General features: G+C 68.0%; 111 protein-coding genes and 2 riboswitches (2 of these 113 running past the window's edge). Of the genes, 56 read left to right on the top strand and 55 right to left on the bottom strand.

The window, feature by feature from the left end; genetic code table 11:
- Both G6N57_RS20485 and G6N57_RS20480 read right to left on the bottom strand, forming a co-directional pair.
- On the bottom strand, nt 1-252 hold the 5' portion of the coding sequence (locus tag G6N57_RS20485) for a glycosyltransferase (RefSeq protein ID WP_077740825.1). It extends 855 nt beyond the left edge of the window; 252 of the gene's 1107 nt are visible here — the first part of the coding sequence; its start codon is at nt 250-252; the stop codon falls past the left edge of the window.
- 89 nt (nt 253-341) lie between these two features.
- Nucleotides 342-1256: a dienelactone hydrolase family protein gene (locus tag G6N57_RS20480; protein ID WP_077740826.1), complete on the bottom strand. Its 915-nt coding sequence runs from the start codon at nt 1254-1256 to the stop codon at nt 342-344.
- A 67-nt stretch (nt 1257-1323) separates the two neighbouring features.
- Between G6N57_RS20480 and G6N57_RS20475 the strand changes: the two genes are divergently transcribed.
- The 3 genes from G6N57_RS20475 to G6N57_RS20465 all read left to right on the top strand — a co-directional run bounded on the left by G6N57_RS20475 (nt 1324) and on the right by G6N57_RS20465 (nt 4589).
- Entirely contained in the window at nt 1324-2250 is a 927-nt protein-coding gene (locus G6N57_RS20475) for an SDR family oxidoreductase (RefSeq protein WP_077740827.1), read from the top strand.
- Nucleotides 2251-2350: 100 nt separating this feature from the next.
- Nucleotides 2351-4141 carry an N-acyl-D-amino-acid deacylase family protein gene (locus G6N57_RS20470; protein WP_077740828.1) on the top strand — a complete coding sequence of 597 codons (1791 nt, stop codon included), beginning with the start codon at nt 2351-2353 and terminating at the stop codon, nt 4139-4141.
- A 31-nt stretch (nt 4142-4172) separates the two neighbouring features.
- Complete coding sequence (locus G6N57_RS20465) at nt 4173-4589, top strand: nuclear transport factor 2 family protein (RefSeq protein ID WP_174814580.1); 417 nt, start codon at nt 4173-4175, stop codon at nt 4587-4589.
- A gap of 4 nt (nt 4590-4593) precedes the next feature.
- Here G6N57_RS20465 and G6N57_RS20460 read toward each other — a convergent pair whose 3' ends face one another.
- The 5 genes from G6N57_RS20460 to bfr all read right to left on the bottom strand — a co-directional run bounded on the left by G6N57_RS20460 (nt 4594) and on the right by bfr (nt 9619).
- Nucleotides 4594-4959: a VOC family protein gene (locus G6N57_RS20460; RefSeq protein ID WP_077740830.1), complete on the bottom strand. Its 366-nt coding sequence runs from the start codon at nt 4957-4959 to the stop codon at nt 4594-4596.
- 55 nt (nt 4960-5014) lie between these two features.
- A complete protein-coding gene (locus tag G6N57_RS20455) occupies nt 5015-6385 on the bottom strand; it encodes a type I glutamate--ammonia ligase (protein WP_077740831.1) in 1371 nt (456 codons plus the stop codon).
- A 29-nt stretch (nt 6386-6414) separates the two neighbouring features.
- Nucleotides 6415-6897, bottom strand: coding sequence for a carboxymuconolactone decarboxylase family protein (locus G6N57_RS20450; RefSeq protein WP_029109445.1), 483 nt, complete (start codon nt 6895-6897; stop codon nt 6415-6417).
- A 42-nt stretch (nt 6898-6939) separates the two neighbouring features.
- A complete protein-coding gene (locus G6N57_RS20445) occupies nt 6940-8991 on the bottom strand; it encodes an MDR family MFS transporter (RefSeq protein WP_077740832.1) in 2052 nt (683 codons plus the stop codon).
- 148 nt (nt 8992-9139) lie between these two features.
- On the bottom strand, nt 9140-9619 hold the full coding sequence (bfr, locus tag G6N57_RS20440) for a bacterioferritin (protein WP_077740833.1): 480 nt from the start codon (nt 9617-9619) through the stop codon (nt 9140-9142).
- Nucleotides 9620-9861: 242 nt separating this feature from the next.
- On the opposite strand from bfr, the gene G6N57_RS20435 reads away from it, so the two are divergent.
- Together G6N57_RS20435 and G6N57_RS20430 are read left to right on the top strand one after the other, a co-directional pair.
- Nucleotides 9862-10497, top strand: a complete 636-nt coding sequence (locus tag G6N57_RS20435) for a fatty-acid--CoA ligase (RefSeq protein ID WP_075922218.1) — start codon at nt 9862-9864, stop codon at nt 10495-10497.
- The gene (locus G6N57_RS20430) at nt 10497-10712 is read left to right on the top strand and encodes a (2Fe-2S)-binding protein (protein ID WP_077740834.1); all 216 of its coding nucleotides are present in this window, start codon (nt 10497-10499) and stop codon (nt 10710-10712) included. Before G6N57_RS20435 ends, G6N57_RS20430 begins: the two co-directional genes overlap by 1 nt.
- On the opposite strand, the gene G6N57_RS20425 is transcribed toward G6N57_RS20430, so the two are convergent.
- Both G6N57_RS20425 and G6N57_RS20420 read right to left on the bottom strand, forming a co-directional pair.
- Nucleotides 10709-11464 carry an enoyl-CoA hydratase/isomerase family protein gene (locus G6N57_RS20425; protein WP_077740835.1) on the bottom strand — a complete coding sequence of 252 codons (756 nt, stop codon included), beginning with the start codon at nt 11462-11464 and terminating at the stop codon, nt 10709-10711. The genes G6N57_RS20430 and G6N57_RS20425 overlap by 4 nt on opposite strands.
- Before the next feature lie 53 nt (nt 11465-11517).
- A complete protein-coding gene (locus G6N57_RS20420; RefSeq protein ID WP_077740836.1) occupies nt 11518-12246 on the bottom strand; it encodes an EthD domain-containing protein in 729 nt (242 codons plus the stop codon).
- 85 nt (nt 12247-12331) lie between these two features.
- Here G6N57_RS20420 and G6N57_RS20415 point away from each other — a divergent pair, with 85 nt between their 5' ends.
- Nucleotides 12332-14359, top strand: a complete 2028-nt coding sequence (locus G6N57_RS20415; RefSeq protein WP_097926017.1) for an FUSC family protein — start codon at nt 12332-12334, stop codon at nt 14357-14359.
- A 1-nt stretch (nt 14360) separates the two neighbouring features.
- On the opposite strand, the gene G6N57_RS20410 is transcribed toward G6N57_RS20415, so the two are convergent.
- The gene (locus G6N57_RS20410) at nt 14361-14990 is read right to left on the bottom strand and encodes a PaaI family thioesterase (RefSeq protein ID WP_077740837.1); all 630 of its coding nucleotides are present in this window, start codon (nt 14988-14990) and stop codon (nt 14361-14363) included.
- A gap of 14 nt (nt 14991-15004) precedes the next feature.
- Between G6N57_RS20410 and G6N57_RS20405 the strand changes: the two genes are divergently transcribed.
- Genes G6N57_RS20405 through G6N57_RS20395 form a run of 3 tightly spaced genes read left to right on the top strand, consistent with a single transcriptional unit; the run spans nt 15005 to nt 18524 of the window.
- Entirely contained in the window at nt 15005-16738 is a 1734-nt protein-coding gene (locus tag G6N57_RS20405; protein WP_077740838.1) for a tetratricopeptide repeat protein, read from the top strand.
- A 36-nt stretch (nt 16739-16774) separates the two neighbouring features.
- Nucleotides 16775-17254 carry a nucleoside deaminase gene (locus G6N57_RS20400; protein WP_077740839.1) on the top strand — a complete coding sequence of 160 codons (480 nt, stop codon included), beginning with the start codon at nt 16775-16777 and terminating at the stop codon, nt 17252-17254.
- The gene (locus G6N57_RS20395) at nt 17247-18524 is read left to right on the top strand and encodes an alpha-amylase family protein (RefSeq protein WP_077740840.1); all 1278 of its coding nucleotides are present in this window, start codon (nt 17247-17249) and stop codon (nt 18522-18524) included. The genes G6N57_RS20400 and G6N57_RS20395 overlap by 8 nt, the downstream gene beginning before the upstream one ends.
- On the opposite strand, the gene G6N57_RS20390 is transcribed toward G6N57_RS20395, so the two are convergent.
- On the bottom strand, nt 18508-18948 hold the full coding sequence (locus G6N57_RS20390; RefSeq protein WP_077740841.1) for a DUF1810 domain-containing protein: 441 nt from the start codon (nt 18946-18948) through the stop codon (nt 18508-18510). The two genes, G6N57_RS20395 and G6N57_RS20390, sit on opposite strands and share 17 nt — an antisense overlap.
- Before the next feature lie 61 nt (nt 18949-19009).
- Here G6N57_RS20390 and G6N57_RS20385 point away from each other — a divergent pair, with 61 nt between their 5' ends.
- From G6N57_RS20385 to G6N57_RS20370, 4 genes are all read left to right on the top strand, one after another.
- On the top strand, nt 19010-21163 hold the full coding sequence (locus G6N57_RS20385) for an adenylate/guanylate cyclase domain-containing protein (protein WP_077740842.1): 2154 nt from the start codon (nt 19010-19012) through the stop codon (nt 21161-21163).
- Nucleotides 21160-22560, top strand: coding sequence for a mechanosensitive ion channel family protein (locus tag G6N57_RS20380; protein ID WP_077740843.1), 1401 nt, complete (start codon nt 21160-21162; stop codon nt 22558-22560). The genes G6N57_RS20385 and G6N57_RS20380 overlap by 4 nt, the downstream gene beginning before the upstream one ends.
- A 162-nt stretch (nt 22561-22722) precedes the next feature.
- Complete coding sequence (locus G6N57_RS20375) at nt 22723-23718, top strand: esterase family protein (RefSeq protein ID WP_077740844.1); 996 nt, start codon at nt 22723-22725, stop codon at nt 23716-23718.
- Nucleotides 23719-23797: 79 nt separating this feature from the next.
- Complete coding sequence (locus G6N57_RS20370; protein WP_234815684.1) at nt 23798-25366, top strand: molybdopterin-dependent oxidoreductase; 1569 nt, start codon at nt 23798-23800, stop codon at nt 25364-25366.
- 9 nt (nt 25367-25375) lie between these two features.
- On the opposite strand, the gene G6N57_RS20365 is transcribed toward G6N57_RS20370, so the two are convergent.
- From G6N57_RS20365 to G6N57_RS20355, 3 genes are read right to left on the bottom strand one after another with little or no spacing between them, the layout of a single operon-like run.
- Nucleotides 25376-25576 carry a hypothetical protein gene (locus G6N57_RS20365; protein ID WP_077740846.1) on the bottom strand — a complete coding sequence of 67 codons (201 nt, stop codon included), beginning with the start codon at nt 25574-25576 and terminating at the stop codon, nt 25376-25378.
- A 45-nt stretch (nt 25577-25621) separates the two neighbouring features.
- A complete protein-coding gene (locus G6N57_RS20360) occupies nt 25622-26368 on the bottom strand; it encodes an SDR family oxidoreductase (RefSeq protein WP_077740847.1) in 747 nt (248 codons plus the stop codon).
- A complete protein-coding gene (locus G6N57_RS20355) occupies nt 26365-27291 on the bottom strand; it encodes an NADP-dependent oxidoreductase (protein WP_097926018.1) in 927 nt (308 codons plus the stop codon). Before G6N57_RS20355 ends, G6N57_RS20360 begins: the two co-directional genes overlap by 4 nt.
- Nucleotides 27292-27613: 322 nt before the next feature.
- On the opposite strand from G6N57_RS20355, the gene lon reads away from it, so the two are divergent.
- From lon to G6N57_RS20320, 7 genes are all read left to right on the top strand, one after another.
- A complete protein-coding gene (gene lon, locus G6N57_RS20350) occupies nt 27614-29938 on the top strand; it encodes an endopeptidase La (protein WP_077741953.1) in 2325 nt (774 codons plus the stop codon).
- A 173-nt stretch (nt 29939-30111) separates the two neighbouring features.
- Nucleotides 30112-30210, top strand: a riboswitch (glycine riboswitch).
- Between the two features lie 155 nt (nt 30211-30365).
- Nucleotides 30366-31832 carry a D-serine/D-alanine/glycine transporter gene (gene cycA, locus G6N57_RS20345; protein ID WP_077740848.1) on the top strand — a complete coding sequence of 489 codons (1467 nt, stop codon included), beginning with the start codon at nt 30366-30368 and terminating at the stop codon, nt 31830-31832.
- 19 nt (nt 31833-31851) lie between these two features.
- Nucleotides 31852-32241, top strand: a complete 390-nt coding sequence (locus G6N57_RS20340; RefSeq protein WP_077740849.1) for a nitroreductase/quinone reductase family protein — start codon at nt 31852-31854, stop codon at nt 32239-32241.
- 1 nt (nt 32242) lies between these two features.
- Complete coding sequence (locus G6N57_RS20335) at nt 32243-32575, top strand: TfoX/Sxy family protein (RefSeq protein WP_077740850.1); 333 nt, start codon at nt 32243-32245, stop codon at nt 32573-32575.
- Between the two features lie 70 nt (nt 32576-32645).
- Nucleotides 32646-32870 (top strand): hypothetical protein, encoded by a 225-nt coding sequence (locus G6N57_RS20330; RefSeq protein ID WP_036451270.1) that lies wholly within the window; start codon nt 32646-32648, stop codon nt 32868-32870.
- A gap of 14 nt (nt 32871-32884) precedes the next feature.
- A complete protein-coding gene (locus tag G6N57_RS20325; RefSeq protein WP_077740851.1) occupies nt 32885-33760 on the top strand; it encodes an oxygenase MpaB family protein in 876 nt (291 codons plus the stop codon).
- Entirely contained in the window at nt 33760-34011 is a 252-nt protein-coding gene (locus G6N57_RS20320; RefSeq protein WP_077740852.1) for a hypothetical protein, read from the top strand. The genes G6N57_RS20325 and G6N57_RS20320 overlap by 1 nt, the downstream gene beginning before the upstream one ends.
- Here the strand turns inward: G6N57_RS20320 and G6N57_RS20315 are convergent.
- A complete protein-coding gene (locus tag G6N57_RS20315; protein WP_077740853.1) occupies nt 33979-34677 on the bottom strand; it encodes a DUF998 domain-containing protein in 699 nt (232 codons plus the stop codon). The genes G6N57_RS20320 and G6N57_RS20315 overlap by 33 nt on opposite strands.
- 54 nt (nt 34678-34731) lie before the next feature.
- On the opposite strand from G6N57_RS20315, the gene G6N57_RS20310 reads away from it, so the two are divergent.
- The 5 genes from G6N57_RS20310 (at nt 34732) to G6N57_RS20290 (ending at nt 41243) form a co-directional block, all read left to right on the top strand.
- On the top strand, nt 34732-35313 hold the full coding sequence (locus G6N57_RS20310; protein ID WP_077740854.1) for a hypothetical protein: 582 nt from the start codon (nt 34732-34734) through the stop codon (nt 35311-35313).
- Nucleotides 35314-35322: 9 nt separating this feature from the next.
- A complete protein-coding gene (locus tag G6N57_RS20305) occupies nt 35323-36051 on the top strand; it encodes a DUF72 domain-containing protein (RefSeq protein WP_077740855.1) in 729 nt (242 codons plus the stop codon).
- An 11-nt stretch (nt 36052-36062) separates the two neighbouring features.
- Nucleotides 36063-37289, top strand: coding sequence for an NAD(P)/FAD-dependent oxidoreductase (locus G6N57_RS20300; protein ID WP_077740856.1), 1227 nt, complete (start codon nt 36063-36065; stop codon nt 37287-37289).
- A gap of 151 nt (nt 37290-37440) precedes the next feature.
- Nucleotides 37441-38085: a hypothetical protein gene (locus G6N57_RS20295; protein ID WP_077740857.1), complete on the top strand. Its 645-nt coding sequence runs from the start codon at nt 37441-37443 to the stop codon at nt 38083-38085.
- Complete coding sequence (locus tag G6N57_RS20290; RefSeq protein WP_077740858.1) at nt 38085-41243, top strand: helicase HerA domain-containing protein; 3159 nt, start codon at nt 38085-38087, stop codon at nt 41241-41243. Before G6N57_RS20295 ends, G6N57_RS20290 begins: the two co-directional genes overlap by 1 nt.
- Here the strand turns inward: G6N57_RS20290 and G6N57_RS20285 are convergent.
- Nucleotides 41240-42727: an acetyl-CoA acetyltransferase gene (locus tag G6N57_RS20285; protein WP_077740859.1), complete on the bottom strand. Its 1488-nt coding sequence runs from the start codon at nt 42725-42727 to the stop codon at nt 41240-41242. The genes G6N57_RS20290 and G6N57_RS20285 overlap by 4 nt on opposite strands.
- A 103-nt stretch (nt 42728-42830) precedes the next feature.
- Between G6N57_RS20285 and G6N57_RS20280 the strand changes: the two genes are divergently transcribed.
- Both G6N57_RS20280 and G6N57_RS20275 read left to right on the top strand, forming a co-directional pair.
- Nucleotides 42831-45200: a phosphoketolase family protein gene (locus G6N57_RS20280; RefSeq protein WP_077741954.1), complete on the top strand. Its 2370-nt coding sequence runs from the start codon at nt 42831-42833 to the stop codon at nt 45198-45200.
- Nucleotides 45201-45238: 38 nt separating this feature from the next.
- Complete coding sequence (locus G6N57_RS20275) at nt 45239-46003, top strand: CPBP family intramembrane glutamic endopeptidase (protein ID WP_065459417.1); 765 nt, start codon at nt 45239-45241, stop codon at nt 46001-46003.
- 26 nt (nt 46004-46029) lie between these two features.
- Here G6N57_RS20275 and G6N57_RS20270 read toward each other — a convergent pair whose 3' ends face one another.
- Complete coding sequence (locus tag G6N57_RS20270; RefSeq protein ID WP_077740860.1) at nt 46030-46614, bottom strand: CGNR zinc finger domain-containing protein; 585 nt, start codon at nt 46612-46614, stop codon at nt 46030-46032.
- Nucleotides 46615-46733: 119 nt separating this feature from the next.
- Here G6N57_RS20270 and G6N57_RS20265 point away from each other — a divergent pair, with 119 nt between their 5' ends.
- Nucleotides 46734-47207: a hypothetical protein gene (locus G6N57_RS20265; protein ID WP_097926019.1), complete on the top strand. Its 474-nt coding sequence runs from the start codon at nt 46734-46736 to the stop codon at nt 47205-47207.
- Nucleotide 47208: 1 nt separating this feature from the next.
- Here the strand turns inward: G6N57_RS20265 and G6N57_RS20260 are convergent, their stop codons facing one another.
- The 5 genes from G6N57_RS20260 to G6N57_RS20240 form a co-directional block, all read right to left on the bottom strand.
- Nucleotides 47209-48210, bottom strand: coding sequence for a zinc-binding alcohol dehydrogenase family protein (locus G6N57_RS20260; RefSeq protein ID WP_077741955.1), 1002 nt, complete (start codon nt 48208-48210; stop codon nt 47209-47211).
- 27 nt (nt 48211-48237) lie between these two features.
- Nucleotides 48238-48540, bottom strand: coding sequence for a GlsB/YeaQ/YmgE family stress response membrane protein (locus G6N57_RS20255; RefSeq protein ID WP_036449788.1), 303 nt, complete (start codon nt 48538-48540; stop codon nt 48238-48240).
- Between the two features lie 150 nt (nt 48541-48690).
- Nucleotides 48691-49713, bottom strand: a complete 1023-nt coding sequence (locus G6N57_RS20250) for an APA family fibronectin-binding glycoprotein (protein ID WP_097926021.1) — start codon at nt 49711-49713, stop codon at nt 48691-48693.
- Nucleotides 49714-49948: 235 nt separating this feature from the next.
- Nucleotides 49949-51052: a sulfate/molybdate ABC transporter ATP-binding protein gene (locus tag G6N57_RS20245; protein ID WP_077740863.1), complete on the bottom strand. Its 1104-nt coding sequence runs from the start codon at nt 51050-51052 to the stop codon at nt 49949-49951.
- Complete coding sequence (locus G6N57_RS20240; protein WP_077740864.1) at nt 51049-51843, bottom strand: ABC transporter permease; 795 nt, start codon at nt 51841-51843, stop codon at nt 51049-51051. Before G6N57_RS20240 ends, G6N57_RS20245 begins: the two co-directional genes overlap by 4 nt.
- Before the next feature lie 178 nt (nt 51844-52021).
- On the opposite strand from G6N57_RS20240, the gene G6N57_RS20235 reads away from it, so the two are divergent.
- From G6N57_RS20235 to G6N57_RS20225, 3 genes are all read left to right on the top strand, one after another.
- Nucleotides 52022-52696 (top strand): SDR family oxidoreductase, encoded by a 675-nt coding sequence (locus tag G6N57_RS20235; RefSeq protein WP_077740865.1) that lies wholly within the window; start codon nt 52022-52024, stop codon nt 52694-52696.
- Between the two features lie 18 nt (nt 52697-52714).
- Entirely contained in the window at nt 52715-53641 is a 927-nt protein-coding gene (locus G6N57_RS20230) for an LLM class F420-dependent oxidoreductase (RefSeq protein WP_077740866.1), read from the top strand.
- Nucleotides 53642-53739: 98 nt separating this feature from the next.
- Nucleotides 53740-55113: a type II NADH:quinone oxidoreductase Ndh gene (locus tag G6N57_RS20225; protein ID WP_077740867.1), complete on the top strand. Its 1374-nt coding sequence runs from the start codon at nt 53740-53742 to the stop codon at nt 55111-55113.
- Here the strand turns inward: G6N57_RS20225 and G6N57_RS20220 are convergent.
- The 8 genes from G6N57_RS20220 to G6N57_RS20185 form a co-directional block, all read right to left on the bottom strand.
- Nucleotides 55110-55757, bottom strand: coding sequence for an urease accessory protein UreD (locus tag G6N57_RS20220; RefSeq protein WP_077740868.1), 648 nt, complete (start codon nt 55755-55757; stop codon nt 55110-55112). The genes G6N57_RS20225 and G6N57_RS20220 overlap by 4 nt on opposite strands.
- Nucleotides 55757-56443: an urease accessory protein UreG gene (gene ureG, locus G6N57_RS20215; RefSeq protein ID WP_077740869.1), complete on the bottom strand. Its 687-nt coding sequence runs from the start codon at nt 56441-56443 to the stop codon at nt 55757-55759. The genes G6N57_RS20220 and ureG overlap by 1 nt, the downstream gene beginning before the upstream one ends.
- Nucleotides 56444-56475: 32 nt before the next feature.
- On the bottom strand, nt 56476-57111 hold the full coding sequence (locus tag G6N57_RS20210; protein WP_097926022.1) for an urease accessory protein UreF: 636 nt from the start codon (nt 57109-57111) through the stop codon (nt 56476-56478).
- Nucleotides 57112-58833 (bottom strand): urease subunit alpha, encoded by a 1722-nt coding sequence (locus tag G6N57_RS20205; RefSeq protein WP_077740871.1) that lies wholly within the window; start codon nt 58831-58833, stop codon nt 57112-57114. It abuts the gene before it with no gap.
- Between the two features lie 31 nt (nt 58834-58864).
- Nucleotides 58865-59212 carry an urease subunit beta gene (locus tag G6N57_RS20200; RefSeq protein ID WP_077740872.1) on the bottom strand — a complete coding sequence of 116 codons (348 nt, stop codon included), beginning with the start codon at nt 59210-59212 and terminating at the stop codon, nt 58865-58867.
- 3 nt (nt 59213-59215) lie between these two features.
- Nucleotides 59216-59518, bottom strand: coding sequence for an urease subunit gamma (locus G6N57_RS20195; protein WP_036449772.1), 303 nt, complete (start codon nt 59516-59518; stop codon nt 59216-59218).
- Nucleotides 59519-59578: 60 nt separating this feature from the next.
- A complete protein-coding gene (locus G6N57_RS20190) occupies nt 59579-59980 on the bottom strand; it encodes a PaaI family thioesterase (protein ID WP_077740873.1) in 402 nt (133 codons plus the stop codon).
- 156 nt (nt 59981-60136) lie between these two features.
- The gene (locus G6N57_RS20185) at nt 60137-60907 is read right to left on the bottom strand and encodes an iron reductase (RefSeq protein WP_077740874.1); all 771 of its coding nucleotides are present in this window, start codon (nt 60905-60907) and stop codon (nt 60137-60139) included.
- Between the two features lie 222 nt (nt 60908-61129).
- On the opposite strand from G6N57_RS20185, the gene G6N57_RS20180 reads away from it, so the two are divergent.
- From G6N57_RS20180 to G6N57_RS20155, 6 genes are all read left to right on the top strand, one after another.
- Nucleotides 61130-61546, top strand: a complete 417-nt coding sequence (locus G6N57_RS20180; RefSeq protein WP_036449766.1) for a BlaI/MecI/CopY family transcriptional regulator — start codon at nt 61130-61132, stop codon at nt 61544-61546.
- 14 nt (nt 61547-61560) lie between these two features.
- The gene (locus tag G6N57_RS20175) at nt 61561-62532 is read left to right on the top strand and encodes a M56 family metallopeptidase (RefSeq protein ID WP_077740875.1); all 972 of its coding nucleotides are present in this window, start codon (nt 61561-61563) and stop codon (nt 62530-62532) included.
- A 51-nt stretch (nt 62533-62583) separates the two neighbouring features.
- Nucleotides 62584-64038 carry an NADP-dependent phosphogluconate dehydrogenase gene (gene gndA, locus G6N57_RS20170; RefSeq protein WP_077740876.1) on the top strand — a complete coding sequence of 485 codons (1455 nt, stop codon included), beginning with the start codon at nt 62584-62586 and terminating at the stop codon, nt 64036-64038.
- A gap of 25 nt (nt 64039-64063) precedes the next feature.
- On the top strand, nt 64064-65500 hold the full coding sequence (locus tag G6N57_RS20165; RefSeq protein ID WP_077740877.1) for a GuaB1 family IMP dehydrogenase-related protein: 1437 nt from the start codon (nt 64064-64066) through the stop codon (nt 65498-65500).
- A gap of 238 nt (nt 65501-65738) precedes the next feature.
- On the top strand, nt 65739-67106 hold the full coding sequence (locus G6N57_RS20160; protein WP_077740878.1) for a hemolysin family protein: 1368 nt from the start codon (nt 65739-65741) through the stop codon (nt 67104-67106).
- Entirely contained in the window at nt 67099-68196 is a 1098-nt protein-coding gene (locus tag G6N57_RS20155) for a hemolysin family protein (protein WP_077740879.1), read from the top strand. The genes G6N57_RS20160 and G6N57_RS20155 overlap by 8 nt, the downstream gene beginning before the upstream one ends.
- Before the next feature lie 9 nt (nt 68197-68205).
- Here G6N57_RS20155 and G6N57_RS20150 read toward each other — a convergent pair whose 3' ends face one another.
- The gene (locus G6N57_RS20150) at nt 68206-68823 is read right to left on the bottom strand and encodes a TetR/AcrR family transcriptional regulator (RefSeq protein WP_077740880.1); all 618 of its coding nucleotides are present in this window, start codon (nt 68821-68823) and stop codon (nt 68206-68208) included.
- Nucleotides 68824-68960: 137 nt separating this feature from the next.
- Between G6N57_RS20150 and G6N57_RS20145 the strand changes: the two genes are divergently transcribed.
- The 4 genes from G6N57_RS20145 (at nt 68961) to G6N57_RS20130 (ending at nt 75633) form a co-directional block, all read left to right on the top strand.
- Nucleotides 68961-70034, top strand: a complete 1074-nt coding sequence (locus G6N57_RS20145; protein WP_077740881.1) for a zinc-binding dehydrogenase — start codon at nt 68961-68963, stop codon at nt 70032-70034.
- A 63-nt stretch (nt 70035-70097) separates the two neighbouring features.
- The gene (locus G6N57_RS20140) at nt 70098-71024 is read left to right on the top strand and encodes a 3-methyladenine DNA glycosylase (RefSeq protein WP_109552023.1); all 927 of its coding nucleotides are present in this window, start codon (nt 70098-70100) and stop codon (nt 71022-71024) included.
- Nucleotides 71025-71102: 78 nt separating this feature from the next.
- Complete coding sequence (locus G6N57_RS20135; RefSeq protein WP_077740882.1) at nt 71103-73301, top strand: malate synthase G; 2199 nt, start codon at nt 71103-71105, stop codon at nt 73299-73301.
- 55 nt (nt 73302-73356) lie between these two features.
- Nucleotides 73357-75633 (top strand): substrate-binding domain-containing protein, encoded by a 2277-nt coding sequence (locus G6N57_RS20130; RefSeq protein WP_077740883.1) that lies wholly within the window; start codon nt 73357-73359, stop codon nt 75631-75633.
- Between the two features lie 132 nt (nt 75634-75765).
- On the opposite strand, the gene gcvP is transcribed toward G6N57_RS20130, so the two are convergent.
- From gcvP to secA2, 11 genes are all read right to left on the bottom strand, one after another.
- Nucleotides 75766-78600, bottom strand: coding sequence for an aminomethyl-transferring glycine dehydrogenase (gcvP, locus tag G6N57_RS20125; protein ID WP_077740884.1), 2835 nt, complete (start codon nt 78598-78600; stop codon nt 75766-75768).
- A gap of 153 nt (nt 78601-78753) precedes the next feature.
- A riboswitch (glycine riboswitch) is annotated at nt 78754-78852 on the bottom strand.
- Nucleotides 78853-78968: 116 nt separating this feature from the next.
- Nucleotides 78969-79589 (bottom strand): MerR family transcriptional regulator, encoded by a 621-nt coding sequence (locus G6N57_RS20120; protein WP_065457355.1) that lies wholly within the window; start codon nt 79587-79589, stop codon nt 78969-78971.
- A 255-nt stretch (nt 79590-79844) separates the two neighbouring features.
- Nucleotides 79845-80339: a bifunctional nuclease family protein gene (locus G6N57_RS20115; protein ID WP_019346056.1), complete on the bottom strand. Its 495-nt coding sequence runs from the start codon at nt 80337-80339 to the stop codon at nt 79845-79847.
- 95 nt (nt 80340-80434) lie between these two features.
- Nucleotides 80435-81175, bottom strand: a complete 741-nt coding sequence (gene ftsR / locus G6N57_RS20110) for a transcriptional regulator FtsR (protein ID WP_077740885.1) — start codon at nt 81173-81175, stop codon at nt 80435-80437.
- 3 nt (nt 81176-81178) lie between these two features.
- Complete coding sequence (gene garA, locus G6N57_RS20105; protein WP_036449747.1) at nt 81179-81658, bottom strand: glycogen accumulation regulator GarA; 480 nt, start codon at nt 81656-81658, stop codon at nt 81179-81181.
- A gap of 189 nt (nt 81659-81847) precedes the next feature.
- Complete coding sequence (gcvH, locus tag G6N57_RS20100; protein ID WP_036449745.1) at nt 81848-82243, bottom strand: glycine cleavage system protein GcvH; 396 nt, start codon at nt 82241-82243, stop codon at nt 81848-81850.
- A 45-nt stretch (nt 82244-82288) separates the two neighbouring features.
- Complete coding sequence (locus tag G6N57_RS20095) at nt 82289-83041, bottom strand: DUF881 domain-containing protein (RefSeq protein ID WP_077741957.1); 753 nt, start codon at nt 83039-83041, stop codon at nt 82289-82291.
- A 163-nt stretch (nt 83042-83204) separates the two neighbouring features.
- The gene (locus G6N57_RS20090; protein WP_036449743.1) at nt 83205-83537 is read right to left on the bottom strand and encodes a small basic family protein; all 333 of its coding nucleotides are present in this window, start codon (nt 83535-83537) and stop codon (nt 83205-83207) included.
- Between the two features lie 28 nt (nt 83538-83565).
- Nucleotides 83566-84465: a DUF881 domain-containing protein gene (locus tag G6N57_RS20085; protein WP_077740886.1), complete on the bottom strand. Its 900-nt coding sequence runs from the start codon at nt 84463-84465 to the stop codon at nt 83566-83568.
- Nucleotides 84462-85091, bottom strand: a complete 630-nt coding sequence (locus tag G6N57_RS20080) for a CDP-alcohol phosphatidyltransferase family protein (RefSeq protein WP_077740887.1) — start codon at nt 85089-85091, stop codon at nt 84462-84464. Before G6N57_RS20080 ends, G6N57_RS20085 begins: the two co-directional genes overlap by 4 nt.
- A 9-nt stretch (nt 85092-85100) precedes the next feature.
- Complete coding sequence (secA2, locus tag G6N57_RS20075; protein ID WP_077740888.1) at nt 85101-87458, bottom strand: accessory Sec system translocase SecA2; 2358 nt, start codon at nt 87456-87458, stop codon at nt 85101-85103.
- Between the two features lie 109 nt (nt 87459-87567).
- Between secA2 and G6N57_RS20070 the strand changes: the two genes are divergently transcribed.
- Both G6N57_RS20070 and G6N57_RS20065 read left to right on the top strand, forming a co-directional pair.
- Complete coding sequence (locus tag G6N57_RS20070; RefSeq protein ID WP_077740889.1) at nt 87568-89499, top strand: ABC transporter ATP-binding protein/permease; 1932 nt, start codon at nt 87568-87570, stop codon at nt 89497-89499.
- Nucleotides 89500-89531: 32 nt separating this feature from the next.
- Nucleotides 89532-91445 carry an ABC transporter ATP-binding protein/permease gene (locus tag G6N57_RS20065; protein WP_077740890.1) on the top strand — a complete coding sequence of 638 codons (1914 nt, stop codon included), beginning with the start codon at nt 89532-89534 and terminating at the stop codon, nt 91443-91445.
- On the opposite strand, the gene G6N57_RS20060 is transcribed toward G6N57_RS20065, so the two are convergent.
- The 6 genes from G6N57_RS20060 to G6N57_RS20035 all read right to left on the bottom strand — a co-directional run bounded on the left by G6N57_RS20060 (nt 91442) and on the right by G6N57_RS20035 (nt 97822).
- Nucleotides 91442-92926 (bottom strand): FAD-binding protein, encoded by a 1485-nt coding sequence (locus G6N57_RS20060; RefSeq protein ID WP_077740891.1) that lies wholly within the window; start codon nt 92924-92926, stop codon nt 91442-91444. The two genes, G6N57_RS20065 and G6N57_RS20060, sit on opposite strands and share 4 nt — an antisense overlap.
- Nucleotides 92923-93417 carry a VOC family protein gene (locus tag G6N57_RS20055; protein ID WP_077741958.1) on the bottom strand — a complete coding sequence of 165 codons (495 nt, stop codon included), beginning with the start codon at nt 93415-93417 and terminating at the stop codon, nt 92923-92925. The genes G6N57_RS20060 and G6N57_RS20055 overlap by 4 nt, the downstream gene beginning before the upstream one ends.
- 101 nt (nt 93418-93518) lie before the next feature.
- Nucleotides 93519-94184, bottom strand: a complete 666-nt coding sequence (locus G6N57_RS20050) for an Rv1815 family serine proteinase (RefSeq protein ID WP_097926043.1) — start codon at nt 94182-94184, stop codon at nt 93519-93521.
- A 188-nt stretch (nt 94185-94372) separates the two neighbouring features.
- Entirely contained in the window at nt 94373-94987 is a 615-nt protein-coding gene (locus G6N57_RS20045) for a LysM peptidoglycan-binding domain-containing protein (RefSeq protein ID WP_097926026.1), read from the bottom strand.
- Nucleotides 94988-95302: 315 nt separating this feature from the next.
- On the bottom strand, nt 95303-96214 hold the full coding sequence (locus G6N57_RS20040; RefSeq protein WP_077740893.1) for a sterol desaturase family protein: 912 nt from the start codon (nt 96212-96214) through the stop codon (nt 95303-95305).
- 27 nt (nt 96215-96241) lie between these two features.
- Nucleotides 96242-97822 carry a carboxylesterase/lipase family protein gene (locus G6N57_RS20035; RefSeq protein ID WP_077740894.1) on the bottom strand — a complete coding sequence of 527 codons (1581 nt, stop codon included), beginning with the start codon at nt 97820-97822 and terminating at the stop codon, nt 96242-96244.
- A 123-nt stretch (nt 97823-97945) separates the two neighbouring features.
- On the opposite strand from G6N57_RS20035, the gene G6N57_RS20030 reads away from it, so the two are divergent.
- From G6N57_RS20030 to G6N57_RS20020, 3 genes are read left to right on the top strand one after another with little or no spacing between them, the layout of a single operon-like run.
- Nucleotides 97946-99196: an acyl-CoA dehydrogenase family protein gene (locus G6N57_RS20030; protein ID WP_077740895.1), complete on the top strand. Its 1251-nt coding sequence runs from the start codon at nt 97946-97948 to the stop codon at nt 99194-99196.
- 17 nt (nt 99197-99213) lie between these two features.
- On the top strand, nt 99214-99549 hold the full coding sequence (locus tag G6N57_RS20025; protein ID WP_077740896.1) for a DMT family transporter: 336 nt from the start codon (nt 99214-99216) through the stop codon (nt 99547-99549).
- Nucleotides 99549-99878 (top strand): DMT family transporter, encoded by a 330-nt coding sequence (locus G6N57_RS20020; RefSeq protein WP_077740897.1) that lies wholly within the window; start codon nt 99549-99551, stop codon nt 99876-99878. The genes G6N57_RS20025 and G6N57_RS20020 overlap by 1 nt, the downstream gene beginning before the upstream one ends.
- Here the strand turns inward: G6N57_RS20020 and G6N57_RS20015 are convergent.
- The 3 genes from G6N57_RS20015 to G6N57_RS20005 are packed head-to-tail and all read right to left on the bottom strand — an operon-like array spanning nt 99822 to nt 102608.
- On the bottom strand, nt 99822-101066 hold the full coding sequence (locus G6N57_RS20015) for an MFS transporter (RefSeq protein WP_097926028.1): 1245 nt from the start codon (nt 101064-101066) through the stop codon (nt 99822-99824). The genes G6N57_RS20020 and G6N57_RS20015 overlap by 57 nt on opposite strands.
- A 28-nt stretch (nt 101067-101094) precedes the next feature.
- Nucleotides 101095-102003: an SDR family NAD(P)-dependent oxidoreductase gene (locus G6N57_RS20010; protein WP_077740898.1), complete on the bottom strand. Its 909-nt coding sequence runs from the start codon at nt 102001-102003 to the stop codon at nt 101095-101097.
- A complete protein-coding gene (locus G6N57_RS20005; protein ID WP_234815685.1) occupies nt 102000-102608 on the bottom strand; it encodes a TetR/AcrR family transcriptional regulator in 609 nt (202 codons plus the stop codon). The genes G6N57_RS20010 and G6N57_RS20005 overlap by 4 nt, the downstream gene beginning before the upstream one ends.
- Before the next feature lie 78 nt (nt 102609-102686).
- Here G6N57_RS20005 and lysA point away from each other — a divergent pair, with 78 nt between their 5' ends.
- The 5 genes from lysA to G6N57_RS19980 all read left to right on the top strand — a co-directional run bounded on the left by lysA (nt 102687) and on the right by G6N57_RS19980 (nt 108737).
- A complete protein-coding gene (lysA, locus tag G6N57_RS20000; protein WP_234815686.1) occupies nt 102687-103961 on the top strand; it encodes a diaminopimelate decarboxylase in 1275 nt (424 codons plus the stop codon).
- Nucleotides 103962-103994: 33 nt separating this feature from the next.
- Nucleotides 103995-106130, top strand: a complete 2136-nt coding sequence (gene malQ, locus G6N57_RS19995; protein ID WP_077740899.1) for a 4-alpha-glucanotransferase — start codon at nt 103995-103997, stop codon at nt 106128-106130.
- A 79-nt stretch (nt 106131-106209) separates the two neighbouring features.
- The gene (locus G6N57_RS19990; RefSeq protein WP_077740900.1) at nt 106210-106620 is read left to right on the top strand and encodes a hypothetical protein; all 411 of its coding nucleotides are present in this window, start codon (nt 106210-106212) and stop codon (nt 106618-106620) included.
- Between the two features lie 96 nt (nt 106621-106716).
- Nucleotides 106717-107616 (top strand): metal-dependent hydrolase, encoded by a 900-nt coding sequence (locus G6N57_RS19985; RefSeq protein ID WP_077740901.1) that lies wholly within the window; start codon nt 106717-106719, stop codon nt 107614-107616.
- Between the two features lie 11 nt (nt 107617-107627).
- Nucleotides 107628-108737, top strand: coding sequence for a PDR/VanB family oxidoreductase (locus tag G6N57_RS19980; RefSeq protein ID WP_165777770.1), 1110 nt, complete (start codon nt 107628-107630; stop codon nt 108735-108737).
- Between the two features lie 4 nt (nt 108738-108741).
- Here G6N57_RS19980 and G6N57_RS19975 read toward each other — a convergent pair whose 3' ends face one another.
- On the bottom strand, nt 108742-109239 hold the full coding sequence (locus G6N57_RS19975; RefSeq protein WP_077741962.1) for an NUDIX hydrolase: 498 nt from the start codon (nt 109237-109239) through the stop codon (nt 108742-108744).
- A gap of 291 nt (nt 109240-109530) precedes the next feature.
- Between G6N57_RS19975 and G6N57_RS19970 the strand changes: the two genes are divergently transcribed.
- Nucleotides 109531-109830 (top strand): hypothetical protein, encoded by a 300-nt coding sequence (locus G6N57_RS19970; protein WP_036449714.1) that lies wholly within the window; start codon nt 109531-109533, stop codon nt 109828-109830.
- Nucleotides 109831-109931: 101 nt separating this feature from the next.
- Nucleotides 109932-110702, top strand: a complete 771-nt coding sequence (locus G6N57_RS19965) for an SGNH/GDSL hydrolase family protein (protein ID WP_077740902.1) — start codon at nt 109932-109934, stop codon at nt 110700-110702.
- On the opposite strand, the gene G6N57_RS19960 is transcribed toward G6N57_RS19965, so the two are convergent.
- The 3 genes from G6N57_RS19960 to G6N57_RS19950 are packed head-to-tail and all read right to left on the bottom strand — an operon-like array spanning nt 110699 to nt 112580.
- Nucleotides 110699-111100 (bottom strand): DUF732 domain-containing protein, encoded by a 402-nt coding sequence (locus G6N57_RS19960; RefSeq protein ID WP_077740903.1) that lies wholly within the window; start codon nt 111098-111100, stop codon nt 110699-110701. The two genes, G6N57_RS19965 and G6N57_RS19960, sit on opposite strands and share 4 nt — an antisense overlap.
- Nucleotides 111101-111155: 55 nt before the next feature.
- Nucleotides 111156-111719 carry a hypothetical protein gene (locus tag G6N57_RS19955; RefSeq protein ID WP_075922842.1) on the bottom strand — a complete coding sequence of 188 codons (564 nt, stop codon included), beginning with the start codon at nt 111717-111719 and terminating at the stop codon, nt 111156-111158.
- Between the two features lie 60 nt (nt 111720-111779).
- Complete coding sequence (locus G6N57_RS19950; RefSeq protein ID WP_077740904.1) at nt 111780-112580, bottom strand: ketosteroid isomerase family protein; 801 nt, start codon at nt 112578-112580, stop codon at nt 111780-111782.
- 90 nt (nt 112581-112670) lie between these two features.
- On the opposite strand from G6N57_RS19950, the gene G6N57_RS19945 reads away from it, so the two are divergent.
- From G6N57_RS19945 to G6N57_RS19935, 3 genes are all read left to right on the top strand, one after another.
- Nucleotides 112671-113057: an Rv0313 family protein gene (locus tag G6N57_RS19945; RefSeq protein ID WP_077740905.1), complete on the top strand. Its 387-nt coding sequence runs from the start codon at nt 112671-112673 to the stop codon at nt 113055-113057.
- A 113-nt stretch (nt 113058-113170) separates the two neighbouring features.
- On the top strand, nt 113171-113608 hold the full coding sequence (locus tag G6N57_RS19940) for a hypothetical protein (protein ID WP_077740906.1): 438 nt from the start codon (nt 113171-113173) through the stop codon (nt 113606-113608).
- A gap of 107 nt (nt 113609-113715) precedes the next feature.
- Nucleotides 113716-113848, top strand: the 5' end (the start) of a protein-coding gene (locus G6N57_RS19935) for an acyl-CoA synthetase (RefSeq protein WP_077741963.1). The gene runs 1541 nt beyond the window's last position; 133 of the gene's 1674 nt are visible here — the first part of the coding sequence; it begins with the start codon at nt 113716-113718; the stop codon falls past the right edge of the window.

The raw sequence follows: 113848 nt of genomic DNA, 5'->3' as shown, positions 1-113848 counted from the left end.
CAGCTGCTGCAACAACGTGGTCACCGGACCCGGCAGCACCGCGCGGTAGCCACCGGTGAACGGGATGAGTCTGGCGGGCAGGGAGATTCGCACGACGCCGCTGGCGAGGACATGCCGCTGCGGATGTGCCCCCGGAACGATGAGGAACACCTCGTGGCCCAGGGCGCAATACTCCGCGCCGAGACGGTCGACCGCGGTGCGCAGGCCACCTGATCGCGGACCGTAGAAGTTCGCTACCTGGACCACCCGCATGCCACGATCAGAACGGGGCCGCGTGTGCGGTCAACAACGAGGCTGCAACCGAGAACTGAACAGCCGCTGAACAAGCCCGGGCGCGAGGCTCAGGCGAGATGCTTCGCGAACCAGTCCTGGATACGGCGCCAGGCGTCTTCCGCGGCAGCGGGCTGGTAGCGGTCGCCGGTGTCGTTGAAGAACGCATGGTTGGCATCGGGTTCGGTCACCAACTCGTGCACCAGGCCGGCCTTCTCGAGCGCCGCGCGCACCACTGGTTCTCCTCCGTTGACCCGCTGATCCAGGGATCCGTAAAAGGCCAGCACCGCGGCATTGCGGGAGCCTGCGAAATCCGGGGCGTCTGGCGCGGGCCCGTAGAACGGCACCGCGGCGGCCAGCGCGGGTGTACCCGCCGCCAGGAGCCGCCAGACCAGCCCGCCGCCCATACAGAAACCGACCGCGGCGACCTTGCGACCTGGCACTCTCCGCTGCAGTTCCTCGATACCCGAATTCAGATCGGCGATGAACTCCGGCGATTCGATTCGGCTCAACGCGGCAGTCGCGGCGGCCGGATCGGAGAACGCGGCGGTCCCGCCCTGAGCCGAGAGCAGGTCGATCGCCAGCGCCGAATACCCGATGCCGGCGAACCGGCCCGCCACCGAACGGATGTGGTCGGTGAGTCCCTTGTTCTCGTGGATCACCAGCACGGCACCCCTGGGTTCCGGCGCGGCAGCCCAGGCGCCCCGTAGCTCACCGCTGGGACCGGTCCAGGTCACCTCGGTGGTGGCCACAGCGCCATCGGCCCCGGGCGGCGGAGCCGGCTTCGGGGCCGATTCCGGTGCCGCACCGGGCGCCGAACCCGCAGCGGGCTCCTTCGCTTCCCCGCAGGCGGTGATCAGAGCGGCCGCCGCGGCGGCGCCGATCCCGAGCAGCCCCAGGCGACGCATGGCCTCCCGGCGCGACAACAGCCCGTCGAGGTGGTCGGTCGCGATTTCCTCGGCGATGTAGCGCTGCAGCGGAGTCACCTCCGCAAGTATGCGCCGAAATCCCGAACCACAGCTATAGAACTGCCTACGGCGGGATACTCATCGGATGGGCTGGACACTCGACCGGGACGCGCTGCGTGGACGCATCGCGGTGGTTGCCGGTGCCACCCGCGGCGCGGGGCGGGGTATCGCCACGGCGCTGGGTGAAGTCGGTGCGACAGTCGTGTGTACGGGGCGCAGCAGCCGGTACGGAAGCCGCGACTCCGACTACAACCGGCCCGAAACCATCGAGGAAACCGCCGAATTGGTCACGGAACTGGGCGGGTTCGGCGTCGCCGTTCAGGTTGACCACCTGGATGTGACGCAGGTCCGCATGCTGGCCGGACGGCTCAAGGCCGACTACGGACACGTCGACATCCTGGTCAACGACATCTGGGGCGCCGAGGTGCTCAAGGGGCCGCCCGACACCTGGGGGCGGCCGATGTGGCAGCACGATCTCGACGACGGGTTACGGATGCTGAGGCTCGGACTCGACACGCACCTGATCACCTCGCACTGCATCCTGCCACTGCTCGCCGACCGACCCGGCGGTCTGCTGGTCGAGATCACCGATGGAACAACAGAATTCAATGCCGATAACCCGAGACTTTCGGTGTTCTACGATCTGGTGAAGACGGCGGTGAACCGGTTGGCCTTCAGCCACGGACACGAACTCGCGGCGTTCGGCGCCACCGCGGTCTCGATCACGCCGGGCTGGCTGCGCTCGGAGATGATGCTCGACAACTACGGCGTCAGCGAGGCCAACTGGCGGTCGGCCCTCGATCTGGCTCGCACCGACGGCTACCCGGCGGCGCCGCCGGGATTCGCCGAGTCCGAATCCCCCAGATTCGTCGGTCGCGGCGTCGCCGCGGTGGCCGCCGACCCGGATCGGGCGCGCTGGAACCAGCAGTCCGTCAGCTCGGCCGCTCTCGCTCGCCACTACGGCTTCAGCGACCTCGACGGGCGGGTACCGGACGCCTGGGCGCCGCTATAACCCCAGGTGAGTCGGCCTCCATCCCACCCAGTAGACATTTTTTCAAATCTGTTCACCATTTTCATTGACACTGGCGCGACCGGGCCTGTTCTATGGCTGAGTGAGCTTCGACACGATCATTCGCAACGGCCGGTGGTTCGACGGCACCGGCGCCCCCTCCGCAGTGCGCCACATCGGCATTCGCGACGGGCATGTGGTTGCAGTCTCCCCCGAATCCCTCGATGAGACCGACTGCCTGCAGGTCATCGACGCCACCGGCAAGTGGGTTCTACCCGGCATGCTGGACATCCACACGCACTACGACGTCGAGGTACTCAACGGGCCGTCGCTGTCGGAGTCGCTGCGCCACGGCGTGACCACCGCGATGCTCGGTTCCTGCTCGCTGTCGACCGTGCACGTCGGCGGCGTCGACGCCGGGGACCTGTTCGGCCGGGTCGAGGCGATCCCGCGGGACCAGGTCATCGCCGCAGTGGACGACAACAAGACGTGGTCCGACTGCAACGGATACGTGACGGCGCTGGAGAGCCTGCCACTCGGCCCCAACATCGCCGCCTTCATCGGGCATTCCGACATGCGTACGGCGGTGATGGGACTCGACCGCGCCACCCGCGACGACGAGCGGCCGACGGCCTCAGAGCAGGCTCGCATGGAGCAGATGCTCAAAGAGGCCCTTGACGCCGGATTCGTCGGAATGTCTTCCCAGCAGTTGCTTTTCGACAAGATCGACGGCGACACCTGCCGGTCCCGCACCCTGCCCTCGACCTACGCCAAACCGCGTGAACTGCGCCGCCTCAAATCGATGCTGCGTCGCTCGGGCCGGGTCCTGCAGTCCGGGCCGGACATCCAGAATCCACTGAACCTCGTCTCTCAGCTGGCTCAGTCGCTCGGGCTGTTCCGCAACAACCTGAAGACCAGCCTGCTCTCGGCCGCGGACATCAAGGCCAACCCGTACTCGATCATGATCATGGGTCCGGTGGCCCGGCTGGTGAACAAGCTCGGGGGGAACTTCCGGTGGCAGCACCTGCCGGTGCCGTTCGAGGTGTACGCCGACGGTATCGACCTGGTGGTGTTCGAGGAATTCGGTTCCGGCGCAGCGGCTCTGCACCTCCGTGACGAGGTCGAGCGCAACGAGCTGCTGCGCGACGAGTCCTACCGGCGCCAGTTCCGCAAGGACTACGACAACAAGTTCGGGGTCCGGGTCTGGCACCGGGATTTCTTCGACGCCGAAATCGTGGCCTGCCCTGACGAATCCGTTGTCGGCAAGTCGTTCGGCCAGGTCGGCCAGGAGCGGGGCGAACTGCATCCCGTCGACGCCTTCCTGGATCTGGTGCTGGAGCACGGCACCGCCCTGCGGTGGCGCACCACCATCTCCAACCACCGGCCCGAGGTGCTCAAGAAGCTGGCCCGCGATCCCGGTATCCAGCTCGGGTTCTCCGACGCCGGTGCGCACCTGCGGAACATGGCTTTCTACAACATGGGACTGCGCCTGCTGCGGCATGTCCGCGACGCCGAGCGGGCGGGCACGCCGTTCATGTCGATCGAACAGGCCGTCCACCGGCTCACCGGTGAGCTCGCCGACTGGTACCGGATCGACGCCGGCCACCTGCGCATCGGGGACCGCGCCGACGTCGTGGTGATCGACCCGGAGCGGCTCGACGACTCCCTCGACGCCTACGCCGAGGAGACCGTCGACCACTACGGCGGGCTGTCCCGCATGGTGAACCGCAACGACGACACCGTCACCGCCGTGCTCGTCGGGGGACGTACGGTGTTCGCCGACGGCCGCCTGACCGACCTGGTCGGCAAGCAGCGCACCGGCCGGTTCCTCCGAGCCGCACACCAGACCCCGTCCATCTCCGCCGAAGACAGTGAGCTGACCAGTGTCCGTTGAAGACGTGTCGATCGAGGAAACCGTCCACGGCATGTGGAAGGCGCTGTCGGAACGCGACTGGGAACTGCTCAAGACGTACCTGTCGGACGACTGCATCTACCTCGACATGCCGGTGGGTCCCGCCGCTGCCGCCAAGGGCCCCGAGGACATCGTCAAGCGCCTCAAGATCGGCCTCGAACCGCTGGCATCCTACGAGAACTTTCCCGGCCTGCTGGTCGACAACGGCCTTGACGCCATGTACGAGCATCACGAGGAATGGCATTGGGCCAGTGGCGAATCCGCGGTGCTGAAGTTCGTCACCGTCCACCGGGTCGAGAACGGCAAGGTGACCCTGTGGAAGGACTACTGGGACATGGGTGCGCTGGCCAACCACGCCCCGCCGGACTGGCTGGAGAACTTCGCCACCGCCGACATGTCCTGGGTGTTCGACGCCACCGGTCTGGTGTGACCGACTAGCCGATACCCCAGACCAGGCAGAACGGGTGGCCGGCCGGATCCCGGAACACCCGGAAGTATTGCTCGCCAACGGCATCGGTGACCCGGGTGGCGCCCAGCGCCAGCACCTGACGCTGGGCCAGGTCCGGATCCTCGACCTGGATGTCCAGGTGGAGCTGCTGAGATCCCCGCGGATCCGGGAAATCCGGAGGCTCGTGTTGCGGTGAGTACTGACACGCCACCCGTCGCCCGGCCGGATCCGTCACGACCACCCAGGTGTCATCCTCGGTCGTGAAGTCTCCGCCGAGCATCTCGGCGTAGAACGAGGCAAGGGCCCGTGGATCCCGGCAGTCCAGCACGATGGAGCGAAGTGTTCCGATCATCGGATCGGTATTGCCGGCGCGGACACCACCCAAACGCTCACATACGCACGCGCACTCACAGACTCCAGGCCATGCGGAACCGCTCCGTGAGCTGCTCGGCGTCCAGATCGCCGAAGTTGTCCTGCTCGTACTTGCGGACCGCGAGCACCGCGTCCACGGGCTGATCGCCGAGTATCTCCCGGATCAGCGCCGAAGCATCCAGGGCGGCAAGGTTGTCGGCCTGACGGTTGGGCAACCGCACGATGCCGTCGCCGGCCTGCTGGGCATCGGTCAGGGAGGCCGGGTCGACGACGACCTCGGGTCCCAACGCCAGGCTCTGGCTGATCCCGTGCTGGGCCAGCCCCAGGATGGTCGCCGTCGCCAGGTACGGGTTGGCCGACGGGTCGATGACCTTGACCTCGACATTGGCGCCGTAGGGGTTGCTCGGACCGCCGATGAGGAAACGTACGGCGGCTTCCCGGTTCTCGGTGCCCCAGCAGTTGTAGGCACCTGCCCAGTATCCCGGCTGGATCCGCAGCCCGGACAGCACCGATCCGCACAGCACGCCCTGGGCGGCGGGGAGCCCGGCGAGCACCCCGGCCAGCGCGGACTCCCCCTCCGGCGTCATTCCCCGCGTCCCAATTCCGCCGGAGAACAGCGGCACACCTGAGCGGCTCAGCGAAAAATGTTGATGGGCACCAGAACCCACGCCGGTGGCAAACGGCAACGGAGACAGGCTGACCCGGAATCCGTATCGCCGGGCGACCCGGGCCGCGATGATCCGCATGAGTACCAGCTGGTCCGCGGCCGCCACCGGCGGCAGTGGCGCCAGCGAGATCTCGAACTGGTTGGACCCGTACTCGGGATGGAACTGCTCGATGGCCACGCCGGACCCGTTGGCCGCATCGGTGACATCGCGGACGAAACCCTCGAATTCGAGCACCCCGGCCAACCCGTACTGCGCCCACAGCAGTGACGGGAGCCGGCTCCCGTCCGGCCCGACGAGGACGAACTCCACCTCATGGCCGACGAGGGCGGTCAGGTCGGCGGCCGCCAGCCGGTCCTGTACCCGCTGCAGCACGCCGCGGCTGCAATACGGATCCGCGGAACCATCCTGGTTGTGGAAAGTCGCTGGCGCCCAAGCCAATCCGTCGCCGAGGATCCGCAACGCGCCGAGGTCGATCCGGATCCGCTGATCCCCCACGACGCCGATGTCCCCACCCATCGCGATCCCGGTCTGGTCGATGGTGAACGCGTGGAAGACCGGGCTGGCGCCCAGACCGGGATCGGCGAAGATCCCCATCCGGCGCAGCGGAACGGTTTTCGCGTGGGTCAGCCCGGCCGGGCTGACCACCGTGCCGATCAGCGTCGCGACACCGTCGGATTCCAGCTGCGCGATGGCGGCCGCAGCCAGGGGTTTCGCCGGTCCTGGTGATCCAGCTGTCACAACCTCATTGTGCGCCGAGGCGCGGTGCGCTAGAGCGTGATCTTGCAGGTTTGGCCGATGTCGAGGGTGCGCAGCATCCGGCCCATTCCGAGCCACATGGCACACGACAACGCCAGGTCCGTCAGCAGTTCGGCGTCGAACTGCTCGCCGGCCCGCTCCCAGAAGTCCTCGTCGTCACGCAGTCCGGTGTGATCGCTCGCGAAGCGCTCGGCGAACTCGGCGGCGATGCGCTCCTGCGGGCTGTAGCCCGGCCAGGTCCGCCACTCGGCGGCGTGATCGTAGAGATCCTCGTCCACCCCGGCCGCGGCTCCGTCCGAGTCGCGGGTGTTCTGGCACACCACGCATTCGTTGTCGAGCGCGATCACCATCCGGGCCAGCTCGCGCACCCGCAACGGCAACCGCCCCTTGGTGTACACCGCGTTCGTGTAGTTGGCCATGGCGGTGCCGATCTCGGGAGACCTGAGGATCCAGCCGGCCACGTCGTCGTCGGGAAATTCTCCGATACGGCTCATGGGCCGAATCGTACGCGCGCGTCGACCATTCTGGAACAAGTTCTAGTTTTTGGTTCCCGAGCTGGTCAGTTCCGCCTCCCGGTCGTCACCCCAGTCCCGCTGCACCACGACCCGGTGGGCGATGCGCTCCAGGGCGGCCTCCACCTGGGCCCGGTCCGGGCGCCCCTCGAAGGACGGCGATTCGCCCAGCTTGTCGACGATCCGCCCGACCAGCGCCGCGGACACACCGTCGACCTGGCGGACCCCGCGCTGGGTCAGCCACAGGCTGTCCCCGGTACGCAACACATATCCGTCCTGTACCAGGCGGTTGAAGGTCGGCTCGAGCACTTCGTAGGGCACGACAAGCCGATCAGCGATCTCCGTCAGGCGCGCGGAGCCGAATATCTGGCCGTGCCGGTAGATCTTGAGCAGAGCCCACAGCCCGGCCACGTCCAACTCGCATCCCGCCGTTCCGGCGACGCTACGCAGCCTGACCTCCGGCGAGCTGCGCATCAAGCGGCTGACCACCGTCTCCAGCACCTGATCCGAGGATTCCGCGCTCGGCATGCCGAAACCTTCGCCGAGGTCGACGGCCGCCTCCGCCTCGACCAACGGCACCTCCTTGAGGAACAGCGCCACGATCAAGCCGATGAGCGCCACCGGCGCGGCGCACAGGAACACCAGGTCCAACGCATCGGAGTAGGCGGTCACGATCGGTGCGGCGACTTCCGGCGGCAGCTCGTGCAGGGCCTTGGGCGACGCACCCGCGGCGGGCGGAGCCCCGCTCGCGGCGAGTGCCCCCGGCAGCCGGTCCGAGAGGAATCCGGCGAACAGTGAGCCGAAAATGGCGGCACCGAACGAACTCCCGATGGTCCGGAAGAACGTCACCCCGGACGTCGCGACGCCCAGATCCGAGAAATCGGACGTGTTCTGCACGATGAGCACGAGCACCTGCATGCACATGCCGATACCGGCGCCGAGGATCAGCAGATACAGCGATTGCAGCGGGATCGGTGTCGCGGCATTCATCCGCGACAGCAGCACGAAGCCCACGAGCATGATCGCCGTGCCCGCGACCGGATAGATCTTGTAGCGCCCGGTGCGGCCCACCAGACTGCCGCTGACGGTCGAGGTGATCAGCAGCCCGAGCACCATCGGCATCGTCCGCAGCCCGGATTCCGACGGCGAGACGCCGTCGACGAACTGCATGAAGGTGGGCATGAACGTCAGCGCACCGAGCATCGCGAAGCCGACCACCAACGACAGCACGCAGCACATGGTGAACACAGGGTTCCGGAACAGCCGCATGGGCAGAATCGGTTCGGCCGCCTCGGTTTCCGCCCGCACGAACATCGCCAGGGCCAGGATCGACCCGACGACCAGACCGATGATGGTCGGCGACGTCCAAGCCAGCTCGCCGCCGAGGCTGGTGGCCAGGGTCAGACCGGACGCCCCGATTCCGACCCAGACGATTCCGGCGTAATCGATCACCGGACGGCTCGGCCGGGACGTCAGCGCCGGGATGGTGGCGGCCGCGACCACGAGCACGACCAGGCCGACCGGGATGCTGAGCCAGAACGCCCATCGCCAGCCGAGGTGATCGGTGACGAAGCCGCCGAGCAGCGGACCCGCCACGGTCGTGACACCGAATACCGCCCCGAGCGCACCCTGGTACCGCCCGCGGTCTCGCAGTGGGATCACCTCGGCGATGAGGGCCGAGGAGGTCACCATGATCGCGCCGCCACCGATGCCCTGCAGGGCTCGCGCGGCCACCAGCATGACCATCGAACCGGACAGGCCGCTGAGGACCGATCCGACGAGAAAACACAGGACCGCGGCCTGGTACACGACTTTGCGGCCGAAGATGTCGCCGACCTTCCCGACCACCGCGGTGACGACCGTGGAGGCGAGCAGGTAGCTCGTCACCACCCACGCCTGATGGCCGGCGCCGCCGAGATCCGCCACCACCGTCGGGAGCGCGGTGGCGACGATGGTCTGGTTGAGCGAGGCCAGCAGCATGCCGAGCAGAACGGCGACGAACACCAGGTTGCGTCTGCGCACGCTCAGCAGCGCCGCGCCCGAGGCCTGCTCGGCGGTGGTTGATGGGCTGGACATGTTTTCCTTTCACCTGTCTGCCAGTTCAACCACGATATCGTTAGATAAGCTATGAAAGTTACAGCACGAACAAAGCCGCCCCGGGCAACCGGCGGTCACCGGCTACCCAGAGCGGCTTCGAACGAAACGGGCGGCGGTTTACCAGGGCTCAGTGGGGCGGCCGGGACACGCACTGCGCGGCGTAGAGCGCGTCGCCCAACTTCTCCATGAGCTCAAGCTGGGTTTCCAGGTAGTCGATGTGCCCTTCCTCGTCGGCCAGGATGCCTTCCAGGATGTTGGCCGAGGTGGCATCCTGCTTCTCCCGGCACATGATGATCCCGGGCTTCAGCCGGGCGACCACCTCGTACTCGATCGCCAGGTCCGCCTCGAACTGTTCGCGCAGCGTCTGGCCGACGCGCAGCGAAAACAACCGTTGATAGTTGGGCAGGCCGTCCAGGATCAGGATTCTGTCGGTGATGGTCTCCGCATGCCGCATCTCTTCGAACGATTCGGAGCGGGTGTGTTCGGCCAGTTCGGTAAATCCCCAATTGTCTTGCATTTTCGAATGCAGGAAGTATTGGTTAATTGCGGTGAGTTCGCTTGTCAATTGCTCATTGAGCAATTTCAGAACATCCGGATCGCCTTGCATCGTGACTCCTAAGCACCTTGAGGGCTGGTCAAGTGTTGCCGTATGCCGTGCACATCCAATCTAGTGCAGAAAGCAGTGCGGGACGCAATGGTTGGCAGCTAATTCGGCGTGTTCGTGCCACATTGCCGGACCGCCGCGATCACTCGGGCCGAGGCGTGGCCACGAAGAGTGGACTGGCTGTCCTAACTAAGGTTAGACTGCGCTAATCTCTTGGTGCAGCTCGGAAGAAAGGCCGGTAACGAATGAGTGAGTACGACTTACACTCGCTCATTCTCTCGTGCGATTTCCGCGTCGACGACGTCGAACAAATGTGGAAATGGATGAAGAAACACCGGTCGGGGCTATTGTCGATCGGCGCGCATCACGTGGTGCTCTATAAATCAATTTGGGAACCCGGCCGGGTATTGGTGACGATAGGTATTCGGCACGCCCGGTCCATTCGCGACGTGCTGCGCTCACCAGCGATTTTCGAATGGTTCGATATTTCCGGCGTCGAAGATATCCCGCCCATTTTCGGCGGCGAAGTGGTCGAGAAAATCGACCTGACCGAACCGTCTCCGGAAGGGCACGTCGCCGGGGTGATCGTCGGTGCCGTCGCCACCGTCGACGACGTCGGAACCCTGATGCGCAAGGTGCACGACGGCCTCGACCGGTTCGAGCAGGGCGGCATCCGCAAGATCTGGGTCTATCAGGCGCTCGACGACGGCCAGGAAGTGATGATCCTGCAGGAGGTCTCCGACGAGATCAGCGCCCGGCAGTGGATCGACCACCCCGACGCGGCCGCCGAGTGGATGACCACCGCCGGTTTCGGCGCCTATCCGAGCCTGTTCGTGGGCAAGTTGGCCTACATCATGAACGTCGACGAGCAGGACGACTGATGTTCGTCTGCCTCTGTACCGGGGCGACCAGTCAGGTCGTCAACGAGATCGTGGAATCCGGCGCCACGACCTCCAAAGAGGTCGCCGAAGCCTGTGGCGCCGGGGCCGATTGCGGACGGTGCCGGCGCACGATCCGCGCCCTCATCGCCGCCCATCTGGCAGCCGAGGGGCGCCCGTCGGAGTTCAACGGCTGCCCGTCACGCATCACGCGCTAACGCTTGCGATCGGCGAACTGAGCCAGCGCATCGACGTTGGCCGCCGCACCGACAAGTTCGCCGAACAACGCCTTCTCCCGTTCCACGGCCGCCGAGATCTGGTCCCGGATCGGTGCCATCATCGCCTGCTTGACGGCGATCAGACTCGAAATCGGCTTGGCCGCCAGCGTTTCGGCGTACCGACGGGCCTCGGTAAGCAGATCGTCGGGCTCGCAGACCTTCCACACCAGGCCCATCTCCCTGGCCTCTGCGGCACCCACCCACTCCGAGGACATCAGCAGCCAGGCGGCATTCTGCCTGCCGAGCAGCCGCGGCATCAGATAAGACGAGGCCGCCTCCGGCGCCACGCCCAAGCTGGTGAACGGACACTTCAACCGGGCCGAGGACGACATGAACGCCAGGTCGGCGAAGCCGAGGATGGTCGCGCCGATGCCAACGCCAACCCCATTGACCGCACAGATCAACGGTTTCGGAAAATCGGCGAGCACGTCGAGCATCCCGTAGAACCCATGCTCGCCCGGGGTGGAATCCGGATTGCTGATGCGCTCCTGCATCTCGACGAGGTCGTTGCCCGCGCTGAAGGCCCGGCCGGCCCCGGTCAGCAGCACCACCGCCACGTCGGGATCCTCGGCAGCGGCGCGCAGGGCAACCGTCGTCTCGTCATACAGCGCCTCGTTGAACGCGTTGAGCGCATCCGGGCGGTTGAGGGTCAGCGTGCGAACCCGGTTGGTGTCCTCGATCAGCAGGGTCATCTCTCACTCCTCGCGTGCGCGCCGTGACCGCTGCAGCCTAACTAGAACACGTTTCACTCTTGCGGGCCGGGGGCAGGAACACCTCCGGCGAAAGGCGTGGCATAGACGTAACGGCTGGTCGGCACGGTGTCGATGTTGCTGCTCGCGCCGAAGGCGTCAGTACTGGCCACCATTCGACTCATGCGGTCGGCCAAATCGTCGTCGTCGGCGGCCCCGAAGAACGCGTGCAGATCCGACACCGCCTCCTGGCGGAACAACTCCTCCACGATGCCGTCGATCGCCGGGGCATCCGGCGTGAGGGCGCGGACCACCGTGTTCTGCGTGTAGCCGAACGTGTCCTGGGTTTCGATGGCCACCGATGTGTGGGCGAGGTGCCAGCGGTGCAGCCAGGTGGCCTCGTCCAGGTCCGCCGGCCGGCGCAGCAGCGCGATGTTGGCCAGCCCGTCGGTCCGCTCGCCCACCGCGGTGAGCGGCGCGGGCATCGGAACCGATTCGGTGACCAGATACGCCGCGATCGAATCGCATTCGGCAGCAAGCACTTCCAATGCCCGGCCAGTCTGATCGCCGTAGTACTGCTGAACCCACAGGCTCACCACCGCGACCACCGGCGGGTCCAGCGTCGTCAACGTCATCAACGACTCCCGCACCGCGTCGTCGCGGACATTGACCGCCAAACCCGGCACTCCGAGCGTCAGCAGCTCGTCGGCCACGCGGGTGCGCAGCCGCTCACACCACAGCTGATCCGAATGCGCCGCGCGCAGCAGAACGATGACTTTCTCCACGGTGGGAGAACCTACCGGCGCACCGATCCACGCCACGCGTGGGTGGTTGCCCCACCGGCAGCCCGCAGCGAGTGAGAATGGAGGAGTGCACACGGGCGGACAGGCAGCCGATGCGCTCCGGCTGAGCACCCCCGACGCCGGCGCGGTAGCCCGCAGTCTGATCGGCGTCCTGGCAGTGACCGCTGTCGCCCTGGCGCTGGGTTCCGGAGCGACCGCGATGTGGACGCTGAGCGGAGGCGTGATCGCGGGCGCGATCGCGCTGCAGCGCAGCCCCGGCGGCCGGGTGCCACTCGTCGTCACCGGTTCGGTGGAACTGGCCATCGCGGTGCTGCTCGGCACCCTCACCGGGTGGCACAGTCCGGTATTCATCGCCGCAGTGGCGCTGTGGTGCTTCGCCGCAGGCATGCAGTGGTCTCTCGGGGCCAACGCCGGCCTGGTCGCCTCGGCGGCCAGCGCACTGCTGGTGCTGGCGCCACCGGTCGCCCCGACGGTGGGACAGGCCCTGCTGGCGCCCGTCCTGGTGGTGCTCGCAGGCGTGGTGCAGGCGGCGCTCATCGCCGTCTGGCCACCGCGGCGCTGGCGGGCCCAGCGCGACGGGCTCACCCGCGCCTACCGGTCGCTGGCCACCGATTCCCGCAACGTCGCGGCGAACAGCGCCGCCGACGTCGACGACGCACCGTTGACCTGGCTGCGAGAGGTGTTCGCCGACAGCCAGGTCAGCCAGCGGCCACGGGCGTACCACGGCGGATACCGACTACCGGAACGCCTGGCCGGCACCCTGGCGTCGCTGCATGCCAGCGCCGAACGTGACGATCGTGACGATGAGACCGGCGAATCCGCGACCGACGACGGGCTGCCGCAGCTGCTGACCGCCGCGGCGGTGCTGCTCGACGCGATCGCCGACCACGGTCACACGGCGCGACGGGACGCCGAGCATGCCCTGGTGCGCGTCCACACCGCCGCGGCCGCCGTGACCGGTCCCGAAGCGGCGCTGGCACAACGATTCTGCGAACAACTGCGGGAGGCCGCGGTCCTGCGGTTCGGCCAGTTGCACCGGCCCGACCTGATCGGCTCCCTCGCCTCGGCGCCCGCCGTGGTGCGCTCACATCTGACCTGGACCTCCCCTATCCTGCGCCACGCCATCCGGCTGTCGGTGACGACCGCACTCGCGGTGGCGGCAGCCCGGTACGGCGGGCTTGAGCACGCCTACTGGATGCCGCTGGCGGTCGTGGTGGTGCTGCGCCCGGAGACGGCGCACACCTACACCCGGTGCGCCGGGCGCATCGCCGGCCTCTGCGTCGGCATCATCGCGGCCTCGGTCCTCACCCTCATGTGGCAGCCCGGCCCGCTCGGCTCGGCCGTCTGCGCACTGTTGTTCGTCGGACTGGCCTACGGCGTCGCCCAGTTCGGCTATCTGGCCGTCGGCGCGGCGGTGGGCGCGATCATCATGTTCGCCGTCGGAGTCAGCGCCTCAGCTCCGTGGTCGGGTAACGCAGACCGGCTCTTCGCGGTGCTGATCGGCGGCGCGCTGGCAGTGATGGCCCACGTGGCACTGCCCGATCACGCCCTGATCCGGTTGCGCCAGCGGGCCGGAGAGCTGCTGATGACCGAAATCGACTATGCCGCGCTGGTGATCAAGGCATTCGTGCATGAAATCGACCACCCGGCCGAGATCCTGTCCGCGGCCTGGCAACGGGCGTTCCGCGCGCGGGCGGCGTTCGAGGCCGCGTGGGGCGCGACGAGTCTGGACCCACCGATCCTGCGCAGGTGGTTACGGTCCTACCGCACCGCGCTGAACTCGGTGACCAGCGCCTGCACCACGCTGGAGAACAGCCTGCCGACCCATCCGTCGTCGGCACTGCACAGCGAATTCATCGCCGCGGTGGACGATTACGTCGAGGCGCTCCGCGGAGCGCCGCCGAGCCCCGCCGTACCGTGGAGCCTTGATACCGCCGAACTGTCAACCGCACTGCGCCGCGTCCACAATGTGGCCTCGACCCTGTCCGCGGACAACGGAGCGGCCCGCATCCTGATCGGCGAGCTCACCACGATCACCCGCAGCCTCGAGGACATCGCGATCGATCGCGTCGACCCCGCCGGCGACTCGCGCTAGCTCACCCGCGCGCCCATTTCGGCAGGATGAAAACACCTTCGGCCTCGGCGGTGATTCCCTCGGCATCGGAAACATGGCCGGAGGCAAAGGCTTTGATGCCGTCCGTGCGGGTGATCCGGCCCTCGGCGCGCAGATCGCCCAGCGGGGTGGCCCGCAGATAGCGGATGGTCAGCGTGCCGGTGAACCGCGGACGGTCCGAGTCGCTGGCCGCCACCTCGCCCAGCACGTGATCGAGCACCATGGCCACCACGCCGCCATGGACATGGCCGGGCGGACCCTCGTATGGGGCGCCGAGGTTGAAGTCCGTGTGGACACCGCCGTCGGCGTCCTTGACCATCACCAGGGGCGGCGCGATCGGGTTGCGGATGCCGATCGCGGGGTTGCCCCACGGCATCCGGGCACCGTCCGAGGTGAACTGAACGCCAAACGGCCCGTCGATCTGGTCGGCCCGCAACCGCGCGGTGGCATCGTCGATCTGGGCCCGCACGGCGGCGACCTCGTCGGCGTCGACCTGCGATCGGATACTGGCGTCGATCAGTGCCCGCACCGAATCGGCCAGCGGCTCCCACACCGACCGCAGGCGTTGCACATCGGCGGAACTGAGGCCCTCGACATGGGTGTATCCCGGCATTGGTGAACTAGAACATGTTCGACACGCCGGTGTCGAGCCACCCGGGTAGCGTCAGCCTCGTGACGGATCCCGCCCAGACCGAACCGTATTACCGGCTCGGGAGCTACCACCGGCCGACGGACACGCCTTCGCCACCGGCACAGATCTGGTTCGACCGTGGCATGGTCTGGTCGTACGCCTTCAACCACGAGGAAGCCATCCGGTGCTTCGAGCGGGCGCTGCAGCTCGACCCGGATTTCGCGCTGGCCCGCTGGGGCATCGCCTACGCGGTGGGTCCCAACTACAACAAGGCCTGGGACGCGTTCGACCCGACCGACCTGAGCACGTCGCTGGCCCGGGCCCGAACCGAGCTCGAGCGTGCCACCACCGGCCGGGCCTCGACCCTGGAACGCGACCTGATCAGCGCTCTGCACAAGCGATTTCCGACCGCCGACCCCGAGGATTCCGAAGCCCTGACCGCGGGGCACGCCGCCTACGCGGACGCCATGACGGCGCTGGCCGCGGCCTACCCCGACGACATCGACGTGCAGACCCTGGCCGCCGACGCCCTGCTCAACGTGACCGCGTGGGCATTGTGGGACGGTCGGACCGGTGAGCCTGCCCCGGGATCTCGTGTGGTGGAGGCGAAACAGATCCTCGACGCGGCCCTGGCCACCGCCTCCGGCCGCCAGCACCCCGGGGTGTTGCACCTCTACATCCACGCGATGGAGATGTCGACGACACCGCAGGCGGCACTGCCCGCCGCCGACCTGTTGCGCGGGCTGGTGCCCGACGCGGGGCATCTGCAACACATGGCCAGCCACATCGACGTACTGTGCGGTGACTACCGCAACTCGGTGACGGCCAATCTCGCTGCGGTACAAGCGGACAGGAAGTTCGTCGCCCGCGAGGGGGCGCTGAACTTCTACTCGCTCTACCGGGCGCACGACCTGCATTTCGTGGTGTATTCGGCCATGTTCGAGGGCAGTTCACGGATCGCCCTGGCGGCCGCCGAGGAGCTGGCGGCCCAACTGACCCCCGAGGTGCTCTCGGTCTCCTCCCCGCCGATGGCGGACTGGCTCGAGGCCTTCGTTCCGCTACGGGTGCACGTGCTGGTGCGGTTCGGCCGCTGGGAGGACCTGATCGCCGAACCACTGCCCGCCGATCCCGAGCTGTACTGCACCACCACCGCGACCGTCCACTACGGCCGCGGCGTCGCCCATGCGGCCGCCGGCCAGATCGAGCAGGCCCGCTCCGAACGGGACAACTTCCTCGACGCCTACCGCAGAATCCCCGAAACGCGGTACCTGTTCAACAACACCAGCCTCGACATCCTGGCCATCGCCGAGCAGATGTTGAACGGTGAAATCGCCTACCGGGAAGGCGATTACGACACCGCGTTCGCCTACCTGCGCCGGGCCATCGAACTCGACGACGCGCTGCCCTACGACGAACCCTGGGGATGGATGCAGCCGACCCGGCATGCCTACGGCGCGTTGCTGCTCGAACAGGGTCATGTCGAGGAAGCCGCCCGCGTCTACGCGGCCGACCTGGGCCTGGACCCCACCCTGAGCCGGTCCAGCCACCACCCGAACAACGTGTGGAGTCTGCACGGCTACCACGAATGCCTTCGCCGGCTGGGCCGCGACGCCGAGGCCGTCATCATCGGGCAGCAACTCGAGTTGGCCCAGGCGCGTGCCGATGTCACGGTGCAGGCCTCCTGCGCGTGCCGCCTCGAGGTGGCGAACCCGTGTTGCGGCCGCGACTGAGGGGCCCGGCCTGGGCGCGGGCGTAAACTCGCCCCCGTGGCCATCAGCGAGAACGACCTCGGTCAGCTGCGCAAATGTGTCGACCTCGCCCGCGAGGCACTCGACGACGGCGACGAACCCTTCGGGTCGCTACTGGTCGATCACACGGGAACCACGGTGTTCACCGACCGCAACAGGGTCAAGGACGGCGACGCCACCCAGCATCCCGAATTCGCCATCGCTCGCTGGGCCGTCGAACACCTGAGCCCGCAGGACCGGGCCCGCGCCACCGTGTACACCTCGGGCGAGCACTGCCCGATGTGCTCCGCCGCGCACGCCTGGGTCGGCCTGGGCCGCATCGTCTACGCCACCTCCTCGGAGCAGTTGAGCGGCTGGCTGTCCGAGTGGGGGGTGCCGCCCGGTCCGGTGGCGCCGCTGCCCATCACCGCGGTGGCCCCGGGAATCGAGGTGGACGGCCCGGCGCGGGAACTGGCCGAAACCATGAAGGACCTGTACGCGGCGAAGTTTCGTGCCTGAGCCGGCCTGGGTCGCCCACGCGATCTGGTGGCAGATCTATCCACTGGGTTTCGTCGGCGCGTTTCCCGCCGAGGAACCGCCGACCCCCGGCGAACACCGGTTGCGCCGGATCGTCGGATGGCTCGACCACGCTGTGCAACTGGGCGCCTCCGGCATCGCGCTCGGCCCGATCTTCGCGTCACGGACCCACGGGTACGACACCACTGATCACTTCCGTATCGACCCCCGCCTGGGCGACGACGACGACTTCGACCACTTGGTGGCCGAGGCCCGGTCGCGCGGGCTCCGCGTCCTGCTCGACGGCGTGTTCAACCACGTGGGCACCGAGTTCGCCCGGTACCGCGACGGGGACGCCTCATGGTTTCTTCAGCGGGGCAACGGTTTCGCCACCTTTGAAGGGCACGGCGAGCTGATCACCCTCAACCACGCCAACCCGGAGGTGATGTCCTACACGGCCGAGGTGATGGCGCACTGGTTGCGCCGCGGCGCCGACGGCTGGCGCCTCGATGCCGCCTATGCGGTACCCGACCGGTTCTGGGCGCAGGTATTGCCGCCGGTGCGCCGGGAGTTCCCCGACGCCTGGTTCCTCGGCGAGGTGATCCACGGTGACTACACCGCGACCGTCCGCGCCGCCACCTTCGACTCGGTGACCCAGTACGAGCTGTGGAAAGCCATCTGGAGCAGCCTCAACGACGGCAACTTCCACGAACTGGACTGGGCGTTGAAGCGGCACAACGACTTCCTCGAGACCTTCGTGCCACTGACCTTCGTGGGCAACCACGACGTGACCAGGATCGCCAGCCAGCTGCAGAATTCCGCGCACCTCGAGCACGCACTGGTGCTGTTGCTGACCACCGGCGGAACCCCGAGCATCTATGCCGGCGACGAGTCCGCGTACCGAGGCGTCAAGGAGGACCGCCGCGGTGGCGACGATGCGGTACGACCGGAATTCACCACTGCACCAGAAGATTCCGATGCGCTACGGCTGCACCAGTATCTGATCGGACTGCGCCGCAGGCATCCGTGGCTGCACACCGCGACGACGACGCCGGTGCTGCTGACCAACACCCGGTACGTCTACCGGACCAGCGCGGGCCCCGACTCCCTGATCGTGGCGCTCAACATCGATGAAGCGCCGCTGCCGCTGTCACTGCCCGAGCTCGGGGCGGGATCGGGACGGGTGATCGCAGGGTCGGGCGCGCCACCGCAGGAGGACATCAGCCATACCGAGGTTCCGGCGCACGGGTGGCTGATCATCCAGCCGTACTGAGCATTTCGAGCGTCATCCGATCCTCCAGCCCGTCATAGAACTTGTCCAGCACGGCCTGGAAGTCGGCCCGCTCCGCCGGGTCCGCGGCGACCTCGGCGAACAGCGTCATGCTCGAGCGCACCTTCAGCCAGTCCAGCCAGCCGAAGATCTGCTCGGCAGTCCGCCCGTCGATCTGCGTCACCAGCCGGGCACATTCCCGCAGCCGCGGTCCCAGCGTCGGGTGGGCCAGGTAGGCACGCGCTTCCTCGGCCGACGCGATGCCGTAGTGGGCAGCGGTCGGGCTGCGGCCCAGTCCACGCAGCTGCGGGAAGATGAACCAGATCCAGTGGCTGCGCTTGCGGCCGTCCCGCAACTCGGTGCAGGCATCGGCGTACCCGCCGGCCTGGGCGTCGACGAATCTCTGTAAGCCGAACGGGTCGTTCATGAGGGGAGTTTGTTGCGCAGCCTCACGCAATACATCGTGACAAGCTAATCTTCGGGATTCAATGACTACAACAGCCGACGTCGAGCGCGTCGCACCGCCCAGAAGAGCGCATCGGCGCGTGCTGTCCCGGATCAGCATCCAGTCAAAGCTGCTGGTCATGCTGCTGGTGACCAGCATCTTGTCGGCTGCCGTCGTCGGTGCCATCGGATATCAATCCGGACGGTCATCGCTGCGTCAGTCGGTATTCGACCGGCTGACCGAAGTTCGGGAGTCGCAAACCCGGCAACTGGAATCCAAGTTCGCCGACCTCGAGGACTCCCTGATCGTCTATACCCGGGGTACGACGACCGTCGAGGCAGTGGAAGCCTTCTCCGCCGGGTTCGGTCAACTCGCCAACTCGACCACCACCCCGCAGCAGTGGCAATCGATCGTCGACTACTACAACACCGAGTTCAAGCCGGCCGAGCAGCAGCAGACCGGCGAGACCGTGGACGTGTCCCGGCTGTTGCCCACGTCCAACGCCCAGAAATACCTGCAGGCGAATTACACGGCGCCGTTCGCCGACCCCGAGAAGGCGATCCGGGTCGACGATGCCAGGGACGGCAGCGCCTGGTCGGCCGCCAACGCCAGGTTCAACGACTACTTCCGTGAGATCGTGCAACGCTTCCAGTTCGAGGATGCGCTGCTGCTCGACGCCGTCGGCAACGTCGTCTACACCGCCTACAAGGGCATCGATCTCGGCACCAACATCCTCACCGGTCCGTACCGGCAGAGCCTGCTGCGCGACGCCTACGACAAGACCCTGGCGTCGAACGCCGTCGACTACGTCGGGGTCACCGATTTCGGCGACTACCAGCCCGCCGACGAGCCGACCGCCTGGATGATGGCGCCGGTCGGCCTTCCCGGCCGGGTCGAAGGCGTACTCGCCCTGCAGTTCCCGATCTCAAAGATCAACCGCCTCATGACGGCCGACAAGCAGTGGGAAACCGCGGGCATGGGTGCGACGGGCGAGACATTCGTGGTCGGCCCCGATGGTTTGATGCGCTCGGATTCCCGGTTGTTCCTGGAGGACCCGAAGAAGTTCGAGCGCGACGTGATCGACGCCGGAACGCCGCCGGCGGTGGCCGCGAAATCGCTGGCCCAACACGGAACCACGCTGGTGCAACCGGTGGAGACGACCGCGACCCGGCTGGCCTCGCGCGGCCAGAGCGGCACCGTGATCGAGGACGACTACCTGGGCAACGACACGCTGCAGGCCTACGCGCCGGTCGATCTGCACGGACTGAACTGGTCGATCATCGCCAAGATCGACACGGCTGAGGCGTTCGCACCGGTCGCGACGTTCACCCGCACCCTGGTGTTGTCGACCGTCGTCATCACGTTCATCGTGTGCCTGGCCGCGATGATGTTGGCCCGGTTGTTCGTCCGTCCGCTGCGCCGGCTCGAAGCCGGTGCCCAGCAGATCGGCGCGGGCGATTACGACATCTCGCTGCCGGTGCAGTCGCGAGACGAGTTCGGTGATCTGACAACGGCATTCAACGACATGAGCCGCAACCTGGCGATCAAGGAGGATCTGCTCGCCGAGCAGCGCCGGGAGAACGACCGGTTGCTGCGCACGCTCATGCCGGAATCGGTGGTGCAGCGCTACCGGGACGGCGAACAGACCATCGCGCAGGACCACCACAATGTCACGGTCCTGTTCGCCGACACCGTCGGCCTGGACGAGCTGACCTCCGGCATGGCGTCGGAGGAAGCGCTGGCCATCGTCAACCGCCTGGTCCACCAATTCGATGCCGCCGCCGACGATCTGGGGGTGGAACGGGTCCGCACCCTGCGCAACGGCTACTGGGCCAGCTCCGGCCTGAGTGTGCCGCGTCTGGACAATGTCCGGCGCACGGTCGACTTCGCCCTCGAGATGCAGCGCATCATCGAACGGTTCAACACCGAGGCAGGGACGGACCTCAAGCTGCGCGCCGGGATCGACACGGGCGCGGTGAGCAGCGGCCTGGTCGGACGTTCCAACCTGGCCTATGACATGTGGGGCTCCGCGGTCAACCTCGCCTACCGGGTGCAGCGGGGTTCGCCCCAGCCGGGCGTGTACGTCACCGAGCGGGTCTTCGACGTGATGGGCGATACCCGCGACCTCGAACCGGCGGGCACGGTGCTCGTCGACGGCGCCGACGAGCCGATCTGGAAGCTGCAGGACCGACGATGACCGGCGTGCTCGACGCTCCCTGGTTCTTCTGGGCGCTCGGTGTCGCGGTCGGATTTCCCCTGTGCCTGGTTCTGCTCACCGAACTGCACAGCTCGCTGCTCCGCAGGGGCAGTTTCCTCGCCGGTCCCGTACACCTGATCCGCACCTACATCCTGCCGCTGGGCGCGCTCCTGATCCTGCTGATCCAGGCGATGCAGATCTCCGGGGAAACCACGCCGGTACGGATCGTGGCGACGGTGTTCGGATTCGTCGTACTGGTGCTGTTACTGTCCGGGCTCAACGCCACTCTGTTCCAGAGCGCCCCGGAAGGCAGTTGGCGCAAGCGAATTCCGTCGATCTTCCTCGACGTCGCCCGGTTCGCGCTCATCGCGATCGGCATCGGCCTGATCTTCGCCTACATCTGGGGCGCGAACATCGGCGGGCTGTTCACCGCCCTTGGCGTGTCCTCGATCGTCCTCGGCCTTGCCCTGCAGAACTCTGTCGGCCAGATCATCTCCGGTCTGCTGGTGCTGTTCGAGCAACCGTTCCAGCTCGGCGACTGGGTGGATGCGCCGTCGGCACGCGGACGCGTCGTCGAGGTGAACTGGCGCGCGACGCACATCGACACCGGGAGCGGTCTGCAGATCATCCCGAACTCCGTGCTGGCCGGCGGATCGTTCACCAACCTGAGCCGCCCGCAGGGCGCGCACACCATATCGGTGATCACGGTGTTCGCCGTCGACGACGCCCCCGACGAGGTCTGCCGCGTGCTCGACGAGGTGGGCCGCCGACTCCCCCAATTACGAAGCGACGGCACGGTGTCCACCGTGCCTGCCGGCTCGTTGCAGTACAAGACCATGATCCCGCTGCATTCGCCTGCCGACGATTTCGCCGCGAGATCCACGTTCTTGCGCTGGACCTGGTACGCCGCGCGGCGCGCCGGTCTGCATCTGGACGAGGCCGAGGACGAGTTCGCGACCACCGAACGCGTGGAACAGGCGCTACGCCTCATCGCACCGATACTCCGGCTGAGTCCTGAGGACCAGCGCGAGCTGCTGCCGCACGCGCGGCTGGCCCGCTACGGCGCTGACGAGGTGCTCCAGGTCGTCGGTCAGGTTCCCAGGAAGTTGACGTTCGTCGTCGCAGGCACAGTGCAGCTGGCCGCGCCCGGCCCGGACGATCTGTTCGTCCCGGTGCTCACCCTGGAGCGGGGCGACGTCCTCGGTCAGACGACGCTGACCCGCGAACCGATCATCACCACGGCCTACGCGCTGACGGAGGTCACCGTCGCACAGTTCGACCGCGAGTGCATCGAAGATCTGGTGGCGCGAAAGCCGGTGCTGCTGCAGGACATCGGCCGGGCGATCGAGGAGCGTCGCGCCAACGTCAAGCAGGCGCTGGTGGCCGCCGGGCGCTGAGCGCCGGGGCAAACGGTCTCGGCGCCGAGTTCCAACCGTTAGTAAAACGCGATCTGCGCGTGCGGTGTTGTTACGCGTGTGACTCAAGTGGCGCATGTTTCACTACCGAGGCAAGCGGCAAACTGCTTGGCACACGTGCAGAAAGGACGGTTGGTTGCCGTTATGAAGTTCCTCAACAAGATTCGCGGAGCGTGGACGCGCCGACTGGCGGCGGGGGCAATGGCAGCTGCCACCCTGCCCGCGCTGATCGGTCTCGCAGGAGGTTCGGCGACCGCTGGGGCCTTCTCCCGTCCGGGTCTGCCGGTCGAGTACCTCGACGTGTTCTCGCCGTCGATGAACCGCAACATCCGCGTCCAGTTCCAGGGCGGCGGTCCGCACGCGGTCTACCTGCTCGACGGCCTGCGCGCCCAGGACGACTTCAACGGCTGGGACATCAACACCCCCGCATTCGAGTGGTACAACGGGTCGGGCCTGTCGGTGATCATGCCCGTCGGTGGCCAGTCCAGCTTCTACACCGACTGGTACCAGCCGTCGAAGGGCAACGGTCAGGACTACACCTACAAGTGGGAGACCTTCCTGACCAACGAGCTGCCCGCCTGGCTGGCGGCCAACCGCGGGGTGTCGCAGACCGGCAACGCCGTCGTCGGCATCTCGATGGCAGGCAGCGCCGCGCTGACCTACGCGATCCACCACCCACAGCAGTTCATCTATGCCGGAACGCTTTCGGGCTTCCTGAACCCGTCCGAGGGCTGGTGGCCCATGCTGATCGGGCTGGCGATGAACGATGCCGGCGGCTACAACGCCGAGAGCATGTGGGGGCCGTCGACCGATCCGGCATGGAAGCGCAATGACCCGATGGTCAACATCAACCAGCTGGTCGCCAACAACACCCGCATCTGGATCTACTGCGGCACCGGAACCCCGTCCGATCTCGACGCGGGCACCAACGGCGGCAACCTGATGGCAGCCCAGTTCCTCGAAGGGCTGACGCTGCGGACCAACGTCACCTTCCGGGACAACTACATCGCCGCCGGCGGCACCAACGGGGTGTTCAACTTCCCGGCCAACGGCACGCACGCCTGGGGCTACTGGGGACAGCAGCTGCAGCAGATGAAGCCCGACATCCAGCGGGTGCTCGGCGCACAGTCCGCCACCTAGAAGATCCACCCACCAGGGGAGCCTGTCGTCACCCCCAACGACAGGCTCCCTGCTTGGTGTCCGGGGTAGGTTGGTGACGATGGCTGAGTCCTCGTCGAGGTCCTCGTCCGAGTCCTCGCCCAACGCCCGGATGCTCGGCGGAGTCGCTGCCGCCGCGGTCTCGCTCGGCGTGGCCGCGCTTGTCGCCATCCCATTTCCGCCTCACGCCGATCCGCGCGGCGCGATCGGATCGGCCATCGTCGACCTGACCCCGGGCCCCGTCAAAGAATTCGTCATTCAAGCCCTCGGCGGCCTGGACAAGCTCTTCCTTGCCGTCGTGGTCCTGGTGGTGATCGCCGCCGTCGCCGCACTCGCCGCGAGCTACGAGACCCGGCGCCGCCCCGTCGGCAGCGCGATCTTCGTCGCCGCGGGACTGCTCGGCTGCGCGGCCGTCCTCAGCCGGCCCGGCGCCACTCTGCCCGACGTCGTGCCCACCGTGGTGGGCACCGCGGCAGGGGTGGCGGCGCTGCGCCTGCTCGCGCTGCGGCTGTGGCCCGCACCTGATCACCCGGACGAGTCGGACGACGGTGACGACGTCGACGTCACCAGGCGGATGTGGCTGACGACCGGCGGCCTGCTGGGTTTCGGGGTGGCAAGCGGACTGCTCGGCCTCGTCATCGATCGGTTGGCCAGTTCGGTGGCAGCGGAGCGCGAGACCTTGGCCATCCCCCGCCCGCGTATTCCCGCTCCCCCGATACCCACCGGTGTACAGCCGAAAGATGTTGCCCTGCCGAGCTTCCTCACCGATGCCGCCGACTTCTACCGCGTCGACATCGCGCTGTCCGTGCCGCAGTTGAGCCGTGACGAATGGCGGTTGCGCATCCACGGCATGGTGGACCACGAGATCACCTACAGCTTCGCCGACCTGGACCGCTTCGAAGTGATCGAGAAGGCCGTGACGCTGACGTGCGTATCCAATCCGGTTGGCGGTGAATATATCTCGACGGGAATGTGGACGGGTTATCGCCTGGCCGACCTGCTGGCGGCGGCAGGGGTGTCTCCCGATGCGGACATGCTGCTGTCGAAGTCCGTCGACGGCTTCACGGTCGGTACCCCGGTGGAGGCCATTGCCGACGGCCGGGACGCGATGCTGGCCATCGGCCTCAACGGGCAGCCGCTGCCCGTCGCCCACGGCTACCCGGCCAGGCTGGTGGTGGCCGGACTCTACGGCTACGTGTCGGCCACCAAGTGGGTCACCGACCTCGAACTGACCCGTTTCGACCGGGCACTGGCGTACTGGACCAGACAGGGCTGGGCACCGCGCGGCCCGATCAAGACCGAGTCACGCATCGACGTGCCCAAGCGTGGCCAGCAGGTCCGGGTGGGGCCGACAACCTTCGGCGGGATCGCGTGGGCACAGAATCGCGGCGTGCGCGCCGTCGAGGTCCGCATCGACGACGGCCCATGGCAACCCGCACAACTCGGGGACGCCTACTCCGACGAGACGTGGCGGCTTTGGAGCTTCGGCTGGCAAGCCGACGCCCCGGGGGAACACACCATCACGGTGCGGGCCACCGACAACACCGGCACGGTCCAGACTTCGGACCAAGCGTCCACCGTGCCCGACGGCGCCACCGGGTGGCATTCGGTGAACTTCACCGTGGCCTGACGCCGATCCCTACTTCTGGGAGATCTTGCGCCAACTGACGACCGAGATCACCACACCGACCAGCACGGTGATCGGGCCGATGATCGACCAGGTGGTGGTGTTGCTCATCGGGCTGCCCTGCAGCACACCGAATCCCTGCAGGGCCCAGATCAGGCCGAACAACGCCACGATCACACCGACCGCGAAAGTCACGACGAATCCCCTGTTCATAATTGGATGCTACGTCGCGGCATCAACCGGGTCACGTGCGCGACGTCAGCCCTGAACCGTGGGCCGGATGACGATTTCGCCGATCTCGACCTCACGAGGCTGCTCGATCGCGAATGCCACGGCGCGCGCCACCGCCTCCGGGGGCAGGCCGAATTCGTCCATATTGGAACGTATCTGGGCACGCAGCACCGGATCGTCGATCGAACTGTCAAGCTCGGTACGGACAAACCCCGGTGAGATCGACGTGGTACGGATGACTCCGTCGGTGGATTCCTGTCGCAGTGCCTCCATGACAGTCCGCACCGCGTTCTTGGTGCCCGCGTACACGCCCATGTCCGGCACGATCTTCAGCCCGGCCGTCGACACCGTGGTGACGAAATGTCCGTGCCCTTGGCGCCGGAACACAGGTGCGGCCGCCGCGATTCCGTGCAACACGCCGCGCAGGTTGACGTCGATCATCGCCGACCACCCGGCGACGTCGCCGTCGGACAGCCGGCCGATCTTGCTGATGCCCGCATTGCTCACGAGAACGTCCAATCGACCGAACCGGTCTGTCGCTCCGGCGACCAGCGCGTCGAGATCGGCGGGCCGGGTGACGTCGACGGCCAGTGTGACCACGCCCGCTCCTCCGGCCACGAGCTCGGCCGCGATCTGGTCCAGGCGCTCCACCCGCCGGGCGCCGAGCACCAGCTTGGCGCCTCGCGCTGCCAGCAGACGCGCCGTCGCCTCGCCGATCCCGCTGCTCGCTCCGGTAATCGCGACGACTGCTCCGGCGATCGGGTCACCGGTCACGGCCGCAGCACCAATTTCCCTCTGGTATGGCGCTTTTCCAGCTCGCTGTAAGCCGCCCGGACGTCATCGAGGGCAAACACCCCGGCGATCGGAACCTCGAGTTCACCGGCGGCGGCGAGGTCTGCCAATTCGGCGATGATCGCGATGTCGGCCCCCTCGGCATTGCCGGCACTCTGGACGCCGTACTGCTCGATGGCACCGAAATCGATGATGGTGTCGACTCGTTGGGGATCGATACCGAGCTCCTCGACGGCAAGCTGCACGTAGCCGCCGCCGAAGAAATCGAGGAACGCGTCGATGCGACCCGACGGGGCGGCGGCACGGAGCCGCGCGGCCAGGTCGTCGCCGTAGTTGACCGGGACGACGCCGTGCGCCGCCAGCCACCCGTCGTTGGCGGACCCCGCGATGCCGAGGACGGTCGCGCCGGCGCGCTTGGCGAGCTGCACCGCGATGGTGCCGACACCACCGGCGGCGCCGGCGACCGCGACGGTATCGCCGGGTTGCAGCCGCACGGCGCGGACCGCGGCGTAAGCAGTGGCGCCCGCGACATACAGGGACCCGGCCACCTCCCACGACAGGTCAGCCGGCTTGGGCGCTAACTGGGTGGCGGGCACCGTCACGTACTCGGCGTGGCTGGCGCGCCCGTCGGAGAATCCGAGCACCTCGTCGCCCACTGCGAACTCGGTCACACCCGGTCCGAGCTCGGCCACCACACCCGCGAGATCACTGCCCTGTCCCGACGGAAAGATGGCGGGGAACCGGTCGTGGAGCGCACCACGACGGATCATCGCCTCGCCCGGGTTGATGCCCGCGGCCCGAACCTGCACGAGTACCTCGCCTGCCGCCGGAACCGGCCGCGGCACATCACGCACCTGCAGCACGTCGATTCCGCCGTACTCGTCGAATTGCACTGCTCTGCTCACGATCCTTCTCCTTACGTCTGCATGTCCTACGACGGCGCCGGCCCGCAAAACATTCCAACGGCGAGGACCCGGACCGTCGCCTCCCGACCCGCCCTGACAAGGCAGCCGTGATGTTGAGGAGCCTGCTGGTCGGTGATCACGGCAGGCATTGCGGACTAAACCGAGGATTCCGGTCAATATGTGGCTGAAATCCTCGGTTCAGTGCTCGACGGAGGCGTTCCTCAGCGTCCGTTCACTCACGGCGAACCCGGGCGCGGCAATGCCGGGGAACAAACCCGACGCCGCCAAGGTTGAGCGCATCAGACTGAACTTTGGAGGTTTGATGCCTGAACAAATCGCAGTGCCCATTCTGTTCTTGAGCGAACCGATCGTCCTGCCCGGAATGGTGCTGCCGATCGAACTCGACGACGCCGCCCGCGCAGCGGTCGACGCCGCCCAGGCCAGCGAATCCGGAAAACTCCTGATCGCTCCGCGCCTGGACGACCGCTACCCCACCCATGGCGTGATCGCGTCGATCGTGCAGGTCGGCCGCATGCCCGGTGGCGCGGAAGCCGCCGTCGTCCGCGGCGAACGCCGCGCCCACATCGGCTCCGGCACCACCGGACCCGGCACCGCGCTGTGGGTCGAGGTGGAAGAAGCCGCCGAGGCTGAAACCCCGACCGACGAGACCAAGGCACTGGCTGCCGAATACAAGAAGCTGCTGCTGGCCATCCTGCAGCGGCGTGAAGCCTGGCAGATCGTGGACGTGATCAACAAGATCAACGACCCGTCCGCGCTCACCGACACTGCCGGGTACGCGTCGTACCTGACCGATGTGCAACGGCGCGAACTGCTGGAGACCGCGGACGTGGATCGCCGTCTCCGGCTGCTGATCGACTGGACCGGCGAGCACCTGGCCGAGGTCGAGGTGAACGACAAGATCGCCGAGGACGTCCGGTCCGGCATGGACAAGCAGCAGAAGGAATTCCTGCTGCGCCAGCAGCTGGCCGCCATCCGCAAGGAACTGGGCGAAGGCGAGCCTGAGGGGTCTGAGGATTACCGGGCCCGGGTCGAGGCCGCCGATCTTCCGGACAAGGTCCGCGAGGCCGCGTTGCGTGAGGTCGGCAAGCTGGAACGCTCCAGCGAGCAGAGCCCCGAGGGCGGCTGGATCCGCACCTGGCTGGACACCGTGCTCGACCTGCCGTGGAACGAGCGCACCGAGGACTCGACCGATCTCAAGGGGGCCCGCGAGATTCTGGACGCCGACCACCACGGTCTGGACGACGTCAAGGACCGCATCGTCGAATACCTGGCCGTTCGGGCCCGTCGGGCCCAGCGCGGGATGGCCGTCGTCGGCGGCCGCGGTTCGGGTGCGGTGATGGTGCTGGCCGGTCCGCCCGGGGTCGGCAAGACCTCGCTCGGCGAGTCCGTCGCCCGCGCTCTGGGCCGCAAGTTCGTGCGCGTCGCCCTGGGCGGCGTGCGGGACGAGGCCGAGATCCGTGGCCACCGGCGCACCTACGTCGGCGCGCTGCCGGGCCGCATCGTGCGGGCCATCGGCGAGGCGGGTTCGATGAATCCCGTTGTGCTGCTGGACGAGATCGACAAGGTGGGCTCGGACTACCGGGGCGACCCGTCGGCGGCGCTGCTGGAGGTGCTGGACCCGGCGCAGAACCACACGTTCCGCGACCACTACCTGGACCTGGATCTGGACCTGTCCGATGTGGTGTTCCTGGCGACGGCCAACGTCATCGAGAACATCCCGTCCGCCCTGCTGGACCGGATGGAGCTGGTGCAGATCGACGGCTACACCGAGGACGACAAGGTCGCGATCGCGCGGGACTACCTGCTGCCGAGGCAGACCGAACGCGCGGCCCTGACCGATGCCGAGGTGAGCGTGACCGATGCGGCGCTGCGCAAGATCGCCGCGGACTACACGCGCGAGCCGGGCGTCCGGCAGTTCGAGCGGTTGCTGGCCAAGGCGCTGCGCAAGGTGACCACGAAACTGGACTCCACCGACGCCCCGATCATGATCGACGAGCCGGATCTCGTTGAGTACCTGGGCCGTCCGCGGTTCACGCCGGAATCCGACGAACGGACCGCGGTGCCGGGTGTGGCGACCGGCCTGGCCGTGACCGGCCTGGGCGGCGACGTGCTCTACATCGAGGCCAACTCGAACGAGGGCGAGCCGGGGTTGAAGCTGACCGGTCAGCTGGGCGACGTCATGAAGGAGTCGGCACAGATCGCGCTGTCCTACGTGCGGGCCCACGCGTCGGAATTGGGTGTGGATGCCAAGGCACTGGACCGCCAGATCCACGTGCACGTGCCCGCGGGCGCGGTGCCCAAGGACGGTCCGTCGGCCGGCGTCACGATGGTGACGGCACTGGTATCGATGGCAACCGGGCGGCAGGTGCGCGGCGATGTCGGCATGACCGGTGAGGTCACGCTGAACGGCCGGGTGCTGCCGATCGGCGGTGTCAAGCAGAAGCTGCTCGCGGCGCAGCGGGCCGGGCTGAAGACGGTCTTCATCCCACAGCGCAACGAGCCCGATCTGGACGAGGTGCCCGCTGAGGTGCTGGCGGTGCTCGACGTTCGGCCGATGACCGACGTTGCCGACATCATCGCCCAGGCTCTGGAGCCGGCGGAGGAGTTGGCGACCGCCGCCGCGTAAGGAGGTCCACCGCGCGAGCGACCGTGAATGTATGCAGGTGACGGCGGGTCACCGGACAGACACGGTCGCTCGGCGTGTGGCGCCGACCATGGGGGTGCGCAATCCGCACTCGGCTGCTAACGTGACGCGCGGCACACTCCGGGTTCGGGGTGGCTCACAACTTAAGACGCCGTTGAGTCGCGGCGGGAGAGTCCCGCCCCATCCAGCCGGCGGGCGCCGCAGGAGCAAATCCTCCCCAGGAATCTCTCAGGCCCCGGTATCGCCGCGACTAGGCACCTCTGGAAAGCAGTCGGCCAGGACCGGCTCACCGAAGGGGCAGGTGAAGCGCCGACAGGCGGTTCGTGAAAACTCTCAGGTTCAAAGCGACAGAGCGGGGAGGCGCCCGCATTCCGCGCTCCCCATGGGGCCTGAGATCCTTGAGGTTGTTATGACCCGATCCAGTGATCTGTCCGCTGATTCAGCGGAATCGCCCGCATCGTCCGGGCAGCCACAGCACCTCTCCCGCCAGCTGTCCAACCGGCACATCCAGCTGATCGCGATCGGCGGCGCGATCGGAACCGGCCTGTTCATGGGGTCCGGCAAGACGATCTCGCTGGCCGGCCCGTCGGTGCTGTTCGTCTACATGATCATCGGCTTCATGCTGTTCTTCGTGATGCGGGCGATGGGCGAATTGCTCCTGTCCAACCTGCATTACAAGTCCTTCGCCGATTTCGCGGCCGACCTGCTCGGCCCGTGGGCGGGGTTCTTCACCGGCTGGACGTACTGGTTCTGCTGGATCGTCACGGGCGTCGCCGACGTCGTGGTGATCGCCGGGTATGTGGCCTTCTGGTGGCCCGACCTGCCGCTGTGGATCCCGGCCCTGGCCACGGTCGTGGTACTGATCGGACTGAACCTGCCGACCGTGCGGGCCTTCGGTGAAACCGAGTTCTGGTTCGCCCTGATCAAGATCATCGCCATCGTGACGCTGATCGTCGTCGGCCTCGTGATGATCTTCACCAGTTTCAAGGCACCGACCGGCGCCGAGGCCGCCTTCGCGAACCTGTGGAACGACGGCGGCTTCTTCCCCACCGGCCCAATGGGATTCGTGGCCGGCTTCCAGATCGCCACCTTCGCGTTCGTCGGCATCGAACTGGTGGGCACCACCGCGGCCGAGGCCAAGGACCCCGAGCGCAACCTGCCCAGGGCCATCAACTCGATCCCCGTGCGCGTCATGCTCTTCTATGTTGCAGCACTGACAGTGATCATCGCGGTCACGCCGTGGCGCGAGATCGACCCGAACCTCAGCCCGTTCGTGGCCATGTTCAGCCTCGCGGGCCTGGGAATCGCCGCATCGGTGGTCAACTTCGTGGTGCTGACCTCGGCGACGTCGTCGGCCAACTCCGGAATCTATTCGACCTCCCGGATGGTCTACGGCCTGGCCACCGAAGGCGACGCGCCGAGCCTGTTCGGCAAGCTCACCTCACGGCGGGTGCCCGCCAACGCATTGTTCCTGTCCGGGGTGTTCCTGCTGTCGGGTGTGGTCATGGTCGCCGCAGGCGACTCGATCGTCGCGGCCTTCACCCTGGTCACCACGATCTCGTCGCTGTGCTTCATCTTCGTCTGGACCATCATCCTGATCAGCTACCTGGTGTACCGGAAGCGCAGGCCGGAACTGCACGAGGCATCGAAGTTCAAGATGCCCGGCGGTGTCGTGATGTGCTACATCGTGCTGGCCTTCTTCGCCTTCCTGCTGTGGGCGTTCACCCAGAAGGAAGACACCCTGCAGGCCGAACTGGTGACGCCGGTGTGGTTCCTGGTGCTCGGCATCGCCTGGCTGGTGCTGCGACGTCGGCCGCGGCACCTCGACCGGGAAGCCGCCTTCCGCGCCGAACTCGAGTCCACTGATTCCGACTGACGCTCGGTAGGGTGGCGCCATGGTGGATCTTCGCGATCTGAAGCGACGCATCGTCCATGGCGCCCAACGCCGCATCGTCAACCCGGTCGGGCGCCAACTGCCCGTCACCATGCTGGAGACCGTCGGCCGCAAATCCGGTGAGCCACGGCATACCGCCGTCGGCGGCCGGGTGGTCGGCAACCAGTTCTGGATGGTCTCCGAGCACGGCGACCGATCCCACTACGTGCTCAACATCAAGTCCAATCCCGCTGTGCGGCTGCGTATCAACGGGCAGTGGCGGACCGGTACGGCGCACCTGCTGCCCGACGACGACCCGGTCGCGCGGCTCAAAGAACTGCCTGCGCTCAACAGCGCGGTGGTCCGGGCCGTAGGCAGTGACCTGCTCACCCTCCGCATCGACCTCGACTGACATGGCCTTCGATCCCGACCTGGCCAACCGCATCCGCGAGCTGACGGCCTCCGAAAGGGGCCTCGACGAGAAGCGCATGTTCGGCGGGCTGGCGTTCCTGATCAACGGCAACATGGCCGTGGCAGCGACTCGCGAGGGCGGCCTGATGGTCCGGGTCTCGCGTGACGACGGCGAGAAGCTGGTGCAGCGCGACCACGTCGAGCCGATGGTGATGGGCGGCCGCGAGATGCGGGGCTGGCTGCGGATCACCGGCCCCGGCATCAAGACCAAGCACCAGCTCCAGTCCTGGGTCGAGCGCGGCATCGCTTACGCCAAGGGGCTTCCGCCCAAGTGATTTCCGGGGCGGCCAACCAGAATCGCCATTAACATAGAGCGCGCCTGACAACGACGGGGGCGCACTTCACATGTTGACCGCAGTACGCAAGATTCTCGGCTTCCAGATGACCATCGCCGAGTGGATCGGCACCGCCATCATCCTCGCGGTTCCCTATCTGCTCATCGGCCTGATCTGGTCGCTCACCCACACCGGCCACCTGGCCGGCATGCACGGCGCCGATGCCACCGTGTCCTTCCTCGGCTCGATCGTCTCCTGGCCGGTCCTGCTTTTCACCAACGTGTGCATGAGCTGACGAGGAGCCGACGAATGCCTTCCGGCAACACCGCCGCGGCCAACCGCATCGAGATCTCCCACCGCACCGCACGCTGGTCCGACGACGACGTGACCATCGCCGATGCGATGGATCTGTGGGGCTTCGCCGCCGGCGCGGCCAACGTGATCATGCAGCTGTCCTCACCGGGCGTCGGCTACGGAGTCGTCGAGAGCACCGTGGACTCCGGCAACCTGCTCAAACACCCGTGGAAGCGGGCCCGCACCACCCTGAGCTACCTGGCGGTGGCCGTCCTCGGAAAGCCCGAGGACCGCGCGGCGTTCCGCGACGCCGTCGACACCGCCCACCGGCAGGTCCGGTCCGGTCCGGCAAGTCCCGTGCAGTACAACGCCTTCGACCGCGACCTGCAGCTGTGGGTGGCGGCCTGTCTGTTCGTCGGGCTGGAGGATGTCTACCAGCTGTTGCGGGGTGAGATGACCGACGCCCAGGCCGAGCAGTTCTATCAATCCGCCGCCACGCTCGGCACCACCCTGCAGGTCAGCCAGGAACAGTGGCCCGCGACGCGGGCCGATTTCGACACGTACTGGGACACCGCGTGCGGACGGGTTCAGATGGACGACGTCGTCAGGAAGTATCTGCACGATCTGGTGGACCTGCGGATGATCAACCCGCTGCTCCGTATCCCGTTCCGGCCGCTGTTGAAGTTCCTCACGGCAGGTTTCCTGGCACCGGTGTTCCGCGATGCCGTCGGCTTCGGCTGGGGCCGCGGCCGGCAGCGGCTGTTCGAATGGCTGTTCCTGGCGGTGGCATTCGGCAACCGCTTCCTGCCGGTGTTCATCCGTCAGGGTGGCAGTTACCTGCTGCTGGCCGACGTCCGCCGGCGGGTGGCTGCCGACAAGGCGCTGATCTGATGGACCGGATCCGCCGTACCTTGAGTTACAAGCTCAGCGTCGAGCAGCTGCTCGAGACACTCATGTGGTTGTCCTTGCCCTACCTCGTGATCGGCCTGGTGTGGACGTTCTTCCACCCCGAGCAGGTGCAGCTCATCGAGTCGGGCCTGCTGACCAAATTCCCGGCCGGTGCCGATCTGGTGGCCTTCGGGCAGGTGACACTGCTGTGGCCGGTGCTGCTACTGGGTGCCGACGTGTGCGTCGCGATGTGAGCGCAGCAACCGCGCGGCCACGGCAACGATGAACAGCCACAGCGCCGCCCCGCTGATCCACGTCGGCACATAGTTGAACGTCTCGCTCTGTGCACCCGCGTTGAGACCCATATACGCACCCACCGACACCACCGCGACCCCGGTCACGGCCGACACCGCCGCCCAGACCCGATCCCCCATGCGAGCGAAAAACCTTGTCAGCGCGAAACATCCGATAGTTGCGGCCAGGAACCCGAGGCCGCCGGCCGCACCGTGGACCTTGGCCGAGGCGCTCAATCCGTCGACCCCGGGATAGCCCTGCGGTGCACCCGGCGGGAACCCGAACCCGGGGTCGGTCGGGTTGAGCCCCACCACCACACCGGCCAGCAGCCCGTACAGCGCGACACAGATCGCCGCGACCCGCCCGGACCACACGTCCGGGGCCACACGCCAGATCCCCGCCCCGAAGGCGGTCAACAGCAGCCCGCAGACCACGAAGTTCACCGTCTGGATCCAGCCCCAATCACCAAGGACCAGCATCGAATTGGCATGCCGGGTCAGATCGAAACCGGGACGGACCAACGCCAGGGTGAGCGACACCGCCGTGATCAACGATCCGCCCACCACACCCGCGGTGAGCAACGCGGTGGTGAGCCGGGCCGCTGCGGGACGCGCTTCAGGTGTCACGGAAACTCGACGCTACCGTCCGGGCGGCACGTCGATTGACTAGGGTCTTGCGTCGTGAAGGCTTGCCTCGTCCGCTGTGCGATCTTTGGAGCCGCCGCTGCGGCATTGACCGGATGTGCGTCCGGAACCGTCGTCAACACCGACGATGCCGCCTCACCGCCGCCCGCGAGCACCACCCCGACACCTCCGACATTCGGCACCGCCCACCTGGTCAACGCGGCCGACTACATGCTGGACGTCAACGGGCACAAGGGCTACTACTTCAGCACGCCGAGCGGCCGGTGGCAGTGCGCGATACTGCCCAGGGATCGCGCGGGCTGCCAGGCCGCAGGCGGCGTATCGGCGATGGCGGTCACCGGGGCCCCGACCGAGGTGCCCGACCCGACCGGCGGGACAGCGACACCGAATTCCCTTGTCCTCGACCGGGACAACGACGCCCAGTTCGTCAACCTGGCCCAGCCCGAGTTCGCGCAGCCCACCGCTGTCGTGCTGCCGTTCGGCAATGTGCTGGCAGTGGCCGGATTCCGCTGCAACGTCCAGGAGCAGTCCGGGGTGTCCTGTGTCCGGGAGCTGACGGGCCGAGGTTTCACCTTCTCCGCCGAGGGCTACTCCCCGCACTACACAGACGTCCCCTAGCGATGGCACATGATCAGGATCGGCACCTCGGGTTGGTCGTACGACCACTGGACCGATGTGCTCTATCCCCGCGGCACACCGGCGAAGTCCCGGCTGGCCCGCTACGTCGGAGAGTTCGACACCGTCGAACTCAACGGCAGTTTCTACCGCTGGCCCGCTGACACCACCTTCACCGGCTGGCGCGACCAGATGCCCGACGGATTCACCATGTCGGTCAAGGCGCACCGCGGTCTGACCCACTACCGGCGGCTGCGGTCACCGGAGAGCTGGACACCGCGGTTCGACGAGTACTGGAAACTGCTCGGCAGCCACAACGAGGCACTGTTGGTCCAGCTGCACCCCGACCTGGAACGCGACGACGAACTCCTCGGCGCTTTCCTGTCGCAACTCCCCCGCCGGATCCGGGTGGCGATGGAGCTGCGCCATCCGTCCTGGCACGAGGAGGCCGTGTACGAACTGTTGCGGCACCACGGCGCGGCCTACGTCGTGATGAGCGGACCCGGACTCACCTGCCGCCCGGTGGCCACCAGTGAGCTGGTCTACCTCCGGATGCACGGTCCCGGCGAGGACGCCATATACGCCGGCTGCTACTCCGATGACGAGCTGAGCGAGTGGGCACAGCAGATCCGGCAGTGGGACCACGACGACCACCGCGTCGTCGTCTACTTCAACAACGATCTCGGTGGTCATGCGGTACGCAACGCCCGAAAACTGAAGCAGTTGGTGTCGGGCGAGTAGGCTGAATCGACATGACCACGTCGTCCACATTCGCGATAGCCGGCGGCGGCCTGGCCGGCGCCAAGGCTGCTGAAGCACTGCGGGACAACGACTTTGACGGCCATATCGTGCTGTTCGCCGCCGAGGACCAGCTCCCGTACGAGCGTCCGCCGCTGTCCAAGGAGTACCTGGCAGGCAAGAAGAAACTCGATGACTTCACGGTCGATCCGTCGCCCTGGTACCGCGACCACAACGTCGACCTGAGGCTCGGCACCGAGGTGACCGCCGTCAACGCCGCCGAGCACACGCTGGCCCTGCCCGACGGCACCACCGTCGGTTACGACAAGCTGCTGCTGGCCACCGGGTCTTCGTCCCGCCGCCCGCCGATCCCGGGATCCGACGCGGCGGGGGTGCACTACCTGCGCACGATCGACGACGCCGCAGCCCTGAGCGCGGCGTTGACCCCGGGTTCCACGCTCGCCGTGGTAGGCGCCGGCTGGATCGGGCTGGAAGTGGCCGCCAGCGCCCGGGGGCGCGATGTCGACGTCACCGTCGTCGAGGCCGCCCACCTGCCGCTGCTGGCCGCCCTCGGCGCCGAGGTCGGCCAGGTGTTCGCGCAACTGCACCGCGAGCACGGCGTCGACCTGCGGCTGGACCAGTCGGTCCAGGAGATCACCACCGACAACGGCCGCGCCACCGGACTTCGGCTCGGGGACGGCTCCACCGTCGCCGCCGACGCGGTACTGGTCGCCGTGGGCGCAGCACCGAACATCGGCCTGGCCGAACAGGCCGGGCTGGCCATCGGAGACGGCGGTGTGCTCGTCGACGCGTCGCTGCGCAGCAGCGATCCCGACATCTACGCCGTCGGCGACATCGCCGCCGCGCAGCATCCGTTCTTCGGGGTGCGCATCCGCACCGAACACTGGGCCAACGCGCTCAAGCAACCTGCGGTAGCGGCGGTGGGGATGCTGGGCAAAACCGCCGAATACGACGAATTGCCGTATTTCTTCACCGATCAGTACGACCTCGGCATGGAATATGTCGGTCATGCCCCCGAATATCAGCGGGTGGTTTTCCGCGGCGACGTTGCTGGACGTGAATTCATCGCGTTCTGGCTCGACGGCGCCAACCGGGTTCTGGCGGGGATGAACGTCAACGTGTGGGATGTCCTTGACGACGTCAAGGCGCTGATCCGGTCGGCCGCCCCGGTCGATCCGGAACGCATCGCCGACCCGGCGCAGCCGCTGCCGATCGGGTAGCTGCGGGCGCCCCACCCACCGTGCGGGCGAAAACCGTGTGGCGCAACAACATTCTCGCGGGGTCACCGGTACGCGCTAACGTGCTTGAGACACGTGCCGGTATCGCCCCGCCCGCGTGCCACAAACATGACGGCAGGAAGGTGAGCATCCGGTGAATGTCGCGCTCGACGAGCTGACCGGCACCGAGCAGGCTGTCCTGCTGGTACTGATGGCCGAGTCCCGCCCGGTGCCCAACGCCGAGCTGGAGCGGCTCGGGCCCAAGCTCGACAAGCCGAAGCGCGACCGGCTCAACCGGTTGGGCCTGATCGAGTCCACCGGCACCCGGCCCCTCGTCCACGAACTGACCGACGCGGGATGGGCACTGTGCCGGTCCCTGTTCGGCGCAGGCGCACCGCCGCGGTCCACCGGGCAGGGCAAGGCCTTGTACACGCTGCTGGGTGCGCTGAACCGCTACTTCCAGCATGCCGAACTGGTTCCCGCCGACGTCTTCCTGCCTGCCGAGGAGCCCACCGAGGTGCCCGCCCAGACAGCCGGGGCGGGCCCCGAGATCCAGCTGCGTACCGCCTATGCCGGGCTGGCCGCCCGGCCCGGAGGCTGGGTGAGCCTGTTGCGACTGCGCCAGGCCGTGCCCGGGCTTCCCCGACCCACTGTCGACGCCGCGCTGATCAGCCTCTATCAGCAACCCGGCGTCAGCCTGATCCCCGAGGAGAACCAGAAGGTGCTCACCCCCGCCGACCGCGAAGCCGCGGTGGAGATAGGTAACCAGGACAAGCACCTGATCGCGATCGAGTCCTGATGGAGCTTCAGCACCGCGAAGCGCTCAGCGCGCTCCGCCTGACCTGGGCGCCGACCGCCGACGATCTGTGGCATTCGCAGGGCGCGCTGCACGTGCGCGGCCTGCACGACCGGCCGATGGCCGACGTGATGGCCGCCTTCGGCGATGCCGAACGGGAAACCGACTCCAGCCCGCTGGGCGTGGTGGTTCGCGGCCCGGCCGGATCGGGCAAGACCCACCTGCTCGGTCAGGTGCGCGAGCAGGTGCAGACCGGCGGCGGTTTCTTCTTCCTCGTCGAACTGCTGGATGCGGCCAGCTTCTGGCAGTCCGCCCGCGCAGGCATCCTGGAGAGCCTGGGCCGGCCAGGCAGCGAGCGCGAAACCCAACTCAAAGACCTGTTGTGGGAACTGTCCTCGGTGGCCCACATCTCCCGGGCCAATCGCCGGGCGGTGATCGGCGACGACGACCTGACCCCGGAGATCCTCACCGACTTCGTCAACTCCCTGCACAAGGTCCACCGGCACACCGTCAAGCGCGCACACCACACCCTGCGCGCCCTGGTGCTGCTCGGCGCAGGCGACCTCGAGCTACAGGACATCGGCGAAGCCTTCCTGACCGGCAGCGGCGAGAAGGAGGCCTGGGGCCTGCCCGCGCCGGTGCTCACCCCGCAGGAATCGGTGCGCGACATCTCCCGGCTGATCGCCCTTGCCGGGCCGTCCGTTCTGGCCCTCGACCAGATCGACACGCTGCTGGCCCAGTCCAGCGAGCGCACCGACACCTCCGGCGCGGCCGGCACCGACCCGGGTGGAACCGCGCGCCCCCCGGGTAACAACGACCTCGAACACATCGCCCACGGGCTGATGTCGATCCGCCAGACCATGCGCCGCACCGTCGGCGTGGTGGCCTGCCTGCCCGCCGCCTGGGAGGCGATCCAGGACCGCGCCACCGCGACGGTGCAGGACCGCTTCCGGACCACCGCGCTGCTGCAGGGCCTGCCGACGCCGGAGGTCGGCCGCGCCATCCTGGAACGCCGGTTCACCGCCAGCTATTCGGCGATCGGATTCGCCGCGCCCTACCCGAGCTGGCCGATCCTGCCGTCGGCGTTCGACGAGGCCACCCAGTACACGCCGCGCCAGCTGCTCAAGCGCGCCGACACCCATGTGCGCCGCTGCCTGGAACACGACACGATCGAAGAACTGACCCAACTCACCGGTGACGTGTCCGGGCCCCACGAGCCCACCGGGACCGGCACCGCGCTCGGGGACACCGGCGAATTGGACCGCCGCTTCTCCGACTATCGGCGCCGCGCCGTGACCGTCGCCGCGCTGGACCCCGATGGCGAGGACACCACGATGCCCGGCCTGCTGTCGGCCGCGCTGGACGCGTGGATCACCGAGCTCGGCGAGGCCGGACAGGCATTCCGCCCCGATCCGCTCCCGGGCCAACGCGTGGTGCTGCACGGACGACTGCGCCAGACGCTCGATGCCGCCACCGACGACGAGCGGCACTGGGCATTCCGCGCGGTCTCGTCCGGCAATGCCGTCGCGGTCCAGAACAGGGTCCGGAAAGCCTGGGAGGCAACGGGCTTCAATCCGGACCGGCGTCAGCTGTTCCTGCTGCGCAACACCGCGTGGCCGAAGGGCGCCAAAACCGCCGTGATGATCGCGGAGTTCGAGGCAGCCGGCGGCCGGGTGCTGCCGATGAGCGAGGACGACGTGCGCACCATGACGGCGCTGCGCGACCTGATCGACGACAACCACCCCGACCTGCCCGAGTGGTTACGCCGGCGCCGCCCCGCCCACGGGATCGGCTGGCTGCGCGCCGCGCTCGGGGACATCGCGGGCGATCCCCCGCCGCCGGCCCAGATCGATGTGGACGCCGAGCTCGCCACCGGTCCGATACGGGCGCAGCAGCCCGAGCCGGTGATCGAACACTCGCCCACCGCGATCACCCTGGGCCTGGACAGCCCCGGCGGCCGCCCCGTGTCCGTCGACCTGGCCGCACTGCGTAAACACACGGCGATCTTCGCCGGCTCCGGATCGGGCAAAACCGTGCTGATCCGGCGCCTGGTCGAGGAGTGCGCGCTGCGGGGCGTGTCGTCGATCGTGCTGGACCCCAACAACGACCTGTCTCGGCTGGGCGCCCGCTGGCCCGACAATCCCCCGGGATGGAACCCGGCCGACGATGAACGTGCCGACGCGTACTTCGAGGACGCCGAGGTCGTGGTGTGGACCCCGCGCCGGTCGACCGGTCGCCCGCTGTCCTTCCAGCCGCTCCCCGACTTCGCCAGTGTCATCGACGACGACGACGAGTTCTCCGACGCCGTCGAATCCGCCGTCGCCGCACTCGAACCCCGCGCCCTGATCGCAGGCAACACCGCCAAGGCGGAGCGGTCCCGCGCGGTGCTGCGGGAGGCACTGCGGTTCTACGGGGCGAGCCCCTCGAGCGGCCTTGGCGGCTTCATCGACCTGCTCGGCAATCTGCCGGTCGAAGTCAGCGCGCTGGGCGGGGCACAGAAGCTGGCCGCCGAGTTGGCGCAGAACCTGCGCGCCGCGACGGTCAACGATCCGCTGTTCGGCGGAGCCGGGACCGCCGCCGACCCCGGGATGCTGTTGACGCCGTCGCCGGGTTACCGGGCCAGGGTGTCGGTGATCAACATGGCCGGATTGACCAGCGATCAACAGCGCGAAGGGTTCGTCAACCAGTTGCAGATGGCGCTGTTCGCGTGGATCAAGCGCAACCCGGCCGGGGACCGGCCGCTCGGCGGCCTGCTGGTGATCGACGAGGCGCAGAACTTCGCACCGTCGAGTCACACGACCGCCGCCACCCACAGCACCCTCGCGCTGTCCTCGCAGGCCCGGAAGTACGGGCTCGGACTGGTGTTCGCCACGCAGTCCCCGCGCGGCCTGCACAACCACATCCCGGGCAATGCCACCACGCAGTTCTACGGCCTACTGAACTCCCCCGCCCAGATCGCGGTGGCCCGGGAAATGGCCCGGGTAAAGGGCGGCCACGTGCCCGACATCAGCAAGCTGCGTTCGGGTCAGTTCTATGTAGCGTTGGAAGGCAACGCTTTTCACAAGATCCAGACACCCTGGTGCCTGTCCCATCATCCGCCCAGCCCACCGACCGCCGACGAGGTCCTCGCCCTGGCGCAGCGGGAGCTGGCCGCGCGCTAGAGCAGGGTCGCACTGCCGTCGGCGTGCACCCGCACCTGCGCCCCGGCGATGTCCTCGGACATGGTCGCCGCGGCCTGCGACTCGTCGACGATCCGGGCCATGGTGCGGCCGTCCCCCGGGGTGCGCACCGCGAGGAATGCCCGCTCCACGGTGCCGTCACGGCCCACCGGCGTGGTCCACGATTCCACCGTGCCAGTGCCGGTGAACTCCACCTCCAGCCGCCGCGTCGGCTCGGCATCGACCTCGGATTGCACGTCCTGCCAACGGAATTCCCGGGGCGGCGGCTCGGTGCCGTACACCCCGAAGCTGTGCTTGGTGAGGTAGCCGCCGTTGGCGGTGATCAGCCCCCGGCTTCCTGGGTTGGCCACGAGCCGCTCGGCCATCGTGGCGATCGAATGGGACACGTAGTTGTTCCACGGCCCGCCCGCGAACGTCAGCCCGCCGGTCACCGTCAAGGGCCGTGACGGATCGGCCAGGGGCAGACCGATTTCGGCCGCCGCCACCTGCACCGCCGAGGGAAAGCACGAGTAGACGTCGACGAAGTCGACCTCGTCGAGGCCCACCCCGGCCAGCTCCAGGACTCGGCGCCCCGCGATCCGGATCCCCGGCGACCGGTCGAGCTCGGCTCGCTCACCGACGGCATAGGTGTCGTGCGAGTCCGTCGCGGCATAGGGGAAAACCCAACGGTCGGTGGGGATCTGAAGATAGATCGCCTTCTCGGCGGTGGTGAGGACCAGCGCCGCACCCTGATCCACCATGTTGTTGGAGTTCATCAACTTGGTGTAGGGCCAGCTGATCATCCGGTTGTCCGGGCCTGGCTGCCAGATCGCCTCGGCGGGCACCGCTTCCCGGCTCCAGGCATGCGCGTTGCCGGCCGCCACCGCGCTGAACCGTGACCACAGCTCCCCGATCCGCCTGCGGTGTTCGTCACTGGTCTCACCGCTCGCGATCCGCAGCGCCTGCTCGATCATCGGGTACACGTAGGCCGGTCGGTCCAGCATGATGCGGAGCTCCGCGGCGCCGGCCATCGGCACTCCGTCATGCGCACCCGGGGCCTCCGGAACGGACTCGTCCTGGCGCGTCCAGTCCGGTGTGGTCCCGGCCGCCCGCAGCCGGCTACGGGTGCGCCACGTCTCGGCCCCGGCGATCAGGACCACCTCGGCCCGTCCGCCCTGCAGATCCAGGCAGGCCCGGCCCACGAGAGTCTGCGGAACATTGCCACCCACCCCGGTGTAGCGCGTCTGGGCGTTGCCGGCCCGGATCCGCTGCGCCAACAGCAAACCCGGATCGCGGTAGCGCCAGGACAGCACATTGACGATCCGCACCGAGTCGACCGCCTCCAGCACGCGCGGGTCGGCGGCGGCCCGGGCCGCCTCGGCCATCAGATCGACCGGTTCGACGGTCGGCGTCACCTGCCGTTGGTTGACCTGGCCGTAACCGACCAGGACCGGGGTTCGCGGGTCGACAGTCCTGGGCACGCCCATGCTCACGAACCTAGCCGGATTTCGGGTGGTGTTGGTTGGCCCGCCCGAATCCGGGTACCCGGATCCCGGGCGCCATTCACCGATACCGGCCACTATGGAGAACATGAGCGACGCGACCCTCACACCGGCACTGACCGATACGGAACTCGAGCAGCTCAACGCCTACTGGCGCGCGGCCAACTACCTGTCCGTCGGCCAGATCTACCTACTCGACAACCCGTTGCTCGCCGAGCCGCTGGCCGCCGAGCACGTCAAACCGCGACTGCTGGGCCACTGGGGCACCACGCCGGGGTTGAACCTGCTGTACGCCCACCTCAACCGGATCATCCGCGAACGCGACGCGAACATCATCTACGTCACCGGGCCCGGCCACGGCGGTCCGGGTCTGGTGGCCAACGCCTACCTGGAAGGCACCTACAGCGAGGTCTACACCGGGATCGGACAGGACACCGATGGCCTCCGGAAACTGTTCCGCCAGTTCTCGTTTCCCGGCGGTATCCCCAGTCACGTGGCCGCCGAGACACCCGGATCCATCCACGAGGGCGGCGAACTCGGCTACGCGCTGGTGCACGCCTACGGCGCCGCGTTCGACAATCCGGACCTCGTGGTGGCCTGCGTGGTCGGCGACGGTGAGGCCGAGACCGGGCCGCTGGCCGCCAGCTGGCATTCGAACAAGTTCCTCAACCCGGCCGTCGACGGAGCGGTGCTGCCGATCCTGCACCTCAACGGCTACAAGATCGCCAATCCCACAGTGCTGTCCCGCATCCCGCAGGAGGAACTCGAATCACTGTTCTACGGCTACGGTTACCGGCCCATCACCGTGGCCGGCGACGACCCGGCCAACGTGCACCAGCAACTGGCCGCGGCCATGGACGAGGCGTTCGATCAGATCGCGGCGATCCAGCGGGCGGCCCGGCTCGACGGCGAACCGGGCCGCCCGCTGTGGCCCATGATCGTCCTGCGCACGCCCAAGGGCTGGACCGGGCCGCACGAAGTGGACGGAAAACTGGTCGAGGGCACCTGGCGCTCCCATCAGGTGCCACTTTCCGAGACCCGGACCAACCCGTCCCACATGGCGCAGCTGGAAACCTGGCTGCGGAGCTACCGGCCCGAGGAACTTTTCGACGCCACCGGGGCGCTGCGGCCCGACCTGCGAGCGCTGGCACCGTCGGGCAACCGGCGGATGAGCGCCAACCCGCACGCCAACGGCGGATTGCTGCTTCGTGACCTCGACCTCCCCGACTTCGCCGATTACGCGGTGACCGTGGACAGCCCCGGCACCGAGACCGCCGAAGCCACCCGCGTGCTCGGCACGTTCCTGCGTGACGTCATCGCAGGCAACCCCGACCGCTTCCGGTTGATGGGACCGGACGAAACCGCTTCGAACCGGCTGGCCGCCGTGTTCGAGAAGACCGACAAGGCCTGGCAAGCCGAGACCCTGTCCGTCGACGAGAACCTGGCCCCCGACGGCCGAGTGATGGAAGTCCTCTCCGAGCACCTGTGCCAGGGCTGGCTCGAGGGTTACCTGCTGACCGGACGGCACGGGCTGTTCAACTGCTACGAGGCGTTCGTCCACATCGTCGACTCCATGCTCAACCAGCACGCCAAATGGTTGTTCAGCAGTTCCCATCTGACCTGGCGCCGGCCGATCGCGTCGCTGAACTATCTGCTGACCTCCCATGTGTGGCGCCAGGACCACAACGGCGCCTCGCATCAGGATCCGGGCTTCATCGATCATGTCGCCAACAAGCGGCCCGAAGTGGTGCGGGTCTACCTGCCGCCGGATGCCAACACCCTGCTGTCGGTCGCGGACCACTGCCTGCGCAGCCGTCAGTACGTCAACGTCATCGTGGCAGGCAAGCAGCCGGCGCTGACCTACCTCACGATGGACGAAGCCGTCGCCCACTGCACCCGCGGGCTCGGGATCTGGGAGTGGGCCAGTAAGACGACGGGCGAGCCCGATGTGGTGCTGGCCTGCGCCGGGGACATCCCGACGCTGGAGACCCTGGCCGCCGCCGACATCCTGCGCCGCCGCCTGCCCGAGCTGAAGGTGCGGGTGGTCAACGTCGTCGACATCATGCGCCTGCAACCCGAGTCCGAACATCCCCACGGGCTGTCCGAGCGCGAGTTCGATTCGATCTTCACCACGGACAAGCCGATCATCTTCGCCTATCACGGCTACCCGTGGCTGATTCACCGGCTGGCCTACCGGCACACCAACCACGCCCAACTCCACGTGCGCGGGTTCAAGGAGCGGGGCACCACGACCACACCCTTCGACATGGTGATGCTCAACGACCTCGACCGGTTCCACTTGGTCATGGACGTGATCGACCGGGTCGACGGCCTGTCGGCAAGCGCCGCGGGACTCCGCCAGGAAATGGTCGACGCGCGACTGGCCGCCCGGCGCTACACCCGCGAACACGGCGAGGACGATCCGGCGATCGCCAACTGGACCTGGGCCACGGTGTGACCTGGGTAATTGCGCCGCGCCGGTACGATTGGCAAGTTATGTCTGATCAGAGCGCCGTGGCCGCGCATCCCCACCCCCTGGTGGCCCAGCTCTCGGCATTGCACCATTTCCGGATCTACGCCGACATCGGCATCGTCGTCGTCATCCTCACCCTGACCAATCTGATCGCGCACTTCACCACCCCGTGGGCCAGTATCGCCACCGTCCCGGCGGCCGCGGTCGGCCTGCTGGTGCTCGTGCGGGCCCGCGGCCTGGGCTGGGCCGAGCTCGGACTGGGCCGCGAACACTGGCGCTCCGGCGTCGGGTACGCCCTGGGAGCCGTCGCGCTCGTCGTCTCGGTGATCGCGATCGGGTTGGCGCTGCCGTGGACCCGGCCGATGTTCATGAACGACAACTACGCGACCATCTCGGGTGCGCTTCTGGCGTCGATGGTGATCATCCCGCTGCAGACCGTGATCCCCGAAGAACTGGCGTTTCGCGGCGTGCTGCACGGAGCACTCAACCGGGCCTGGGGTTTTCGCGGCGTCGCCGCGGGCGGTTCGCTGTTGTTCGGTCTGTGGCACATCGCCAGCTCGCTCGGATTGACGAGTGAGAACGTCGGCTTCACCCGGCTGTTCGGCGGCGGCGTGTTCGGCATGATCGCCGGCGTGGTCCTCGCCGTGATCGCCACCGGCATCGCGGGCTTCGTGTTCACCTGGCTACGGCGCCGCAGCGGCAGCCTGATCGCCCCGATCGCCCTGCACTGGTCACTCAACGGGGTCGGCGCACTGGCCGCCGCGCTGGTGTGGCACCTGTCTACCTGACCTGATTCGCGCCTCCGGCACGGGGCCTAACTCGCGCCTCCGGCACGGCGACGCGCGCGGAACTCCCGATTCTTCAACATGTTCCCGCAGCTGGCCATGTCGCACCAGGTACCGCCGTGATTGCGGGACCGGTCGTAGAACGCCCACATACATTCGTCGTTCCCACACGCCTTGAGCCGTGCCCACGTGCCGTCGCGCTGCGCGTCGCGCATTACCAGCAGCAGTTCCAGCAGACGCTCGCCCACCCCGTCTCCGGCGGCCGCCAACCGCACCTGACCGTCGGGACCCAGATCGACCCTCGCGGTGGACGCGTCGGCGAGCCCCCGCAGGACGGCCAGGTGATCAGCGCCCGGGCGCGGACCACCGGTGTTGTGCACGAGCAGCGCGCGCAACGCTTCGCGCACCCGGCGTACCAGGTCCAGTTCGGCTGCCGTCGGAGTTGCCCCTGAGGCGAGCAACCCGTTGGCGGCCAGCCAGGGCGCCGCGTCGCCGACGTCCGCGAGCCGGTCGGGTCCGGCAGGCAACTCGATCGTGTTGACCAGAGCCTGGATCCGGGCCAGCGGGCCGGGCGCGGGTTTGGTCTCGGTGTCACCGGCCCACGTCGTCGTCATCACTTCAGCGTACCGCCGTGACCACTAAATTGGCTTGACTAGTCATTGATGACCAGCGTACGGTCTTAGATAGTCACGACCTTCCGGGCTGGGCATACGAAAAATTACGAGGTATCGCCATGAACGACAACCGAATTTCCGCGACACCAGCGTCCACCGCCCACCGTGCCCCCGCCCCCTGTCGCCACTCGATCCGGGCCCGCCTGACCGCACGCATCCGGTCGGGCCGCCTCGACGCCATGCTGGCCGTCGGCGCGCCGACTCCCCCGGGCAGTGCCATCGCCGCGCGCGCGGCCCGGCTGACGTCGACCGCCGAGCGGGAGGCCATCGCCCGTGCGCTGCGCCGTTGCCTGCGCGAGGCCGCCACCGACTCCATCCTGTGGACATCGCGAATTCCGTTGCATCGGAAGAACATTGCCGCAGCGGAAGACACGATCGACGCAATCGCCCTGCGCCTGCACTCACCGCTGCCGGTGGACGCGCGCGGGATGGCACGGCTCACTCGGGTGCTCAACGACGGCCTCGGACCGATGTACGCGTTCGGCCACGGTGACCTCGACGGCCGGTTGGGCGCTGCCCTCGCCGCGCTCTGAGTTACACCCGCAGCACCGCGGCACCCGCGACGCGGCCGGCACTCAGATCGGCCAATGCCTCGTCCGCACGGTCCAAGCCGTACACCGGGGTGCTGACCGCAATCCGGTGGTCACCGGCGAACGCCAGGAAATCACGGGCATCGGCACGGGTGTTGGCAGTGACCGACCGGATCTCGCGTTCCTGGAACAGGTGGCGCTGATAGTTCAAGGGCGGGATGTCGCTGAGGTGGATACCCGCGATCGCCAGCACACCGCCCCGGTCGAGCGCCGCCATCGCCGGCAACACCAGATCCCCGACCGGGGCGAACAGGATCGCCGCATCCAGTGGCTCAGGCGGCATGTCGGCGCTGCCCTGCACCGACGACGCGCCCAGCTCCAGGGCCAGTTCGCGGGCGCGCTCGCCACGGGTCATCACGTGCACACGGGCGCCCTGCGCCAACGCCACCTGCGCCGTCAGGTGCGCACTCCCACCGAATCCATAGATCCCGAGCCGCCCGCCCGGGGGAAGGTCGGTGCGCAACAGCGACCGATACCCGATGATCCCCGCGCACAACAGCGGCGCCAGCTCGACGTCGGAGTACCCGTCCGGCAACCGGAGCGCGAATGCGGCGGGGACGGTGGTGAATTCGGCATAGCCGCCGTCGGCATCCCAGCCCGTGTACCTCGACGCGGGGCAGAGGTTCTCCCGACCTCGCAGGCAATAGACACACTGCCCGCACGTGTATCGCAGCCACGCCACACCGACCCGGTCGCCGGGAGCGAACCCACCGCCGGACTCGGCGCCGACGGCAACCACCTCGCCGACGACCTCGTGCCCGGGTATCACCTGTGGCCGGTGTACCGCCAGATCTCCTTCCGCCACATGCAGATCGGTGCGGCACACCCCACAAGCCAGAACCTTGACGAGCAGTTCGTCAGGCCCGGGCCGCGGGACGGGCACGCCGGCCCGCTGCAGCGGATGCGAACTCACCGGCCCCGGGGTGACGACCTGCCAGGCCGTCATGATCCCCGTGGCCATCACCGTCTCCGGTCAGCCGCGCTTACGCACCAGTCCGACGAGCCAGAGCAGGATCACCGATCCGAGGATCGCGGTGAACAGGGTGAACCACCACCCGCCGGACGCGGTGTCGAGGAAGAAGCTGAGCAGGAATCCACCGACGAGCGCGCCGATCACACCGATCACGATGTTCATCAGAATGCCCTGGCCACCGCCGTCGACGATCTTGCCGGCGATCCATCCGGCGATCGCGCCGATGATGATGTAGCCGATCCAGCCGACGCTGGTCAGTGTGGAGGAACGAGCCAGGATTTCGGTAGCCGCCATTACGTCCATTGCAGGTCTCCTGCCTGTCACGGGCAACGCCCAGCGGGCTCGCTGAGCCTCAAACCCAGGTGTACCTCCCGAACGTAACGATTCGGTTGGCTAATTGGGAACGATCAGCGTTCGGCGTGCCCGATTCTCGGCGTACCGGCAGCCCCGACATCAGGCCGGCGGCTGCATCTCCGGCGGAGCGTTGGTGACGGGCACCGGCACCCCGACGCCCGGGCGGGCAGGCGGAGCGTTCGGGTCGGCCGGCGGCGGCGCCGCGTTGGGGTCCCCTGCCGGGGCCGCCGGCGGTGTCCACGGCCGGATCGAGTTGGCCAGTGTCACGGCAGCAGCCTTGTCGACCGGATGGCTGGCCGACCCCAGCCACACCACGAACCAGCGTTCGGGCGCGCGCTGGCCGCGCGGGGTCCCTGGGGGGGGCGGCGCGCCGACGACACCGGCCCAGATCTGCCCGTTGGGCTTGTTCGTGTCGGTGAACTTCACCTCGTAGTACGACGCGACGCCGGAGAGCCCGTTCGCATCGAGCGGCACGGTCTCCTGATTCACCCGGGTCCCGGGGAACGGCATGAAGAACTCACCCATGTCAGAGGCCAGGCGAACGGCCGCCTTGGCGTTGTCGGCCTCGGCACCGGCGAACAACTTCAGGTCCAGGCGCCCGAGCAGCACGCTCGTGTCGTTCGGCGGTTCAGGCGTGCCCTCCGGCGGGATCTTGGTCAACAACGCCTGTCCGTAAGACAACTGGGTCGCGTCGGAGACCTTCCAGCCACCGGGAACGACGTAGCTGAACCCGCCGGCGGCGTTGTCGACCCGGCCGGGCTCCGGCGCGGGAGCCGGGGCGGGGGCGTTCGGGTCGGCAGGGGCAGGCGCGGGCGCGTTCGGGTCGGCCGGAGCCGGCGCGGGGGCAGGAGCCGGGGCATTGGGATCGACGGGCGCCGCCGGTGCCGGTGCCGGGGCACCGGGAGCAGGAGCCGGCGCTCCGGGCGCGGGAGCGGGAGCGGCGGGTGCAGGCGCACCGGGCACAGCTGGGGCAGGCGCCGGCGCCGGAGGTGCCGGCACGGGATCCGCATACGCCACCGCAGGCAGCGCAACGGCCGCTGCGGTCGCGCCGGTCATCGCGACCAGCGCCAGCTTGTTCGACAGACCTCTGCGCCGATGTGACATCGCATCCGACTCGTCCATGGGGAAGAAACTACCGTGTTACGGCCGTGACGCAAGTGTGAGTTGCTCTTAGAGTGCCAAAAAGTGCGATTGCGACAGATGGGATATAGCCAGCTGAGCCACGGTAGGCATAGTTGCTGGCACGCGGGTGTGTGGGGCGCCACGCCGAACCTGGCAACCCACGTCCGACACCCGCGATGTCAGAGCCCTCAACACGTGATTCGGACGTACGTACACCGGCGTTACGTCGGGGGGATCACTTACTTCCGGCGCCCGCCGCGTGAATCGCAACCTCCTGCGCCTTCACCGAGAAATAGACCGTATCCCCCGGGGCCAGTCGCAGCTCGGCGGCCGACTCGGCGGTGATGTCAGCGGCCAGGCCGGGTGCACCGTCGGGCTGCTCATCGGCCCGGACCCGGATCCCGGGCCCGCGGCTGTCGAGCTCGGCGACCGTCACCGCGACCGTGTTGCGCGGACTACCGTGCGGTTCCTCGCGGTACACCGCGACCGACGCCGGCGAGAACACCGCCACCACCGGCACCCCGGGTGCCACGTCGGCCGACGGCGTGCCGTGCCATTTCCCACCCCACGCAGTGGTCACGACCCCGTCGGCGCCTGCCGTGCCGCCGATCAGGTTCACCCCGGCGAACCGGGCCCCGAAGTGACTCTTGGGGGTCGCCAACACCTCTGCGGCGGAACCACTTTCGATGATCCGCCCGGCCTCCACCACGATCACCCGGTCGGCCAGGGTCAGCACGTCGAGCAGGTCATGGGTGATCAGCACCGCGCACCGGCCACTGGTCGCCAGCACGCGCCGCAGCACCTTGCGCATCGACGCCGCCACCGCCACGTCCAAACCCGCCAACGGTTCGTCGAGCAACAGCACCTCGGGATCGGCGGCCAATGCCCGCGCCAGCGCCACCCGCTGGGCCTGCCCTCCCGACAACCGGCGAGGGCGCCGGTGCGCCAGGTCCGTGGCGTCGACCTCGGCCAACCACCGGTGCGCGCTCTCACGTGCGGCGCGATGCCCCAACCTGCGCCCACTGCGGGCCCCGAATGCCACGTTGGCCGCCACACTCAAATGCGGAAACAACAGAGAGTCCTGCAACAACAACCCGACGCGACGGGCATGGGTCGGCACCTGCACACCGGCGACCGGATCGGTCAGCACCCGATCACCCACCTGGACGCGCCCGGCGTCCAGACCGACCAGTCCCGCGATCGCATGCAGCGTCGTCGACTTGCCCGCGCCGTTGGGGCCCAGAACCGCCAGCACCTCCCCTGCCGGCACACCGAATTCCAGGTCCAGGCCCCGGTTCTCGACGACCGCGCGCACGTGCAGCGCCAAGCCCGACGTCACGTCCAACCACCGGCCCGCAGCCGTCGGCCACCCAGCCCGACGACCACCACCGCGGCCACTACGACCAGCAGCACCGACAGCGCCACCGCGGCGTCGGCATCGCTCTCGCGCTGCAGGTAGATCTCCAAGGGCAGGGTGCGGGTGACGCCCTGGCGCGAGCCCGCGAACGTCAACGTGGCGCCGAACTCCCCGAGGGAGCGCGCGAAGGCCAGCACGGCTCCCGAGATCAGACCGGGGCCCAGCAGCGGCAGCGTGACCCGCCACCACACCGTCGCCGGCGAGGCGCCCAGCGTCGCTGCCACCACCTCGAAGTCGGCACCCGCGGTCCGGGCCGCCCCTTCCAGTGAGATGACCAGGAATGGCAACGACACGAACGTCTGCGCCAACACGACGGCCACGGTGGTGAACGCGATCTGCACGCCCACGCTCTCCAGGTACCGGCCGACCAGCCCGAGCCGGCCGAAGGCATACAGCAGCGCGATGCCGCCCACCACCGGCGGCAGCACCAACGGCAACAGGATCAGCGGCCGGACGATCCGGGTGACAAGCCCGTCGGTGCGGGCCAGCACCAGCGCCAGCGGAACCCCGAACAGCACACACAACACCGTGCTGGCCAGCGAGGTCTCCAGGCTGAGCTTCAACGCCGCGGTGGACGACGGGCTGGAGATCAGCGACCCGAACCGCGGCCAGTCCACCTTCGCCACCATCGCGACCAGGGGCAGCACCACGAAGATCGCGCCGGCGGCGGCAGGAAGATATATCCAGCGCGGCAGCCGTGGCGGATTCGTCACGAGACCGCCGCGCCGACAATGTCGACGCAGGTGAGAGCGCTGGGTCGGATCATCCCCGCAACCATATGCGAGCCGACATTTGGCGCGCCGAGTTTCGTGTCCTAGCTACTGTCCAGTAACATTGTCCGTTGGTCGCCCCCGTCCGGCGCGGCGATCCCCGGGTACATGGAGGTACATCATGGCGGAGGTGCTGGTCACCGGCGGCGACACTGAACTCGGCCGCACCATTGCGGCAGGCTTCCTCGACGCAGGCCACAACGTGGTCATCGCCGGCGCCCGCCGCGAGGATCTGGAGCTGGCCGCCAAGCAGCTCGACGTCGCGTCGATCGTGTTCGACAACACCGATCCCGCCAGCCTCGAGAACGCCCGCTCGCTGTTCCCCCATCACCTCGACACGCTGGTCAACGTCCCGGCTCCGCTGTTCGAGTCCAAGGACCCCCGCACCTTCACACTGAGCGACCTGGCCACCGCCTGGCGCAACGCGCTGGACGCCACCGTGGTCTCGGCGGTGCTGACCGTGCAGATCGTCGGCGACCACCTGCGCTCGGGCGGTTCCATCATCAACGTCGTGCCCGCGAGCCCTCGTGAGGGCAGCGCCGAAGCCGCGGTCAAGGCCGCCCTCGGCGATTGGACCGCAGGCCAGGCCGCCTACTTCGGCACCCGCGGCATCACCGTCAACGCCATCGCCCCAGGCCTGTCCGCCGAGCCCGGCTACGACGGCCTCGGCACCACGCCGCCGTCGGTTGCCGACGAGTTCGCCCGTCTTGCAGTGTTTTTGAGCACGCCGGCAGCTCGCCACATCACCGGCCAGACCATGCACGTCAGCCGCGGTACGCTCGCCACCCTGGGATAGCGCGCTAAGGTCGGAGAAGTGACAATCCGACTCGGACTCCAGATCCCGAACTTCTCCTACGGCACCGGCGTTTCCGAACTCTTCCCGACCGTCATCGCGCAGGCTCAGGAAGCCGAGGCTGCCGGCTTCGACTCCGTCTTCGTGATGGACCACTTCTATCAGCTGCCTGGTCTCGGCACTCCAGACCAGCCGATGCTTGAGGCCTACACCGCACTCGGCGCACTGGCGACCGCGACTCAAAAGGTTCAGCTGGGCACCCTGGTCACCGGCAACACGTACCGCAACCCGACGCTGCTGGCCAAGGCCATCACCACGCTCGACGTGATCAGCCAGGGCCGCGCCATCCTCGGTATCGGCACCGGCTGGTTCGAACTCGAGCATGACCAGCTCGGATACGAGTTCGGCACCTTCACCGACCGCTTCAACAAGCTCGGCGAGGCACTGCAGATCATCCTTCCGATGCTCGCCGGTGAGCGCCCGACGTTCAGCGGCAAGTACTACCGCACGGTCGAGGCGATGGCCAATCCTCGCTTCCGCGACCACATTCCGCTGATGATCGGCGGCAGCGGCGAAAAGAAGACCATCCCGCTGGCGGCCCGGCACTTCGACCACCTCAACATCATCGCGAACTTCGACGAGTTGCCCCGCAAGCTCGATGTGATCCGTCAGGAGTGCGAGCGGATCGACCGGGATCCGGCCACCCTGGAGACCAGCATGCTGGTGATCGCGTTGATCGGTGAGCAGTTCACCGCAGATGCCATCCCGCCCGACTTCCAGAATCGTGCGGTGTTCGGCAGCGCTGAGCAGATCGCCGAACAGCTCAAGACCAAGCTCTTCGATGCCGGCGTGAACGGGGTGATCCTCAGCCCGGTCACCATGGGCGGCTACGTGCCCGGCGGTATCACCGCCGCTGCCGAGGCATTGAAACCACTGATATCCGGGTAAACATTCGGTTCGGTTGGGTATCTCACCGCACAGGCGGGAATCGCGCCGACTAACCTTACGGTTATTACGAGTGGCAAACACGTCCGCGAGGAGCAGCAATGAGCCATCCCGGAGCTACGGCATCGGATCGGCATAAGGTAGTCATCATCGGATCGGGTTTCGGTGGCCTCACCGCCGCCAAGACCCTCAAACGTGCCGACGTCGACGTCAAGCTGATCGCCCGCACCACCCACCACCTGTTCCAGCCGCTGCTGTACCAGGTGGCCACCGGCATCATCTCCGAGGGCGAGATCGCGCCGGCCACCCGCGTGATCCTGCGCAAGCAGAAGAACGCCCAGGTGCTGTTGGGCGACGTCACCCACATCGATCTGGAGAACCAGACGGTGGATTCGGTGCTACTCGGGCACACCTACTCCACCCCGTACGACAGCCTCATCATCGCCGCGGGCGCCGGGCAGTCCTACTTCGGCAACGACCATTTCGCCGAGTTCGCCCCCGGCATGAAGTCGATCGACGATGCGCTGGAGCTCCGCGGCCGCATCCTCGGTGCGTTCGAACAGGCCGAGCGTTCCAGCGATCCGGTGCGCCGGGCCAAGCTGCTGACCTTCACCGTGGTGGGCGCCGGCCCGACCGGTGTCGAAATGGCCGGGCAGATCGCCGAATTGGCGGACCAGACCCTGCGCGGCAGTTTCCGGCACATCGATCCCACCGAGGCTCGGGTGATCCTGCTCGATGCCGCACCGGCCGTGCTGCCGCCCATGGGCGAGAAGCTGGGCAAGCGGGCCCAGGCCCGGCTGGAGAAGATGGGGGTCGAGGTTCAGCTCGGCGCCATGGTGACCGACGTCGACCGCAATGGTCTGACCGTCAAGGATTCAGACGGCACGTTGCGCCGCATCGAATCGGCCTGCAAGGTGTGGTCGGCCGGTGTCTCGGCCAGCCCACTCGGCAAGGATCTGGCCGAGCAGGCCGGGGTCGAACTGGACCGGGCCGGCCGCGTCAAGGTGGAGCCCGACCTGACGATCCCGGGTCACCCCAACGTGTTCGTGGTCGGCGACATGGCCGCCGTCGAAGGCGTGCCCGGCGTCGCCCAGGGCGCGATCCAGGGCGGCCGCTACGCCGCCAAGCTGATCAAGCGTGAGGTCGCAGGCACCAGCCCGAAGATCCGGGCCCCGTTCGAGTATTTCGACAAGGGCTCGATGGCGACGGTGTCGCGATTCTCCGCGGTCGCCAAGGTCGGCCCAGTCGAGTTCTCCGGGTTCTTCGCCTGGGTGTGCTGGCTGGTGCTGCACCTGGTGTACATCGTCGGGTTCAAGAGCCGGCTGGTCACGGTGCTGTCCTGGGGCGTGACGTTCCTGAGCACCAAGCGCGGGCAGCTCACCATCACCGAGCAGCAGGCCTACGCCCGCACCAGGATCGAGGAACTCGAGGAGATCGCGGCTTCCGTCCAGGAAACCGAGAAAGCGGCCTCCTAGCCCACTGTCGTCTCGGGCGGCAGCCGGTCCCCCTGCCAGGTGGCCAGGCTGCCGCCGCGGGCCAACTCCAGCACGGTTCCGGGTGCCTCGAATGCGGGTGCGGGATAACGCAGTTCGCTGACGCATGCCCGGGGCGCGGTCAGGATGTCGTCACCCACTGCCCCGCAGCCGAGTTCGATGCGATGACGCAGCAGTGGCGTCGATCCGACGTCGGCGTGCAATGCCGACGACCAGAATCCTTCCCACTCACCGGATCTGCCGATCTGTACCCGCTCCCGAATGCGCACCTGCGCCGACTCCGCGATTGCCAGGCGCGTGGTCACCCGATGCCCAGAACCACCGGCCACCACGGTGGGCTCCGGATCGAGGTCCAGCTGCCCGGCCACTTCGAGTTCCCATTGCGCGCCCGATTGCCTCGTATGTCCGCCGGGGAGCACCATCGTCGCCGCGGCGGTGCGGATCCGCAGCCGGGCCCCGGCCTCCACCACCAACCGCACCGTCAAGGTGTCGCCGCCGAGTGGGGTGGCGGCGGTGGAGATCAGATGCACCGTGTCGGGTTCGGTGCACCGCCCGGCCAGCCCGCCGCGCGCCTCGATCCGCGGCAACCGCCCCGGCGAAGCCGCAATCACGACATGCGCGTGCATTACGCGGGCGACGCCTGGGCGACTTTCAACTGCTCGCGCACCCAGGCCAGCACCGGTCCCGCCGTCGGATCCTCGGTCAGTGAGATCAGCGCCGTGGGCCTGTCCTGCCGAGCCTTGGCCGCGTCGCGCCGCATCACGTCGAGATCGGCCCCCACCAACGACGCCAGATCAGTCTTGTTGATCACCAACAGGTCCGAGTAGGTCACGCCGGGCCCACCCTTGCGCGGCACCTTGTCGCCCCCGGCCACGTCGACGACGAAGATCTGCACGTCGACCAGGCCCGACGAGAACGTCGCGGTGAGGTTGTCACCACCGGACTCGACGAGGATCAGGTCCAAGGGTGGGTTTGCCTCGATCAGGTCGTCGATCGCATCGAGGTTGGCGGTGATGTCGTCGCGGATCGCGGTGTGCGGACATCCCCCGGTCTGGACCGCGGCGATCCGCTCGTCGGGCAGGACCGCGTGCCTGCGCAGGAAGTCGGCGTCCTCTGTGGTGTAGATGTCGTTGGTCAACACGGCCAACGACAGCTCGTCACGCAGCTGCCTGCTCAGGGCGGCCACCAGGGCGGTCTTGCCGGATCCGACCGGCCCGCCGACACCGATGCGCAACGGCTCGCCCGGCTTGCGATCCCGTTTGGGCCGCTCGACATGCGTGTGGGGCTCGCCGTCGATGAGATGTGGTGGCATGGTGGACCTTTCGAGAGCTGTACTGAGGAGATCTACGAGACGAACAACGGCCGGTCACGTTCGGTGTGCCGTTGCGCCAGGACGTCGAGCAAGGGATCGGACAGGTCGGCCAGCCCGGTGAGCGCCTTGGCTGCCACCTCATCGCACAACCCGGACAGCTCGAAGGTCAGCGCCGCGACATCGGCGGGGTCCAGGGCGAGCAACCGTTGTGCGGCAGTGGCCGACCCGGTCATGGTGGTGTACACCACCGACAGCGCGGTCTGGCCCGGATCCAGATCGGCGGCTGCCGCGACGGTCCCGGCAGCCACCGGCAGGTGCGGCCGAGACCCGAGCGTGTCCCAGGCCTGTCGCGGCCACACCCGCCGGGCCAGCCGGACCAATCCCCGCCCCTGGGCCCGCGACGCCTCACGGGCCGCCGGTGCCGGTGTGCGGGCATCGGTTTCAGCATCGGCGGCCCCGGGGTCCAGGGTCCCGGTGTGCACCGCCACCGCGATCGATGCCGCCACCACACCACTGGTCCGGATCCGCCGGACCAGTAAGGCCCGCAAGGTGGCGACATCGGTGAGCAGGCCGCTGGTGACCGCCTCCTCGACGCCGCCGGAATGCACGTGACCGCCGGTCGGCAAACGGGAGTCGGCCAGGGTCAGAAGCGTTGCCAGGTTGCTCATCTAGAACAGGAAATATCGCTGGGCCATGGGCAGTTCGACCGCGGGCTGTTCCTGCCACACCTGCCCGTCGATCCGCACGGTGAAGGTGTCCGGCTCGACCTCGATGTGCGGCAACGCATCATTGAGCGGCATCTGCGCCTTGCCGATCCGCCGGACATTCTTGACCGCGGCCAGCTTTCGACGAACATCGAGGCGGTCGGCGAGTCCGTCCTCGATGGCCTGCGGTGCGACGAAGTGCACCGACGTGGCGGCCGCGGCGGCCGGAGCCGCGCCGAACATGGGCCGCGGGAGGACCGGCTGCGGGGTGGGAATGGAGGCGTTGGCGTCGCCCATCGCAGCCCAGGCGATCATGCCGCCCTTGAGCACCGCGTGCGGCCGCACTCCGAAGAACGCGGGTTCCCACAGCACGAGGTCGGCGAGCTTGCCGACCTCGACCGAACCGACCTCGTCGTCGAGTCCGTGCGCGATGGCCGGGCAGATGGTGTATTTCGCCACGTACCGGCGGGCGCGGTGGTTGTCTGCCGGACCGTCCCCCTCGAGTGCGCCGCGCCTGCGCTTCATCACATGCGCGGTCTGCCAGGTCCTCAGCACCACCTCACCGACCCGGCCCATCGCCTGCGAGTCGCTGCCGATCATCGAGATGGCCCCGATGTCGTGCAGCAGATCCTCGGCGGCGATCGTCGACGGCCGGATCCGGCTCTCGGCGAATGCCAGATCCTCGGGCACGCTCGGATTCAGGTGGTGGCAGACCATGAGCATGTCGAGGTGCTCGTCGAGAGTGTTGACCGTGTGCGGGCGCGTCGGATTGGTCGAGCTGGGAAGCACATTCGGATGGGAGGCAACGGTGATGATGTCAGGAGCGTGGCCGCCGCCGGCGCCCTCGGTGTGATACGCGTGGATGCCACGGCCCTTGATGGCGGCCAGGGTGTCCTCGACGAAACCCGCCTCGTTGAGGGTGTCGGTGTGGATGTTGGCCTGCACGCCTGCGGCTTCGGCGACCGTGAGACAGGCGTCGATGGCCGCGGGCGTGGTGCCCCAGTCCTCGTGCAGCTTGAAACCCGCCGCGCCACCGCGCAACTGCTCCCACATCGCCTCGGAGCTGACCGTGTTGCCCTTGCCGAGCAGCGCGACGTTGAGCGGCCAGGAGTCCAGTGATTCCAGCATCCTGGCCAGGTGCCAGGCGCCCGGGGTGACGGTGGTGGCCTTGCTGCCCTCGGCCGGTCCGGTTCCGCCTGCCACGATCGTGGTGATGCCGCCGCCGAGGGCCTCTTCCATGATCTGCGGACAGATCAGGTGCACATGGCAGTCGATCGCGCCTGCGGTCAGGATGCGGCCGTTACCGGCGATGATCTCGGTCGACGGACCGACCACCAGGTCCGGGTGCACCCCGGTCATGATGTCGGGGTTGCCGGCCTTGCCGATCGCCGCGATCCGGCCGTCGCGGATCCCGATGTCGGCCTTGATGATTCCCCAGTGGTCGATGATCACCGCGCCGGTGATGACGGTGTCGGGTGCGCCGTCGGCACGGGTCGCCCTCGCCTGGCCCATCGACTCGCGAAGGACCTTGCCGCCGCCGAACACCGCCTCGTCGCCGGCCAGGCCAGGGCCACCGCTGCGGTCCTCGGTGATCTCGATGAACAGGTCGGTGTCGGCCAGCCGGATCCGGTCACCGGTGGTCGGGCCGAACAGCGCCGCGTAACGGGCACGGGTCAATTCGGTCATCGGTGTCCTCGGTTCTTCTCGCAAGCGCTCATCACGCCCCCAATCGCCCGGGCGGGTCGAGGCTGATGCCGTGGACCTCACGTGTGCCGCCCAGTGGCACCAGCGAAACACGCTGGGCCACACCGGGTTCGAATCGAATCGCGGTACCGGCCGGAACGTCGAGGCGGTGCCCGCGGGCGGCGTCCCGGTCGAAGTCCAGCGCCGAGTTCGCCTGTGGTAGGTGCACGTGACTGCCGACCTGTACCGGTCGGTCACCGGTGTTGACGATGTCCAGAATCAGCCGTGGCGCATCGGGATTGAGTGCGATCGCACCGTCGCCGTAGACGATTTCGCCGGGCACGACCGATGCGCGATCCGCCTTCGGCTCCTCGCTGGTCATCGCTCAGACAATCGGGTGGTGAACGGTGACCAGCTTGGTGCCGTCCGGAAAAGTGGCCTCGACCTGCACGTCGTCCAGCATCTCGGGCACTCCCTCCATGACCTGGTCGCGAGTCAGCACATCGCGACCACTCACCATCAACTCCGCGACCGTCCGACCGTCGCGGGCGCCTTCCAGCAGGTGATCAGTGATCACCGCGACGGCCTCGGGATGGTTGAGCAACAAGCCGCGAGCCTGCCTGCGCCGCGCCAGGTCCGCGGCATATGAGATGAGCAGACGATCCTGCTCATGCGGGGTCAAACGCATAGTGCGCGATCCTGCCACGGCCGGCGGGGTTCGGCAGCGCTCGCGGCCGCACCGGAGGCGTTACTCGGGAATGTTCTGCAGCCGCACCTGGCCTCGGGCCACGAGCTTGCCGGCCTCGTCGGTGATGGTGATCAGCCAGAGCTGCTGGCGGCGGCCGCGGTGGATCGGTTCGGAAACCGCTGTGACAGTGCCAGATCCGATCGCACGCAGGAAATCGGTGTTGTTGTTGACGCCGACCACGGTGCCGCCGCCGTTCGCCGACAGCCAGATGTGGCCGGACACACTGGCCAGGCTTTCGACGATCGAGCAGTACACGCCACCGTGCACGATGCCCCAGGGCTGCAGCAGCTTGTCATGGATCGTCAGCTGTGCGCGGCCGCCGTCGGGGGTGAGCTCGAGATAGGTCAGGCCCAGTTCGGTGTCGAACCCCTTGCCCAGACCTTCGGGGATATCAGTGGTCACAGTGCTTGTGTCTACACGCCGTATCGCCACAAAGATGCGGGCGGGTCCCGCGTGTGAAACGCGGGACCCGCCCTCGAGTGGACCGGGGGTCTCTGCAGCCCTCAGGACTCCGGCTCGGTCCGTTAGCCTCGTATCTACATAATAGGCAAGGCTGCCCTAATTTAACAAGACCTTCCCCGCCCGGCCGCAACCGCGAACCGGCAGACCGAAGCCCACCAGGGCATCCAGCACTGCCTGGCCGCGCCGCATGCTCACCACCTCGCTGGAGCCGGCCAGCAGCGGGACCTGGGTGGCCGCACCGACCACCGCCGCCCCCACCATGTGCCACATGGCCGCGATCGACATGGCGCCGTCACTGATCTCCACCAACCGGGCGAACAGCGGCTCCAGCGCGCGATGACTGCGATGCGCCACCCACGTGGTCAGTGCGGCCTCACTGGGCAGCGCGACGATGCCGTCGTGGCAGGCGTTGGCCAACCGGGCGGCCCGGCCGCAGTAATAGGGATCCTCAGGCAGCCCGCGCAGGGTCGGATCGACGACACCGACCCAGTCGATCGCACCCTCGGAGTCGACGTGGACCCACAGGTTCTCCAGGCCGGTGTCCCAGGCGCGCCCCTCCAGCACCAGCAGCGGCACCACCCGGCCGATCACCACATGGATGAACGTGGCGGCCAGTTGCTGGGCGACCGCGGCCCGGTTGCCCGTCTCGGCCATCGCCGCGTCGAACATGCCCTGCAGCCGGTCGGCGGACAGCGCCTCGGCCAACGGCCACCAGCGCCTACGGGACAAGTCGCCCACCACGGCCACGCCGTAGACCCGCGGACACTCCGGATACAGCTCACGTAAACGCCGACTCGACTCGTGCAGCGGCAGCGTCCGCTCGATAGCCATACCCGCGATCAGCGGATCTTCGATCAAGACCGTCATGTCACCTCCGAAGGCTCCAGTTTGACTTAGGTTAGCCTTACTATAGTCACGTGAAGGATGAGAGCTACCCCCTGTGACTCGATTCACAAACGACCCGACATATGGCGCTGACCTTGCCCTAAACGACTGCGGAGGCCGGTCTGCGCGCCATCGCCAAATGCATACGACGCGCGGTAGTAAACCCGTAGTACGCTGGCTTTACTGCTCAGGAGAGAACGGAACATGGCCAAATTGACGCGTCTCGGGGAACTTGAGCGCGAGGTGATGGATCACCTGTGGTCCGCGCCCGAACCCCAAACAGTGCGCCAAGTCCATGAGGCGCTGGCCGCCCGCCGCGACTTGGCCTACACCACGATCATGACCGTGCTGCAACGACTGGCGAAGAAGAACCTCGTCGTGCAGCACCGCGATGACCGCGCGCACCGCTACGCGCCCACCCATGGGCGCGACGAGCTGGTTGCGGGCCTGATGGTCGATGCCCTCGACCAGGCCTCGGACTCCGGCAGCCGCCAGGCTGCGCTGGTTCATTTCGTGGAGAAAGTCGGTATCGACGAAGCCCGAGCCCTGCGCCGGGCACTCGCCGAACTGGAGAGCAAGCACCAGCTGCCCCCACCGGCTGGTAATTCGGGTACTGCCTGAGAGAGACTTACGGCGTGTCCGCGCTGGCCTTCACCCTCGTCGCACTGGCCCTGGTGGGACCGGTGCCCGCGGTGCTGGCCCGTGCGGCGTGGCCCTTGCGTGCCCCACGCGCGGCAATCGTGCTGTGGCAGTCGATCGCCTTGGCCGCGGTGCTCTCGGCCTTCTCAGCCGGTATCGCGATCGCCAGCCGCCTGTTCGTACCGGGGCCCGATGGCCGGCCGACCGCAACCATCACCAGCGAAATCGACGCCCTCGGTTGGCCGTTGTGGGTACTCCTGGTCGTGGTCTTCACCCTGACCCTGTTCATCGGGGGACGGCTGTGCGTGGCCGTGATCCAGGTGGCGGTGGCCACCCGCCGCCGCCGCGCCCACCACCGCATGATGGTCGACCTGCTCAGCAAGTCCCGTGACGCGGTCCCGGCCCATCTGTGTACGGCCCACCGCCCGCTTGCCGGCGACGAGCTCCGCATCCTCGACGTGGAGCAGCCGCTCGCCTACTGCCTGCCCGGCGTCCGCAGTCGCGTCGTGGTCAGCGAGGGAACGCTGACCACGTTGTCCGACAACGAAGTCGCCGCGATCCTCACCCATGAGCGGGCCCACCTGCGGGCCCGCCACGACCTGGTGCTGGAGATGTTCACCGCGGTCCACGCCGCCTTCCCCCGGTTCGTCCGCAGCGCCAACGCCCTGAACGCGGTCCGGCTGCTGATCGAGTTGCTCGCCGACGACGCCGCGGTACGCACCGCGGGCCCCACTCCCCTGGCCCGGGCGCTGGTCGCCTGCGCGAACGGCCGCACCCCATCGGGTGCACTGGCCGCGGGCGGGCCGACCACCGTGATCCGGGTGCGCCGGCTGGGCGGCAAGCCCAACAGTGTGGCCATGGCCGTCACCGCGTACCTGACCGCCGCGGCCGTGCTGGTGGTGCCGACCGTGGCCGTCGCCGTCCCCTGGCTCACCGAGCTTCACCGCCTGTTCGCCGGACTTGGATAAACCCCTGTCCGACAGGCGTTCTGACACAACAAAACAACGAAAGGCTGCTGCATGAGCAAGACCAGCACTTCCGGTACGGCACAGATCGGAGTCACCGGCCTGGCCGTGATGGGCTCCAACCTCGCACGTAACTTCGCCCACCACGGCTATACCGTTGCGCTGCACAACCGGTCGATCGCCAAAACCGATGCGCTGCTGGCCGAGCACGGCTCCGAGGGCAAGTTCGTGCGCAGCGAGACGATCGAGGAATTCCTCGACGCCCTGGAGAAGCCACGCCGGGTCATCATCATGGTCAAGGCGGGCGACCCGACCGATGCCGTGATCAACGAGCTGGCGGACGCCATGGAGCCCGGCGACATCATCATCGACGGCGGCAACGCCCTCTACACCGACACCATCCGCCGGGAGAAGGCGATCCGCGAGCGCGGCCTGCACTTCGTCGGCGCGGGCATCTCCGGCGGGGAGGAAGGCGCGCTCAACGGGCCGTCGATCATGCCCGGCGGCCCCGCCGAGTCCTACAAGTCCCTCGGCCCGCTGCTCGAGGAGATCTCGGCTCACGTCGACGGGGTGCCGTGCTGCACCCACATCGGCCCGGACGGTGCCGGACACTTCGTGAAGATGGTGCACAACGGCATCGAGTACTCGGACATGCAGCTCATCGGCGAGGCCTACCAACTACTGCGCGACGCGCTGGGCCTGACCGCCCCCGAGATCGCCGACGTGTTCGCCGAGTGGAACAAGGGCGAGCTGGACAGCTACCTGGTGGAGATCACCGCCGAGGTGCTGCGCCAGGTGGACGCCAAGACCGGCAAGCCGCTGGTCGACGTCATCGTGGACGAGGCCGAGCAGAAGGGCACCGGCCGCTGGACGGTCAAATCCGCGCTCGACCTGGGCGTGCCGGTCACCGGTATCGCCGAGGCCGTGTTCGCGCGCGCCCTGTCGGGTTCGGTCCCCCAGCGCAAGGCCACGACCGGCCTGGCCTCCGGCGATCTCGGCGCAAAGCCCAGTGACGCAGAGCAATTCACCGAGGACGTGCGCCAGGCGCTGTACGCGTCCAAGATCATTGCCTACGCCCAGGGCTTCAACCAGATCCAGGCCGGCAGCGCCGAATACGACTGGAACCTCACCCCGGGTGACCTGGCCACCATCTGGCGCGGCGGCTGCATCATCCGCGCCAAGTTCCTCAACCGGATCAAGGAGGCGTTCGACGCCGATCCGGACCTGGCCACGCTGATCGCCGCGCCGTACTTCCGCAGTGCGGTCGAATCGGCCATCGACAGCTGGCGCCGCGTGGTCGTGACGGCCACGGAGCTGGGCATCCCGATTCCCGGCTTCTCGTCGTCGCTGTCCTACTACGACGCGCTGCGCACCGAGCGGCTGCCCGCCGCACTGACCCAGGGCCTGCGTGATTTCTTCGGCGCGCACACCTACGGGCGCACCGACGCCGAGCCCGGCCAGAAGTTCCACACGCTGTGGAGCGGAGACCGCAGCGAAGTTCCCGCCTGAGTAGGCTCAGTTGGGTGAGGTTCCAGTGAGATTCCTGAACGGACACATCCCCCCGTACGACCTGACTTACAACGACGTCTTCGTCGTCCCGGGGCGGTCGGACGTGGCATCGCGGTTCGACGTCGATCTGTCCACCGCCGACGGTTCCGGCACCACCATCCCGGTGGTGGTGGCGAACATGACGGCGGTGGCGGGCCGGCGCATGGCCGAGACCATCGCCCGGCGCGGCGGCATCGTGGTGTTGCCGCAGGACCTGCCGAGCAGCGTGGTCGCCGATACCGTGCAGTTCGTCAAGAGCCGCGACCTGGTGGTGGACACGCCGGTCACCCTCGGCCCTGAGGACTCGGTGTCCGACGCCGCGGCATTGCTGCACAAGCGTGCGCACGGCGCCGCGGTGGTGGTGTTCGAGGGTCGGCCGATCGGACTGGTCACCGAGGCGAGCTGCGCGGGGGTGGACCGGTTCGCCCGGATCCGCGAGGTGGCGGTGACGGACTTCGTCACCGCGCCGGTGGGAACCGACCCGCGAAAGGTGTTCGACCTCCTCGAGCACGCGCCGATCGATCTGGCGGTGCTCACCACGGCGGACGGCTCCCTGGCCGGCGTGCTGACCCGCACCGCCGCAGTGCGGGCCGGCATCTACACCCCGGCCGTCGACTCCGCCGGGCGGCTGCGTATCGCCGCCGCCGTCGGAATCAACGGTGACGTCGGCGCGAAGGCCCGCGCCCTGGCCGAGGCCGGGGTCGACCTGCTGGTCATCGACACCGCCCACGGTCATCAGGTCAAGATGCTCGACGCCATCAAGTCGGTGGCCGCCCTGGACCTCGGCCTGCCGCTGGCGGCGGGCAACGTGGTCTCGGCCGAGGGCACCCGCGACCTCATTCAGGCAGGCGCCTCGATCGTCAAGGTCGGCGTGGGCCCCGGGGCGATGTGCACCACCAGGATGATGACCGGCGTGGGTCGGCCACAGTTCTCCGCGGTCGTCGAATGTGCTGCTGCGGCAAAGGAACTCGGTGCCCACGTGTGGGCCGACGGCGGAGTCCGGCACCCGCGTGACGTGGCACTGGCGCTGGCCGCCGGGGCGTCGAACGTGATGATCGGCTCCTGGTTCGCCGGAACCTACGAGTCCCCCGGCGATCTGCTGCACGACCGGGATGAGCGCCCGTACAAGGAGAGCTACGGCATGGCCTCCAAGCGCGCGGTGGCCGCCCGTACCGCCGGGGACAGCCAGTTCGACCGGGCCCGCAAGGCCCTGTTCGAGGAGGGCATCTCGTCCTCGCGGATGAGCCTGGACCCGGGCCGGGGCGGGGTCGAGGATCTGCTCGACCACATCACCTCCGGGGTGCGCAGCACCTGCACCTATGTCGGCGCCACCAACCTCGCGGAGCTGCACGAGAAGGTGGTCCTGGGCGTGCAGTCGGCCGCCGGTTTCGCCGAAGGGCATCCGCTACCGACCGGCTGGTAATCCGGCGAGTCGCGATACTATTGGGGTTCCTGGATACCGCGCGGACGGTGGCGCATCGCCCATTCGTCCGCTCGGTCAGATCGAACGAAAGGGTTCACGTGCCGCAGGCACCCACCGAGGCCTCCGGTTCTGAACCGGCCTTCGGGGTGGAACAGCAGTCACTTCTCAGCGCGGAAGCTGACGACCCCTCTCCTAGTCGGCCGGGCCCCGGGCCCGGCGCAGCACTGATGAGCATCTGATGGGCAGCTCAACCGACGTGATCATGTCGTTGCTGTCGATCCTGGCGATCGTCCTGCTCACCTTCGGCACCGCGGTTTTCGTGGCCGCCGAGTTCTCTCTGACCGCACTGGAGCGCAGCACGGTCGAGGCCAACGCCCGCACCGGCGACCGCCGCGACCAACTGGTCCGCCGCGCCCACCGCACGCTGTCCTTTCAGCTCTCCGGAGCCCAGGTCGGCATCTCGATCACCACGCTGGCCACCGGTTATCTCGCCGAACCCGTCGTCGGCGAGTTGATCCGCCCCGGCCTCGACGCGCTCGGGATCCCCGCCAGATTCGCCGGTGGACTTTCCCTGTTCCTGGCGGTGCTCATCGCGACATCGCTGTCGATGGTGTTCGGCGAGCTGGTCCCCAAGAACCTGGCGGTCGCCCGCCCGGTCCCGACAGCCCGGGCGGCCGCGCCGTTCCAACTGCTGTTCTCGATGTTGTTCACCCCGGTCATCCGGCTGACCAACGGCACCGCGAACTGGATCCTGCGGCGCCTGGGCATCGAACCGGCAGAGGAACTGCGGTCGGCACGCTCGGCCCAGGAATTGGCATCACTGGTGCGCAACTCCGCCCGCAGCGGGTCGCTCGACCCGTCCACCGCGTTGCTGGTGCACCGCTCACTGCAGTTCGGCGAGCGCTCCGCCGAGGAACTGATGACCCCGCGCTCCAAGATCGAGGTCCTCGACGCGGGCGATTCCGTCGCCGACCTGATGAACGCCGCGATCCGCACCGGCTACTCCCGGTTCCCGATCGTCGAGGGCGACCTCGACGAGACCATCGGCGTCGTCCACATCAAGCAGGTGTTCACGATTCCACGCGAAGACCGGGACAAGACCCGGCTGGCCGCCCTGGCGCTGCCGGTGGCCACCGTGCCGTCCACCCTCGACGGCGACGCCGTGATGACTCAGATCCGCGCCAACGGATTGCAGACCGCGCTCGTCGTCGACGAATACGGCGGCACCGCGGGCATGGTGACGGTCGAGGATCTGATCGAGGAGATCGTCGGCGACGTGCGTGACGAGCACGACGACGCCACTCCCGACGTGGTGCCGGCCGGAGAAGGGTGGCAGGTGTCCGGGCTGCTTCGTATCGACGAGGTGGCGGCGAGCACCGGATTCCGGGCGCTGGAAGGCGAATACGAGACCATCGGCGGGCTGGTCCTGCAGGAACTCGGACACATACCGGAGACCGGCGAGTCCGTGGAGCTCACCGCGTTCGATCCCGACGGAGATCCCGACAAGCCGACGCACTGGCTGGCCACCGTGGTGCGGATGGACGGCCGCCGGATCGACCTGCTCGAGCTGACCAGCCTCGGCCACCGGGAGAACAGCGATGGGTGACATTCTCGGTGTGCTGTTGACCGTGCTGCTGCTGGCGGCCAACGCGTTCTTCGTGGCCGCGGAATTCGCGCTGATCTCGGCCCGCCGGGATCGGCTGCAGGCCTTGGCCGAACAGGGTAAACGCAGCGCCGTCACCGTCATTCGGGCCGGCGAGCACCTGTCACTGATGCTGGCAGGCTCTCAGCTGGGCATCACGATCTGCTCGATCCTGCTGGGCCGGGTCGGTGAACCGGCCGTCGCACACCTGCTGGAGAAACCGTTCGCGTTGGTCGGGGTGTCCGATGCCGTGCTGCACACGGTCTCGTTCTTCGTCGCGCTGGCCATCGTGGTGATCCTGCATGTGCTGCTCGGTGAGATGGTCCCGAAGAACATCGCCATCGCGGGTCCCGAGACCGCGGCGATGCTGCTGATCCCGCCGTACCTGGTCTACATCCGGGCGGCCCGGCCGTTCATCGCGTTCTACAACTGGTGCGCCAACGTCACTCTCCGGGCATTCCGCGTCGAGCCGAAGGACGAACTGGAATCGGCCGTGTCGACCGTCGAACTGTCCGAGATGATCGCCGAATCGGTGTCGGAGGGACTGCTCGACACCGAGGAGCACGGTCGGTTGACCCGGGCGCTGCAGACCCGCAGCCGCACGGTCAACGACGTGGCGATGCCGCTGAACGAGATTCATGCGATCCGGGTCGCCGCACCGGGCTCGGGGCCGACGGTGGGCGACGTGGAGCGGGCGCTCACCGAAACCGGGTACTCGCGGTTCCCGGTGGCCGATGCCTTCGGGGAGTTCATCGGATACCTACACATCAAAGATGTGCTGCCCCAGATCAACGATCCCGATGCGGTGCTCGATGTGTCGATGGTGCGACCGCTGCCCCGGATCCCGGCCTCGACACCGCTGCCCGACGCGCTGTCGCGGATGCGGCGGAGCAACAGTCACCTCGCGCTGGTCGTCGATGAGCGCTCGCGCGAAGAGCATGCGCGCGAAGAGCATGATCAAGGCCCGGACGACACCGTCATCGCGATGGTGGCGCTGGAGGACCTGGTCGAGGACCTGGTCGGCACAGTGCGCGACGGTACCCACCGCATCTGAGCCGCAGGCCTATCCCCCGGGTCGAGCGAGCAACCCACGCAGGATCAGGTCGGCCAGATCGGTCGACGCACGCTCGACGGCCTGATCCGAGTCGTCGATGCCCCGGACACACACGGCGTACATCGCGGCGCCGCCGATCGCATCCATGACGGTGTCGATATCGACCTGCCGACGGGCCTGCCCCTGTGAGGCGGCGTCGTTCACGAGGGACGCCAGCTGGGTGCGCGCGGCAGCGTCGAGGCGCTCCGTCATGAGCCTGCGGATGTCGGAGTCGGCCCGCAGGTCGGTCAACAGGCCCGGGATCGATTCCCGCACAGCGGGATCGCGGAACAGCAGGTACGCACCGCGACACAGCCGGGTGATCTCGGTGGCTACGTCGTCGCTCGGTGCGGCCGGGTCCAGATCCGGGAAGACGGCTTCATGGACGAGCAGCGCCTTGGACTTCCACCTGCGGTAGATGGTCGGGCGGCTGACTCCGGCCGTGCCGGCGATCAGGTCGATGGACGTCGCCGCGTAGCCACGCTGCACCAGCAACCGGCGCGTGGCGCTCAATACGGCCTCGTCGATCGACGGGTCGGGCCGTGACCCCTGCCGCCGGTGGCGCGTGCCGGCCGAACGCGACTCCACGCTGTCTCCTCACATCGCCGGGCCGATCAGCCGAAGTTTGGCACAACGATGGCCGCCTACCGGAACTCACCATTGCCATGGTGTCACATTTGTTGTTACATCGTGTAATGACAAATGCGCCATGGAGGTTTTGACCAGTGAATAATGTTGCAGCCAAGCCGATTTCGGCCGAAGCGTGGGTGGCCACCGCCCTCGGTGACCCGGCGAAGGTCCTCGAACGCCAAACCGTCGAGGTCCGCGCGCCCGGACCCGGTGAAGTCCGGGTCGCGGTGCGCGCCTTCTGCCTGAACTTCAACGACATCGACGTCATCCAGGGCCGATACACCACCATGCCCCTGCAGCCGCCGTTCATTCCCGGCATGGAAGCCGTCGGCGTGGTGGAGAGCGCCGGGCTCGGCGCCGAGCACCTGGTGGGCCGGCGCATCGTCGGTATCCCGTCGATGGCCTTCGGCGGATACGCGTCGTACGCCATCGTCGACGCGGCAACCGCCCTGGAACTGCCCGCCTGGATCAGTGACGCCGACGGCGCCGCGCTGCACTACCCCTTCCACCTCGGCTGGTTCGCGCTGTACGAGCGGGGCCGGCTCAAGCCCGGCGAGACGCTGCTGGTGCACGCGGCCGCCGGTGGGACCGGATCGGGTGCGCTGATACTCGGCAAGGCGCTCGGTGCCCGCGTGATCGCCACCGCAGGCAGCGACGAGAAGGTCGAATTCTGCAAGCAGCTCGGCGCCGACCACGCCATCAACTACCGCAACGGCGACTGGGTGGAGCAGGTCATGGACCTCACCTACGGCCGCGGGGTCGACGTCGCCTTCGACGCGGTCGGCGGCAGCGTGACCACCGACACCTTCCGCTGCATGGGCCTGCACGGCCGCCACCTGATGGCCGGGTTCGCCGAGGACATCGCGCTGGAGGACGGCGACTACCTCTCGCCGCGTCCCATCGCGTACGGCAACTTCGACGTCTGCGGGGTCTGCCTGGTCTATGTCACCGACCCGCTCGCGGTCCGTCGCACTCTCGGTTTCAACTGGCCCGCACGGTCCGAAGGCCTGGACGCCCACGTCAAGCTGCTCGAAATGCTGCGCACCGGAGCCATCCGGACGGTCATCGGTGCCGAGGTGGCGTGGTCGGACCTGCCGGCCCAACTGGAGCGCATGCAGGCCCGGCAGACCACGGGCCGACTGGTGGTCACCACCGGCGCGCACGACTGAGCCCGCATCTCCCCAGGTAGGCTCGAGCCGAACGGCGGCAGCGGGCCACCTGGTGGAGGAGACATGGAAGGACGCGCTGGATCCGGCGCGGCTGGACTGACCCTTCCGGGTGTCGCCGAAACCGAGGAGGTCTTGGCGGCCCCGGACTGGGCGGCCCGGGCGGAATCACACCGGCGACGCGCCGACGACTTCCTCACACCGCACCTGCGCCGCCAACACGCCGGTGAGCCCCATCCGGTGTGGGATTTCCTGTTCACCTACTACAGCCTCCGGCCCCGACAGCTACGTCGATGGCATCCCGGGTACGGGGTGGTGCTCACCGGCGAGGGCGCCGACGAGTACCTGCGACGCACCGGCTACGGACCCCACCCGCACGGTGTCGCGGTCGGTGACGACTACCTGCGCTCACGCGCCGAGACGGTCCGATTCGTCGCGCGGCTGATGCGTGCGACCGCGATGCGAACACCCCGGATGAACTGCTTCGGACTCCATGAATGGGCCATGGTCTACCGGGCTCCCCAGCTACGCCACGACCAGGTTCCACTGCGCCTCGGCGCCACCGGAACCGACGCCGTCGTCGAGTCGATGCCGTTGCGGTGCACCCACTTCGACGCCTTCCGCTTCTTCACCGACGACGCCGTGCCCCGCAACGACCGGCAACTGAGCCGGGAGCAGCAGATCGACACCGAGCAGCCCGGTTGCATCCATGCCGCCATGGACACCTACAAGTGGGCCTACAAACTCGGGCCGCTGGTGCCGTCGGAGTTGGTGATGGACGCGCTCGATCTGGCGGCCGACGCGCGGGCGGTCGATATGTGTGCCAGCCCATACGACTTGACGCAGTATGGTTTCGAGCCGATCGCCATCGAAACACCGGCCGGGCGTGCCGAATACGTCAGGGCCCAACAGCGCATCGCCGAGCGGGCGGCTCCGTTGCGGGTCACTCTGGCAAACCGGTGTGAGCTGTTGCTCAGCAGGCTGGACGGCTGAAAGGCCGACGTTACCAATGGGTAAGCTGGATAAACGGCAGGCATCGCACGGTGCCTGGAGCCGAGGGAGGAAACGCGCATGACCAATCGCGTGACTGTCGGAAACCTGCGTGTCGCGCAGGTGCTGCACGACTTCATCACGAAAGAGGCACTGCCGGGCACCGGCGTCGACCCGGACAGCTTCTGGTCCGGCGTGGACAAGGTCGTCGCTGACCTCACCCCGAAGAACCAGGAACTCCTGGCCCGTCGCGACGATCTGCAGGCGCAGATCGACAAGTGGCACCGCTCGCACGTGCTGGAGCCCGTCGATCCCGAGGCCTACAAGCAGTTCCTCACCGATATCGGCTACCTGCTGCCCGAGCCCGCCGACTTCACCATCACCACCTCCGGCGTGGACGACGAGATCACCTCGACGGCCGGTCCGCAGCTCGTGGTGCCGATCCTCAACGCCCGCTTCGCGCTCAACGCCGCCAACGCGCGCTGGGGTTCGCTGTACGACGCGCTGTATGGCACGGACGTGATCAGCGAAGAGGACGGCGCCGAGAAGGGCAAGGGTTACAACCAGGTGCGCGGCGACAAGGTCATCGCCTACGCCCGCAACTTCCTGGACGAGGCCGTGCCGCTGGCCGCGGGCACCTGGGCCGAGGCCAAGGGTCTCAAGATCGACGACGGCCAGCTGCTGGTCACCTACGGCGATGACCTGTCGAGTGGCCTGGCCACGCCCGAGCAGTTCGTCGGCTACACCGGTGAGCTGGGCCAGCCGCAGTGGTCGGTCCTGCTCAAGAACCACGGCCTGCACATCGAGATCCTCGTCGACCCCGACTCCCCGATCGGCTCCACCGACGCCGCGGGCATCAAGGATGTCGTGCTGGAGTCCGCGATCACCACGATCATGGACTTCGAGGACTCCGTGGCCGCCGTCGACGCCGACGACAAGGTGCTCGGCTACCGCAACTGGCTGGGCCTGAACAAGGGCGATCTGGCCGAAGAGGTCAGCAAGGGCGGCAAGACCTTCACCCGCGTGCTCAACCCCGACCGCACCTTCACCACCCCGGACGGCGAGGGTGAGCTGACCCTGCCCGGCCGCAGCCTGCTGTTCGTGCGCAACGTCGGGCACCTGATGACCAACGACGCGATCGTCGACGCCGAAGGTAACGAGATCCCCGAGGGCATCCAGGACGCGCTGTTCACCGGCCTGATCGCCATGCACGGGCTGAAGTCGACCGACGAGAACGGTGAGCTGACCAACAGCCGCACCGGGTCGGTGTACATCGTCAAGCCCAAGATGCACGGCCCCGACGAGGTGGCCTTCGCCTGCGAACTGTTCGGCCGCGTCGAGGACGTGCTCGGCCTGCCGGGCGGGACCCTCAAGGTCGGCATCATGGACGAGGAGCGCCGCACCACGGTCAACCTGAAGGCCTGCATCAAGGCCGCGGCCGACCGCGTGGTGTTCATCAACACCGGCTTCCTGGATCGCACGGGCGACGAGATCCACACCTCGATGGAGGCCGGCCCGATGATCCGCAAGGGCGCCATGAAGAGCCAGCCCTGGATCAAGGCCTACGAGGACAACAACGTCGACGTCGGCCTGGCCACCGGTCTGGCAGGCAAGGCGCAGATCGGCAAGGGCATGTGGGCCATGACCGATCTGATGGCCGACATGGTCGAGCAGAAGATCGGCCAGCCGAAGGCCGGCGCCACCACCGCGTGGGTGCCGTCGCCGACCGCTGCCACCCTGCACGCGATGCACTACCACCAGGTGGACGTCGAGGCGGTGCAGAAGGAACTGGCCGGCAAGAAGCGCAGCACCATCGAAGAGCTGCTGACCATCCCGCTGGCGGACTCCTCACTGACGTGGTCGCCCGAGGAGATCCACGAAGAGGTGGACAACAACTGCCAGTCGATCCTGGGCTACGTGGTCCGCTGGATCGACGCCGGCGTCGGCTGCTCGAAGGTGCCCGACATCCACAATGTGGCGCTGATGGAAGACCGCGCCACCCTGCGGATCTCGAGCCAGCTGCTGGCGAACTGGCTGCGCCACGGCATCATCACCGAGGAGGACGTCAAGGCCAGCCTGCGCCGGATGGCCGCGGTCGTCGACGAGCAGAACGCCGGGGATCCCGACTACCTGGCGATGGCCCCCAACCCGGATGACAGCATCGCGTTCGGCGCGGCGCAGGAGTTGATCCTGTCCGGGGCGGCGCAGCCCAACGGCTACACCGAGCCGATCCTGCACCGACGCCGCCGCGAGTTCAAAGCGAGCATCGCCGGGAAGTGATTAGACTTCGGCGGGTCCGGATGACTAGTCGGCGCGAGACATACAGGGGTTAGGAATGGGCAGGCACAGCATTCCCGACCCTGAGGATGCCCCGGACGAGCCGCACGTCGGCGAGTCCGGGTATTCCGACGACTACGAGCCTCCCCGCCGCGAGCAGTCACGGCGCGCCGGCGACGATTTCGACGCGCCCGGGCATCAGGCCGATCGCGGGTACCGGGACGCGCCCGGGTACCGACCCGAGCCCGACTATCGGGACGACCGGGGCTACCGGGCCGAGCCTGATTACCGTGCGCCCCAGTACGCCGACGGCGACGACGACTACGAGTCGGACTATCGCGATTCCGAGTACGCCGACTACGACGAAGCGGACTACGTCGAGGACGACGGTTACGACGACGAGTACATCGACGGTTACCGCGGCAAGTATGCCGACGACGCCGATGGCTACGAGCCGGAGTACGACACCCAGTACTCCGACGAGTACGGCGCCGACGATTACGCCGACGATCAGCCGACCGCGCAGTTCGGTGCGGTTTCCGAGCCGCCACCGCCGTCCACCCCGACGAGCCGACAGCGCGGCGACTGGGACGGCGGTGAGTGGACCGGCAGCCATCGCGCCGTCGAGTCCGGGCGCCGCGGGGTCAGTGTCGGCGTGATCGTCGCCCTGGTCACCGTGGTGGCCGTGGTCGGCGCGATGATCCTGTGGAAGTTCTTCGGTGACGTCCTCGCCGGCCGCAGCGACGCCGCGGCCGCGCGCTGCGTGGACGGCGAGCTCGGGGTCGCGGTGATCGCCGACCCGACCATCTCTACGCACATCGAGGGACTGGCCAACAAATACAACGAGTCGGTCAGCCCGGTGGGTGACCGCTGCGTGAAGGTACGGGTGCAGTCCGCCGAATCCGACCGGGTGGTGGGCGGTTTCGCCAACGCCTGGCCGAGCGAGCTCGGCGACCGCCCGGCACTGTGGATTCCGGCCAGCGGCATCGCCGAGGCCCGGCTGGAGGCGACCGCGGGCGCCAAGACCGTCAGCGACAGCCGTTCCCTGGTCACCACACCGGTTCTGCTCGCGGTCCGTCCGCAACTCAAAGACGTGCTGGCACAACAGACCTGGGCCACCCTGCCGCAATTGCAGAGCAGCCCGGCCGCGATGAACGCGCTCAAGCTACCTGGTTGGGGCACCCTCAAACTCGCCCTGCCGACCCACAGCAACGGCGATGCGGCCTCGCTGGCCGCCGAGGCCGTCGCCTCGGCCTCCGCCCCGTCCGGCGCGCCGGCGACTTCAGGCATGAGCGCTGCCAACAGCCTGTTGCGTGGGCAGCCCAAGCTCGATGACGCCGAGCTGGGAACCGCTCTCGATGCGCTGCTGAACGCCTCCGATCCGGCCACCGCGCCGGTGCATGCGGTGGCCACCACCGAACAGCAGATCTTCCAGCGGGGTACCTCGCTGGACGACGCCAAGTCGTCCCTGGCCGGCTGGGTGCCGCCCGGTCCGACCGCGATGGCCGATTACCCGACGGTCCTGCTGGCCGGCGACTGGCTGGAGAAGGAACAGGTCACCGCGGCCAGCGAATTCGCCCGCTATCTGCGCAAGCCCGAACAGCTCGCCGAGCTCGCCAAAGCCGGGTTCCGGGCCGAGGGGACGACACCGCCGTCCAGCGATGTCACCAACTTCAGCCAACTGGCCGCGCCGTTGTCGGTGGGCGACAACGCCATGCGCGTGACGCTGGCGAACGCCACGTCCGCACCGACGGGCAGCCCCGCGGTGACCATCATGCTCGACCAGTCGATGCCGACCGAGGAAGGCGGCAAGTCCCGATTGGCCAACGTGGTGGCCGCGCTCAACAGCCGGCTCAAGGCGCTGCCGGACACTGCCGCGGTCGGTCTGTGGACCTTCGACGGCACCGAGGGCCGCTCAGAGGTCTCGACCGGGCCGTTGGCCGAGCCGGTGACCGGTCAGCGTCGTTCCGATGCACTGACCTCGACGTTGGACGAACAGACCGCTTCGGGAGGCGGTGCGGTGTCGTTCACCACGCTGCGGATGCTCTACAACGAGGCGTTGTCGAAATATCGTGAAGGCCAGACCAATTCGATCCTGGTCATCACGACCGGCCCACACACCGATCAGAGCCTCGACGGGGCCGGGCTGCAGGAGTTCATCCGCGGCGCATTCGATCCCGCCCGGCCGATCGCGGTCAACGTGATCGATTTCGGCAGCGGCTCGGACCGCAGCACCTGGGAAGGCGTCGCCCAAGCGAGTAGCGGCACGTACCAGCATGTCTCGAGCTCGACCTCGCCCGAACTGACCACCGCCGTCAACACCATGCTGGGCTGACACGCCTCAGCGCTACGCCGTGGCGCCCTGACGCGCCGCTTTTCTACCCCAGGGTCGCTCGCACCGAGCGAGCACAGCCCTGGGGTAGAAACGGCGGACGCACCAGGTGAACCGCCGCGGCCGTTCGGCGCGTTACGCGAACGCCTCGACCGGCGGGCAGGAGCACACCAGATTCCGGTCGCCGTATGCACCGTCGATGCGACGCACTGGCGGCCAGACCTTGGGCCGGTATCCCTTGCCCAGCGGGTAGGCGGCCTCTTCACGGGTGTACGGGTGATCCCAGTCGGCGACCAGGAGGCACTCGGCCGTGTGGGGCGCGTGGCGCAAGGGGTTGTCCTCGACAGGCCAGACACCGGCTCCGACCTTGTCGATCTCGGCGCGGATCGCGATCATCGCGTCGCAGAACGCGTCGACCTCGGCCAGGCTCTCGCTCTCGGTCGGCTCGACCATCAACGTGCCTGCCACCGGGAAGCTCATGGTCGGTGCGTGAAAACCGTAGTCCGCCAGTCGCTTCGCCACGTCGTCCACGGTCACGCCGGTGTCCTTGGTGATCCCGCGCAGGTCGAGGATGCACTCGTGGGCGACCATGCCGTTCTCGCCGGTGTAGAGCACCGGGTAGTACTCGTCGAGCCGGCGGGCCACGTAGTTGGCTGATGCGATCGCGGTCAGAGTCGCCGCACGCAGGCCCTCGGCACCCATCATCCGGATGTAGGCCCAGGTGATCGGCAGGATCGACGCCGACCCGTACGGCGCGGCCGAGACCGTGTGCTCGTCGGGAAGTTCGTCGGCCAGCGGATGGCCCGGCAGGAACGGCGCCAGGTGCGCGCGCACCGCGACCGGCCCCACACCGGGGCCGCCGCCGCCGTGCGGGATGCAGAACGTCTTGTGCAGGTTCAGGTGGCTGACGTCACCGCCGAACCGGCCCGGCCGGGCCAGCCCGACCAGCGCGTTGAGGTTCGCGCCGTCCACGTAGACCTGTCCGCCCACATCGTGCACCGCCGCGCAGATGTCGGCGACGTCATGCTCGTACACGCCATGCGTCGACGGATAGGTGATCATCAGCGCGGCAATGCGATCCGCGTGCTCGGCGATCTTTGCGCGCAGGTCGTCGAGGTCGACGTCACCGTTCTCGCGGCAGGCCACCACCACGACCCGCATGCCTGCCAGCGCCGCCGAGGCCGCGTTGGTGCCATGGGCGCTCGACGGGATCAGGCAGAGGTCGCGGTCGGTGTCACCGCGCGACACGTGGTAGGCCTTGATCGCCAGCAGCCCGGCGTACTCACCTTGCGAACCGGCGTTGGGCTGCAACGAGATCTGATCGTAGCCGGTGATTCCGGTGAGCCAGTCCTGCAGATCGGCGATCAGCTTGCGCAGCCCCGGGTTGTCGGAGGCCGGCGCGAACGGGTGCTGACGGCCGAACTCGGGCCAGGTGATCGGCTCCATCTCGGCGGCCGCGTTGAGCTTCATCGTGCACGAGCCCAGCGGAATCATGCTGCGGTCCAAGGCGATGTCCTTGTCCGCCAGCGCCCGCAGGTAGCGCATCATCTCGGTCTCGGTGCGGTAGGAGTTGAACGCCGGGTGCGTCAGGAATTCCGAGGAGCGCGTCTCGATCTGATCGACGTCGGCGTGCGCGGCCGCGGAAACCCCGAACGCGGCCAGGACCGCGGCCACATGCGCGTCGGTGGTGGCCTCGTCGCAGGACACCGACACGTGATCGGCGTCGACGCGCCACAGGTTGATCCCGTTGGCCTTGGCGGCGGCGATCACGTCGTCGGCCCGGCCGGGAACCCGGGCCAGCACGGTGTCGAAGTACTTGTCGTGCACCAGCGCATCGCCGAGTGCACCCGCGATGGCCGCGGCATGGCCGTGCACGCGCCGCGCGATCGCGGTCAGTCCCTGTGCGCCGTGGTAGCTGGCATACATCGCGGCCATCACCGCCAGCAACACCTGCGCGGTGCAGATGTTGCTGGTCGCCTTGTCCCGGCGGATGTGCTGCTCGCGGGTCTGCAGTGCCAGGCGATACGCCGGGGCACCATCGGCATCGACGGAGACACCGACCAACCGGCCCGGCAGCTGCCGGGCGTGCTTGGCGTGCACGGCGAGATAGCCGGCGTGCGGGCCGCCGAATCCCATTGGTACGCCGAATCGTTGGCTGGTCCCGAAGGCCACGTCGGCCCCGATCTCCCCCGGCGGGGTGATCACGGTCAGCGCCAGCAGATCGGCACCGACGGCGACGAGCGCACCACGCTCGTGGGCTGCGCTGATCAGGCCCGCCCAATCATCGACACGACCGCTCGCACCGGGCAGCTGCACGATGACACCGAAGAACTCACCGTCCGGCAGCCCGTCCCGCAGATCAGCGGTGACGATCTCGATGCCGAGCGGCTCCGCGCGGGTCGCCAGCACCGCGGCAGTCTGGGCGTACACATCGGTGTCGACCAGCAGCCGGTTGGTCTTGGACTTGGTCGCGCGGTGCATCAGCGTCATGGCCTCGGCCGCCGCGGTGCCCTCGTCGAGCATCGAGGCGTTGGCCACCTCGAGTCCGGTCAGATCCGACACCATGGTCTGGAAGTTCAGCAGCGCCTCGAGGCGGCCCTGGCTGATCTCGGGCTGGTACGGCGTGTATGCCGTGTACCAGGCGGGGTTCTCAAGAATGTTGCGCCGCAGCACGGCGGGGGTGAACGTGTCGAAGTAGCCCTGACCGATCATCGAGACCGCGGTCGTGTTGGAGTCGGCCAGCGCACGCAGCTCGGCCAGCGACTCCTCCTCGGTGGCCGGGGCGGGCAGGCCGGCGAGACCCGGAGCGATCCCGTCGGCGCCCAGCGCGTCGAGAATGCCTGCCGGCAGTGCCTTGGCCGCGAGTTCGTCGAGTGATGCCACGCCGATCACCTCGAGCATGGTGGCCACGGCGGCGGCGTCCGGGCCGATATGACGATCGGCGAAACGCGATTGATGCTGGTCGGACACGACACTCTCCTGAGGCGCAGACGTGCTCAGACGTCGTAGCAGTCCCTCTCCCTCTGTCGTCGACCCGGTCCGGGCGCCTGAGAGATTCAGCCCCGGAACAGGACTTTTCCCCATGGGCGGGTACCCAGCGGGTACCACTTTCCAGAGGCATCGGGGCCTGGCGCGGTCCTGGGTGCCTGAGAGGTTGACGGAGAGGTATTGCTCCTTCGGCGTCCGTGGCTGGCTGTCACGAAACTCTCCCGCACGAGGGCGATGCGCCGCTCATTCTACCGGGCTTCTACCGGCAACCCCGCATTCCCGGGGACACACAGCCAAGTACCCCACATCGCCGGATGCGGGGTACCTACGTGTCCGTTCGGGAAGGGGAATCAGCCGATCTTGCGGTCGCGGCTTTTGCGCCGCGACGCCAGCTCATCCTCGGGTGATGCGATGGACTCGCCGCCGTCGGCCCGCTCGCCCGGGAAGTCGGCGATGGTGCCGGTCAGCTCGCGCATGGCGCCGGATACCGCGATGCCGAAAACGCCCTGACCGCCCTGCAGCAGGTCGACGACCTCCTCGGCCGAGGTGCATTCGTAGACCGTGGTGCCGTCCGAGAACAGGGTGATGTTGGCCAGATCCTGCACGCCGCGCTGACGCAGGTGGTCGACCGCGACGCGGATGTTGTGCAGCGAGATGCCGGTGTCCAGCAGGCGCTTGACGATCTTGAGGACCAGGACGTCCTTGAACGAGTAGAGGCGCTGGCTGCCCGATCCGGCCGCGCCCCGGATGGAGGGAACCACCAGGGAGGTGCGGGCCCAGTAATCGAGCTGCCGGTAGGTGATACCGGCGATCTGGCATGCGCTGGGACCGCGGTAACCGACCAGTTCATCGGGCACCGAATCGTCAGGGAACAGGCCACCCTGGACGGGTTCGCCAGTCGGCCTGACGGGCGGCTCCGCACCGCTCCGCGTGGTCAGATCCAGCTCTTCCTGCCGTGGCGTGTCACCCACTGTGAATCCTCTCGCCGATCGAACTCGCCCGCACCGTACTGCTATGTCCTGCAGTGCGGCGTTCTCTGCCGCGACGGTTTGCTGCGAGCTCGAATGTGTCGAGCATACGCTCCCCGCCGGGCCCTGATTGCCCGCTGCGAAGAAAGTATGGCGCCCGAAATCGCGCCCGATTGTCTCCCGCGCCGCGTGTCGACACCGGTATACCCACTTGAGACGTACCCGTGATCTGCGACTGAGCAGCGGCGCGCGCGACGATCATGTCGCCTTGAAGTCGTCCGGCGACACGCTGTCCAGGAACTCCTTGAACTTCTCCACTTCGTCCTCACGGACGGTGCCCGCGGCCTCTTCGTCGTTCTCGTCGGGGATGAGCAGACCGGCCTCGGCCAGCACCGCTTCCTCCACATAGATCGGGACACCGACGCGCAGCGCGATGGCCACCGAGTCCGACGGCCTGGCCGAGACCTTGATGTCGCGGTCGAAGATCAGGTCGGCGTAGAACGTGCCTTCCTGCAGGTCGACGATCCGGACCTCCTTGAGCGAATGGCCAAGGGCGGCAATGACATCTCGGATCAGGTCGTGAGTGAGGGGCCGGGTGGGTTCGACACCCTGCTGTTCCAGTGCGATCGCGGCGGCCTCCGACTGCCCGATCCAGATCGGCAGGTAACGGTCACCGTTGGATTCCCGCAAAAGCAACACGGGTTGGTTCTGCGGTTGTTCCACCCGAATGCCGACCACGCGAACCTCAGCCATCTGTGCCTGCCCTCCGCACCGCCGTGCCATCTCGTCGAATCTTCGTCCGTCGCACCGTCCGCTAGACGAACTGGCCGTCAAAACGAGTCTAGTCCTCAGCGATCCAGAACGTCGCGTACGGCGGACTTGATGAGAGACGTGTGCAGCGTGATCGCCAAAGCGGCCACTTCACGGGCCAGATCGTCGGCGCGGTCGCGGGCTCCGGCCTTGCCCGCCTTGCCCACCGGGCCTGCGATCTGGGCGATCAGATCTGATTGCCGGTCGGCCGCGGAGCGGAACGCCCGGAGGTGCCTCGGCTCGACACCGTAGTCACCCAGGGCCCGCGCGCACTGGGCGATCACCACGGAATGTTCATCGAAAAACCCGGCGGGCCCGGCGGTGATGATGCCGTTGCGCACCAGCGCCCCCAGCGTCTCGTCGTCGATACCCGACCGGGCCAACAGGTCTTCACGGGACAGCCGGACCTGGGTCGGCGCCACCGCCGAAACGCCGGCGGCAGCGCCGTCCCCGCCCTCTGACACCGGCACGAGACGCGGCACCCCGTACGTGGAGCCCGCCTGCGGCAACTCCCCGTCGGGCTGCGCGTCCAGCTGCGCCTTGATCACCTTCAGCGGCAGGTACTGGTCCCGCTGTGCGGTCAGGATGAACCGCAGCCGCGCACAGTCGTACGCCGTGAACCGCCGGTACCCCGATGCGGTCCGCTGCGGCGTCACCAGCCCCTCGGCCTCGAGGAACCGGATCTTCGAGATGCTTACGTCCGGAAAGTCGCCCCGGAGCAGGTCGAGCACTGCACCGATCGACATCCCGGCCAGTGCAGGTCTGTCGGGGGCAGTCATCGGCTAGCTGGTCTGGCCGCTGTCGTCGTCAGACCGGGGGCCCGTGAGGAACACCAGGCGGAACTTCCCGATCTGCACTTCGTCGCCGTTCGCGAGGACGGCCGAATCGACCGGCTCGCGATTCACGTACGTTCCGTTGAGGCTGCCGACGTCGACAACCTGGAACTCTCCGCTCTCCAACCGGAACTCGGCATGGCGACGGCTCACCGTCACATCATCGAGGAAAATGTCGCTGTCCGGGTGGCGCCCCGCCGAGGTCGTCGGCTGATCGAGCAGAAAACGCGATCCCGCATTCGGTCCGCGCTTGACGACGAGCAATGCCGAGCCCGCGGGCAGGCCCTCGACACCGGAAACGGCGCCTTCGGTACCGGCCGTTGCGGGCGCATCCAGTTCGTTCAGAAAATCCGCACGGAAAACCGATGTGGTCTCCACCGTCACGTCTTCCGACTGGTCGGCCCCCAAATTGCTGTCCTTGTCCGTCACCCGCTGCTCCTCACTGGCTGCTGTGGCGTTGCCCGGCGTGGCCCCAGCCCATCGTCGGTCTCACGTCGACCGTACCGCGCATCAGGCATCATTGGGTCCACCACCGCCGGATCCGATGGGGAAGATATCTGCGCGCCGGGTACGGCCCAACCGGTCTTGGCGACCGGCCCTCGAAACCCTAACAATTCCTTACTCGGTCACGGCGGCGCGGTAGCCGTCCGCGTCGAGCAAACCGGCCAGGGCGTCCTCCAGCGTGCCCTCCTCGAGCCGCAGATCGACCAGCCAGCCTTCGCCGTAGGGGTCGGAGTTGACCAGCTGCGGGCTGCCGTCCAGATCACCATTGACCGCAACGACTTTCGCCGCCACCGGGGCGTACAGGTCCGACACCGACTTGGTGGACTCGACCTCGCCGAACGCGTCACCGGCGGCCAGCTGGGCCCCGACGTCGGGCAGTTGGACGAACACCACATCGCCGAGTGCGGACTGCGCGTAATCGGTGATGCCGACGCGCACCGTGTCATCACCGGTACGCAATACCCACTCGTGTTCCGAGGTGTAGTACAGGTCGGCAGGGATCTCGCTCACGGCGCTCCTTAGTTCGTGGAGTTGGTTGCTTTGCTCATTTGAAGCTCACTTGACGGGCTGAGCGTATTGGCGTGGTTTCGGTTGCCGCAAGGCGGTGACGTCGACGCGCTCGGCCTGTTGTACCACCATCGTGCCGCCGACGCGCTTCACACTGTCCATTGCCCCGCCGGGAATGTTCATCGCGGCCGCCAATGTCGGCGGATCCCCTATCGCCAGAACCGAATACGGCGGCCGCAGGGTCGCGTCGTCGACCTTGAGTTCCCCAGGCGGGCCGATGATCCAGGTGTCGAGGCCCACCCGCACAGCGGTTTGCTGATCGCCGCCGCGGATCTCGATGGCCTCGGCGCCTGCCGCACGCAGCTCGTTGATCACGTCGAGCATCGTCTCCGCGGGCACCCCGGGCGCGTTGTCCTCTATGGTGAGCGTCACTCCCGGACCGGTCGCGGCCACCGTGCCGATCTGGATGGACAGCGCCTCCAGCCGAGCCTGGGCGTTCTCGATCGCTGCCTGGTCGCTGCTGCCCGAGGCCTGCAGCTGCTGCAGGGTCCGTTGCAGATCGGCCACCTCGGTGTTGAGCGAGCCCTCACGTTGCTGCAGGGAGTCGAGCAGCACCAGCAGATCCGCAGGCCGCGCGGTCTCCAGCGAATCCCCTGACTCGTTCTGGCGAACCTGGGTGACGATCGCCATGCCGAGCAGAATGCACAGCAGCACCCCGAGGCCGCCGAACACGAGCTGAGTGCGGCTGCGGCGCACGATCCGCAGGTTCCGGAATCGGCGCGGCGAGACATCCGCGGGCATCTCGTGGCGCCCGTGGTGCTCGGCATGATGTTCGGGCTTGTCCTCGGCTGCGGCCTCAGGCCGAGCTTCCGGCGGGGCCTCGGGCCGGTCCGGCTCGGCGGTAGGTGCCGTCGCGTCCGGCTCGGCCGGTTCTTCCTGGGGATTGGACTCGGGTTCGTTCATGTCAGGCGCCGAACAACCTGCGCCGCAATGCGGCGGCATTGCCGAAGATCCGGATACCGAGCACCACGATGATCGCCGTCGACAACTGGGTCCCGACACCCAGCTGATCGCCGACATACACGATCAGCGCCGCCACCAAAACGTTGAACACGAACGACACCACGAACACCTTGGCGTCGAATATCCGCTCCAGATAGGCCCGCAACCCGCCGAAGACCGCATCCAGTGCGGCCACCACGGCGATCGGCAGGTACGGCTCGACGAAGTCGGGAACGCTCGGGTGGAACACCAATCCGAGCACGATTCCGACGACCAGTGCGACGATCCCGATCATCTAACGGTCAATCCTGTGCACGTCAGGCCTATCCAATCTGTTTGGCGAAGTTGACATCCCGTACCGACACCGCGGGCACGCTCAGACCGTCGCCCGAGCTCACGTTCACCCCGACCCCGTAGGAAGTCTCCAGCAACCGCAGTCGCTGCAGACCCGGAGTGCGATCGAAAGTATCGGCCATCCCCTTCGGCGGTCCGATGGCCACAATGACATACGGACTCGTGATCGGCTGGTTGTCGACCAGAATTCCGCCGCCGGCCTGGCGGATCGTGACACCGGCGCCGACCCGCACGCCGCCCACCGAAACCGCCTCTGCCCCACTGGCCCACAGCGAGTTCACCACCAGCTGCAGGTCCCGGTCGAGGATGATCTGCTGACCACCGGCGACCCGCTGCTTGGACACGTCGCTGAGATCCTTCGACAGCCCGGGATCGGTGACGGTGACGGTCAGCCCGGGGCCGATCATCGGAATGGCGGCGGCCTCGATGTTGGCGGTGTCCAGACTGCCGAGCAGGTGCTGGCCGTTCTCGTCCATTCCGAGCCTGCTGCGTCGTTCGGCGTCCAGCTGATCGACGAGGGCATCGCGCTCGGCACTGGCCTGGTCGGCACCGATCTGGGCCGCGCGAACCCGCCCGGCCAGGGTGTGCTGGGCTTCCCGCGCGGCCGGCGCCGCTGTCTGTGCCTGGCCTGCGGCGACGGCGAACACCGTGGCGATCACGCCCGCGCCCACCAGAAGCCATGCGATGTCGGTGACCCGCCGGCGTGGCCGGTCGCCGGACTCCCGGGCCGCGGCGGCCGCGGCATACCCGGGGTCCAGATGCTCCGAGAGCAACGACCGCAGCAGTGAGGGCAGCGGAATGCGCTTGGGGGCGTTGGCCTCATGGTGGTTGAGTCCGGCCCCGGACTCGAAGCCGCCCAGGGTGCTCATGATCGGGCTGGGAGTTGTCGCACCACCATCGTCACCTGGATCAGGTAGAGCACCGCCGACCACAGGTACAGCGCCACGCCCCACAGCAGGAAGGCCCATCCGCAGGCCAGGGCGACGCGGCTCCACGTCGCGTCCCACTGGCCGAGCAGCACCCACGGGAAGCCCGACATCAGCGCGAAGGTGGCGGCCTTGCCCAGGTATGTCACCGGCAGCGCGGTCAGTCCGCGGCTGCGCAGCAGCGGCAGGGTCGCCGCCAGCAGCAGATCGCGTCCCAGCAGGGTCAGCACCAGCCACCACGGCACCACGCCGTACAGCGCGAGGGCGACCGGGACGGTGACCATGTAGATGCGGTCGACGAGTGGGTCGAGCAGCGCGCCGAGCCGCGAGGACTGGTTGTCGACCAGGCGGGCGATCTTCCCGTCAGCCCAGTCGGAGAAGCCGCTGAACATCAGGACCGCGACAGCCCACCCGTTCGCGTGCGCACCGAACAGCAGCCAAAGGAACACCGGTACCAGTACCAGGCGCAGCACACTGAGCGCGTTGGGCACGGTCAATACCCGATCCGACGCGGGTGGGCCATCCCGACGCGTGGCGCTCCTGCCCTCGGGAGCAGGCGCATGGTCCATGGCTAAAACCTAGCGGAACACACCCGGCAGGCTCAGCGCCGACATGGTGTCGTCGTTGAGCGGATTGTCGTGGACCATGTACGTCCACGTCGAGGTCGGCCGCGCGAGCTTCGACAGGTCGATGCCGGGTTCGTCCTCGATCTCCTCGGCCGTGTCGAACGTCTGCTGGGCAGCCTCGATCGCATCGGCGGCCAGCGAGGCGAACGCGTCGACGGCCATCCGGTGGAATTCGTCGAGCGGATTCTGCCGGCCCAACGCGCGGAGGTGGATGCTCTCCCGGATGTCGGCGAGGAAGGCCAGGTGGTCACACCAGCCGCGGTCCAGGTGGTAGAGCATGATCAGCCGGCAGATCTTCTCCAGCTTCTCCTCGCCGTCCTCCCCCAGCTCCTCGGCCAGCTTGGCGTAGCGCTCGGGTGACCGCTCTTTGAGCTCCTGGCGTGCGGTGTCGGTGCGCAGCAGGGTTTCGCGACGATCCACGATGATGGCGCGCTGCTGCGCGATCAGCTGGTTGTAGCGCCATGTGTTGGCGTGCACGTCGAGCAGTCTGCCCTCGGCGACTCGCTGCGCGTGGTCGAGCAGACCCGCTGCCTTGGGCGCGGTGACGCGACCGTCCTCGTCGGTTTCGGTGGGCAGCTTGGTGTCGTCGAGGTGGGAGGCCACGACCTCGTCCTCCCAGCTGGAGAAGAACACCGTCGAGCCGGGATCGCCCTGACGCCCGGCGCGCCCGCGCAGCTGGTTGTCCAGTCGTTCGGTGTGGTGGCGGCCGGTACCGACGACGTGCAGCCCGCCGAGCTCGGCCACCTTCTCCTTGTCCTCGGAATCGTCGGCGGCGTCGGATCCGCCCAGCCGGATGTCGGTGCCGCGACCGGCCATCTGGGTGGACACGGTGACCGAGCCCAGCTTGCCGGCCTCGGCGATCACGGCCGCCTCTTCGGCATCGTTCTTGGCGTTGAGCACCACGGCGGGTACGCCCGCCTTGACCAGCCTGCGGTGCAGGTCTTCGGATTCGGCGACGTCGTGGGTGCCGACCAGCACCGGCTGACCGGTCGCGTGCACCTCGGCGATGTGTTCGACGATGGCGTGGTTCTTGGCCGCCTCGGTGAGGTACACCCGGTCGGTCTCGTCCTCGCGGATGTTGGGCTTGTTCGGCGGAATCGGTGACACGCCGAGCTTGTAGAACTGGCGCAGCTGCTCACCGGCGGCCAGCGCGGTGCCGGTCATGCCGCACACCGTCGGGTAGCGGTTGACCAGCGCCTGCACCGTGATGGTGTCGAGCACCTCACCGGTCTCGGTGGTCTCGATGCCTTCCTTGGCCTCGACGGCGGCCTGCAGGCCGTCCGGCCACCGCTGCAGCGATGCGATGCGTCCGCGAGACGCGTTGATCAGGTGGACCGCTCCGTCGCGGACGATGTAGTGCACGTCGCGCTGGAGCAGCACGTGGGCGTGCAGTGCGACGTTGACCTCGGTGAGCGTGGTGGCGACGTGCTCCTCGGAGTACAGGTCGATATTGCCGAGCCGGGCCTCGAGCTTGCGGGCCCCGGCCTCGGTGAGGTGCACGTTGCGGTTGTCGTCGTCGGTCGCGAAGTTCTCGTCGGAGTCGGTTCCGGTGATCAGGTCGCCGACCATCCGGATGATCTCGACGCGCGGCTGTTCGCGGTGGCTGGTGCCGGCCAGCACCAGCGGCACCAGGGCCTCGTCGACGAGCACCGAGTCCGCCTCGTCGATGAGCGCCACATCGGGATTCGGGGACACCAGGTCGGCGACGTCGGTGACCAGCTGATCGCGCAGCACGTCGAAGCCGATCTCGTTGACCGAGGCGTAGGTGATGTCGCACTCGTAGGCAACGCGGCGCTGCTCGGCGGTGGAGTCGGCGGTGATCCAGCCGACCGTGAGCCCCAGCGCCTCCAGCAGCGGGGTCATCCACTCGGCGTCACGACGCGCCAGGTAGTCGTTGATGGTGATGACATGCACGTGCCTGCCACCGATCGCGTAGCCGGCCGCCGCGATCGCGCCGGCCAGGGTCTTGCCCTCACCGGTGGCCATCTCGACGACGTCGCCGGCGAGCATGCGCAGCGCGGCGAGCAACTGCACGTCGAACGGTCGCAGGCCGGTGGTCCGCTCGGCGGCCTCCCGGGCCAGCGCCAGGAATTGCGGCATGTCCGCCGATGCCGCCAGGTCCTGCAGTTCGAGCAGCTTGGCGGCCTTGGTGAGCTGCTCGTCGTCGAGTTTGGCAGCCTTGTCCTCGAAGGCGGCTGCTCCCTTGACCTCTGAGAGCGAACGGGCCTGATTCCGCTCGGTACTGGCACCCAATAGCTTCCAGAACTTGCTGCTCACACGGCCCGGTTTGGCGCTGGACGTCTTCGGCACATGTTCACGGTACGCGGGCGCGCCGAGTGTCCCGGAAACCGGATCGGCGCAGCCACGCCTGGAGCCGTCCGACCGGGCTCATGCCAGCTGATGGGGGTACTTTGCCCGCATGGAGATGTTCACCCCGACACTGGACTGGGGCAACGAGCTCGGGACATCGCTGGTGTGGATCGCCAAGGGCTGGCTGATCGCGGCGGTGTGCACCCTGGTGATCCTGGTCCTGCTCGCCAGGTTCACCACCTGGGGCCGCCAGTACTGGCGGATCACCCGCGGATACTTCACCGGCCGGGACAGCGTGATCGTGTGGGCCTGGCTGGCCGCGCTGCTGCTCTCGGTGATCACCAGCGTGCGCCTGACCGTGCTGTTCAGCTATTACGGCAACGACCTGATGACCAGTTTCCAGGTCATCGCGGGCGGCATCTCCAGTGGCAACGAGGCCGTGAAGCAGTCGGGTAAAGACGGCTTCTGGATGTCGATGACCGTCTTCGCCATCCTGGCGACGCTCAACGTCGCGCGGATCATGCTCGACCTCTATATGACCCAGCGCTTCATGCTGCGGTGGCGCGCGTGGCTCACCGATCGGCTCACCGCCGACTGGCTGCACGGGAAGGCCTACTACCGGGCCCGCTTCATCGACGCCACGATCGACAACCCCGACCAGCGCATCCAGACCGACATCGATACGTTCACGGGCAGCACGGACTCCCTGCCGAACCGGCCGAACAACACCTCGACCGCGACCCTGTTGTTCGGGGCGATCAACGCGATCGCCTCGATGATTTCGTTCACCGCGATTCTGTGGAACCTCTCGGGCGAGATCACCTTGCCCTTCGTCGGCATCGAGCTGCCACGGGCGATCTTCTGGATCGGCATCATCTACGTGCTGTTCGCCACGGTGGTGGCGTTCTGGATCGGCCGGCCCATCATCACGCTGTCGTTCAACAACGAGAAGTTCAACGCTGCGTTCCGGTACGCCCTGGTGCGCCTGCGCGACGCGTCGGAAGCGGTGGCGTTCTACCGCGGCGAGATCGCCGAGCGCACCGGCCTGCGCCGTCTCTTCGAACCGGTCGTGACCAACTACAAGCACTACGTCAACCGGATGACGAAGTTCCTCGGCTGGAACCTGACGATCGACCAGGCCCAGGAACTCATCCCGTACGTCGTGCAGTTCCCTCGGTTCTACAGCGGCGAGATCACTCTCGGCGCGCTGTCGCAGACGGCGAGCGCGTTCCGCAGCCTGCTCGACGGCCTGTCGTTCTTCCGCGGCGCCTACGACAACTTCGCCGGTTACCGGGCCGCGATCATCCGTCTGTACGGCCTGGTCGTCTCGAACGAAGAGGCCCGGGAGCTGCCGGAGGTGACCACCACCCCGTGTGTGGACGGCACGGTGAAGCTCACCGACATCGAGGTCCGCACGCCCGACGGCAGGCAACTCATCAACCCGCTCGACCTGCACCTGCAGGTGGGTGACACGTTGGTGATCACCGGGCCGTCCGGCAGCGGCAAGACCACGCTGCTTCGCAGCCTCGCCGAACTGTGGCCGTTCACGTCGGGCACCCTGACCCGTCCGTGCGGGCCCAACGAGACCATGTTCCTCTCGCAGTTGCCGTATGTGCCGCTCGGTGACCTGCGCGCGGTGGTGACCTATCCGGGTGAGGAAGGCGTCGTCGACGACGAGACGCTCAAGCGGACCCTCGACGAGGTGGCCCTGGCGCATCTGGTCAACCGGCTCGACGAGGTCCAGGACTGGGCCAAGGTGTTGTCTCCCGGTGAGCAGCAACGGATTGCGTTCGCGCGGATCCTGCTCGTCAAGCCCAAGGTGGTGTTCCTCGACGAGTCGACCTCGGCTCTCGACGAAGGCCTGGAGTACATGCTGTACCAGCGGGTGCGCACCGAACTGCCGAACACCATCCTGGTCAGCGTCAGCCACCGCACCACGGTCGAGCAGCACCACACCCACGAACTCGAGCTGCTCGGTGACGGTGAATGGCGGCTCGGCCGGATCGAGGACGACGCGGCCGGCCTGGTCAAGCAACCCTGATCGGGCGGTAGTTCCCGGTAACTTCCCGGGGTATGGAGATGTTCACCCAGTCACTGGACTGGGGCAACGAGATCCTCGGGTCGCTGGTCTGGGTCCTCAAGGCGTGGGCGATCGGCGCGGTGGCGCTGGTCGCGGTCGCCGCCCTCCTGGCTCGTGTCACCACGTGGGGCCGTCAGTTCTGGCGGGTCACCGGTGGCTATTTCCTTGGGCGCCAGAGCGTTCCGGTGTGGGCACTGCTGGGTGTGCTGCTCTTCTCGGTGATGCTCTCGGTCCGGATGGACGTGCTCTTCAGCTACTACGTGAACGACCAGACCACTGCCCTGCAGGTGGCGTTCTCCGGCACCGGTTCTGGCAACGAGGCGGTGCGCCGGTCGGGAATCGACGGATTCTGGCACTCGATCCTGATCTTCGCGATGTTGGTCACGGCCGACATCACCCGCACCTTGCTCGACCTGTACCTGATGCAGTACTTCATCATTCGCTGGCGGGTCTGGCTGACCGACCGGCTCACCGGCGACTGGCTGGACCAGCGTGCCTACTATCGCGGCCGTTTCATCGGCGGTTTCGGCGGAACCCCGATCGACAACCCGGATCAGCGCATCCAGCAGGACATCGATGTCTTCACCACCGGCACCGGCCCCGAGACCAACACCCCGACCGTCGCCACCGCGCAGACGCTGGTGTTCGGATCGGTGTACTCGATCGTCTCGGTCGTCGCGTTCACGCCGATCCTGTGGAACCTCGCCGGCCCGCTGACCCTGTTCGGTGTCACCGTGCCCAAGGCGTTGTTCTGGATCGCACTGCTGTGGGTGGCGGTCACGACGGTGGTGGCGATCTGGATCGGTAGGCCGATGATCCGGTTGACGTTCCGCAACTCCCTCACCAACGCGGCGTTCCGGTACGCGCTCGTGCGCGTCCGCGACGGCGCCGAGGCGGTCGGCTTCTATCACGGCGAGCGCACCGAACGCGGCACGCTGGCAGACCGATTCGCCAAGGTGATCGCGAACTACCGCAGGCTCGTGCTGCGCGGTGTCGCGTTCCTCGGCTGGAATCGGTCCATCAACCAGATCATCGATCCGCTGCCGCTGATCATCCAGGCGCCCCGGTTGTTCGCGGGTCAGCTCACTTACGGCGATGTCCTGCAGTCGGCGAGTGCGTTCAACAACGTGCAGAGCTCGTTGAGCTTCTTCCGCTCGGTATACGACGCCTTCGCCGGTTACCGGGCCGCGATCATCCGCCTCGACGGCCTCGTCACCGCGAACGAACAGGCAAGGGCGCTACCGAGATTGGACACCGGGGTGAGCGCCAACGGCGGGGTCGAGCTCGAGGATGTCGAAGTGCGGTCGCCCAACGGCGATCTGCTGCTGCACGACCTCGACATGCAACTCGCACCGGGCGATTCACTGGTCATCACCGGACCGTCCGGCACCGGGAAGACGACACTGCTGCGCAGCCTGGCGCGGCTGTGGCCGTACGGTTCGGGCACGGTGCGCTATCCGGGGCAGGGCGAGGTCATGTTCCTGTCGCAGCTCCCCTATGCCCCGCTGGGCGATCTGCGGACGGTGGCCTGTTATCCCTCACCGACCGGGACCTACAGCGACGACGAGATCCGGGCCGCGCTCGACGCGGTCGCCCTGGGAAATCTGGCCTCGCGGCTGGACGAGGACGCCGACTGGGGCAAGGTGCTGTCCCCGGGCGAACAGCAGCGGATCGCGTTCGCCCGGGTTCTGTTGGCCAAGCCGTCGGCGGTGTTCCTCGACGAAGCCACCTCGGCGCTCGACGCCGGTCAGCAGTACGCGCTGTACACGACGCTGCGCACCGAGTTGCCCGACTGCATCGTGGTCAGTATCAGCCACCGCGACAGCGTCAACCGGCTCCACGACCGTCGCCTGGAACTGCTCGGCGACGGTCGGTGGAACCTCGTGCCGGTCGGCGAGCCCGCTTAGCGGCCGGCCGCGTGTGTTCCGGCGCGGCGCCCGAAGAACGATCCTTCGCCGAGTTGCACACCGCTGGCGTATCCCTTGCCGTCCTGAGCGATGTTGGACGCGCAGGCGCCTGCCGCGTACAGGCCGGCGATGACGCTGCCGTCCTCTCGCAGCACCTCGCCGTCGATCGACACCGTCAGCCCACCCATGGTGAAGCCCGAGTACATGGCGACGCCGAGTGACAGATCGAAGGCCGCGTACGGACCCGTGTCCTGCGCGGCGATGTAGTCGGGCTGCTTGTGGAAGTCGGGATCCTCGCCGCCTGCCGCGTTCTTGTTGTACCGCTCCAGCGTGGCGGCCAGGTTGCCGGCCGGAATCCCCAGTGCCTCTTCGACTTCGGCAATGGTCTCGTAGCCGTCGATGAACTGGATCAGCGGCATCGCCGGCATCTCCATGTGCGCCTCGTCCACGATGAGGTACGCCTGCTGATCGGGCTGCTCCAGAACGAATGCCGAGGTGCGCGAGTGGTAGGAGTCCTCGGCGACGAACCGCTGACCCTGGTTGTTGACGATGACGCCGGTCAACAGGATCTCGGGCGGGTAGGCCGCAGCGGTGATGAACAGCTGATCCATACCGTTGGCGACGCCGCCTGCCGCGACACCCATCCGGATGCCCAGCCCGTCGTCGTTGGGGTTGCCCAGGATGTACGGCTCCACCTCACCGTGATGCTTGGTGCGGCGCTTCTTGCCCAGTGCCGGGGTGTACTCGGCGACCATCTCGGGGTTCATCGCGAATCCGCCGGCCGTGATGATGACCGATTTCGCTTTGACACAACCGGTTTCGCCGAAGTGCTTCCACTTCACCCCGACGACCGCCCCGTCGTCGACGATCAGGTTTGTGGCCCCGGTCTCGTAGCGGATCGCCACGCCCAGCGTCTCAGCGCGTTTCAGCAGGAGATCGATCACCATCGCGGCGCCGCCCAGCTCCCCCGGCACCGGCACCGAGTGTCCGCGCGGAGCCGGCTTGGCCTGCTCGGTGAACGGCCACACCTTCTCGTTGCCGGTGTAGGACAGCCCCTCGGTGCCGGGCGGCACGACGACCTTGCCCGGGTAGAAGCTGCGCTCGAACTGGAAGCCCAGCGCCTCAAGCCAATTGAAGTGCTCGACGCTGCCGTCGCAGTAGGCGCGGATCTTCTCCAGATCGGGCTCGCGGGACACGGCGACGAGGTACTTGTACATCTCGTCGGCGGTGTCGGGGTGCCCGGTCGCCTCCTGCACGGCGGTGCCGCCGCCGAGATAGAAGTGCCCGCCGGCCATCGAGGTGGTGCCGCCGGCCGCGGCAGCCTTCTCCAGTACCAGCACGCGGGCGCCCTGCGCCGCGGCGCTGACCGCCGCGCAACCTCCGGCGATGCCGAAACCGAGCACCACGACGTCGAACTCGTCGGACCAGGCTTCGGCGGCGACGACCTCGGAGGCCTCTAGGACCGCGGGGATTTCCTTCACTGCTGCTCCTGTTTCACATAGTCGAAGAACGCCCGGATCTCGGGCGGAATGTAAGCGATCTCCAGATACGGCACCCCGGCCGCGACGGCCGACAGGTAGGCGAATCTCATGCCTCCGGGCATGACGCCCTGGCAGACAACGGGCGCCCCGTCGGCCTCGGCGTCCCGCAGTTTGGCGTCGAATGCGGGCTCGTCGGCCGCTTCGACGCAGATGTGGTGCAGGCCCGATCCGTGCCGGTCCAGGAACTCGGTGTAGACACTCTCGCCGCGCACGGGGGCGATGAGCTCCAGTTGGGTGTCGCCGGCGTAGCTGAGTGAGATGTCGGCGACGAAATCGGCGGGTTCGCCGCGGTAGCTGCAGGTTTCGGGGCCGAAGTGCACCGCGGGCATACGCACCCACCGGCGCGCCCCCAGCAGGGTGGTCAGCGCCCGTTCGGTGGCATCCAGATCGGCGGTAACCCAGGCGATCTGGACAGGTGTCTGATCAAGCATCGCCATGAGAATATCGCCCACTCGGCACGAAAGCTAGAACGTGTTCTAGTTCTGTGATTCGCGGTGCCCGAGTCCGGCACCGAGCGTCAGATCGGTACCGGTCAGGGCTGGCCGACGAGATTCGACACCTCGCCGGCGAGCGGAGCGCCGTCGCTGCGGGCCTGGCCGCTGGCGTTCTGCCACGATACGGCGGCCGGGTAGTTGCCCCACGTGCTGTTGAACATCCCCACGATGGCAGCCCGACCATCCGGTGTGACCACGTACACCGGGCCACCGGAGTCGCCCTTCTGGCTGACCACCCCATTGGCCATGGTGAACCAGCCGTTGTTGACGGCCTCGACGGTGCCGCAGGTCTCCCCGGTCACCACCCCGAAATGGCAGACCGGGGCCCCGGGCGTCGGCACCACGGCGGGATCCTCCACGAGCATCCGCCCGCCCGGCAGGACGTTGTTCACCACGACGTCGCCGGCGAGTTGGATGGTCTCCCAGTCGGAGATCATGTGATTGGTGTCGACCGTGGCACCGTCGGGTGTGTTGTCCCGGAATGACCCCATGTGCCCGATGAAATTACCGTCCCGGTCGTTCACCGGCCCACCGCCACGGCAGTGCCCCGCGGTGAATCCGACCCGGGTGGCCGGATCCACGAAGCCCAGCGTGCACAGATTGGTGCCCTGACGGATCTCCATCCCGGGGTACACCAGCGAACCCGCCGCGGCGGCCGTGGGGATTGGACATACCAGCAGCCCTGCCACCGGAACCCCCGCCATCGCCCGCATCACCCCACCAAGCCAACTGTTCACGGCCGGCCTCCCTCGTTTTCGGACGTGGTGAACGTCACCCTACCGACATCAATATCGGTCCGGCGGCAACTTCGTTACCGGGGGTACCCGTAACGACGAGCCGAAAACGACGACGGCCCGGACCGTATGGTCCGGGCCGCGCGTCTGTTCACAGGTCAGGGAATCGTCAGAACCTGGCCCGGGTGAATCAGGTCAGGGTTGGCGATGCCGCTGGCATCGGCGATCTGCTGGTACCGGTTGCCGTCGCCGTAGAACCGCTCGGCGATCGCCCACAGGGTGTCACCGGACACCACGGTGTAGGTCCGCGGCTCGGGTGCGGGCGGGGGTGGCGGCGGTGCGGCCGGCTCGGGTGCGGCGGCCGGTGCGGGCTCTTCCACAGCGGCAGGTGCCACCTCGGGCTCGGGCGCGGCGGCCTCGGGGGCCGGTGGCGGCGGCTCGGAGGTCTCGGTCTTGGAAGACCAGGCCGGGCCGTCCGCGGCGTACAGCACCAGGTTGCGGTCGTCCTGGAGAACCAGCTTGACGTCCTTCTTGCCCTTGGTGTCGGTGTGCCAGACCGGCTTCTCGGAGGTGTAGAGCACGAAGTTACCGTCGGTCTGCACCTCCGCCCGCTGCACGTCCTGGCCGTTGGTGGAAGTCGACCAGACCGCTTGGCCACGTGCCTCCAACACGAGGTTGCCATCGTCCTGCAACGTCAGCGTGTAAGCGCCGTTGTTGGAGGTGAGCGACCCCCCCTTCTCCAGCTTCTGTCCTTCGGTCAGTGTGTCTCCCACGCATTGCCCCTTTCTGGACCGTGATCCGGGTTGTTCACCCGGTTCAGTCGACCTTACTGATTCGAGGTTTGCTTTGGTGCTATTCGGCTCGGCCCGAATTCAAACGTCACACAAACACTGGGGAACACTGGGATTTTCGACGTCGGCGGACCCGGATCGCCCCGGCGCGGCGTGTCGCGAATCGACACCTTTCCCGAATAGTGGCTGACGTCAATTCTTGTGTCGGCCAATGGTTGTGGCGGTTCCGGACCACGGTGACCAGACCACGGTGACCACGGGTCAGCTCGACCGCCCGGGTCGGGCCGGGCGGAGGCGTTACCCGACCGACTGGGGTTCGGAGACTTCGGCGGGCTGCCAGCCCGGCGGGCCGAAGATGTAGCCCAGCCGGTCCCGCAATCGGCCGGCCCGCCGCACGTCGTGAGCGATCGCCACGTACTCGTGGGTCTGCAGCTTCCAGATGTTGAAGGTGTCCACCGGCTTGGTCAGCCCGTAGTGCGGCCGGAACACCTCCGGCTGGAAGGTGCCGAACATCCGATCCCAGATGATCAGGATGCCGCCGTAGTTGCGGTCCAGGTACAGCTGGTCGCGTCCGTGGTGCACGCGATGGTGCGAGGGCGTGTTGAAGATGAATTCGATTGGCCGCCAGAGTTTTCCGACCCGCTCGGTGTGCACCCAGAACTGGTAGACCAGGTTGACCGAGAAGCTGGCGAACACCAGCCAAGGTGGGATACCGAGCAGCGGCAACGGAATCCAGGCCAGGATCTCGCCACTGTTGTTCCATTTCTGCCGCAGCGCGGTGGCGAAGTTGTAGTACTCGCTCGAGTGATGGGCCTGGTGCGTCGCCCAGATCAACCGCACCCGATGGGCCACGCGGTGGTACGCGTAGAACAGCAGATCCACGCCGACGATCGCGATCACCCAGGTGTACCACCGGTTTCCGGGCAGGTGCCACGGTGCCAGATAGGCGTAGATCGCCGCATAGCCCAACAGCGCCAGCAACTTCCATCCGGCGGTCGTGAGGATCGACACCAGCCCCATCGAGATGCTCGCCCACGCGTCGCGCGTCTGGAACGCGCCGGCAGGCGCCCGGTCGGATTCGAGGTGCTCCAGGCGGCGGGCCGCCACCCACTCGACGGTCAGCAGCACCAGGAAGAACGGGATCGCGAAGAACACGGGGTCGCGCATCGGCGGAGGCAGAAAGTCCAGGACGGACCTGATCATGTCCATGTCGGTGTCTTCATCTCAGCGGATCCTTCAGCGGAAGTTGAGGATCTGGCTCCCCCAGGCCGCGTGCAGATCGCGGTCCAGGTCGGCGACGGTCTTGTCCTGCTTGTCGATCACCAGGGCGGCCCGGTCCTCGCGGCGGTACGGCCGCCACACGGGTTCGCCGACGGCGCCCGTGGGTTGCCCGGTGGCGGCGAAGTTGACCCAGCGCCGACGCACCCGCTGCGACACCGCACGTCCGTGCTTGAGCCCGCCCAGCTTGAACGTCGGATCTTTCGAGCCGGCAACCAGATTGCCCCAGACGTAGGGCAGCTCGGTGGCGTGGGCGGCGCCGAGCCGCAGCAGCCGCAGCATCGGGGTGGTGAAGTCGAAGCGGTACAGGTGGACCGGGGCGAGCGCGCTGTGCCCCTCGGCGAACCACAGCGTCGGCATCCGGAACCCGATGTCACGCGCCATGCCCAATCCGATCGCCTTGGGCCGCAAACCCGCGTAGGCCGAGGTGATCTGGGCTTCGGTCGGCAGTTGTAAGCCGGGCTGCTCGGCGGTGATCGCCGCGAACATGGACCGCAGCGCGCCAGGGGTGATCGGCATGAGCGGTGACTTCATCCAGCGGAACACCGTGGCCTCGTGCGCGTTGGTCCCGATCATCAGCGGTACCGGGTGCGTGCGCCCCGCCCTGGCCGCCGCCACCGGGTAATCCGGCACCACGTCGCCGTCGACGACGGGCGCGAAGGCCAGCAAGCCCGGTGTCTGCGTCGGGACCGCATCGAACACGTCTTTGGCCGCGGACAGGATGCTGGGCACCGGCACGCCGGACAATCGCCCGATCTCGTCGCCCGAGATGCCGAGACGCTCGAGGAACTGGCCGGCCACGGCCCGTGATCGCTCGGCGTCGTACACCGATGTCGCCGGCGAACTCTGCGCGATCGCCGCGCTGAACAGGCCCTCGGCGGCCGGGCTGGCCAACAGGGTGGTGACGATCCCGCCGCCTGCCGATTCGCCGAACAGGGTCACCCGTCGCGGATCGCCACCGAAGGCGGCGATGTTGTCGCGGACCCAGTGGAGTGCGAGCAGCACATCCCGCAGGCCGAGGTTGGTGTCGAAACGCAGTCCGCGCGCACCGGGCTGTCCGTTGAACTGGGACAGGTCCAGGAAGCCGAACGGGCCGAGCCGGTAGTTGAGCGTGACCACTACGGCATCACCTTCGGCGGCCAGCACCGACCCGTCGTACAGCGGCTGACTGCCCGAGCCCAGGACGTAGGCCCCGCCGTGCACCCACACCATCACCGGTTTGCCGTCGCCGGCCTCGGTTCCGCTGGGCGCCCACACGTTGAGCACCAGGCTGTCCTCGCCCTGGCGCCCGCCGAGGTCGAGCGGGAGCCTCGGATCGGTGATCTGCGGGCACACCGGCCCGGCCACGGTCGCGTCGACGATCTCCTGCCGGCGTGCGGGCGGTTGCGGTGCCCGCCAACGCAACTCACCGACCGGCGCGGCGGCGTAGCGGATACCGAGCCACCGTTTGACGGTTCCGTCGTCGGACCCACGCACCGGGCCGTACCCGGTGTCGACGACCGGACCGCCGCTGGTACAGACGGGTGTCGGATCGGTCATGCGGGCTCCTCGGTAAATCTGGCGAACTCCCCCACGGTACTCACCGGCCTGGTGGGGCCGGAAAAGATTCCTGCTGGTTGCAAACCTCGGCGCCGCGCCGCACCCGTCGTAGCGTCGGCCGCCATGACCCTCACCGACGTCGATCCGACCACCACGCCCACAGTTCTGAGCACGGCGCAGCAGGCCCTGGCCGCTGCCGACGCACTCGCCGCCGAACTGGCCGCCGGCAGCGCCGAGCGGGAACACTCCCGGGCATCGCTGCTGCCCCAGTTGCGACAGGTTGCCGAGTCGGGCCTGCTGAGCGTCGTGGTGCCGGCCGAGCACGGCGGGCCGGGCCTGTCGGCGGCCGTCAAGGTCGAGGTGTTGCGCCGGCTGTCCCGCGGCGACAGCGCCATCGGCCAGCTGCTGCTGTCGCATTTCGTGATCGGACAGGTGATTTCGGGCCTCGGCCGAACGCAGCCGGCGCCGCGCATCTACGCGGACATCCTGGCCGGTGCGCAGCTGGGTAATGCCTCCGCCGAACGCGGCACCCCGACCGGGTTGGACCGGCACACCACCGTGACCCCGCGGGGTGACCGAACGTGGGTGCTCAACGGCACGAAGTACTACGCGACGGGCGCGCTCGGCGCGAAGTGGATCGCGGTGGCCGCCGTCATCGCCGGCCGGGACGGCGAGACCGCCACGGTGTTCGTCCGGCCGGACCAGGACGGCGTCACGCTGGATCTGGAGCAGTGGTCGGCGTTCGGCCAGCGCGGTACCGCCAGCGGTGAGGTGCGGCTGACCGACGTCGTCGTCGACGGGGAGCTGGTGATCGAGGAGGGCGCCGCACCGGATCCGGTCACCGGGCCGCCCAGTGTGCTCGGCGCATACGACCAGGCCCTGCACGCCGCGGTGGACATCGGCATCGCCCGTGCCGCGCTCGAAGACGGCGCCGAGTTCGTCCGCACCCGGTCGCGGCCGTGGAAGGAGGCCGTGCTGGCCGGGGTGACCCGCGCCGACGAGGAGCCCCACGTGGTTCGCCGGTTCGGTGAGCTCACCGCCCGGCTGTATGCGCTGGAGGCCCTGCTGGCCCACGGCACGGCGCTGGTCGACGAGGGGCTGGCCGAGGCCGAACTGTCCCGCGACACGGCGGCTCGCGCGTCGCTGCAAGTTGCCGGGGCCAAGGCGCTGGCCCAGGAGTACGCAGTCGAAATCGCCAGTGCCATCTTCGAATTGACCGGCACCTCGGGGACCGACTCGGCGGCGAATCTCGACCGGCACTGGCGCAACGTGCGCACGCATTCCCTGCACGATCCGGCCCGCTGGAAGTACGTGCACCTGGGCAACCACACGCTGCACGGCACCCGGCCGCCGCGGCTGGGGCTGGTGCTGTGATCGGATAAGTTGGTCGGGTGCGGACCTGGGCGTTGTTGATGGCGGCCGTCGCCACCGAAGTCAGCGCCACGCTGTCGCTGCGCGCGTCCCAGGACCACCCGGCATGGCTGGTGCTGGTGGTGACCGGCTATCTGGCCGCGTTCGTGCTGTTGACCCTGGTGTTGCGCGCCGGGATGCCCGTCGGCGTCGCGTACGGCATCTGGGGTGCGCTGGGCACCGCCGCGACGGCCGTGCTGGCCGCGGCGCTGTTCGGCGATCCGTTCACCTGGCCGATCGTGGCCGGCATCGGTCTGATCATCGCCGGCGTGCTGCTGGTCGAACTCGGGTCGCACCCGCGGCAGGCCGAATCATGATGTGGCTGGCGCTGGCCGGGGCCATTCTGGTCGAGGTGTTCGCCACGCTCGCGCTGCGGGCCTCGGACGGGTTCCGTCGCAAGGCGTGGATCGCCCCGGTGGTCGCCGGCTACGTGATGTCGTTCTATCTGCTGTGGCTGGCGCTGTCGTTGGGCGTGCCGGTGGGGATCGCCTACGGAATCTGGACCGCGTGCGGGGTCGCCCTGGTCGCGGTCATCGCCAGGTTCCTGTTCAAGGAGCCGCTGACCCCGGTGATGATGCTCGGCATCGCACTAATCGTGTCGGGTGTGTTCACGATCGAGCTCGCCGGCGTCGGGCCCACGCACTGACCCCTTCCGCGGCAGCACCCCGGCCAGCAGCACCGCCACCACCCCGGCCGCAGGCACGGCCAGCAGACCGGCCCGCAACCCGGCGGCATCGGCGACGAATCCGACCAGCAGCGGCGCCCCGAAGAAGCCGACCCGCATGAGCCAGGTGACCACGGTCAGGCCGGTGCCCGGCCGCAGCCCGGGCAACTGATCGGCGGCATGCATGGCGGCCGGCACCAGGGTGGCCACCCCGAGGCCCGCCAGCGCGAATCCGGCGATCGTGGTGGTGATGGTCGGGACCGCCAGCGCGGCCCCCATGCCGGCGGCGGCGATCAACCCGCCCGCGCGCGCCACCGCGGCCTCGCCGAACCGGTCGACCAGCCGGTCGCCGGTCAGCCGGCCGACGAACATGAACCCGACCAGTGCGATGTAGCCGAAGACCGCGAGCGCCGGCGGCGCATGCAGCCAGTCGCGCAGATACAGGGTGGCCCACGAGCTTCCGGCGTCCTCGACCGTGGCGCCCGCGATCGCGATCAGCACCAGGGCGAGCAGGATCAGGTACACCCGCGGTCCGGCTCTGGTCCGCGTCGCGGCGTGCGCGGCCGGATGGTCGTCGTGGTCGGGGCCGGGCAGCAGGTAGCGGTAGGCGATCAGCGCCACCGCGCTCAACAACACGGCCACCGCCGACAGATGGATGCCGCGCGGGATGCCCAGCGCGATCGTCCCGGCACCGGTGAGCCCGCCGAGGATGGCGCCCGCGGCCCACACCGCATGCAGCGAGTTGATGATCGAACGGCCGAGGGCACGTTGCACCCGCAGCCCGTGCGCGTTCTGTGCGACGTCGACGACGGAATCGCACGCCCCGGCCAGGAACAGGGCCGCGGCGAACAGCAGTGGGGTGCCCGCGACGCCGGCTGCGACGACGAACGCGGCCAGCGCGACGGTGCCGACGACCGCCACGCGGGCACTGCGGAAACGTCGGATCAGCGTCGCCGCGGTCAGTCCCGCGACCAGTGCGCCGCCGGAGAACGCGGCGACGGCGGCGCCGTACACCGCGTTGCTCAGGTGTAGATCGGCCTTGATCTCCGGATAGCGCGGCAGCAGATTGGCGAAGATCGCCCCGTTGGTCAGGAACAGCGCGCCCACCGCGATCCGGGCTCGGCGCAGCGTGACGATGTCGCGTTGCGCCGAGACCGATCCGGATGTCACTGAGGCGACACTACTGCGATCCGGGAAGCTAGCCGACCGCCGACACCAGCCGCTCGCTGACCTGCCACAGGTCGGAGGCCTTGGCCTCGTCGTACGAATCGCGCGAGGACCGGATCCGGCGGGCACCCTCGAAATACGCCCCGGTGACGCCCTCGAGGGCGGGATCGGCGACGAGCGCGGCAAGGTTGGTTCCCGACCGTCTGGTGCTGTTCACATTGGGCAGCAGTCGCAGGGCGGGCATGAGCAGGCGCCAGGCCAGCCGCTGGACGCTCCCGTAGTCCCTGGCCAGACCCGATCCCGGCATCAGGCCCGGGTCGAACGCGTTGACCGTGATTCCGCGGGCCCCGTGGCCGAGCCGCCGGTCCAACTCATAGCTGAAGAGCATGTTGCACAGCTTGGAGGTGGTGTAGCGCCGCCTGCCCTCTTCGCCGGTCAGGCCGTGCGCCGGCGGGTACAGCAGGGTTTCGGCCGAGTTGTATTGCGGCGCAGGCATACCCGTGAACCTATCCGGGTCGTGGGTGCCGCTGCTGACCACCACGATCCGCGCCGGGGCCGTCAACGTGTCGAGCATCTGCCGCACCAGGGCGAAGTGGCCGAGATGGTTGACGCCCCAGGTCATCTCGTAACCGTCCACCGTGGTCTGGGTGCCCGCGACGAGCTGCAGGCCGGCGTTGCACACCACGGCGGTCACCGGCGGAACGTCCAGCCGCGCCACGGTGTCGGCGAAATCGCGCACCGACCGCAACGACGCCAGGTCCAGTTCTGCGACGGTGGTGCGTCCGGCACTGCCGAGCCGCGCTGCCGCGTCGGAGCCCCGCGCGGTGTCGCGTACCGCCAGCACCACATGCCATCCCCGATCGGATTCCAGGAGCGCGCGGGCGCATTCGAATCCCAGCCCGGTGTTCGCGCCGGTGATGATCGCGGTGTTGCCGGTCACTTTTCCTCCAGGAGAATCGGGATGAGGGCCGTGACGGCCTGCCACAGCCGCTGGTACATGCGGGCCACGTCGACGCTGTCGGGCTCGAGGTGCCCGGCGAAGAACACGCCGTCGGATTGCGCGACGGCGAACGCGGTGAGTTCGGCAACCACCCGCTGGGCACGAGACGGTGGCACGGCGGCGGGCAACTGGCTGCGGACGGCGGCGGAGAACCGGGAAACGGCAGTGTCGCGCACCCGGCGCACCACCGCGGTCACCGTGGGGTCATCGCTACGTTCCAGCGACAGCAGGTAGAGGATGCGGAGGAACTCGGGGCGCTGTGACTGCAGGTCCGCCAGGACGGCCAGCTGGTCATCGATGCTCGCGCCGCTGGGGATGGCCGCGAAGAAGCGGTCGGCGCCGCGTTCCATCACCGCGGCGAGCACGCCGTCCTTGGACCCGAAATGCCAGTAGATCGAGCTGGCCGGGAGTCCGCAGGCTTTGCGGATGTCGCTGATCGAGGTGGCGGCGTAGCCGCGCGTGGCCATGAGCCGCTCGGTGGCGTCGAGGATCTGTTCGCGGGAATCCGCGCCCTGCTGTTGTCGCCTGGTCGATGCGGGCGTCACTTGAACCTACCTCTGTAAGGATCGTTACAGACAGACTAACAGCACCCGAGCGCGCCCGGCCAGTGGCACGCTGAACCGGTGACGATCAGCAAGACCGCCGCCGACGACCTGATCGGCCTGTTTCCACCGGGAACACAACAGGACTCCGACGGCACCCTGATGGTGGGCGGCTGCCGGCTGGACGCCATCGCCGAGCAGTTCGGCACTCCGGCGATCGTGGTGGACGAGGGCGCCTTACGTCAGCGGGCCGCCGACTACCTCGCGGCATTCCGCGACCGCTGGCCGCGCAGCGATGTCGCGTTCGCGTCGAAGTCCTTCCCGTGCACTGCCGTTCAACGTGTGATGGCGGCCGAAGGCCTGCACCTCGATGTCGCGGGCGGCGGCGAGATCCTGTCCGCGCTCAAGGCCGGTGCCGACCCGGCCCGGCTGGTGCTGCACGGCAACGCCAAGACCGACGAAGAGCTGACCCTGGCCGTCGGGCGCGGCGTCGGGCTGATCGTGGTCGACAACTTCGACGACATCGACCGGCTGGAGCGGATCGTGCCAGCCGGCCACCGGCAAGCATGTCTGGTGCGGGTGATTCCGGGCGTCGACGCCGCCACGCACGCCTCGCAGGCCACCGGACATGCGGGGTCGAAGTTCGGCCTGATGCCCGACGACGCCCGGGCGGCGATCGCCCGCATCGAGGCCAGCCCGCGGCTACGCCTGGACGGCGTGCACACCCACGTCGGATCGCAGCTGCTCAACGTCGATCAGCTGGCCGCTGCGGTGGCGCCGATCGCCGCGCTGGGCACGTTCGACGTGTACGACCTCGGCGGCGGGCTCGGCGTGCGTTACACGTATGACGAACACCCGCCGGGTCTGGATGACTACGCCGAGGCGATGGTGGCTCAGGCCCGCGCGCTATTGCCGCCGGACAGCCGCATCATCGTCGAGCCCGGTCGCAGCATGGTCGCGACCACCGCCTGCACGCTGTACCGCGTCACCACCGTCAAACGCGGGCTGATCACCCATGTGGCGGTGGACGGCGGGATGGGCGACAACCTCGAGGTGTCGCTGACGGCGCAGCGGTTCGAGGCGACCATCGCGAACCGCGTCGGCGGCGGCGAGACCGTCAGCGTCGTCGGCAGGCATTGCGAATCCGGCGATCAACTCATCGATGCGGTGGCCCTACGTGAACCCAAGGTCGGTGACCTGCTGGCGGTACCGGTCACGGGGGCCTACTGCTACACCATGTCCAACCAGTACAACGGGGCACGTCGCGTTCCGGTTGTGTTCGCGCACAACGGAACTGCTCGGCTGGTGGTCCGCCGGGACACCTGGGAGGACCTGCTGGCCCGCGATGTCGACTGACACGATCGCGCTCTGGGCACCAAGATTGGTGTCATGACCACTTCGTCATCGGCCCTGCTGGAGTTGGCCCGCCGCTACGGCGTGGCCGCCGAGTTCGACGACTGGACCGGCCTGCGTACCGCTGTCGCGGAGTCGACGCTGGTGGCGGTACTGGAAGCGCTCGGCGTACCGGCAGGCACCGAACAGGAGCGGGCCGACGCATTGGCGGCCCACGACCGCCAATACTGGCAGCGATCCCTGCCGCCCATCGTGCTGGGCCGAGCGGGCGTGGCGTCGAGTTTCTGGGTGCACGTCACCCATGGCGATCCGGTGGACCTGACGGTGCTCCTCGAAGACGGCACCGAACGCAGCGGCCTGCGGCAGCTGGAGAACAACCGGCCGCCATACGATCTCGGGGACCGGCTGGTGGGTGAGGCCACGTTCGAGCTGCCCGCGGACCTGCCACTGGGCTATCACCGGTTGCGGCTCGACGGGTCCGATACCGAGACCCCGGTGGTGATCTCCCCTGCCACATTGGACCTGCCCACCCGGCTGGGACGGCGGCGGGCCTGGGGCCTGGCCGCCCAGCTCTACAGCGTTCGTTCGCAACACTCTTGGGGCACAGGAGATCTCACCGATCTGACCGATCTGGCGGTGTGGTCGGCGGCCGAGCACGGGGCCGCCTTCATCCTGGTCAATCCGCTGCACGCGGCCGCTCCGACCGCACCGATGGAGCCCTCGCCGTATCTGCCCACCTCCCGGCGCTTCGGCAGTCCGCTGTACCTGCGGGTGGAGGCCATCCCGGAGTTCGCCTCGGTGCGGCACCGCGGCCGGATCCGGGGCCTGCGCACCGCCCTCAACAAGCGCGCCGACCGCAACCCGACGATTGACCGCGACGGGGCGTGGCAGGCCAAACGCGCCGCGCTCGAGCAGGTGTACCGGGTCGAACGCTCGGCCGGACGCGAGGTGGCCTACGCCGCCTACCGGGACCGGCAGGGTCGCAGCCTCGACGATTTCGCGATCTGGTGCGCGCTGGCCGAACAGTACGGCGCGGACTGGCACGGCTGGCCCCACGCGCTGCAGCATCCGGCGAACCCGGAGGTGGCCGCATTCGCGGCGGCCAATGCCCCCGCGGTCGACTTCCATCGGTGGTTGCAGTGGCTGCTCGACGAGCAACTCACCGTCGCCCAGGCCACCGCGGTGCAGGCCGGGATGGAACTGGGCGTCATGAGTGACCTGGCGGTCGGCGTCGATCCCGACGGTGCCGACGCCTGGGCGCTGCAGGATGTGCTGGCGCTCGGCGTCACCGCGGGCGCACCGCCGGACGAGTTCAATCAGCTCGGCCAGGACTGGTCCCAGCCGCCATGGCGGCCGGACCGTCTCGTCGAGCAGGCCTACGAACCGTTCCGGGCCGTGGTCAACATGGCGCTGCGGCATTCCGGCGGGGTACGCATCGACCACATCATCGGGATGTTCCGGCTGTGGTGGATCCCGAAGGGGGCCGCACCCACCGAGGGCACCTATGTGCGCTACGACCACGACGCGATGATCGGCATCATCGCGCTCGAGGCGTACCGCGCCGGCGCCCTCGTGGTCGGCGAGGACCTCGGCACGGTCGAGCCGTGGGTGCGTGACTACCTGCACGAGCGGGGCCTGTTCGGCACCTCGATCCTGTGGTTCGAGTCCGATGAGTCCGGTGGGCCGCTGCAAGCCGAACGGTGGCGCGAGTACTGCCTGTCCTCGGTGACCACGCACGACCTGCCGCCAACTTCCGGCTATCTCGCCGGTGAGCACGTCCGGTTGCGCGAGCAACTGGGCTTGCTCACCCGGCCGGTGGACCAGGAACTGGCGGCGGACCGCACCGCCCAGGCCGCCTGGCTCGACGAGTTGCGCCGGGTCGGACTGCTCGGAGCCGATGCGGACACCGATCAGGTCGTGGCGGCGCTGTACCGCTATCTGGGCCGCACCCCGTCGAGACTGCTGGCGCTGTCGCTGGCCGACGCGGTCGGCGACATGCGCACCCAGAATCAGCCCGGCACCACCGACGAATACCCGAATTGGCGGATACCACTGGCCGGTCCGGACGGCAGGCGGCTACTCGTCGAGGACGTGTTCACCGACCCGCGGGCGGCGGCGTTGTGCGACGTGATGTCGACGATCACCGGCCACCCGGGCCGGACCGGGATGTAACGCGCAAGGCGTCTTCTCCGGTTTCACATTCGTCACTGCTGCGATATGTTCGCAACCGCACCCGACTGACGGAGTTCACGTGAAGAAGCTTGTTGCGCTCGGCGGTGGCCTGCTTGCCGCCGGTTCGATCGCCATGTTGGCCGCAGGCACGGCCACCTCGCAGCCGAGCGCAGCCTCGGTCAACGTCGTCGGGGAGCCTTATATGAAGGCGCTGGCGATCCTGAAGAGCCAGGGCATCAAGGCCACCTTCGGTGGCTCGTTCGGTAGCGCCCTGCCGCAGGCGGAGTGCCTGGTGGACTCTCAGAAGGTCAACTCCAGCGGCAAGATGATCCTGATGCTGGATTGCAGCGAGGCAGCCGCCGAACAGGGCGCCGAATCAGCGGTCCCGGGCGGCCCGAGGGTCGGCAGCAACGGGGTGACCACGGTGACGCCGACCCCGGTGGTCCCGATCGCCGGGGCACCTGGCGCGGGCACGCCGCCGCCGGCCTGACCCGAAGCGGGCGCCCCGAAAGGGGCCACCCGGTACCGCCGTTCCCACCTAAATCCGTACACTGCTGAGAGTCCACTCATCCCAGGGAGGCTCTCGATGTTGCGTCCGTTGCGGTTCGACCATGAGATCGACCCGGGCCCGGTACAGATCCAGGCCCGGAAGGTGCACTTCGATCTCGACGACATCCCGTTGCACTGGATCCCCGGCCATCCCGTGGCCTCGTCGATGGTGAACCTGTTCAACGTGGTCCTGCCGGTGGCCGAGCACTGGTTCGTCGCGACGTTCAACGAAGCGCTGCCGTACGTGCGCGATCCCAAGCTCGCCGACGACATGCGTGGCTTCATCGGCCAGGAGGCCACCCACGCCGAGACCCACGATCAGGTGCTCGACGAGTTCCTGACCAACCACGGGGTGGATTACCAGCCGGTGCTGTCTCTGGTGGAGCACGTGTTCACCAAGACGCTGGCACCGTCGGACTCCCCCGATCCGCGCCGCAGGCTGGCCAACCTGTGCGACCGGTTGTGGCTCATCGCCGCGATCGAGCACTACACGGCGGTGCTGGGCGACTTCGTGCTGAACTGCGCGTGGGAGGACCACGACGCCGACGCGACGATGACCGACCTGTTCCGCTGGCACGGCGCCGAGGAGGTCGAGCACCGCAGCGTCGCCCACGATGTCGCGGTGTACTTCCAGGACAGCTATTTCAGCCGGGTGCGGGCGATGTCGATCGCCGCGACCGCGGTGTACCTGTTCTTCCAGCGCGGCTGCTGGGCGATGGTCAAGAGTGACCCGACCCTCGACATCGGCTGGTGGCGCATGAACAAGATGCGTATGCGTGATTCCAAGCTGGGACTGCTGCCGAAGTTCTCCCGGATGTTCGGTTCCAACACCCTGGCCTACTGCCGGCCCGGCTTCTCTCCCGAGGAGATGGGGTCGACGGCCCAGGCGGTCGCCTACCTGGCGAGCTCACCCGCGGCGCGGGCCGCCCACCTGTGACGGGCACCGGTATGCCGGGCCTGCTATCGCGATACCGCCGGCTGCCACCGAGCATGTCGGGCCGTTTCCGGCACGATCCGATGCTCGGCGCCGCAGGCGCAGCCATCGCCACAATCTGGACGGTCGGCAGGTTGGTCCGGCGGCCCAGTCCGCCACCGGAACTGGATCGCACCATCGAACTGACGGTGACGGGCCGGGAGGTGGTGGCCCACGATCAGGACGTCATCGCGCTGACCCTGGCCGCCGCGGACGGCGGCAGGTTGCCGCAGTGGTATCCCGGTGCGCACATCGACCTGCACCTGGCCAGTGGCCGAGTGCGGCAGTACTCACTGTGCGGCGATCCCGGCGTGGCGGACCGTTATCGAATCGCCGTGCGGCGCATCCCCGATGGCGGCGGCGGCTCGGTCGAGGTGCACGACAGCCTGCGAGTGGGCAGCCGGGTGAGTACCCACGGCCCGCGCAATGCTTTCGCCCTGACGGTGCCCGGCTACGGGTCGCCCACCCAGCGGTTCCGTTTCATCGCGGGTGGAATCGGCATCACCCCGATCCTGCCGATGCTCGGGTTGGCCGCACAGTTGGGTGTGGACTGGACGATGGTCTACGCGGGCCGCAGTCGTGACAGCCTGCCGTTCCTGGACGAGCTCGCCCGGTTCGGCGACCGCATCGAGATCCGTACCGACGACGTCGACGGCCTGCCCACGGCCGAGGATCTGCTCGGCGACTGCCCCGACGGCACCACGGTGTACGCGTGCGGCCCGGCCCCCATGCTGACCGGAATCCGGGCCGCGCTCATCGGCCGTGACGACGTCGAGCTGCATTTCGAAAGGTTCGCGGCGCCACCGGTTGTCGACGGTGCCGAGTTCTCGGTGACGATCGCCTCGACCGGCGCCGAGGTGACCGTCGGAGCCGACGAGACTCTGCTCGCCGCACTGGGCCGGGCCGGGGTCAACGCGCCGTACTCATGCCAGCAAGGGTTTTGCGGCACGTGCCGGATCCGGGTCACCGACGGGGCGGTGCAGCACCGCGATACGTTGCTCACCGACCCGGAGCGCGACGCAGGCTATCTGCTGACGTGCGTGTCGCGGGCCGAGGCCGGTCACCGGTTGACCCTCGACCTCTGACCCGTCACCCGGCTTCCGGCTGACCTTCGCCGTAGCCGGCCAGCTCGGGTGCGGTCATCAACTGGTCCAGCAGGGCACGCTGCCCGCTCAGCAGCTTGACGCGTGCCACCGCCACCGAAACCCAAGCGACACGGTCGATTTCGGGGAATTCGACGAACCGGCCCGACCCCTTCGGCAGCTCCACCGTGAACGTGTTGCTGACGGCCGCAGCGACGTCGAAGTCGCCGCGCACCGCGAACGCGGCGACCAGCTTGCCGCCCGCCTGGCGCACCGGCGCGAGATCGATGCGCGGGCCGCCGGGCGGCGGGGCGCCGAGTTCCTCGGTGAACTCACGTTGAGCCGCCGCCCACGGATCTTCCCCGTCGGCGTACTCCCCCTTGGGAATCGACCATGCCCCGGCGTCCTTGCGCGCCCAGAACGGCCCGCCCGGGTGGGCGATCAGTACTTCCACATCGGTCCCGGCGAAGCGGTACAGCAGGACACCGGCGCTCAGCTTTGCCACGGCTTGCACGCTACGCGGTGACATCGTCGCGGCAACACCGGTGACGCGGACCACTTTGCCAGAGGCCCGTAATGCGCATCACTCCGGCGGCACCCGAACTCGCCGAGCCCCGACCCGGTTCCCGAGTGTGACGCAGCCCTCGTCAACAGTTTTCGGTGTGCCGGAATTTAATTTGTGAACTGCCGGTTAACACTTGAGTAACACCTAAACGAACTAGCTACGGCGCCCGGCGGATACCCGTCGCCGGGTCGCCGCTCGCGGCATAACAGAACAGGAAAGAAGGCACCAAAGATGATGAGGCTCGGATTTGCCACAGCGCTGGTAGGCGCAGCAGCCGCAGCAGTGATCGGTCTGGCCGCACCGGCCCAGGCCGCGCCGACCGGACCGGGCAACGCCCAACAGACCATCAGCGAACTGCAGGCCCAGGGCTACAAGGTGGTCGTCAACCATGTCGGCTCCACCCCGCTGGACAAGGCGACCGTGGTGGCGGTACGACCGGGGCAGACCTACACCCGGACAGATTCCGGTAACCCGGGCGACAGCTTGCAGACCAATGTCGTCAACAAGACGGTTTACGTGGACGTGAAGTAAGCCCAAACTGCGTGAAACATCAAGGAGGGGCGCCCTTTTCGGGCGCCCCTCCTTGGTGTCTGAGTGCGGCGCACCGTCCGGCGCCCGCTAGAGTCGCCAGCGTGCGACGTTTCACCCGGTATGTCGCCCTCGGCGACAGCCAGACGGAAGGCCTGTGGGATGGCGACGACACCGTCGGTCTGATGGGTTTCGCGGATCGGCTCGCGATGCGGCTCGACGGGCTGCATCCGGGGCTGGGGTACGCCAACCTCGCGATTCGCGGCCACCGCATCGGCGATGTACTGAACACCCAACTGCCCACCGCCCTCTCCATGCATCCCGACCTGGTGACGGTCTGCATCGGGATGAACGATGTGACCCGGCCCGGACGTTCGTTCACCCGCGCGCTGGGCGATCTCGAATGCATCTACCGGATGCTCGCGGACTCCGGCGCCACCGTCGTCACCACCACGTTTCCGGACATCACCCAGATCCTTCCGGTGGGCAGGCTGCTCGGAAAGCGGGTGGTTCAGATCAACGATGCGATCAACGGGGCCGCCGACCGGTACGGGTTCCTCCTCGTCGACCTGTACTCGGCGCCCTCGATGCGCGAACCGGAAACCTGGAGCCCCGATCGGGTACACGGTTCCGCGAAGGGCCACCAACTGTTCGCCGCGGCGGCGGCCGAGGCACTCGGATTGCCTGGCAGTAACCATGATTGGGCGTTGGCAACAGGCCCGGACCAGACCCAGTCGTTCCGGTCGCGGGCCTACTCCCAGGTGCTGTGGACGCAGAACATGCTCATGCCGTGGCTGTGGCGGCACCTGCGCGGACAGTCGGGCGGCGTGGGGCGCTCCCCCCGCCGTCCCGATCTGATGTACCTGAGCGCCTAACCGAAACCGAGGATCGACCAGGCGAGGTCGGCCGGGCCGCCGGTCAGGTTGCCTTCGCCTGCCTTGGCCACCATCGCCGGGCAGAACGTGGAGATCGCGATCCCGGTGAACATCGTGGCCGGGCCGAGCGACATCCCGCCGGCGTCGGCGACTTTGGCGGCCACGTCGGCGGCATTCTGGCCGGGCTCGGAGAGCATCGGGCATACGGACTGGCCGAGCGCCACGGCCTGGGCCGGATCGACCGCGCTCACGCCCGCCTGCCCCAGCGCGTCGACGAACGTCTGGTCGACCGGATCGGCCTGGGCCGGCGCGGCGATGACGACGGTCGCGATCCCGGTCACCACTGCGGCTCCCATCGTGGAGAGCACTGGGGAAGAACGGATCACGTTGCGCTGCATGGCCGTAATGGTACGGGCCCGCCCAGCTCGCCTGGTGCCGAGGCCTTCCCAGGCGTCAGATCCCGCCCCAGGCCGAGTCGAGCTCCTTGGCGACGTCGATCACCTTGGCCTGCTCGGATGCCGGGCTGTCGATCTCGCCCGCCACGTGCGCGGCGATGAACCGCTTGATCTCCGCGTCCACGCCGGCCAGGATGCGCAGCACCTCGGCGCGCAGCGACTTGGACGTGACGTGGATCGAGATGTCGGACGGCCGAGGCTTCTTCACGTCGAGGATCAGCAGGAGTGGTTCGGCGGCCAGCGCCGAGGCCCGCAGGGCGATCTCGCCGAACACCATGAACTTGGGCCGGTCGATGCGCAGGTCGATCACCATGTCGATCTCCAGCGGGATCCGGATGGAGAACGTGATGGTTTCCCCCACGATGCGGCTCACCCGGGGCTTCTGGATCTTGACCCTAGCGGTGACCTTGGCGATCTTGCCCGGTCCCTGAGCGATCGGCCCCATCTCGAATGCGTCGCCGGCGATCGCGCCGATGGCGTCGCCGACCCGTTCCTCGGATACGGCCACCTCGAAGAACCGGCGACCGAATTCCTCGTAGGTGATGTAAGCGTGATCAGCCATGATCCCTCTACGGTCTCACGACGACGTGCGGGGACGGTGCAGCCGGGCCGGTTTGCCTCGTCACGTCTCGTCCGCGTAGTGGCGCAACCGGGTGACCGCGTGAGCCCCGCGGCCGAGATCGGCGATCAGCACGGCCCGGCGCCCGTCGCGGTCCAGTCCGGCCACCACACTCGACCCGGACGCGATCAGCTTGCGCCACGACGCACCCGAGGCGCGTTCCACCAACCCGGATGTACTCAGCGGTCCGTCGTCGCCCGCGCGGATGGCGGTGTCGGCACCCAGCCGCCGTTGGACCGCGACCGCGTCCCCGGCGCACAGGTCGTCGAGCAGCCCGGCCATCAAACGCTTACCCGCCCGACCTGCACCGCCCATTCCCTTGACGAACCCGAGCGCGCCCGTCGGCCCCTGGTTGCGCAGCAACGCGGCGGACAGGCGCAGTCCGACCGGGATGGCGCCGAGGCCGGCCCGGGCGAACTGCCCGATCATGGCGGGCAGCTCCCAGTACGCCTGCAGCGCGGAGATACCCGCTCTGTCCGCGGTGGGCGAGACGACGTAGCGCAGGTAGGCCGGGATCCGCATGGTGACCGACGGGCTCATGGCGACTTCGAGCTCGAGATCGCGGATCACGGTCGAGCCGCTGACGATGTCGACGTCCCGGTGGAAGGTGATGTCGCGTGGGGCGATGAAGGTGTTGTAGAACCGCTCGATCTCGGCGGCGCCACGGTGCGGCCGAGAGCCCACCGGATCCTCGACCTGTCCGCCCGCAGCGAACAGCCCCACCCATCCCTGTCGGTCGTGCGCACCCGCTGCCTGCGGTGACAACTCGACGGTGGCCAGCAGCTCGTCCCGTGTGAATGACATATGGATCGTTTACCATCCCGCCCCGCCGCTCGTGCGCGCACACTGGAGTTGGACACGTGGGGCCAGCCCACAACCACCGAGGAGAACGCAATGAGTGGCAGTGGACCGTTCGGGTTCGACCCCGAGGACTTCGACCGCGTCGCCCGCGAGGCCGGTGAGGGACTGCGCGATGCCCTCGACGGGTTGGGCAAATTCCTGGGTAACCCGGGTCAGGGCGTCGGCTGGGCGGGGCTGCTGGACGAGGTGTCCCGGTTCTCGCGCCCGAGGACAGAGCCGGAGACCACCGGCGAGAAGGGTGACGGCGTGTGGGCGATCTACACGGTCGACGACGCCGGCGGGGCCCATATCGAGCAGGTTTACCCGAACGAGCTCGAAGCCCTGCGGGCCAACGCGAGCAACACCGATCCGGGCCGCCGGGTGAGGTTCTTGCCGTACGGCATCGCGGTCAGCGTGCTCGACGCCGATACCGGTGAGTAACAACGGCCCGAATTGTCGTCTCCCGACGCGCGGGACCGGCTAGGCTTCTGCCCCAAAGTCAACGAACTGCCCGGCCCGATTCGACCGGCGGCCGGCAATGCTGAGGGTGGGACATGATTCGCGAACTCTTCGCCACGACGGCGGTCGCCACGGCGGCACTGGCAACAGCCATCTCGGTGGCGCCGGGCGCTCTGGCCGACGACAACAGCAACATGTACCCGGACAATCCGGGCCGCTACCCCACCGACGTTCCCGGGATGAGCTACGAGGCGTCCAACGGCGCACCGTGCTTCAGCTGGGAGCGCAACGTGTTCGGTCGCGGCCCGGGCGGCACGGCGATGCAGTGCAAGTGGATTCCCAACCAGTGGCCGCCGGTGTACACCGGCTTCTGGACCTACGCCTATCCCTTGAACGGCGTGCAGGAGATCGGCTCGCCGTGCCCGGGGCCGCAGGAAGCCGCTCAGTCGCCGGACGGGCGGCCGATGCTGTGCCTCGGACCGCAGGGCTGGCAGCCGGGTGTGCTGACCGGCGACGGGTTCTTCCCCGTCTGACCCCGGCCCGGCCCCGGGTCTGAGGCGCGGGTCACATCCCCTCGGCCATACAGCGAAGTGATCCGTGTATGGTCGTGGGGCCCGAATCCGTGCACACCAGGAGTGCCATGAGCGCCGACGTGAAGTTCGACCTGTCCACAGTGTTCTCCACGGTCGCAAAGGCCGTGCCCGATCAAACCTTCCTGGTGTGGCGGGATCGCCGGTTCAGCTACGCCGAGTTCGACGCGCGCGTCGACGGCT

It is taken from the genome of Mycolicibacterium boenickei, from assembly GCF_010731295.1.
Lineage (GTDB): Bacteria > Actinomycetota > Actinomycetes > Mycobacteriales > Mycobacteriaceae > Mycobacterium > Mycobacterium boenickei.
This window is presented reverse-complemented; position numbering and strand designations above follow the sequence as displayed.

Excerpts from the sequence above, each read along its gene's own strand:
- G6N57_RS20450 (WP_029109445.1), bottom strand. The coding sequence starts at position 6,897 with ATGAGCCGTATCGGAGAATTTCCCGACGACGACGTGGCCGGCTGGATC.
- G6N57_RS20385 (WP_077740842.1), top strand. The coding sequence starts at position 19,010 with ATGACTACAACAGCCGACGTCGAGCGCGTCGCACCGCCCAGAAGAGCG.
- G6N57_RS20340 (WP_077740849.1), top strand. The coding sequence starts at position 31,852 with ATGGTGGATCTTCGCGATCTGAAGCGACGCATCGTCCATGGCGCCCAA.
- malQ (WP_077740899.1), top strand. The coding sequence starts at position 103,995 with ATGACCACTTCGTCATCGGCCCTGCTGGAGTTGGCCCGCCGCTACGGC.
- lon (WP_077741953.1), top strand. The coding sequence starts at position 27,614 with ATGCCTGAACAAATCGCAGTGCCCATTCTGTTCTTGAGCGAACCGATC.
- G6N57_RS20370 (WP_234815684.1), top strand. The coding sequence starts at position 23,798 with ATGGCTGAGTCCTCGTCGAGGTCCTCGTCCGAGTCCTCGCCCAACGCC.
- G6N57_RS20185 (WP_077740874.1), bottom strand. The coding sequence starts at position 60,907 with ATGACGGTCTTGATCGAAGATCCGCTGATCGCGGGTATGGCTATCGAG.
- G6N57_RS20285 (WP_077740859.1), bottom strand. The coding sequence starts at position 42,727 with ATGGGCGTGCCCAGGACTGTCGACCCGCGAACCCCGGTCCTGGTCGGT.
- ureG (WP_077740869.1), bottom strand. The coding sequence starts at position 56,443 with ATGCCACCACATCTCATCGACGGCGAGCCCCACACGCATGTCGAGCGG.
- G6N57_RS20030 (WP_077740895.1), top strand. The coding sequence starts at position 97,946 with ATGACCCTCACCGACGTCGATCCGACCACCACGCCCACAGTTCTGAGC.
- G6N57_RS20365 (WP_077740846.1), bottom strand. The coding sequence starts at position 25,576 with ATGAACAGGGGATTCGTCGTGACTTTCGCGGTCGGTGTGATCGTGGCG.
- G6N57_RS20255 (WP_036449788.1), bottom strand. The coding sequence starts at position 48,540 with ATGGACGTAATGGCGGCTACCGAAATCCTGGCTCGTTCCTCCACACTG.
- G6N57_RS20290 (WP_077740858.1), top strand. The coding sequence starts at position 38,085 with ATGGAGCTTCAGCACCGCGAAGCGCTCAGCGCGCTCCGCCTGACCTGG.
- G6N57_RS20330 (WP_036451270.1), top strand. The coding sequence starts at position 32,646 with ATGTTGACCGCAGTACGCAAGATTCTCGGCTTCCAGATGACCATCGCC.
- G6N57_RS20280 (WP_077741954.1), top strand. The coding sequence starts at position 42,831 with ATGAGCGACGCGACCCTCACACCGGCACTGACCGATACGGAACTCGAG.
- G6N57_RS20445 (WP_077740832.1), bottom strand. The coding sequence starts at position 8,991 with ATGTCCAGCCCATCAACCACCGCCGAGCAGGCCTCGGGCGCGGCGCTG.
- G6N57_RS20320 (WP_077740852.1), top strand. The coding sequence starts at position 33,760 with ATGGACCGGATCCGCCGTACCTTGAGTTACAAGCTCAGCGTCGAGCAG.
- G6N57_RS19985 (WP_077740901.1), top strand. The coding sequence starts at position 106,717 with ATGTTGCGTCCGTTGCGGTTCGACCATGAGATCGACCCGGGCCCGGTA.
- G6N57_RS20205 (WP_077740871.1), bottom strand. The coding sequence starts at position 58,833 with ATGACCGAATTGACCCGTGCCCGTTACGCGGCGCTGTTCGGCCCGACC.
- G6N57_RS20220 (WP_077740868.1), bottom strand. The coding sequence starts at position 55,757 with ATGCACGCGCATGTCGTGATTGCGGCTTCGCCGGGGCGGTTGCCGCGG.
- G6N57_RS20380 (WP_077740843.1), top strand. The coding sequence starts at position 21,160 with ATGACCGGCGTGCTCGACGCTCCCTGGTTCTTCTGGGCGCTCGGTGTC.
- G6N57_RS20260 (WP_077741955.1), bottom strand. The coding sequence starts at position 48,210 with ATGACGGCCTGGCAGGTCGTCACCCCGGGGCCGGTGAGTTCGCATCCG.
- G6N57_RS20065 (WP_077740890.1), top strand. The coding sequence starts at position 89,532 with ATGGAGATGTTCACCCAGTCACTGGACTGGGGCAACGAGATCCTCGGG.
- G6N57_RS20135 (WP_077740882.1), top strand. The coding sequence starts at position 71,103 with ATGACCAATCGCGTGACTGTCGGAAACCTGCGTGTCGCGCAGGTGCTG.
- G6N57_RS20305 (WP_077740855.1), top strand. The coding sequence starts at position 35,323 with ATGATCAGGATCGGCACCTCGGGTTGGTCGTACGACCACTGGACCGAT.
- G6N57_RS20250 (WP_097926021.1), bottom strand. The coding sequence starts at position 49,713 with ATGGACGAGTCGGATGCGATGTCACATCGGCGCAGAGGTCTGTCGAAC.
- G6N57_RS20115 (WP_019346056.1), bottom strand. The coding sequence starts at position 80,339 with ATGGCTGAGGTTCGCGTGGTCGGCATTCGGGTGGAACAACCGCAGAAC.
- G6N57_RS20040 (WP_077740893.1), bottom strand. The coding sequence starts at position 96,214 with ATGGACATGATCAGGTCCGTCCTGGACTTTCTGCCTCCGCCGATGCGC.
- G6N57_RS20180 (WP_036449766.1), top strand. The coding sequence starts at position 61,130 with ATGGCCAAATTGACGCGTCTCGGGGAACTTGAGCGCGAGGTGATGGAT.
- G6N57_RS20055 (WP_077741958.1), bottom strand. The coding sequence starts at position 93,417 with ATGCTTGATCAGACACCTGTCCAGATCGCCTGGGTTACCGCCGATCTG.
- G6N57_RS20460 (WP_077740830.1), bottom strand. The coding sequence starts at position 4,959 with ATGATCGGAACACTTCGCTCCATCGTGCTGGACTGCCGGGATCCACGG.
- G6N57_RS20265 (WP_097926019.1), top strand. The coding sequence starts at position 46,734 with ATGAACGACAACCGAATTTCCGCGACACCAGCGTCCACCGCCCACCGT.
- G6N57_RS19980 (WP_165777770.1), top strand. The coding sequence starts at position 107,628 with ATGCCGGGCCTGCTATCGCGATACCGCCGGCTGCCACCGAGCATGTCG.
- gndA (WP_077740876.1), top strand. The coding sequence starts at position 62,584 with ATGAGCAAGACCAGCACTTCCGGTACGGCACAGATCGGAGTCACCGGC.
- G6N57_RS20195 (WP_036449772.1), bottom strand. The coding sequence starts at position 59,518 with ATGCGTTTGACCCCGCATGAGCAGGATCGTCTGCTCATCTCATATGCC.
- G6N57_RS19950 (WP_077740904.1), bottom strand. The coding sequence starts at position 112,580 with ATGTCATTCACACGGGACGAGCTGCTGGCCACCGTCGAGTTGTCACCG.
- G6N57_RS20090 (WP_036449743.1), bottom strand. The coding sequence starts at position 83,537 with ATGATCGGGATCGTCGCACTGGTCGTCGGAATCGTGCTCGGATTGGTG.
- G6N57_RS19970 (WP_036449714.1), top strand. The coding sequence starts at position 109,531 with ATGATGAGGCTCGGATTTGCCACAGCGCTGGTAGGCGCAGCAGCCGCA.
- G6N57_RS20035 (WP_077740894.1), bottom strand. The coding sequence starts at position 97,822 with ATGACCGATCCGACACCCGTCTGTACCAGCGGCGGTCCGGTCGTCGAC.
- G6N57_RS20070 (WP_077740889.1), top strand. The coding sequence starts at position 87,568 with ATGGAGATGTTCACCCCGACACTGGACTGGGGCAACGAGCTCGGGACA.
- G6N57_RS19955 (WP_075922842.1), bottom strand. The coding sequence starts at position 111,719 with ATGGCTGATCACGCTTACATCACCTACGAGGAATTCGGTCGCCGGTTC.
- G6N57_RS20020 (WP_077740897.1), top strand. The coding sequence starts at position 99,549 with ATGTGGCTGGCGCTGGCCGGGGCCATTCTGGTCGAGGTGTTCGCCACG.
- G6N57_RS20405 (WP_077740838.1), top strand. The coding sequence starts at position 15,005 with ATGTTCGACACGCCGGTGTCGAGCCACCCGGGTAGCGTCAGCCTCGTG.
- G6N57_RS20095 (WP_077741957.1), bottom strand. The coding sequence starts at position 83,041 with ATGCCCGCGGATGTCTCGCCGCGCCGATTCCGGAACCTGCGGATCGTG.
- G6N57_RS20235 (WP_077740865.1), top strand. The coding sequence starts at position 52,022 with ATGGCGGAGGTGCTGGTCACCGGCGGCGACACTGAACTCGGCCGCACC.
- G6N57_RS20140 (WP_109552023.1), top strand. The coding sequence starts at position 70,098 with ATGGAAGGACGCGCTGGATCCGGCGCGGCTGGACTGACCCTTCCGGGT.
- G6N57_RS20270 (WP_077740860.1), bottom strand. The coding sequence starts at position 46,614 with ATGACGACGACGTGGGCCGGTGACACCGAGACCAAACCCGCGCCCGGC.
- G6N57_RS20375 (WP_077740844.1), top strand. The coding sequence starts at position 22,723 with ATGAAGTTCCTCAACAAGATTCGCGGAGCGTGGACGCGCCGACTGGCG.
- G6N57_RS20390 (WP_077740841.1), bottom strand. The coding sequence starts at position 18,948 with ATGAACGACCCGTTCGGCTTACAGAGATTCGTCGACGCCCAGGCCGGC.
- ftsR (WP_077740885.1), bottom strand. The coding sequence starts at position 81,175 with ATGACTGCCCCCGACAGACCTGCACTGGCCGGGATGTCGATCGGTGCA.
- G6N57_RS20410 (WP_077740837.1), bottom strand. The coding sequence starts at position 14,990 with ATGCCGGGATACACCCATGTCGAGGGCCTCAGTTCCGCCGATGTGCAA.
- G6N57_RS20130 (WP_077740883.1), top strand. The coding sequence starts at position 73,357 with ATGGGCAGGCACAGCATTCCCGACCCTGAGGATGCCCCGGACGAGCCG.
- cycA (WP_077740848.1), top strand. The coding sequence starts at position 30,366 with ATGACCCGATCCAGTGATCTGTCCGCTGATTCAGCGGAATCGCCCGCA.
- G6N57_RS20335 (WP_077740850.1), top strand. The coding sequence starts at position 32,243 with ATGGCCTTCGATCCCGACCTGGCCAACCGCATCCGCGAGCTGACGGCC.
- bfr (WP_077740833.1), bottom strand. The coding sequence starts at position 9,619 with ATGCAAGGCGATCCGGATGTTCTGAAATTGCTCAATGAGCAATTGACA.
- G6N57_RS20430 (WP_077740834.1), top strand. The coding sequence starts at position 10,497 with ATGTTCGTCTGCCTCTGTACCGGGGCGACCAGTCAGGTCGTCAACGAG.
- G6N57_RS19960 (WP_077740903.1), bottom strand. The coding sequence starts at position 111,100 with ATGCAGCGCAACGTGATCCGTTCTTCCCCAGTGCTCTCCACGATGGGA.
- G6N57_RS20300 (WP_077740856.1), top strand. The coding sequence starts at position 36,063 with ATGACCACGTCGTCCACATTCGCGATAGCCGGCGGCGGCCTGGCCGGC.
- G6N57_RS20080 (WP_077740887.1), bottom strand. The coding sequence starts at position 85,091 with ATGGACCATGCGCCTGCTCCCGAGGGCAGGAGCGCCACGCGTCGGGAT.
- G6N57_RS20050 (WP_097926043.1), bottom strand. The coding sequence starts at position 94,184 with ATGGCGGGGGTTCCGGTGGCAGGGCTGCTGGTATGTCCAATCCCCACG.
- G6N57_RS20425 (WP_077740835.1), bottom strand. The coding sequence starts at position 11,464 with ATGACCCTGCTGATCGAGGACACCAACCGGGTTCGCACGCTGACCCTC.
- G6N57_RS20160 (WP_077740878.1), top strand. The coding sequence starts at position 65,739 with ATGGGCAGCTCAACCGACGTGATCATGTCGTTGCTGTCGATCCTGGCG.
- G6N57_RS20435 (WP_075922218.1), top strand. The coding sequence starts at position 9,862 with ATGAGTGAGTACGACTTACACTCGCTCATTCTCTCGTGCGATTTCCGC.
- G6N57_RS20475 (WP_077740827.1), top strand. The coding sequence starts at position 1,324 with ATGGGCTGGACACTCGACCGGGACGCGCTGCGTGGACGCATCGCGGTG.
- G6N57_RS20325 (WP_077740851.1), top strand. The coding sequence starts at position 32,885 with ATGCCTTCCGGCAACACCGCCGCGGCCAACCGCATCGAGATCTCCCAC.
- G6N57_RS20225 (WP_077740867.1), top strand. The coding sequence starts at position 53,740 with ATGAGCCATCCCGGAGCTACGGCATCGGATCGGCATAAGGTAGTCATC.
- G6N57_RS20465 (WP_174814580.1), top strand. The coding sequence starts at position 4,173 with ATGTGGAAGGCGCTGTCGGAACGCGACTGGGAACTGCTCAAGACGTAC.
- G6N57_RS20200 (WP_077740872.1), bottom strand. The coding sequence starts at position 59,212 with ATGACCAGCGAGGAGCCGAAGGCGGATCGCGCATCGGTCGTGCCCGGC.
- G6N57_RS20155 (WP_077740879.1), top strand. The coding sequence starts at position 67,099 with ATGGGTGACATTCTCGGTGTGCTGTTGACCGTGCTGCTGCTGGCGGCC.
- G6N57_RS19945 (WP_077740905.1), top strand. The coding sequence starts at position 112,671 with ATGAGTGGCAGTGGACCGTTCGGGTTCGACCCCGAGGACTTCGACCGC.
- G6N57_RS20085 (WP_077740886.1), bottom strand. The coding sequence starts at position 84,465 with ATGAGCACCCTGGGCGGCTTCGAGTCCGGGGCCGGACTCAACCACCAT.
- G6N57_RS19940 (WP_077740906.1), top strand. The coding sequence starts at position 113,171 with ATGATTCGCGAACTCTTCGCCACGACGGCGGTCGCCACGGCGGCACTG.
- G6N57_RS20275 (WP_065459417.1), top strand. The coding sequence starts at position 45,239 with ATGTCTGATCAGAGCGCCGTGGCCGCGCATCCCCACCCCCTGGTGGCC.
- G6N57_RS20210 (WP_097926022.1), bottom strand. The coding sequence starts at position 57,111 with ATGAGCAACCTGGCAACGCTTCTGACCCTGGCCGACTCCCGTTTGCCG.